The organism is Ketobacter alkanivorans (assembly GCF_002863865.1).
GTDB classification, from domain to species: domain Bacteria; phylum Pseudomonadota; class Gammaproteobacteria; order Pseudomonadales; family Ketobacteraceae; genus Ketobacter; species Ketobacter alkanivorans.
In genome coordinates, this window is the sequence record NZ_CP022684.1 from 1,211,101 (window position 1) to 1,326,443 (window position 115,343).

Annotated in this window: 101 protein-coding genes and 1 tRNA gene (2 of these 102 only partly in view); 40 read left to right on the plus strand and 62 right to left on the minus strand. The window is 52.9% G+C overall.

All coding sequences use genetic code 11. The features are described 5' to 3' along the window. Both Kalk_RS05115 and Kalk_RS05120 read left to right on the plus strand, forming a co-directional pair. On the plus strand, window positions 1–497 hold the end of the coding sequence (locus tag Kalk_RS05115; RefSeq protein WP_101893177.1) for a sensor domain-containing diguanylate cyclase. 1,396 nt of this gene lie to the left of the window's left edge; only the last 497 of its 1,893 coding nucleotides appear in the window; its start codon lies off the left edge, out of view; its stop codon occupies window positions 495–497. Window positions 498–533: 36 nt separating this feature from the next. Then, window positions 534–2,387: a sensor domain-containing diguanylate cyclase gene (locus Kalk_RS05120; RefSeq protein WP_101893178.1), complete on the plus strand. Its 1,854-nt coding sequence runs from the start codon at window positions 534–536 to the stop codon at window positions 2,385–2,387. Between the two features lie 30 nt (window positions 2,388–2,417). On the opposite strand, the gene Kalk_RS05125 is transcribed toward Kalk_RS05120, so the two are convergent. After that, window positions 2,418–3,044 carry a TetR family transcriptional regulator gene (locus tag Kalk_RS05125; protein ID WP_101893179.1) on the minus strand — a complete coding sequence of 209 codons (627 nt, stop codon included), beginning with the start codon at window positions 3,042–3,044 and terminating at the stop codon, window positions 2,418–2,420. 269 nt (window positions 3,045–3,313) lie between these two features. On the opposite strand from Kalk_RS05125, the gene Kalk_RS05130 reads away from it, so the two are divergent. The 6 genes from Kalk_RS05130 to Kalk_RS05155 all read left to right on the plus strand — a co-directional run bounded on the left by Kalk_RS05130 (window position 3,314) and on the right by Kalk_RS05155 (window position 10,126). After that, window positions 3,314–4,441: a flavin reductase family protein gene (locus tag Kalk_RS05130; protein ID WP_101893180.1), complete on the plus strand. Its 1,128-nt coding sequence runs from the start codon at window positions 3,314–3,316 to the stop codon at window positions 4,439–4,441. 18 nt (window positions 4,442–4,459) lie between these two features. After that, the gene (locus Kalk_RS05135; protein ID WP_101893181.1) at window positions 4,460–5,596 is read left to right on the plus strand and encodes a fatty acid desaturase family protein; all 1,137 of its coding nucleotides are present in this window, start codon (window positions 4,460–4,462) and stop codon (window positions 5,594–5,596) included. Window positions 5,597–5,666: 70 nt separating this feature from the next. Continuing rightward, window positions 5,667–5,984 carry a hypothetical protein gene (locus Kalk_RS05140; protein WP_101893182.1) on the plus strand — a complete coding sequence of 106 codons (318 nt, stop codon included), beginning with the start codon at window positions 5,667–5,669 and terminating at the stop codon, window positions 5,982–5,984. 210 nt (window positions 5,985–6,194) lie between these two features. After that, window positions 6,195–6,707 (plus strand): porin family protein, encoded by a 513-nt coding sequence (locus Kalk_RS05145; RefSeq protein ID WP_101893183.1) that lies wholly within the window; start codon window positions 6,195–6,197, stop codon window positions 6,705–6,707. Window positions 6,708–6,863: 156 nt separating this feature from the next. After that, window positions 6,864–8,300 carry a magnesium transporter gene (mgtE, locus tag Kalk_RS05150; protein ID WP_101893184.1) on the plus strand — a complete coding sequence of 479 codons (1,437 nt, stop codon included), beginning with the start codon at window positions 6,864–6,866 and terminating at the stop codon, window positions 8,298–8,300. A 53-nt stretch (window positions 8,301–8,353) separates the two neighbouring features. Next, entirely contained in the window at window positions 8,354–10,126 is a 1,773-nt protein-coding gene (locus tag Kalk_RS05155) for a hypothetical protein (RefSeq protein ID WP_101893185.1), read from the plus strand. Between the two features lie 25 nt (window positions 10,127–10,151). On the opposite strand, the gene Kalk_RS05160 is transcribed toward Kalk_RS05155, so the two are convergent. Continuing rightward, the gene (locus tag Kalk_RS05160; RefSeq protein WP_101893186.1) at window positions 10,152–11,909 is read right to left on the minus strand and encodes an acyl-CoA dehydrogenase C-terminal domain-containing protein; all 1,758 of its coding nucleotides are present in this window, start codon (window positions 11,907–11,909) and stop codon (window positions 10,152–10,154) included. A gap of 196 nt (window positions 11,910–12,105) precedes the next feature. Here Kalk_RS05160 and Kalk_RS05165 point away from each other — a divergent pair, with 196 nt between their 5' ends. Then, entirely contained in the window at window positions 12,106–13,536 is a 1,431-nt protein-coding gene (locus Kalk_RS05165) for a helix-turn-helix domain-containing protein (protein ID WP_101893187.1), read from the plus strand. Between the two features lie 6 nt (window positions 13,537–13,542). Here Kalk_RS05165 and Kalk_RS05170 read toward each other — a convergent pair whose 3' ends face one another. Beyond that, entirely contained in the window at window positions 13,543–15,327 is a 1,785-nt protein-coding gene (locus Kalk_RS05170) for a response regulator (protein ID WP_158643317.1), read from the minus strand. 212 nt (window positions 15,328–15,539) lie between these two features. Here Kalk_RS05170 and Kalk_RS05175 point away from each other — a divergent pair, with 212 nt between their 5' ends. After that, on the plus strand, window positions 15,540–16,778 hold the full coding sequence (locus Kalk_RS05175) for a hypothetical protein (RefSeq protein ID WP_101893189.1): 1,239 nt from the start codon (window positions 15,540–15,542) through the stop codon (window positions 16,776–16,778). Further along, complete coding sequence (locus Kalk_RS05180; RefSeq protein WP_101893190.1) at window positions 16,779–17,222, plus strand: type 2 periplasmic-binding domain-containing protein; 444 nt, start codon at window positions 16,779–16,781, stop codon at window positions 17,220–17,222. It begins immediately after the preceding gene. A 78-nt stretch (window positions 17,223–17,300) separates the two neighbouring features. Here the strand turns inward: Kalk_RS05180 and rplS are convergent, their stop codons facing one another. From rplS to ffh, 5 genes are all read right to left on the minus strand, one after another. Continuing rightward, window positions 17,301–17,657: a 50S ribosomal protein L19 gene (gene rplS, locus Kalk_RS05185; protein ID WP_101893191.1), complete on the minus strand. Its 357-nt coding sequence runs from the start codon at window positions 17,655–17,657 to the stop codon at window positions 17,301–17,303. 82 nt (window positions 17,658–17,739) lie between these two features. Then, on the minus strand, window positions 17,740–18,495 hold the full coding sequence (trmD, locus tag Kalk_RS05190) for a tRNA (guanosine(37)-N1)-methyltransferase TrmD (protein ID WP_101893192.1): 756 nt from the start codon (window positions 18,493–18,495) through the stop codon (window positions 17,740–17,742). Between the two features lie 30 nt (window positions 18,496–18,525). Beyond that, window positions 18,526–19,047 (minus strand): ribosome maturation factor RimM, encoded by a 522-nt coding sequence (gene rimM / locus Kalk_RS05195; RefSeq protein ID WP_101893193.1) that lies wholly within the window; start codon window positions 19,045–19,047, stop codon window positions 18,526–18,528. A 12-nt stretch (window positions 19,048–19,059) separates the two neighbouring features. Next, entirely contained in the window at window positions 19,060–19,317 is a 258-nt protein-coding gene (rpsP, locus tag Kalk_RS05200) for a 30S ribosomal protein S16 (RefSeq protein WP_101893194.1), read from the minus strand. Between the two features lie 226 nt (window positions 19,318–19,543). Further along, window positions 19,544–20,935 carry a signal recognition particle protein gene (gene ffh / locus Kalk_RS05205; RefSeq protein ID WP_101893195.1) on the minus strand — a complete coding sequence of 464 codons (1,392 nt, stop codon included), beginning with the start codon at window positions 20,933–20,935 and terminating at the stop codon, window positions 19,544–19,546. A gap of 130 nt (window positions 20,936–21,065) precedes the next feature. Between ffh and Kalk_RS05210 the strand changes: the two genes are divergently transcribed. Both Kalk_RS05210 and Kalk_RS05215 read left to right on the plus strand, forming a co-directional pair. Next, window positions 21,066–21,866: a cytochrome C assembly family protein gene (locus tag Kalk_RS05210; protein ID WP_101893196.1), complete on the plus strand. Its 801-nt coding sequence runs from the start codon at window positions 21,066–21,068 to the stop codon at window positions 21,864–21,866. A 15-nt stretch (window positions 21,867–21,881) separates the two neighbouring features. Further along, window positions 21,882–23,171: an HlyC/CorC family transporter gene (locus tag Kalk_RS05215; protein WP_101893197.1), complete on the plus strand. Its 1,290-nt coding sequence runs from the start codon at window positions 21,882–21,884 to the stop codon at window positions 23,169–23,171. Here the strand turns inward: Kalk_RS05215 and Kalk_RS05220 are convergent. The 7 genes from Kalk_RS05220 to Kalk_RS05250 form a co-directional block, all read right to left on the minus strand. Continuing rightward, window positions 23,152–24,012 carry an FHA domain-containing protein gene (locus tag Kalk_RS05220; protein ID WP_101893198.1) on the minus strand — a complete coding sequence of 287 codons (861 nt, stop codon included), beginning with the start codon at window positions 24,010–24,012 and terminating at the stop codon, window positions 23,152–23,154. The genes Kalk_RS05215 and Kalk_RS05220 overlap by 20 nt on opposite strands. Window positions 24,013–24,124: 112 nt before the next feature. After that, a complete protein-coding gene (gene rssA / locus Kalk_RS05225) occupies window positions 24,125–25,099 on the minus strand; it encodes a patatin-like phospholipase RssA (protein WP_101893199.1) in 975 nt (324 codons plus the stop codon). Beyond that, window positions 25,096–26,145: an MBL fold metallo-hydrolase gene (locus Kalk_RS05230; protein ID WP_101893200.1), complete on the minus strand. Its 1,050-nt coding sequence runs from the start codon at window positions 26,143–26,145 to the stop codon at window positions 25,096–25,098. The genes rssA and Kalk_RS05230 overlap by 4 nt, the downstream gene beginning before the upstream one ends. A 12-nt stretch (window positions 26,146–26,157) precedes the next feature. Beyond that, a complete protein-coding gene (purT, locus tag Kalk_RS05235; protein ID WP_101893201.1) occupies window positions 26,158–27,348 on the minus strand; it encodes a formate-dependent phosphoribosylglycinamide formyltransferase in 1,191 nt (396 codons plus the stop codon). Window positions 27,349–27,380: 32 nt separating this feature from the next. Further along, complete coding sequence (locus Kalk_RS05240; RefSeq protein WP_101893202.1) at window positions 27,381–27,578, minus strand: DUF1289 domain-containing protein; 198 nt, start codon at window positions 27,576–27,578, stop codon at window positions 27,381–27,383. Beyond that, entirely contained in the window at window positions 27,562–28,095 is a 534-nt protein-coding gene (locus tag Kalk_RS05245) for a gamma carbonic anhydrase family protein (protein ID WP_101893203.1), read from the minus strand. The genes Kalk_RS05240 and Kalk_RS05245 overlap by 17 nt, the downstream gene beginning before the upstream one ends. Then, the gene (locus Kalk_RS05250) at window positions 28,092–28,745 is read right to left on the minus strand and encodes a CoA pyrophosphatase (protein ID WP_101893204.1); all 654 of its coding nucleotides are present in this window, start codon (window positions 28,743–28,745) and stop codon (window positions 28,092–28,094) included. Before Kalk_RS05250 ends, Kalk_RS05245 begins: the two co-directional genes overlap by 4 nt. 472 nt (window positions 28,746–29,217) lie before the next feature. Between Kalk_RS05250 and Kalk_RS05255 the strand changes: the two genes are divergently transcribed. The 3 genes from Kalk_RS05255 to Kalk_RS05265 all read left to right on the plus strand — a co-directional run bounded on the left by Kalk_RS05255 (window position 29,218) and on the right by Kalk_RS05265 (window position 32,691). Further along, a complete protein-coding gene (locus Kalk_RS05255; protein ID WP_101893205.1) occupies window positions 29,218–29,562 on the plus strand; it encodes a DUF3135 domain-containing protein in 345 nt (114 codons plus the stop codon). A 65-nt stretch (window positions 29,563–29,627) separates the two neighbouring features. Continuing rightward, window positions 29,628–30,173: an NUDIX hydrolase gene (locus Kalk_RS05260; protein WP_101893206.1), complete on the plus strand. Its 546-nt coding sequence runs from the start codon at window positions 29,628–29,630 to the stop codon at window positions 30,171–30,173. Window positions 30,174–30,267: 94 nt separating this feature from the next. Next, on the plus strand, window positions 30,268–32,691 hold the full coding sequence (locus Kalk_RS05265; protein ID WP_101893207.1) for a hybrid sensor histidine kinase/response regulator: 2,424 nt from the start codon (window positions 30,268–30,270) through the stop codon (window positions 32,689–32,691). A gap of 7 nt (window positions 32,692–32,698) precedes the next feature. On the opposite strand, the gene Kalk_RS05270 is transcribed toward Kalk_RS05265, so the two are convergent. The 4 genes from Kalk_RS05270 to Kalk_RS05285 form a co-directional block, all read right to left on the minus strand. Further along, the gene (locus Kalk_RS05270) at window positions 32,699–33,010 is read right to left on the minus strand and encodes a Nif3-like dinuclear metal center hexameric protein (RefSeq protein WP_101893208.1); all 312 of its coding nucleotides are present in this window, start codon (window positions 33,008–33,010) and stop codon (window positions 32,699–32,701) included. Then, entirely contained in the window at window positions 33,010–33,387 is a 378-nt protein-coding gene (locus Kalk_RS05275; RefSeq protein WP_101893209.1) for a type II secretion system protein GspG, read from the minus strand. The genes Kalk_RS05270 and Kalk_RS05275 overlap by 1 nt, the downstream gene beginning before the upstream one ends. Before the next feature lie 51 nt (window positions 33,388–33,438). Then, window positions 33,439–37,320, minus strand: a complete 3,882-nt coding sequence (gene purL, locus Kalk_RS05280; protein WP_101893210.1) for a phosphoribosylformylglycinamidine synthase — start codon at window positions 37,318–37,320, stop codon at window positions 33,439–33,441. Between the two features lie 127 nt (window positions 37,321–37,447). Continuing rightward, complete coding sequence (locus Kalk_RS05285) at window positions 37,448–38,590, minus strand: methyl-accepting chemotaxis protein (protein WP_101893211.1); 1,143 nt, start codon at window positions 38,588–38,590, stop codon at window positions 37,448–37,450. Between the two features lie 354 nt (window positions 38,591–38,944). Between Kalk_RS05285 and mltF the strand changes: the two genes are divergently transcribed. After that, window positions 38,945–40,375, plus strand: a complete 1,431-nt coding sequence (mltF, locus tag Kalk_RS05290; protein WP_101893212.1) for a membrane-bound lytic murein transglycosylase MltF — start codon at window positions 38,945–38,947, stop codon at window positions 40,373–40,375. A gap of 18 nt (window positions 40,376–40,393) precedes the next feature. Here mltF and Kalk_RS05295 read toward each other — a convergent pair whose 3' ends face one another. The 8 genes from Kalk_RS05295 to guaB all read right to left on the minus strand — a co-directional run bounded on the left by Kalk_RS05295 (window position 40,394) and on the right by guaB (window position 49,664). Continuing rightward, on the minus strand, window positions 40,394–42,133 hold the full coding sequence (locus Kalk_RS05295) for a SulP family inorganic anion transporter (RefSeq protein WP_101893213.1): 1,740 nt from the start codon (window positions 42,131–42,133) through the stop codon (window positions 40,394–40,396). Window positions 42,134–42,148: 15 nt separating this feature from the next. After that, window positions 42,149–42,733, minus strand: coding sequence for a lipid-binding SYLF domain-containing protein (locus Kalk_RS05300; RefSeq protein ID WP_101893214.1), 585 nt, complete (start codon window positions 42,731–42,733; stop codon window positions 42,149–42,151). Between the two features lie 38 nt (window positions 42,734–42,771). Continuing rightward, the gene (gene tadA / locus Kalk_RS05305; protein ID WP_199768014.1) at window positions 42,772–43,275 is read right to left on the minus strand and encodes a tRNA adenosine(34) deaminase TadA; all 504 of its coding nucleotides are present in this window, start codon (window positions 43,273–43,275) and stop codon (window positions 42,772–42,774) included. Window positions 43,276–43,398: 123 nt separating this feature from the next. Then, window positions 43,399–44,001, minus strand: coding sequence for a DUF488 domain-containing protein (locus tag Kalk_RS05310; RefSeq protein WP_101893215.1), 603 nt, complete (start codon window positions 43,999–44,001; stop codon window positions 43,399–43,401). 215 nt (window positions 44,002–44,216) lie between these two features. Then, window positions 44,217–45,629: a cardiolipin synthase gene (gene cls, locus Kalk_RS05315; RefSeq protein WP_199768015.1), complete on the minus strand. Its 1,413-nt coding sequence runs from the start codon at window positions 45,627–45,629 to the stop codon at window positions 44,217–44,219. A gap of 78 nt (window positions 45,630–45,707) precedes the next feature. Continuing rightward, window positions 45,708–46,145, minus strand: a complete 438-nt coding sequence (locus Kalk_RS05320; RefSeq protein WP_101893217.1) for a potassium channel family protein — start codon at window positions 46,143–46,145, stop codon at window positions 45,708–45,710. Window positions 46,146–46,527: 382 nt separating this feature from the next. Continuing rightward, the gene (gene guaA / locus Kalk_RS05325) at window positions 46,528–48,093 is read right to left on the minus strand and encodes a glutamine-hydrolyzing GMP synthase (RefSeq protein ID WP_101893218.1); all 1,566 of its coding nucleotides are present in this window, start codon (window positions 48,091–48,093) and stop codon (window positions 46,528–46,530) included. A 104-nt stretch (window positions 48,094–48,197) separates the two neighbouring features. Next, on the minus strand, window positions 48,198–49,664 hold the full coding sequence (gene guaB, locus Kalk_RS05330) for an IMP dehydrogenase (protein WP_101893219.1): 1,467 nt from the start codon (window positions 49,662–49,664) through the stop codon (window positions 48,198–48,200). Window positions 49,665–50,010: 346 nt separating this feature from the next. On the opposite strand from guaB, the gene Kalk_RS05335 reads away from it, so the two are divergent. After that, window positions 50,011–50,847, plus strand: coding sequence for an acetoacetate decarboxylase family protein (locus Kalk_RS05335; protein WP_101893220.1), 837 nt, complete (start codon window positions 50,011–50,013; stop codon window positions 50,845–50,847). Here Kalk_RS05335 and Kalk_RS05340 read toward each other — a convergent pair. After that, a complete protein-coding gene (locus Kalk_RS05340) occupies window positions 50,844–52,610 on the minus strand; it encodes a GspE/PulE family protein (RefSeq protein WP_158643319.1) in 1,767 nt (588 codons plus the stop codon). The genes Kalk_RS05335 and Kalk_RS05340 overlap by 4 nt on opposite strands. 186 nt (window positions 52,611–52,796) lie before the next feature. Here Kalk_RS05340 and Kalk_RS05345 point away from each other — a divergent pair, with 186 nt between their 5' ends. Continuing rightward, window positions 52,797–53,615 carry an acetoacetate decarboxylase family protein gene (locus Kalk_RS05345; protein ID WP_101893222.1) on the plus strand — a complete coding sequence of 273 codons (819 nt, stop codon included), beginning with the start codon at window positions 52,797–52,799 and terminating at the stop codon, window positions 53,613–53,615. Here the strand turns inward: Kalk_RS05345 and Kalk_RS05350 are convergent. The 3 genes from Kalk_RS05350 to Kalk_RS05360 all read right to left on the minus strand — a co-directional run bounded on the left by Kalk_RS05350 (window position 53,612) and on the right by Kalk_RS05360 (window position 57,975). Continuing rightward, on the minus strand, window positions 53,612–55,819 hold the full coding sequence (locus Kalk_RS05350; protein ID WP_101893223.1) for an AsmA family protein: 2,208 nt from the start codon (window positions 55,817–55,819) through the stop codon (window positions 53,612–53,614). The two genes, Kalk_RS05345 and Kalk_RS05350, sit on opposite strands and share 4 nt — an antisense overlap. Before the next feature lie 88 nt (window positions 55,820–55,907). After that, window positions 55,908–56,957, minus strand: coding sequence for a hypothetical protein (locus Kalk_RS05355; protein WP_101893224.1), 1,050 nt, complete (start codon window positions 56,955–56,957; stop codon window positions 55,908–55,910). A 106-nt stretch (window positions 56,958–57,063) separates the two neighbouring features. Next, complete coding sequence (locus tag Kalk_RS05360; RefSeq protein ID WP_101893225.1) at window positions 57,064–57,975, minus strand: LysR family transcriptional regulator; 912 nt, start codon at window positions 57,973–57,975, stop codon at window positions 57,064–57,066. Between the two features lie 89 nt (window positions 57,976–58,064). Here Kalk_RS05360 and Kalk_RS05365 point away from each other — a divergent pair, with 89 nt between their 5' ends. The 5 genes from Kalk_RS05365 to Kalk_RS05385 are packed head-to-tail and all read left to right on the plus strand — an operon-like array spanning window position 58,065 to window position 62,708. Beyond that, complete coding sequence (locus tag Kalk_RS05365) at window positions 58,065–59,279, plus strand: acyl-CoA dehydrogenase family protein (protein ID WP_101893226.1); 1,215 nt, start codon at window positions 58,065–58,067, stop codon at window positions 59,277–59,279. A gap of 8 nt (window positions 59,280–59,287) precedes the next feature. Next, entirely contained in the window at window positions 59,288–60,109 is an 822-nt protein-coding gene (locus tag Kalk_RS05370; RefSeq protein ID WP_101893227.1) for an SDR family oxidoreductase, read from the plus strand. A 32-nt stretch (window positions 60,110–60,141) separates the two neighbouring features. After that, entirely contained in the window at window positions 60,142–61,215 is a 1,074-nt protein-coding gene (locus tag Kalk_RS05375) for a phosphotransferase family protein (RefSeq protein WP_101893228.1), read from the plus strand. Beyond that, entirely contained in the window at window positions 61,215–61,907 is a 693-nt protein-coding gene (locus tag Kalk_RS05380) for a histidine phosphatase family protein (protein WP_101893229.1), read from the plus strand. The genes Kalk_RS05375 and Kalk_RS05380 overlap by 1 nt, the downstream gene beginning before the upstream one ends. 30 nt (window positions 61,908–61,937) lie before the next feature. Continuing rightward, window positions 61,938–62,708: an SDR family oxidoreductase gene (locus tag Kalk_RS05385; protein WP_233716820.1), complete on the plus strand. Its 771-nt coding sequence runs from the start codon at window positions 61,938–61,940 to the stop codon at window positions 62,706–62,708. A gap of 449 nt (window positions 62,709–63,157) precedes the next feature. Here Kalk_RS05385 and Kalk_RS05390 read toward each other — a convergent pair whose 3' ends face one another. From Kalk_RS05390 to Kalk_RS05400, 3 genes are all read right to left on the minus strand, one after another. After that, window positions 63,158–64,507: an alpha/beta hydrolase gene (locus tag Kalk_RS05390; protein ID WP_101893230.1), complete on the minus strand. Its 1,350-nt coding sequence runs from the start codon at window positions 64,505–64,507 to the stop codon at window positions 63,158–63,160. A 175-nt stretch (window positions 64,508–64,682) separates the two neighbouring features. Continuing rightward, window positions 64,683–66,029, minus strand: a complete 1,347-nt coding sequence (locus tag Kalk_RS05395) for an alpha/beta hydrolase (protein ID WP_101893231.1) — start codon at window positions 66,027–66,029, stop codon at window positions 64,683–64,685. Window positions 66,030–66,285: 256 nt separating this feature from the next. Then, window positions 66,286–67,632, minus strand: coding sequence for an alpha/beta hydrolase (locus Kalk_RS05400; RefSeq protein WP_101893232.1), 1,347 nt, complete (start codon window positions 67,630–67,632; stop codon window positions 66,286–66,288). 315 nt (window positions 67,633–67,947) lie between these two features. Between Kalk_RS05400 and xseA the strand changes: the two genes are divergently transcribed. The 4 genes from xseA (at window position 67,948) to Kalk_RS05420 (ending at window position 73,621) form a co-directional block, all read left to right on the plus strand. Beyond that, the gene (xseA, locus tag Kalk_RS05405; RefSeq protein WP_101896222.1) at window positions 67,948–69,318 is read left to right on the plus strand and encodes an exodeoxyribonuclease VII large subunit; all 1,371 of its coding nucleotides are present in this window, start codon (window positions 67,948–67,950) and stop codon (window positions 69,316–69,318) included. 53 nt (window positions 69,319–69,371) lie between these two features. After that, on the plus strand, window positions 69,372–70,334 hold the full coding sequence (locus Kalk_RS05410) for a LysR substrate-binding domain-containing protein (protein WP_101893233.1): 963 nt from the start codon (window positions 69,372–69,374) through the stop codon (window positions 70,332–70,334). Between the two features lie 62 nt (window positions 70,335–70,396). Then, complete coding sequence (locus Kalk_RS05415) at window positions 70,397–72,757, plus strand: efflux RND transporter permease subunit (RefSeq protein ID WP_101893234.1); 2,361 nt, start codon at window positions 70,397–70,399, stop codon at window positions 72,755–72,757. Window positions 72,758–72,817: 60 nt separating this feature from the next. Further along, complete coding sequence (locus Kalk_RS05420; RefSeq protein WP_158643320.1) at window positions 72,818–73,621, plus strand: DUF2914 domain-containing protein; 804 nt, start codon at window positions 72,818–72,820, stop codon at window positions 73,619–73,621. Window positions 73,622–73,635: 14 nt separating this feature from the next. On the opposite strand, the gene Kalk_RS05425 is transcribed toward Kalk_RS05420, so the two are convergent. The 14 genes from Kalk_RS05425 to trmJ all read right to left on the minus strand — a co-directional run bounded on the left by Kalk_RS05425 (window position 73,636) and on the right by trmJ (window position 87,262). Beyond that, a complete protein-coding gene (locus Kalk_RS05425) occupies window positions 73,636–74,334 on the minus strand; it encodes a class II aldolase/adducin family protein (RefSeq protein ID WP_101893236.1) in 699 nt (232 codons plus the stop codon). 56 nt (window positions 74,335–74,390) lie between these two features. Next, entirely contained in the window at window positions 74,391–75,812 is a 1,422-nt protein-coding gene (gene der / locus Kalk_RS05430; RefSeq protein ID WP_101893237.1) for a ribosome biogenesis GTPase Der, read from the minus strand. After that, window positions 75,809–77,011 (minus strand): outer membrane protein assembly factor BamB, encoded by a 1,203-nt coding sequence (gene bamB, locus Kalk_RS05435; protein WP_101893238.1) that lies wholly within the window; start codon window positions 77,009–77,011, stop codon window positions 75,809–75,811. The genes der and bamB overlap by 4 nt, the downstream gene beginning before the upstream one ends. After that, a complete protein-coding gene (locus Kalk_RS05440) occupies window positions 77,011–77,697 on the minus strand; it encodes a YfgM family protein (RefSeq protein ID WP_101893239.1) in 687 nt (228 codons plus the stop codon). The genes bamB and Kalk_RS05440 overlap by 1 nt, the downstream gene beginning before the upstream one ends. A 4-nt stretch (window positions 77,698–77,701) precedes the next feature. After that, window positions 77,702–78,979: a histidine--tRNA ligase gene (gene hisS, locus Kalk_RS05445; protein WP_101893240.1), complete on the minus strand. Its 1,278-nt coding sequence runs from the start codon at window positions 78,977–78,979 to the stop codon at window positions 77,702–77,704. Between the two features lie 63 nt (window positions 78,980–79,042). Continuing rightward, window positions 79,043–80,167: a flavodoxin-dependent (E)-4-hydroxy-3-methylbut-2-enyl-diphosphate synthase gene (ispG, locus tag Kalk_RS05450; protein ID WP_101893241.1), complete on the minus strand. Its 1,125-nt coding sequence runs from the start codon at window positions 80,165–80,167 to the stop codon at window positions 79,043–79,045. A gap of 82 nt (window positions 80,168–80,249) precedes the next feature. Beyond that, entirely contained in the window at window positions 80,250–81,227 is a 978-nt protein-coding gene (locus Kalk_RS05455) for a RodZ domain-containing protein (RefSeq protein WP_101893242.1), read from the minus strand. 3 nt (window positions 81,228–81,230) lie between these two features. Continuing rightward, entirely contained in the window at window positions 81,231–81,998 is a 768-nt protein-coding gene (gene pilW / locus Kalk_RS05460) for a type IV pilus biogenesis/stability protein PilW (RefSeq protein ID WP_158643321.1), read from the minus strand. A gap of 43 nt (window positions 81,999–82,041) precedes the next feature. After that, entirely contained in the window at window positions 82,042–83,217 is a 1,176-nt protein-coding gene (gene rlmN, locus Kalk_RS05465; RefSeq protein WP_101893244.1) for a 23S rRNA (adenine(2503)-C(2))-methyltransferase RlmN, read from the minus strand. Between the two features lie 105 nt (window positions 83,218–83,322). After that, entirely contained in the window at window positions 83,323–83,754 is a 432-nt protein-coding gene (gene ndk / locus Kalk_RS05470) for a nucleoside-diphosphate kinase (protein WP_101893245.1), read from the minus strand. A 115-nt stretch (window positions 83,755–83,869) separates the two neighbouring features. Continuing rightward, window positions 83,870–85,015, minus strand: a complete 1,146-nt coding sequence (locus Kalk_RS05475; RefSeq protein ID WP_101893246.1) for an IscS subfamily cysteine desulfurase — start codon at window positions 85,013–85,015, stop codon at window positions 83,870–83,872. Between the two features lie 92 nt (window positions 85,016–85,107). Continuing rightward, window positions 85,108–85,605 (minus strand): Fe-S cluster assembly transcriptional regulator IscR, encoded by a 498-nt coding sequence (gene iscR / locus Kalk_RS05480; RefSeq protein WP_101893247.1) that lies wholly within the window; start codon window positions 85,603–85,605, stop codon window positions 85,108–85,110. A gap of 78 nt (window positions 85,606–85,683) precedes the next feature. Further along, window positions 85,684–86,478 carry a serine O-acetyltransferase gene (cysE, locus tag Kalk_RS05485; protein WP_101893248.1) on the minus strand — a complete coding sequence of 265 codons (795 nt, stop codon included), beginning with the start codon at window positions 86,476–86,478 and terminating at the stop codon, window positions 85,684–85,686. A gap of 10 nt (window positions 86,479–86,488) precedes the next feature. Continuing rightward, the gene (trmJ, locus tag Kalk_RS05490; RefSeq protein WP_101893249.1) at window positions 86,489–87,262 is read right to left on the minus strand and encodes a tRNA (cytosine(32)/uridine(32)-2'-O)-methyltransferase TrmJ; all 774 of its coding nucleotides are present in this window, start codon (window positions 87,260–87,262) and stop codon (window positions 86,489–86,491) included. Window positions 87,263–87,427: 165 nt separating this feature from the next. Between trmJ and Kalk_RS05495 the strand changes: the two genes are divergently transcribed. After that, window positions 87,428–88,225, plus strand: coding sequence for an inositol monophosphatase family protein (locus Kalk_RS05495; protein ID WP_101893250.1), 798 nt, complete (start codon window positions 87,428–87,430; stop codon window positions 88,223–88,225). Window positions 88,226–88,289: 64 nt separating this feature from the next. Further along, entirely contained in the window at window positions 88,290–88,445 is a 156-nt protein-coding gene (locus tag Kalk_RS21165; protein ID WP_158643322.1) for a hypothetical protein, read from the plus strand. 74 nt (window positions 88,446–88,519) lie between these two features. Here the strand turns inward: Kalk_RS21165 and secF are convergent, their stop codons facing one another. The 5 genes from secF to queA all read right to left on the minus strand — a co-directional run bounded on the left by secF (window position 88,520) and on the right by queA (window position 93,895). Then, a complete protein-coding gene (gene secF / locus Kalk_RS05500) occupies window positions 88,520–89,437 on the minus strand; it encodes a protein translocase subunit SecF (protein WP_101893251.1) in 918 nt (305 codons plus the stop codon). Between the two features lie 9 nt (window positions 89,438–89,446). Continuing rightward, window positions 89,447–91,312: a protein translocase subunit SecD gene (gene secD / locus Kalk_RS05505; RefSeq protein ID WP_101893252.1), complete on the minus strand. Its 1,866-nt coding sequence runs from the start codon at window positions 91,310–91,312 to the stop codon at window positions 89,447–89,449. Window positions 91,313–91,384: 72 nt separating this feature from the next. Beyond that, window positions 91,385–91,720, minus strand: coding sequence for a preprotein translocase subunit YajC (gene yajC, locus Kalk_RS05510; RefSeq protein ID WP_101893253.1), 336 nt, complete (start codon window positions 91,718–91,720; stop codon window positions 91,385–91,387). Between the two features lie 21 nt (window positions 91,721–91,741). Then, window positions 91,742–92,863: a tRNA guanosine(34) transglycosylase Tgt gene (gene tgt / locus Kalk_RS05515; protein WP_101893254.1), complete on the minus strand. Its 1,122-nt coding sequence runs from the start codon at window positions 92,861–92,863 to the stop codon at window positions 91,742–91,744. Between the two features lie 12 nt (window positions 92,864–92,875). Continuing rightward, a complete protein-coding gene (gene queA / locus Kalk_RS05520) occupies window positions 92,876–93,895 on the minus strand; it encodes a tRNA preQ1(34) S-adenosylmethionine ribosyltransferase-isomerase QueA (RefSeq protein ID WP_101893255.1) in 1,020 nt (339 codons plus the stop codon). 126 nt (window positions 93,896–94,021) lie between these two features. Here queA and Kalk_RS05525 point away from each other — a divergent pair. Next, window positions 94,022–94,108: transfer RNA gene (locus tag Kalk_RS05525), tRNA-Leu, on the plus strand. A 14-nt stretch (window positions 94,109–94,122) separates the two neighbouring features. Next, window positions 94,123–94,614, plus strand: coding sequence for an RDD family protein (locus Kalk_RS05530; RefSeq protein ID WP_101893256.1), 492 nt, complete (start codon window positions 94,123–94,125; stop codon window positions 94,612–94,614). Window positions 94,615–94,637: 23 nt separating this feature from the next. Here the strand turns inward: Kalk_RS05530 and lptG are convergent, their stop codons facing one another. After that, window positions 94,638–95,699, minus strand: a complete 1,062-nt coding sequence (gene lptG / locus Kalk_RS05535; RefSeq protein WP_101893257.1) for an LPS export ABC transporter permease LptG — start codon at window positions 95,697–95,699, stop codon at window positions 94,638–94,640. Further along, the gene (gene lptF / locus Kalk_RS05540) at window positions 95,696–96,820 is read right to left on the minus strand and encodes an LPS export ABC transporter permease LptF (protein WP_101893258.1); all 1,125 of its coding nucleotides are present in this window, start codon (window positions 96,818–96,820) and stop codon (window positions 95,696–95,698) included. The genes lptG and lptF overlap by 4 nt, the downstream gene beginning before the upstream one ends. A gap of 106 nt (window positions 96,821–96,926) precedes the next feature. Between lptF and Kalk_RS05545 the strand changes: the two genes are divergently transcribed. From Kalk_RS05545 to Kalk_RS05570, 6 genes are all read left to right on the plus strand, one after another. Next, window positions 96,927–98,420, plus strand: a complete 1,494-nt coding sequence (locus Kalk_RS05545; RefSeq protein WP_101893259.1) for a leucyl aminopeptidase — start codon at window positions 96,927–96,929, stop codon at window positions 98,418–98,420. Beyond that, window positions 98,417–98,833, plus strand: coding sequence for a DNA polymerase III subunit chi (locus Kalk_RS05550; protein WP_101893260.1), 417 nt, complete (start codon window positions 98,417–98,419; stop codon window positions 98,831–98,833). Before Kalk_RS05545 ends, Kalk_RS05550 begins: the two co-directional genes overlap by 4 nt. 16 nt (window positions 98,834–98,849) lie before the next feature. Next, window positions 98,850–99,677, plus strand: coding sequence for a hypothetical protein (locus Kalk_RS05555; RefSeq protein ID WP_101893261.1), 828 nt, complete (start codon window positions 98,850–98,852; stop codon window positions 99,675–99,677). Window positions 99,678–99,894: 217 nt separating this feature from the next. After that, a complete protein-coding gene (locus Kalk_RS05560) occupies window positions 99,895–102,747 on the plus strand; it encodes a valine--tRNA ligase (RefSeq protein WP_101896223.1) in 2,853 nt (950 codons plus the stop codon). Between the two features lie 17 nt (window positions 102,748–102,764). Further along, a complete protein-coding gene (gene rrtA, locus Kalk_RS05565; RefSeq protein WP_101893262.1) occupies window positions 102,765–103,415 on the plus strand; it encodes a rhombosortase in 651 nt (216 codons plus the stop codon). Then, complete coding sequence (locus Kalk_RS05570) at window positions 103,393–104,307, plus strand: DUF1853 family protein (protein ID WP_101893263.1); 915 nt, start codon at window positions 103,393–103,395, stop codon at window positions 104,305–104,307. Before rrtA ends, Kalk_RS05570 begins: the two co-directional genes overlap by 23 nt. A gap of 1 nt (window position 104,308) precedes the next feature. Here the strand turns inward: Kalk_RS05570 and Kalk_RS05575 are convergent, their stop codons facing one another. After that, complete coding sequence (locus Kalk_RS05575; RefSeq protein ID WP_101893264.1) at window positions 104,309–106,198, minus strand: sensor domain-containing diguanylate cyclase; 1,890 nt, start codon at window positions 106,196–106,198, stop codon at window positions 104,309–104,311. Window positions 106,199–106,337: 139 nt separating this feature from the next. Between Kalk_RS05575 and Kalk_RS05580 the strand changes: the two genes are divergently transcribed. Beyond that, window positions 106,338–106,553, plus strand: a complete 216-nt coding sequence (locus Kalk_RS05580) for a DUF1653 domain-containing protein (RefSeq protein WP_101893265.1) — start codon at window positions 106,338–106,340, stop codon at window positions 106,551–106,553. 20 nt (window positions 106,554–106,573) lie between these two features. Here Kalk_RS05580 and Kalk_RS05585 read toward each other — a convergent pair whose 3' ends face one another. Then, a complete protein-coding gene (locus Kalk_RS05585) occupies window positions 106,574–107,743 on the minus strand; it encodes a response regulator (protein ID WP_101893266.1) in 1,170 nt (389 codons plus the stop codon). Between the two features lie 126 nt (window positions 107,744–107,869). Beyond that, window positions 107,870–108,586 (minus strand): TetR/AcrR family transcriptional regulator, encoded by a 717-nt coding sequence (locus tag Kalk_RS05590; RefSeq protein ID WP_101893267.1) that lies wholly within the window; start codon window positions 108,584–108,586, stop codon window positions 107,870–107,872. Window positions 108,587–108,827: 241 nt separating this feature from the next. Between Kalk_RS05590 and Kalk_RS05595 the strand changes: the two genes are divergently transcribed. Then, complete coding sequence (locus Kalk_RS05595) at window positions 108,828–110,552, plus strand: hypothetical protein (protein WP_158643323.1); 1,725 nt, start codon at window positions 108,828–108,830, stop codon at window positions 110,550–110,552. Between the two features lie 76 nt (window positions 110,553–110,628). On the opposite strand, the gene Kalk_RS05600 is transcribed toward Kalk_RS05595, so the two are convergent. The 4 genes from Kalk_RS05600 to Kalk_RS05615 all read right to left on the minus strand — a co-directional run. After that, window positions 110,629–112,749, minus strand: a complete 2,121-nt coding sequence (locus Kalk_RS05600) for a TonB-dependent receptor plug domain-containing protein (RefSeq protein WP_101893269.1) — start codon at window positions 112,747–112,749, stop codon at window positions 110,629–110,631. Between the two features lie 262 nt (window positions 112,750–113,011). Next, window positions 113,012–113,770 carry a glucose 1-dehydrogenase gene (locus Kalk_RS05605; protein ID WP_101893270.1) on the minus strand — a complete coding sequence of 253 codons (759 nt, stop codon included), beginning with the start codon at window positions 113,768–113,770 and terminating at the stop codon, window positions 113,012–113,014. Window positions 113,771–113,815: 45 nt separating this feature from the next. Beyond that, window positions 113,816–114,607 (minus strand): citrate/2-methylcitrate synthase, encoded by a 792-nt coding sequence (locus Kalk_RS05610; RefSeq protein ID WP_101893271.1) that lies wholly within the window; start codon window positions 114,605–114,607, stop codon window positions 113,816–113,818. Beyond that, a protein-coding gene (locus Kalk_RS05615; RefSeq protein ID WP_101893272.1) for a citrate synthase family protein crosses the window boundary here: on the minus strand, window positions 114,604–115,343 show its 3' portion. The gene runs 91 nt beyond the window's last position; the window shows 740 of its 831 coding nt (coding positions 92–831); its start codon lies off the right edge, out of view; the stop codon is at window positions 114,604–114,606. The genes Kalk_RS05610 and Kalk_RS05615 overlap by 4 nt, the downstream gene beginning before the upstream one ends.

Sequence of the window (115,343 nt, forward strand, 5' to 3'; positions counted from 1 at the left end):
ATGAAGAGCTAATACGGTGCAGCCGCTACCGCAATCCGCTCTCGATCATCCTGCTAGACGTGGATCACTTCAAACAATTCAATGACAACTATGGCCATTTAGTGGGCGACGACTGCCTCAAATCAGTGGGCAGTACGCTCAAGGAAAGCATCCGTAACGGCGTTGACTGCGCCACCCGCTACGGCGGCGAAGAGTTCTGCATCATGCTGCCTGAAACCGACGTCAAAGGAGCGCTGGAAGTAGCCGAGCGCATACGAACAAACATCGAGAATATGGCATTCCTGGTAAAAGGTGAAACCGTACCGGTGACCGTGAGCCTGGGTATTTCAGCATTACTGCCCAACGAGCAACTCAAAATGGATAAACTCGTCAAACGGGCCGACGAGGCGCTGTACGCCGCTAAAGCAGCTGGCCGTAACCGCACCATGATCGCCAGGGCCAATCAATCAGGCTCAGATCCATTAAACACAGTCGTGCAGCACAAAAAGTTGAACTAGACTGACAGTAACCCACAGACATTGAACTAAAAATTGATGAGAATACTGCTTCTTTTACTGGCGTTCAGCTGCTCCGCTCTGCAGGCGGGGCAACTGGAACTGAGCGCAGAGAACCACAGCCAATTACTGGCCGAGTACATCTATTTTCTGGAAGACCCTGAAGCAGGCCTTCACATTCATGATATAGAAAGCTTGCCGGACTCCGCGTGGCAGCACAACAGCGCCCAAGCCTTCAATCACGGCTACAACAGCTCTACCTGGTGGCTTAAGTTAGTCATCCACAATCAAGAAAAAGCCCCATTAAAACGATTGCTGGAAATCAGCTACCCGGTGCTGGATTATATTTCTGCTTATATCTACACCGACAAAGGGGTTCAGGAGCTGCATCTGGGGGATAAACTGCCTTTCAGCGAGCGCCCCATCGATCACCGTAATTTTGTCATCCCACTGGAGTGGCAGGCAAACGAAACCCTTACGGTCTACCTGTCAGTGAAAAGCTCAAGCTCAATCCAGGTACCCCTTACCCTGTGGCAGGAACAAAGCTTCTTTAACTTTGACCGCACCCAAACCCTGATGCACGGTATCTATTACGGCATCATGTTTGTGATGGTGATGTACAACCTGTTTGTGTATCTGGCGGTGGGCGAGCGCAACTACCTTTACTACGTGTTGTTCGTCTGTTGCATGCCACTGTTCCTGGCCAGCCTGAGCGGGTTTGCCTTCCAATATCTGTGGCCCGAATTCACGCAATGGAATGATCAGGCCATACTGGTGACGCTTTCTGCCTCGATTATCTTCGGCTCACTGTTTACTCACCACTTCCTGAACGCCTCGGAATTACGCAACTTTAATCGTTTTGCTGCCTACATGCTGGCATGCGGTGCCACCCTCATCATCATCCTGGCCTTTACACTGCCGTACAACATCGTCATACGAATATTGATTCCATTTGCCGCCGTCACCTGCTGCTGGGGCTTCTCCTTGGGTATGTACCGGTGGTTTAGCGGCGGCCTTTCCGCCAAGTATTACACCATCGCCTGGAGCTCCCTGCTTTCCGGCGGGGTCATCCTGGCGTTAAGCAAATACGACATGCTGCCCAAGAATCTGTTTACCGATTATGCAACTCAAATCGGCTCAGCACTGGAAGTGACGCTACTCTCTTTTGCCCTGGCAGAGCGCATCAACCAGGAACGAAAGATGCGCTACGAAGCCCAACAGGATGCCCTGCTTACCGAGCGGGAGCTGCGTCAAGCTCGTGAGCAAGCTCTGGAAATCCAAAAGCAGGCCACCGAGTCGCTGGAGCTACGGGTTCAGGAGCGCACCCGCGAGCTGGAAAGCCTGAACCACAAGCTGGAAGAATTAAGCGACACCGATCAACTGACCGGCCTCAAAAACCGTCGCTATCTGGATCGGGTACTGGAGGAAGAATTTGCACGGGGGGCTCGCTATGGCCACTGTTTGGGCATCTTATTGCTGGATATCGACCACTTTAAACAATTCAACGATACCTACGGACACCTGATCGGCGACGACTGTTTAAAAGAAGTTGCCGCCTCCATCCGCCTCGGGCTGCGCTGGCCAAGCGATCGCCCTACCCGCTACGGCGGCGAGGAGTTCTGTGTGTTATTGCCTGAAACCGGTGTTGAAGGCGCGCTGCGAGTGGCAGAGCGGATTCGCGAAAACGTGGAGAATATGGAGTTTTTGGTGAAGGGGGCACGGATACCGGTAACCGTCAGCATCGGGGTGGCCGCCATGGTGCCCAAGGTCGATGAGAAGTATGCGGATATGGTGTCCAAAGCAGATGAGGCTCTCTATTCATCCAAAGATAATGGCCGCAACCGAGTCACCCTGTATTGCGACCAAGCCGATGCTGAGCCACATCAAAGCTAGCACTTCGTAAAGTTAACGCAGCATTTGCGCTTAAGGTTTCGTTGTTTTCCAGCTTGATGCGCCCACATACACCAACTGCAACTGCCGGGTCAGCCTGGCCTCAAAATCCGCCTTGGCCTGAGAGCTCACATCGGCCAGATCCAATAGCTGAATCGTCGCAAACGCCACCACGGAAATCGTAAGATCCGCCAGGTTATCCATCATGGCGGGATCAAGATGGGGCAACAGATTAAAACGCTGCAAATCCGCCACCAGCTCCTTGGCAAAATATTGCAACTCACTGCGAACCGCCTGCCGAACCAGCGGCGTGCCGCCCGTCATGGATTGACACATGAACAGAAAGAACACTCGCTGAGACACAACATATTGGCAATACTGCTTTACTGAGTCATGAATAATGTGAGTGGGGTTTATGCGGTTTTGGCGTACCTCACGCATCAATTGACGCAGCACCAAACTCAGCTCGTCCACCAGGTTCAACGCCAAATCATCCAGATCCTTGAAGTGCCGGTAAAACGCCGTAGGCACCACGCCAGCGCGCTTGGCAACCTCACGAATACTCAAACTGGAGAAATGCTGCCCCTCTTCCACCCACTGCAATGCAGCATTCATAAGAGACTGACGAGTTAGTAATTTCCGTTCCTGACGGTTATTCATTCTTTTGAACTCAACTTGAATCAGTGTGCAATTGTACGCCGACTCTGGTCAAAATTTCCATAAGACTGAGTGAAACAGTATGACATTATGCTGCCACGGCATCACAAAAAACCCATTTCGGTTAACAACTGCACACCAATACATTTTTCATAACTAATTGTTATATATGTAATTTATTTGTAATACAAAAAATAATACTCACCATACGTTGACACCTGTTCCAACATTCGTGCACACTTGTACACACAACGAAAGCGGGAGATACAGCTATGCACTCACAAACCCCATCACTTCTACAGCGGGCACAGACCTGGATCAACAGCAGCCTGTTCAACACGAACCGGGCCGGGGAGTATTTTGAGTACCTGCTTGAAGGCGTAGATCCCATGTGGTCTGCCCTGGAGTGCAAAGCCAGAATCATGGAAGTGCGGGATGAAACGGCTGACACCAAAACCTGGGTGCTGCAACCGGTCAAGAACTGGGGAGGCTTCGTCGCAGGCCAACACATTCACATCACCTTGAGCGTGAATGGCGTACAGAGCACCCGGACTTTCACCATCTCATCCTCCCCCTATCAGTGGCAACAAAACGGCACCATTACCATCACCGTTAAAAGAGTGCCCAACGGCAGAGTGACAGGCTGGATGCATGACACCCTCAAAACCGGAGCCGTGGTAACCATAAGCCAGGCCCAGGGTGAGTTTGTGCTGGATAAGGATGTCGATGCCCCCGTTGGCTATATCGCTGCAGGCTCCGGCATCACCCCCATCATGTCCCAGTTACGCTGGATGAGTGCCAACAACATGCCGGTACCAGCCAATCTGCTGTATTTTGCCAACACCCAAAAAGATTTTATCTTCGGATCGGAAATCAAGGCACTGGCGCAAGCGGCGCGCCGCTTCACTGGCAACCTGATTGCCAGCTACGATGACAGCGACAGCAAACACAAGCTGCCCCAGTCCCCCATTTGCGCCGAACACATTCAAGCGCTGCTGGAGAGCAAGCCAGAGCAGATCTATCTGTGCGGGCCACACCCATTCCGCGAAATCGCCAAGCAGTTACTGGCCGAAGCCGGTTATAACCTAAAGCAGGTGCGAGAAGAAGCATTCGGGCTGCCCCCTATTAAAGTTGAGGCAGGCGCGCCGGTTAAAGTGAGCTTTGCTGCCAGCGCCGTGGAAACCACCACCGACCAGCCTGGCACATTACTGGACATGGCAGAAGGCGCAGGCCTGACACCCACTGCAGGTTGCCGTATGGGCATCTGCCACACCTGTAAGTGCAAAAAAACATCAGGCCAGGTTCGTAACGTCATTACCGGCGAGCTATCCAGCACAGAAGCCGAAGACATTCGCATTTGCGTATCCACCCCAGTCAGCAACGTCGAAATCGATATTTAAGGACGAGGAGTTCACAACATGACTACCGCTACCCAACCCAATGTAGAACAGTTAACCGAAGAAAAAGTGCAATTCGGTGGGCTGGACGGTCGACGTCGCCTCACCAAGGAGCAGTATGAAGGGCTGCAGCAGGAATTCGACGCGCTGCGTGACGAAATTCGTGCAGACCTGGGTCAAGCCGATGTGGATTACATGAAAAACATCATCCGCATCCAGCGCTACCTGGAAGTTGCCGGCCGCACACTGATTCATTTCAGCTTCACACCCGTACCGTTCATGCTCGGCGTGGCTGCATTGTCTGTATCCAAAATCATGGACAACATGGAAATTGGTCATAACGTTATGCACGGTCAGTTCGACTGGGCCAACGACCCCAAAATGCACTCCAAGAATTTTGAGTGGGATACCGCCTGTGATGCCGGATCCTGGAAGCGCACCCACAACTTCGAACATCACACCTTCACCAACATCATCGGTAAGGATCGTGATTACGGCTATGCCGTTCTGAGATTGTCGGATGAAACACCTTGGACCCCCATGCGCAGCTTCCAAACTGTCTACTTTGCTCTGCTGAGCATCTTCTTCCAGTGGGGTGTAGCATTGCACGAGCTGGAAAGTGAGCGCCTGCGCGATGGCACGTTCGACCTGGACGAGAAAAAGCCTTACTTGAAAGGCCTGTTCCGCAAAGGCGCGAAACAAGTGTTCAAGGATTATATCTTCTTCCCCGCTCTGGCTGGCCCATTCTTCTGGAAAGTCATGCTGGGTAACGCCATGGCCAACCTGGGTCGTAACCTGTGGGCATCGGCCATTATCTTCTGCGGACACTTTACCGAACAGGCCCAGGCGTTCACCGAAGAAGAATGCGAAAATGAAACCAAGGGTGAGTGGTACTATCGTCAGCTGCTGGGTTCCAGCAACCTGTCCGGCAGCAAGTTGCTGCACGTAATGAGTGGCCATCTGAGTTATCAGATCGAACACCATCTGTTCCCAGACATCCCAGCCAATCGCTACGAGGAAATGGGCCCCAAAGTAGAAGAAATCTGTGCCAAATACGGCTTGCCATACAACACTGGGCCCTTCTGGCACCAGTACGGCACCGTGTTGAAACGGGTTTGGAAGTATTCTTTCCCTACCGGTGGCCAGGAACGTAGCTAGGGCACAACTTCCGGTTGCTCCTCATTAGTGGTATAGATGAGGAACAACCGGAGCAAAAAGGACCACGACAATGGGCTTACTCAATAAAGCAGAACTGCTGAAAGACATGATCCAAACCGCCATCGACAATGGCGCGAGAACCGTCGAAGACGTGCATAAGTCGGTTGCCGACATGCCCTTCGAAGCCCTGGAAAAGTCGGGCCTGCTGGATGAAGACCGGCAGAAGCTGCGCGACAAGAACCAACAGACCATCGGCATGGTTTACGACAAAATTCGTGATATAAACCAGAAAATCGGCGAGCTGGCCTCAGATATGTTCGAAACACTGGAGGATAGCCAGCATATATCCAACGTCATGGACAGCAACGACAAAAAGCCGCAGCCCTGACCCTTTCCTAATCCTCGTTAATGCCGTGCCAAGTCTCCTACTACACTTGGTGCGGCTTTTTTCTTTGGTTTTTGGCCACATAGCTTCTATTATGGCTTTGCCCTATTGCAATAAGTCATCTATATTGCCCCTAACGCGTGTTGGAATCCGTGCGCCGCATAACAACAAAACGCGCAAAAACAGAACAACAAGGGAAACGAGGAATCTCTAATGAATAAAATGCTCATAGCTGCTGCAACCGCCACTGGCCTATTGTGTGCGTCTCAATCTGCGTTGGCAGAAGGCGACACCTACATTGGTGCCCAATACACTATGTTCACGGTTAGCACTTCTGGTGCAGATGACTTGGAGCCTGATGGTATGGCTCTGGTTCTGGGCGGAAAGCTAAGCGATAACTTTATGATCGAAGGCCGCTTTGGTCGCAGCTTAAGCGATGACAACATCCCCGGCGTTGCCCTGAAAGTCGATGAACAGATCGGTTTTTATGTAAAAGGCGGCATGGAATTCGCGGATATGGTGTTCCCTTACGTTGCCCTTGGCTACACCAAAGTAGACTTTGAAACTCGCGGAGCCATTGATCAAACCGAATCCGACCTCTCCTACGGTGTCGGCGCTGATCTTCATTTCGGCAACTTGCAAGTGGGCATCGAATGGATGATGCTGCAAGACAAGACCGACTATGAACTGGAAGGCCTAAGCCTGACCGGCGCCTGGCGCTTCTAAGCAGCCACCAGCATCCGCTTGAAAGGGTCGCATCACGCGGCCCTTTTTCGTTATCGACGACATGGCTTAATGATTCAGCTTGGCAATTCTCTGTTGTCACACAATCTATGCATAATAGAGCTACCCTGGTGCTGACAGGTACTGATCCTATCCAACATGAGCGAATTTGAAACCCGCCCCAAAAAGCTGGCCCAGCGCCTGGCGCCGGTACTGGCACAACTGCAACGTCAGGCCGTGGTGGAAACCGTCACCCACCGCCAACAGCAGAAGCGTGCAGATGTCATCGAAAACCTGGTACAGCGACAGCAAAGCGCGGCTCTCAGCCGTGAACTGAAGAAGCTCAATAACGCCGACATCGCCCACCTCCTAAACATGCTGCCCGCAGACAAACGGCGAACCGTATGGCAACAACTTGACAACCACAACGCCGGGGATGTTCTGGTTGAGCTGAACGACACTATTGCCGAAGACCTGATCGAGATCACCGAGCCAGCTCGCCTGGGCATCATCCTTGGTACTCTGGACATCGACGAGCTCACCGAAATTGCCGACCTGCTCCCTGCGCCCCTCCTCAATCAAGCTGTCTCCTCCCTGGAGGCCAACGAGCGTAACTGGGTGGAACGCACCCTGTCCTACCCGCAAGGCACGGTAGGCGACAATATGAGCAAGGACAGCCTGACCTTGAACGAACGCCACACCATCAACCAGGCCATCGAACTGGTACGCTCCACACCGGAGCTGCCACCGCAAACCGACAAACTATTTGTGCTTGGCAAACACCGGCAACTGGTGGGCGTAGTGCCGCTTATCGATTTGATCCGCCATCCCGGTGAAACACTGATTGAAGACTGCATGGACAAAGATGTAGTCACCTTCGCCCCCCATGACGATGCCGAAGACGCGGGACAGGCATTCGAGCGTTACGACCTGATCTCCGCCCCGGTGGTGGACGAGCGCCATCGATTGGTGGGCCGCTTAACGGTTGAGTCCATCATGGATTACCTGCGTGAGGTTGCCGAAAATCAGGCATTGGCCAAAGAGGGCCTGAGGGCTGGCACCGACCTGTTCGGCCCCATCCTTGAGGGTGCCCGTGAACGCTGGCCCTGGCTTATGATCAACCTGTGCACTGCATTTATTGCCAGCCGCTTTATCAGCATTTTCGAGGACACCATTCAACAACTGGTGGCACTGGCCGCCCTCATGCCCATCGTCGCCAGTGTCGGCGGCAATACCGGCAACCAGACTGCAGCTCTCGTGATTCGTGGTTTGGCCATGGAGCAGATCCAGCGCGGCAATCTTTCTTATATCTATCGAAAGGAATTAATCATCAGCCTGCTCAATGGCGTGATCTGGGGGGCACTACTGGGCCTGTTCGCCTGGATGCTCTACAGCAACCTGCTGCTGGGGGCGGTCATGATGGCGGCGGTAACCCTTAACTTGTTGCTAGCTGCGCTCATCGGAATCACCGTTCCATTCCTACTGGATCGGCTCAATAAAGATCCAGCCATGGGCTCCTCCGTGGTACTGACCTTCGCCACCGACAGCATGGGATTTTTCCTCTTCCTCGGGCTCGCCACCCTCATTCTGGTCTAGTCTTCTAATATAACGCCCCGAGCAATAACTAAGTACATTTGGTAGAAAGCAGTATGACGAAAGGCAACATACTCCCTGTAGTGCTGGGACTGGCCAGCTTGTGCCTCGGCACCCCCCTGATGGCAAACACGTTTGATGATGCCGTCAATCTATACCTGAAAGGCTTTGATCACTGCACCGCAGCAAAAGATGCTCTTACCAGCGGAAACCTGCGCAGCGCCAGCGTGGCCCTGAAGAAATACGAAACATTGAAAGCTCAGGCTGTGGGCATTAACAACACGATTCTGTCCTCCAGTAAGCGCGGCATGGACAGCAACCTGAAATACTGTGAGCGGGTGGCTACCGACATCGAGATCGAGGTGGGCACCCCCATTCTGGATCGCGCAATAGAAGCGTGCGACAAGGCTGCTGCCAACCTTAAGGCCAACAACCCCGATCAGGCCAAGCTGGATTATGATCAGTTCATTGCCCTGAAAACTGAAGCCCTCAGCACCGCCCCCCGTCTGAATGAGCTATTCAGTGCCCGCAGCCAAATCAACCGCTGTGAGCGACTACAGAAGAAAATCACCAATTTCAGCCAAAAGCAGGAAGCACTTTCCTTGGCAATTGAAACGGTCGTTGAAGAAAGTGAGGCCTACAGCAGCCTGTGTGACTCGGCTCTTAAAAATCTGAGCGGCGCTCCACTGGACAATAAAGCACTGCAGCAAGCACGATCGGCGCAGGCCAGTGCCCGCAGCCGTCATCAAGCGGTTATGACCGAGACCGTCGCGCTGGCTGAACTGGAAAAAACGCCAGCCAGCCCGGAAAAGATCAGCGTGGATAAGCATCTGGCATCGGGCGACCGTTGCATGGACTCCCTCAACAGCAGCATTACCGCAAAGGCATCTGAACTGAAACTAGCGCAACAAGAGTTGAGCGAGTACGCCAGCGCCTTGAACAAAGCCAAAGGCCAATGCCAGAACGTACAGAAAAGCGCCATCAGCAGCGCTACCAGGCAGACTTACGATGCCGCCAAATCCCAATACGAGTCGGCCATCAAAACCCGCAATGATGTGAACGCAGCTCTGTCGAAAAATGCCTATTACAACAACTCAGACTGGGGCAGTGTAAACAATATCGAAAAAACCATAAGCGCCCTGAATGCCTGCCTGGACAAATCCAGAATCCACCTGGGCGCATTATTCAGCGCAGTGCCCGCGTCGGCCCCAGCGGTTGCCAGCGTGGCGCAAAAGATAGAATCCGGCGCACTTACCGCCGGGGTGCCTGCTCAAAAAATTTCGGGCAGCATCAACATGCTTAACACTGCACCGGAATACGCCATTGTATACATGGAAGACGGCACCAAACCGGCGGACAACCAAGAGATCACCATTTACACCACAGGCTTTGACAAACAGATTTATTTTGTTGGCAGTGGCGACACCTTCCGCTTCAAAAGCAAAGACTTCACAACACACCGCATTACTGCCAGCAATGAAAGCCTGAACTTTTCATCCAGCCTGACTCAGATTCGCTCTCGCCAAAGCCGGGAAGCTAAGGTGACCTGGCCTGCCAATTCTTTGGTGGAGATACGCAGTGACCGTGGCGCAATCACCCCCGCCCACATCGCCAACGTCACCTCCAGCAACTACCAGGTCATTATGTTCGATTTTGGCGCTAACACCGTGTCATTTGAATTGGATAACCCCAATGAAGCCGCCACAGGATATCTACTGCTGCCGGACTTCGATCCGCTGGTAATCAACATCAACCAGGGAGAAATAAAAAGCCTGGCCATCACCCACAACAAAGAGCCCCTTGGCAGCGTGTTGCTGAAGGGGCTGTAGTGAAGGGGCTGAAGCGGAAGCGCGGTTAGAACTCGGCTTCAGACAACGACATCATCGCCCCGGAGCCACTTTCCACAGCGGCAATCAAGCTGTCGATACGAGGCAGGATACGGCTGAAGTAGTAACGACCGGTTTTCTGTTTGGTGCTACTGTCGTCTGCAGACACCATCATTTTCAGCCACATATAACCGTACGAAACATAACCCACCACATGTAGATAATCACAGGCAGCCGCTCCCAGCTCCAGAGGTGACTCATCGGCGCTGCGCAGAACCGTTTCCGTCAACGTCTGCAACTGCAGCGAGCGGGCACGCAGGTCATCAGCCAGCTCCCGCAACGACGCCTCCTGCACAGTGGTGGCAAACTCGCGAATCTCATCCAGATAGGCTTCCATCCATTCGCCGTTATTGGCAAACACTTTGCGCTGCAGCAAGTCCATCGCCTGAATACCATTGGTGCCCTCATAGATCTGAGCAATACGCACATCACGCACCAACTGCTCCTGTCCCCATTCGCGAATGTAACCATGGCCACCAAACACCTGCTGCCCCAGCACCGTACAATCCAGGCCCATATCGGTAAAAAACGCTTTGGCCACCGGCGTCAGCAACGCCACCTTCGCATCTGCCCTGGCCTGCTCTTCGGCGCTGGCCCCATACTTGGCTTGATCCAGATGCAACCCCAGATACACGGCAAAAGCCCGGCCCGCCTCATTCAAGGCCTTCATATTCAATAACATGCGGCGCACATCTGGATGCACGATGATGGGATCAGCGGCTTTCGCCTTGTCGGCCCCCTGCACATCCCTACCCTGCAAACGCTCCCGAGCATACTGCACCGCATTCTGATATGAAGCATCGCCACATCCCAGCCCTTGAATACCGATAGACAAGCGCTCGCAATTCATCATGGTGAACATGCACTGCAGGCCACGATTCAGCTCCCCTACCAGATAGCCTTCGGCTGAATCAAAGTTGATCACGCAGGTGGCAGAGCCTTTAATGCCCATCTTGTGTTCAACCGACCCGCAAGAAACCCCGTTTTCACCCGCCACGGAGCCATCCGCCACCACCCGGTATTTAGGCACCAAAAACAGCGAGATGCCGCGAGAGCCAGACGGTGCATCCGGCAGTTTGGCCAACACCAGATGGATAATGTTATCCGTCAGATCGTGATCGCCGCCGGTAATGAAAATTTTGGTTCCACTGATCCGAAAGCTGCCGCCTTCAGCAGGCACCGCCTTGCTGCGAATCAACCCAAGGTCGCTGCCCGCATGAGGCTCCGTCAAACACATGGTGCCGCTCCAATCCCCTGCATACATCTTGGGCAGAAAGCGCTGCTTTAACTCGCTGGAGCCGTGGGCATCCAAAGCCAAACAGGCACCTGCAGACAGCGCTGGATACAAATTGAACGCACTATTGGCGGCGTACATCATCTCATCCACCAGCACCGCAAGGGATTTCGGCATGCCCAGGCCGCCGTAATTCGGATTACCGGTAAGCGCCGACAAGCCTGCCTCACAGAACGCCTTATAAGCCTCTTTAAAGCCTGTTGGGGCACGCACCACCCCGTTATCCCAGCTCACCCCCTCCTCGTCCCCTGAACGGTTCAGTGGCGCGATGGAGCTGGCCGCCAACTTGCCTGCTTCTGCCAACATGGCCCGACCGGTGTCTTCATCCAGCACCTCAGCCAACGATGGCCACTCCTGCCAGCGACGATGGGCAGCAAACACGTCAAACAACAGGAACTCCATATCTTGCAGCGGGGCTTGATAACTGGCCATGCATCACCTCTTCACAGACTATTTTTGTAAATCTTGCTAACCTCAACTGGTGTGAATTATTGGAATCAGAGCGCCAAAAGGCAAAGAATAAGGGGCTTCAAAGTGCCTACATGCAAATCTCTTTGCAAACCACCGCTGTTTTTTGCGAATATTGCAAATTTGCAAGCCACACAAAAACACCACAAAAGGTCAACCTATGAGCCAGCGCAAACGTAAACTCTTCCTCGGCAGCAAGGTGCGACGCCTGCGCGAGCAGCACCACCTCAGCCAAGCAGAACTGGCCAATCGTCTGGGCTTATCCCCCAGCTACCTCAATCAGATTGAAAATGATCAGCGCCCGCTCACCGTCCAGGTGTTACTGAAGATGGGCAGCGTATTCGATATTGATCTGACGGACTTCTCCGAAGAAGAAGACGACCGCCTGGTAGCTGAAATCAAAGACTGCCTGGAAGACCCGCTGTTTGAAAACGAGAAAGTGCTGCTGCCAGAGCTGAAGGAAATAGTGACCCGATCCCCGGCCTTTGCCCGCCATTTTCTCAGCCTTTACCAGTCCTACCATCAAACCAAACAGAACTATGTAGGGCTGGCAGAAGACGTAACCGGCGACGAAGCCGTGCGCTCTATCGAGGGGCCGCAATTCCCCTACGAGGAAACCCGCGATTTTTTCTATTACCAAAACAACTACTTCGACAGCCTGGATCGGGCTGCGGAGGAACTCTTTCAACAGGAAGGTATGACGCTGGGGGGCGGCGAAGGTCAGTTCATCGACTACCTGCAGCGCAAACACGGCATTAACGTCATCGTGGATGCCGACAGTGAACGCTTGCGCCAATTTGATACCCGCAGCCGCAAACTAATATTGTCGAAGCTGTTGTCACTGCGTCAGCGGGTCTTTCATCTGGCCCATCAAATCTGTTTGCTGGAGCAGGCATCCCGACTGGACGAGATCATTGCAAAAGCGCGCTTCACCAACCCGGAATCCGACGCAGTCTGCAGAGTTGGACTGGCTAACTATTACGCCGGGGCTCTGCTTATGCCCTACGAGACCTTCCTGCACAAAGCACAACAAGAACGTTACGACATAGAACGCCTGCAAATCCTGTTTAACGTCAGTTTCGAGCAAATCTGCCATCGACTCAGCACACTGCAACGGCCCACCTCCAAAGGCATTCCGTTCTACTTTCTGCGGGTAGACGCAGCCGGCAACATCTCCAAGCGACAAAGCGCCAGCAGCTTCCATTTCGCCCGCGTCGGTGGGGCCTGCCCCCTGTGGAACGTACACGAAGCCTTTGCCCAGCCGGGCAAGATTTTGCGCCAGGTGGCTCAGATGCCTGATGGCAAAACCTATTTCTGCATCGCACGTACCGTAAGCAGAACCGAAGGAGGCTTTTTGATGCCGCAAAAGAATTTTGCGGTGGGCTTGGGCTGCGAAATCGCTCATGCATCCCAATTGATCTACGCAGCGGGTATCGATTTGAACGACAAGGAAGCGGCTGTGCCCATCGGGGTGAGCTGTCGGGTATGTGAGCGCACCAACTGCTCACAGCGAGCATTTCCCCCGATAGGAAAGCGCATCCACATCAATGAAAACGAACGGGAATTCCTGCCCTATCGATTTGAATCATGAAACCCATCAGGCCGCGCGCGATATAAACGCTTTGAGCTCATGTTCAATATCGTCCAGTGCCACAGGCTTTTTCAAATAACCGTTCATGCCGGACTGCAGGCACATCCTGCGATCTGCCTCCATGGCATTGGCCGTCACCGCAATGATCGGTAGATTGCAAACGGGCTCCGCCATTTCACGCATTTTACGGGTTGCCTCAAAGCCGTCCATGATCGGCATCTGACAGTCCATAAACACCAGATCCACAGGCCGGTTTTTCACCAACTCCAGCGCCTCCTGACCGTTATTAGCCGTCACCACGTCGCAACCCAGCCGCTTCAGATACCCTTTAATCACCAACTGATTCACCGGGTTATCTTCCACCACCAGCACCAGCGGCACAGCAGGAGCCGGTGTTACCTGTTTAACCTCATCCGGCATCTGTCCGCCGGTCTCCGCCACAGCCTCGCGCAGCGGGAAGCAAAACTCCACCGACAATCCACCTTTAGCCCTGTTCTCAACGTATATCGATCCCCCTAAAAGCTTCGCGATGGCCTGACAAATGGCGAGCCCGATGCCCATCCCCTGAAACTGGCGACGAAACGATCCATCCAGCTGCTGAAATGGCTTAAACAACTCTTTGATCAGATAAGGAGGGATACCCGGCCCTGAATCCTGAACCAGCACACTCACCTTATCCAGCCCTGAAGCTTTGGCAGGCACACGATGTACCAACAATTCGATCGTACCGGAGGGAGAAAACTTGATGGCGTTACCCAACAAATGGCGAATCACATGAAATACTTTCTGGGCATCGCTGAGCAGGATACTGTCCACAACCGAATCCAGCTGACACTCCATCTGCAAACCTTTTGCTTCCACTTCCGACGCACAATTTGCAAGCAGGCGCTCCAGCCCTGGCCGCATCTGCATTGGCGCCAGCACCACCTCCTCCCGACCCGATACAATTTCACTTAGTTCCAATAGATCATCGATGGACAGCATCATGGCATCCGCCGAACGTGCCGCTGCCTCCACCCATACCGCCTGATCCGGCCCCAAATCCACCTTGGACAGCAAATTCAACGAACCGATGATGCCGTTCATGGGCGTGCGCATCTCATGACTGATGGTGGCCAGAAACTGATCCTTCAGACGGTTAGTGCGATTGATAGCAAGCAACACTCGCACCGAAATAACCCAGGCCAACACCAATAACGCCACAATCACGATGCCCCCCAGAATTGCGCCAAACCGATTCGCATCCTTTACCGCCAAATCAGTTTGCTTCAACAGCGCCGTAAAACTGGCCTGTCGCTCGCTCAACGTGGTATTCAACACCCCCATCAACCCATCATAGATCTGATGGGAGCGATCAATACGCAGCTGGTAGCTCTGCAATTGATTCGGGTTTGCGATCAGCTCCGCCGCCAGCTGGCTCGAAATATCATAATAATTACGAAACACGCCACGCACATTGGTGGCAAACAGTTTCATTTGTGGATCCAGACTGGTGAGTTCCACCAAACGGTGCTCGATATTAAGGGAGATCTCTTCAGAATCTTCCAGCAGAAAGACATCCTCCAGCGCCACCGCGGACGTCAGGTTCTCACGAACGATCTGCAGATCTCGCTTCAGCCCCCTGATTTGCTCAATAATGGGATACTGATGGTTCAACAACTCATCCAGGCGACTCTCGTTTTGCCTGGCCATGAACACGTTGGCCAGCAAATAGCAGAAAAACCCCAGCCCACCAATCACGGCGATGGAAAGGATATGCAGCCGTATTCTGGAATTTTGATTAAATTTCACTGCACGCACCGGCACGCTTGGGCAAATGTCCACTCATCCATTCATTCTAGCAGCCCAACTGCCTTTATCCTCCTCCGATCACCCGCAGCGCCCACAACAGATGCCAGGGCAGGAATAGAACAAAAACCACTATGGAAATAACAGTTTGGCTGCAAGCAGCTCAAGATTGGCTACTCTTAAAGTACACACATGGCCCTGCAATAGGAACGCCCGTGCGAACACTGTTAGCCATTACCCTGATCGCCTTTTCAACTACTTGTTATTCCGAAGAAAACTGGGACTTCTCAGGATTTGGAACCTTGGGCGTAGGCAAACTCAACCGCAGCGACTTCGCGATGGGTGAAGCCGACTCAAGCTGGGATTTCGACAACGACACCCGTATCGGCATTCAGCTGCAGGGCAATTTGGCTGAGCGGCTATCCTTCACCACCCAGATATCCTCATCGGGCCTCGCCCTGGGCGACGACGAATCATACGACCCTCAGCTACAGTGGCTGTTTCTAACCTATCAGGCCAGCCCCGACCTGCAACTGAGGCTAGGCCGCATGCGCTCCTCCCATTACATCTACTCGGGTACCCGTGATGTGGGTTACTCCTATCCCTGGGCCCGCCCTCCCATCGATGTCTACGCATACCTGCTGCAACCCCTCAGCAACATCGACGGAGCCGACCTACTCTACACACTGGATATGCCCAACGACCTGGAGCTGGACATCCAGGTTTTCGCGGGACAGGTTGACGGCACTGTGCGGGATGTTTACGTAGACGCCAGCCCCACCTATGGCACCAGCCTCACCCTGCGCTCACTGGACTGGCTGATACGCTACAGCTTCCACATCGAGCACACCGACATCTCCTCCGATGCGTTTCAGCCTGTGATTGATACCTACGAATCCCTGGGGGAAAGCCTGGATCCCATCTTCTCCGAGATCGGGGCATCGCTCTACGCCGATGGCACAAACTACCAATATCACGCCATTGGTGGGCAATGGGAACACAACAGGTGGGGGGTGATCGCGGAGAAATACTGGATTCGCGCTCCAGAGGAAGGCTTTTCTAATGACTCCGACGGCTGGTACTTATCTGTGCTTTACCACCTGGAGCAACTCACCCCCTATATCGTAGTCAGCGCCTACGACAACACCCTCAACAAAGAGACTTTGCCGCTGATCGACGAAGCCCTGGCCAACTATCCGGCGCCCCCTTATCCAGCCGACATCGGCCTGCTGCTGTCTGGCACCAAAGAGGTGATTCAGAGCTTCAAGGCACAACAGCGCAGCTACACGGTCGGCATGCGTTACGACTTTATGCCCAATTGGTGCCTGAAGGGAGAAGTGCAATACTTTAACTTCCTCGCCAACTCCACCGGCCAGGGCTACCCACTGAATGACAGCGCCGAACGGCCCGAAAACGCCACCCTATACACAATCGTACTGGATGTGGTGTTTTAAATGACAAAGAGCACGCTGATCATCCTCAAACTAACCCTCGCCGCCCTGCTATTGGCAGGCACCAGCGGAGTTCGAGCGGACATCTTCGTCATCACCAATGCCGACAACCCTGTTGCCCAGCTAAGCCTGAAAGAAGTCCGCAAAGTATTCCTCGGGCGTCTGCACCTCTATCCAGGAACCGAACACGAACCCCTCGCCATCGACCTGCCACAAACCAGCCATGCGTACCGCCACTTTTACGAAAAAACCGTTGGCATATCCCTGCCCAAATTGAAACGCTATCGAGCGTATTACCTGTTCAGCGGTAAGGGCAAGATACCCTCCGAAGCCCCTAACAGCGACGCTGTAGTTGACGCAGTAAAACGCAGCACCTACGCCATTGGCTATGTAGAAACCTCAGCGGAAAACCTGCAAGGCATCAAAATCCTGTACCGCGAGGAATAAAACAGAGGGCATAAAAAAAGCGCCCCGAAAGGCGCTTTCTTAACTATCTGCAAAATAACGCTATCTGCAGAAGCTCGCTTAGTTGAGCTTCTCACGGATACGGGCAGACTTACCAGTACGCTCACGCAGGAAGTACAGCTTGGCGCGACGAACCGCACCGCGGCGCTTAACAGCGATGCTGTCAACCAGCGGGCTGTGAGTCTGGAAAGTACGCTCAACGCCCACACCGTTGGAGATTTTACGTACGGTGAACGCGGAGTTCAGTCCACGGTTACGCTTACCAATCACCACGCCTTCGAATGCCTGCAGACGAGTACGCTCACCTTCCGTTACCTTCACGCTGACAACAACAGTGTCGCCCACGCTGAACTTGGGAAGATCCTGCTTCAACTGCTCGTTTTCAATAGCTTGAATGATTAAATTTTTACCGCTCATGAGAGTTTCCTCAATGTTGGCGTCAGAGGTAGTTCCCACTATTAGGTTAAGGGCGCTACATTCACGTCGTTAATAAAACCGTTCAGGACAAGCCTTGCTCATCCAAGTATTCATTCAGCAGTGCGCGCTCTTCTTTACTGAGCTGCCTGCCATTTATAAGGTCAGGGCGACGCTGCCAGGTTCGGCCCAGGGATTGCTTTAATCGCCAGCGCCTGATCTCACCGTGGTGACCGCTCATCAGCACCTTGGGCACCGGTCGATCATCGTATATTTCCGGGCGGGTATAGTGAGGGCAATCCAACAACCCTTGAAAGAAAGAGTCCTCCGCTGCAGAATCCTTATGACCCAGCACCCCCGGCAACAACCTTACCGTGGCGTCGATCATCGACATCACCGGCAGCTCGCCACCGCTTAACACGTAATCGCCGATGGACCATTCTTCATCCACCGCCATGTCGATCACACGCTCATCAACACCCTCGTAACGGCCACACAAAAATACCATGCCCTGCCGCTCGCTGAACCCCTTGGCGGCCTGTTGATCAAACGGCCTGCCCTGAGGTGATACATACACTACTTTCGGATCAGACACCGCTGCCGACTCAAGCCTGGCCTTGGCGCTGGCAATGGCGGCCAGTAAAGGCTCCACCAACATCAGCATACCGGGGCCGCCACCATAAGGGCGATCATCCACGGTTCGGTGCACATCCTGGGTAAAATCCCTGGGGTTAGTGTAGCCCAGCTCAATCAACCCGTTTTTTACAGCTCTGCCGGTCACACCGTAGTCTGTAATGGCGCTGAACATCTCAGGGAACAGGGTGACAATTTCAAATTTCATGCCCTCTCCCTCACACGCCCACATATCGCGCTAGAAATCTTTATCCCAGTCCACCGTCATAGTGCCGGACTGCAGATCAACCGCCCGAACCACATCATCCCAAACATAGGGAATCAGGCGCTCCTGCCGGTCGATGCTGTCGGCATTGCCTTTCACCGCAATGACATCGTTGGAACCGGTCTCGAACAGGTGACTGATCTTACCGAGACAGTCACCCTCGAGGGTTTTAACCGTTAATCCTTCCAGCTCAGACCAGTAATAGTCGTTTTGCTGGAGCGCTGGCAGCTGCTCACGCTTGATTGCTAATTCACACCCAGTGAAAGCCGGGATCTGCTCGCGGTTATCACAACCTTCGACCTTGATCACCAGCCCCTTTCCATGCCGCTGAACACGTTCAACGCTTATGGGCTGCCAGCTCCCCCCCCGATTGATCCAGAGAGGGCTGTATTCTGCAATATTTTCCATCGGCTGGGTGTGGGAATAGAGTTTCATCCAGCCCTTGATGCCATAGGCCCCAAGAAGCTTCCCAACAACCACCCAGTCTGCCGACATAACAGAGACTGCTTAAGCTGCAGCTGCTGCTTTTTTGGCATCTTTCAGCAAAGTGGCTACGCGATCAGAAGTCTGAGCGCCCAGACCAACCCAATGCTCGATGCGGGCCAGATCCAAACGTACACGCTCTTCCTGGCCACGGGCCAGCGGGTTGAAGAAACCAACGCGCTCGATGTAACGACCGTCACGGGCATTACGGCTATCGGTTACAACCAGGTGATAGAAAGGACGTTTTTTGGAGCCGCCACGGGTCATTCGAATGGTTACCATGTAATCTTTTCCTTCTTACAATCAATCTGTTCAGCGATTAACAACGTAAAAGCGGGCTGCTGAAACCGCCACTGGCGCTCAGTAACCCACTGAATTCTTTTGTGTTTTCGAGCTCTGCTTAGCTAAATAGGCAGGCTCTCGCCCCTGTCACTGCTGGAAATTGAGGGTGTGCAGGACAAGTGAGGCGCAGGATTTTAAGGGAATTTGCCCCGAAAAGAAAGCCTAATTACATCTTGAAGGGAGGCATGCCGCCGCCAGGGAAGCCACCGCCGCCCATCATGCCTTTCATACCCCGCATCATATTCTTCATGCCACCCTTGCCGGACAGCTTTTTCATCATCTTCTGCATCTGTTTGTGCTGTTTTAACACACGGTTAATATCCGGGATCTGGGTGCCCGAGCCAGCCGCAATGCGTTTCTTGCGGGAGCCATTGATTACATCAGGGAAACGCCGCTCATGGGCTGTCATGGAATAAATAATGGCTTCCATTTTGGTCAGCTCTTTATCCGCCACACCGCCCTGCTGGGCCATCTGGGCCATACCGCCCATACCAGGCAACTTATCCAGCATGCCTGCCATGCCGCCCAGTTTCTTCATTTGCTGGAACTGTTCCAGCAGGTCTTCCAGGTCGAAGCCCTTGCCTTTCTTCAGCTTCTTGGCCAGTTTGTCGGCCTTGTCTTTGTCCAGCTTGCGCTCAGCTTCTTCCACCAGGCTGAGCACATCACCCATACCCAGAATACGGGAGGCGATACGATCAGGATAGAAAGGTTCCAGGGCATCGGTTTTCTCACCCATACCGATAAACTTGATGGGCTTGCCCGTGATATGACGTACTGAGAGGGCTGCACCCCCGCGGGCGTCACCGTCAGCCTTGGTGAGCACCACCCCGGTAAGCGGCAGTGCATCATTGAACGCCTTGGCGGTATTGGCGGCATCCTGACCGGTCATGGCATCCACCACAAACAGGGTTTCCACCGGTTTGATGGCAGCGTGCAGGGCCTTGATCTCGTTCATCATCTCTTCATCGATGGCGAGACGACCGGCGGTATCGATGATCACCACATCGGCGTGCAATTTACGGGCTTCGGCGATAGCACGGTTGGCAATGTCAACGGGGTTTTCTTCTGTGCTGGACGACACAAATAGTGCGCCGACATCGCCAGCCAGGGTTTCCAACTGCTTGATCGCTGCCGGACGGTAGATATCAGCACTGGTGACCAGTACTTTTTTCTTTTCCCGCTCTTTCAAATATTTGGCAAGCTTGCCCACCGTGGTGGTTTTACCTGCACCCTGCAGACCCGCCATCAGCACCACAGCCGGTGGCTGCACGTTCAATTTCAGGGCGTCGTTAGCGTCACCCATCATGTGAACCAGCTCCTGATTCACTATTTTGATGAAGACCTGGCCTGGGCTGAGGCTTTTCATCACCTCCTGCCCTACTGCACGTTCTTTAACCTTATCTATGAAATCTTTCACCACTGGCAAGGCAACATCTGCCTCCAGCAAGGCCATTCTGACTTCCCGCAGGGTCTCTTTTATATTGTCCTCGGTGAGACGAGCCTTGCCTGTCACATTGCGCAGGCTGGTACTGAGTCGTTCGGTCAGGTTATCAAACATAGTTGTGTCTTCATCATCAGCAATAACTTGGAACCCGCAAGTATAACGCAGCCAGTTTCATTATTGACAGCCTTGTGCGAAACTTAGCGCTTAAACGAAACGGGTTAAGGAGCAATACCCCGCCGTGACTATGGCGATCGCTGCAGGCATTCTGGCCTGCGTCTGCTACGGCATTTCCACCGTACTGATCATAAGAAGTCTGAAAACCGATGTACCGGTGGATCGCCGTGCTTTGCTGGGCTGTGCGAGTATCGGTTTGGGTTTGCACGGCTATTTTCTGTCTGAGGCACTGTTTCAGGAGCACGGTGTACAGCTGGGCGTGACCACAATGGCCTCATTGTTTGCGCTGGTGCTCGCTGGCACTGGCACCTTGATGGCCGGTTTTCGCCGTATCGAATCTCTGCTTGCCCCGGCTTATCCCGCGGCAATCATCGGCATGCTGGTGGCGCTGCTCTTTAATGACGAAATGATTCCCAACCCACATTTGAGTAAAGGCGTTATCGCTCACATCCTGTTGTCCATCTCATCTTACTGCGTACTGGCTCTGGCATTGTCTCAGGCCATTCTGCTGTGGATTCAAAACTATCAGTTGAAGCATCGCCATCTCCACGATGTGCTGAATTTACTGCCGCCACTGCAAACCATGGAAAGTACGCTGTTCGATCTGATTTCTATCGGCATGGTATTACTGACCCTTGCCATTGGCACCGGCTTTATCTTTGTGGATGATTTCTTTGCCCAGCATTTGCTGCACAAAACGGTATTTGCTCTCGGCGCATGGACGGTGCTGTGGCTGCTGTTGTTCGGTCGCAACTTGTGGGGCTGGCGCGGCATGGTTGCAGTCAAATGGACCCTGACTGGATTCGTTTTACTCACCTTGGGCTATTTTGGCTCAAAAGTCATGCTTGAAGTCATTCTCAACCGTGTGTAGCAGGCGACCTAACTCTTGAACGACATATCCATTTCTATCCTGTTCAGTATTCTCGGCATTTTGATCCTGATGTCTGCGTTCTTTTCCAGCTCAGAAACCGGGATGATGTCTCTCAACCGCTATCGACTGCGCCATCTGGTCAAGAACAAGGATCGGGCCGCCATTCGGGTGGAAAACCTGCTGAGCCGCCCTGATCGACTTATCGGCGTGATCCTGATCGGCAACAACTTTGTGAACATTCTGGCGTCCTCTATTGCCACCATCATTGCTATTCGCCTGTGGGGTGATAGCGGTATCGCCATTGCCACCGGCGTGCTGACCCTGGTGATTCTGGTGTTTGCCGAAGTAACCCCGAAAACTCTGGCGGCGCTGAAGCCTGAAGCCATCGCCTTCCCGTCCAGCCTGATTCTGCGCCCCCTGCTGGTAACGCTGTATCCTTTTGTATGGCTGGTAAACGCCATCAGCAACGGCCTGTTGCGCATGGTAGGCGTGAACGCCGATGAGATCGGCAGTGATCATTTGAGTCGGGAGGAGCTGCGCACCTTGGTGAATGAGTCCGGTGCCATTCTACCCACCCGGCATCGGGGTATGTTGCTAAGCATTCTGGATCTGGAAGAAGTCACGGTGGACGACATCATGATCCCCAAGCATGAGGTCATCGGAATCGACCTGGATGAGGACACCGATGACATTATCAAGGCGCTCCAGTCCACCCAGCATACCCGCCTACCGGTCTTTAAAGCGGACCTGAACTCGCCTGTTGGAGTATTGCATCTGCGTAAAATCAGCCGCCTGCTGATGGATGATGACCTGAACAAAGCTAAAATCATGCAGCAGGCCGTCGAGCCCTATTTTGTTCCAGAGGGCACGCCTCTGCACATGCAATTAGTGAATTTTCAAAAAGTGAAACGCCGCATGGGCTTTGTGGTGGATGAGTACGGCGATGTGCAGGGCATTGTCACCCTGGAAGACATTCTGGAAGAAATAGTGGGCGAATTTACCACCGATTATGCGGCCAGCAGCCAAGACATCCACCCCCAGGAAGACGGCTCATTTATCATTGATGGTATGGCTACCATTCGAGACATCAACAAGGCTTTGAAGTGGCATTTGCCCACGAAAGGCCCCAAGACCTTGAACGGCCTTATTACTGACCATTTGCAAACCATTCCAGAGCACAACCTGTGCTTTAAAATTGGCAACTATCGCTTTGAGACCATACAGATCAAGGACAACCTGGTTAAGACTGCACGGGTAGTCAGCGTCAAGCCGAGCAAAAAGAAAACTATTTCTGCAGCATCATAAAGGCTGCACCAGCCACTACGGCAATCAACACAACCAACGCGCCAATGATTATCGGTGCCTTACTTTTAGCTTGGGGCGCCGATACGCTGGCCTCTGCCGCTGGGCTGGCTTTGGGTATGGGTCTTACGGTCGGCTTCGGCGCCTGAGGCGCTCGGGGAATAGGAGCCGCCCGGAATACGGTGGCCTCGTCATCGTCATCCTCATCGTCCTGCGCTACTGCCGCCCCAACCGGCCCGGCCACCAGAAAGGTCAGATGGTCGAAACTGATTTTATCGCCGGGCTTCAGCACCTGCTCACCCACCTTCTGGCCGTTAACGCAGGTTCCGTTGGAAGACTGCAAGTCAACAATGCGCAGCACACCGCCTTTTAAATTGATCTCGGCATGACGCCGCGACATATGGGCGTCACTGATCGCAATATCACAGCTGCTGGAGCGACCGAATACCATTGAGCCATGAATCATGATGCTCTTGCCCTTGAGCGGGCCCGAAAGCGCCATAATGCTCCAATCGCTGCGTACAGAGGGCGCCACGGACTTGGGCTTCTCTGCCACCGCTTTAGGCTCAACGATCAGCAGCTCTACATTGGCCAACTTGATGACATCCCCTGATCTCAGCTGGAAATGTTTACCCACCTTGGTGCCATTAACGAAGGTGCCTTTGAAGCTGCCCAAGTCAGATAGATATAGAGCATCACCATCCTTGCGGATCTCGGCGTGGTGGGGCTCGATGCCGTCTTCTTTAATGACGATAAGGTTTTTCGGATCAGAGCCCAGTGTGGTGATTGATTCGACCAACCAAACGGCCGGCAGTCGCTGATCCTTGAATTGCAGCTTGAGCATGATTCGAAAAGCTCCCCCAAAAACGGGCCTGACAAATTAACGTGTAAATCCCTGATTAATAACAACAGTATAGATGGACTGACTGGATTGCAAAGGATGAAAGTCGGGCCTGCTACTCATTTGGCACCTGAACCTCATCCCCTAACAGGTTTTGCAGCTGCTGTTCGGCCAAACGCACTGTTTTAACCCCCTCTGCGATGGCTTCCTCGGCCCGGTAAAACTCCATCAAGCCGATCTGTGCCAGTCGCGGCGTAATCACCAGATCCGCCGGATCACCCGCCATTCGGCTACGGGTTATACGATCCTGCATGATGTTAAGGGACGTGGCAACCACGTCCATCATGCCTGGGGAGATCTCTGACTCTCCAGACTCACGATTGCTGTTGTCACCAAAAAGCTGAGACACCTTTTTGAAAAAATCCGATTCCGCTTTGCGTATCTCCTGTTGATCTTCGCTGGCGGGGGCCGACTCGTGTGCCTGCTCGACAAACTCATCGCTCAAACGGCGGGAATTGCGCAAATGTTTACCGACAATTTCGCTGTTGAGGTTCACAGCAATCACCAGATCCGCACCCATGGCACGACACAATGATACCGGCACCGGGTTAACCAACCCACCATCCACCAGGTAGCGGCCATTCTTGGCCCGGTACGGCGTAAACAAGCCCGGCAGTGAAATGGAAGATCGCACGGCCTCCGCCAAACGACCATGCTGCAGCCAGATCTCTCGACCGGACTCCAGATCCGTGGCCACAGCCCCGAAAGATTTGCCAAGCTGCTCAAAGGTGAGTTCGGGCATGTGTTGCTCAAAAAACTGGAAGACCTTACGCCCCTCGATGAGACCACCACTGAATTTAACATCCAGCAGGCTCACCACATCACGCCAACCGAGGCTGACCACCCAACTTTCAAGCTCCTCTAACTTGTCAGCGGCGTAACAGGCTCCAACCAATGCCCCGATGCTGGTGCCTGCCACGACATGGGGTTCGATGCCCATGGCCATCAGTTGCTTAAGCACGCCAATGTGTGACCAACCGCGAGCCGATCCACTGCCCAGCGCGACACCAATTTTTAATGGGCTGTTCATGGTGATTCCTTAAGACGTAAATGAGCGCCACGCCCAGGCAGATAAACCGGCACATCAGCAGGCAGCGCGCTGTTCAGTTTGTCGGCAAGAGCAGCAAGTTTCAGGCCCGGAGCAGGCAATGTTTCGCTCTGGGTGTACTCATCCCAAAACCGATCCCAGTGCAGGATCATGACATGCTTTGGTTGCAGGGCTTCCAGTACACCCAACGGAAAATTCTGTAAGCGCCCATGGTTGGCTATACCCAACAGCGCCAAGTCCACCGCCTTGCCATCCTGCAGCAGCCACGCAGGCGGCACACCATGCGGCGCTTCGGCAGCAGAACTCTGATAAAACACACGGAAGATCGGCGTGTCATCCTCCATAAAATCAATGACGAAGCTCAGAGCCTGACCGGACTGCCAATCCAGAACCGTTTGCGGCACCTGCGCAAGCGGTTGTGTGATCTGATCACTGTTAAACACTTTCCCCATCAAGTGAGGGGCATGCCCTGAAAAAACAGGCAACAACCGTAACTGCTGATTCAAATAGACCCATTGCCCGGACTGCTCACGGCCATCGTCGGGCTGACCTGCGGCCATCTCGTTCAGCGCGATCAGGCGTTGAGGCGCAATCTGTGAAAACAGCGAATTGCGCAGGGTGTTGCTGCCATAAACACCTACATGAGGGGGGGCTTTGCTGGCTATGTAAGGAACATCCATGGCGTGATCATGATGGACATGGGCCACCAGAATCCCCTGTAACTGCTCGAGTGGGGGCAGATAGCGATCAATAATATCTTCACGCACCTGCAGCGGCCGCAGCAACACCCAATCCGAAATCGGCGGGTTGGAGAAGAAAGGGTCACCGAGAATGGCATTGTCTGCGCTGCGCAGGTACACGCCTCCGGTGCCAAGAAAGACAACATCCAGCTCATCGGAGGCAGGCGATGTAGACGGAAAATCGGTTGCAGACAGTTCTGTAATGCGATGCGGCAGCGGCTCCATACCACACCCCGACAAGATCACTGCAAGCAGCAACCCTGTCAGTAGATACCGCATCAAGCCCATGCCAATTTCATCCTAAAAACTTACATCGACTTTAGCAGCCACCGCACAAGCTTTGTCCACTGCGGTGTTAACATCCTCTGCCAACGCCAGTGCCACACCAAGGCGGCGGCTGCCATTGATTTCGGGTTTACCAAATAAACGCAGTTGCGTGTCCGGCTCCCGCAGGGCCTCTGTCAGATTGCCATAACGCATAGTGGTGGATGCACCTTTCACCAGGATCACCGCCGATGCAGCAGGGCCAAACTGGCGAATAACGGGAATCGGCAAACCAAGAATAGCGCGGGCATGCAAGGCAAATTCAGACAAATCCTGAGAGATCATGGTGACCATACCAGTATCGTGGGGGCGCGGCGACACCTCGCTGAAGATTACCTCGTCACCTTTTATAAACAGCTCCACACCGAACAGACCACGCCCGCCCAGGGCTTCTGTGATAGCCACTCCGACTTGCTGGGCTTTCTGTAATGCCTGCTCGCTCATCGGCTGAGGCTGCCAGGATTCGCGATAATCACCTTCCTCCTGACGATGGCCGATGGGCGCGCAGAAAGTGGTTCCGCCTTCATGACGTACCGTAAGCAAGGTGATCTCAAAATCGAAATCAACAAACCCTTCGACAATAACCTTGCCTGCACCGGCACGGCCGCCTGCTTGCGCATAATCCCAGGCTTGCTCGATATCGGCCGCCGATTTAAGGGTGCTTTGACCTTTACCGGAAGAGCTCATAATAGGCTTCACCACACAAGGCAAACCGATAGCGTCTATGGCCTCGAGATACTGTTCTTTGGAGGCGGCAAAACGATAAGGCGATGTCTTCAGACCCAGCTCTTCCGCAGCCAAACGGCGAATACCTTCCCGATTCATGGTAAGACTGGCGGCACGGGCCGTAGGCACCACGGTAAACCCTTCCTGTTCCAGCTCCAGTAACGTATCGGTGGCAATGGCCTCGATTTCAGGCACGATGAAATGGGGCTGCTCCTGCTCGATCACAGCGCGCAATGCGGCTCCGTCCAGCATGGAAATCACGTGGCTGCGATGGGCTACCTGCATGGCCGGGGCATTGGCATAGCGATCGACCGCGATGACCTCACAGCCCAGACGCTGCAGTTCAATCACCACCTCCTTGCCCAATTCACCACATCCGCACATCAATACACGAGTGGCGCTACTGGAAAGGGGGGTGCCTAGGGTGGTGCTGGTTGTCATATTCAATCCCTATTTCAGATCTTCAGAACGGGTCAATTGCTGTTGCGCAGACGCTCTTCAACGTTTTTAAGAATGTCGCGCTTGCCGTCGTTGTCTACGTAACCCCATTGCGTGATCTCCTGCCCGGAACGCAGGCAACCGATACATACGTCATCTTCATCCAACGCGCAGACACCGACACAAGGGGAAAGTACTATTTCGGGTTTCGCGTTACTACTGGAATCGCTCATCTACCTGAAAGTCTCGCTGATATCGTTTGAAGTTTTCCACATAGTGCAAAGCACTCATTTTGATGATCATCTGGTGTTTTTCCGTAAGCTCTTTCACCACTTTACCGGGAGAGCCCAACACCATACTGTTATCGGGAATCACTTTACCTTCCGGGATCAGCGCGTTCGCTCCAATAATGCAGTTTTTTCCGATCTTGGCATTATTCAGCACCACCGCATTGATACCGATCAGGCTGTTATCCCCGATCTCACACCCATGCAGCATCACCTTGTGGCCCACCGTTACATACTTGCCGATATTCATTGGCACGCCTGCGTCGGTATGCAGCACCGAACCATCCTGAATGTTGGTGCCCTCGCCGATGGTGATAGGATCGTTGTCGCCCCGCACCACACAGTTAAACCAGATGCTGGCATCGTTTTCCAGAATCACCGAACCAATAACGGTGGCGTTGTGGGCTACAAAATAGTCCGTGCCACGAATCTCAACCTGCTTCTCACCCAGTCGATAAATCATGCTTTCCCCTTGTTGTGTTCATGTTCACCACGGTTAGCCCTGGCTGTGCCACTCTCAGGCAACGGCCGCGGCATCACTAACTCAAAGCCCGTGTCAAAGATCCGGTTAAAACAGTCCGTGATGAAATAGGCCGTTAACCCCCAGATCACATAACCTTCATAGTGATAACAGGGGATGCGGTAACGCACGCCCTTATATTCTTTTTCGGTAAAGTCAGGTGGCGGTGTATCCAGAAAATAGCGCAGCGGTACCCGGAAAATACTGTCGATCTCGTCCTCACTGGCCACCAGCTCCAATTGGTGGGGAATGATACCGATTACCGGCAAAACTTTCAGTCCCATTTTGGATACAGAAACCGGCATGGCGCCGATCATTTCAACCTGATCAGGTGGCAGCAGAATTTCCTCATGGCTTTCCCGCAATGCCGTCTGGAAGATACTGGTGTCCTCAGGATCGCGCTTGCCACCAGGGAACGCCACCTCGCCGGCATGGCTGGAAAGATGATCGGCTCGGCGCGTCAACACCACTTCGGGCTCGTGGCTGTGGTCGGTTATTGCAATCAACACCGCCGCCTCAGCGGCGTCCAATACCGCCGCACCGGGATGGTGTTGGGGTGCATTACTTCGAATCTGGTCCAGCCAGTCCGCCATAGATCCTCCAAAAACACTAATCACCTTCTAGTCCGAATCGGAACACTAGAAAGCGCAGATGACTGAAATTTATAACGATGATCAACAACATGCCTTCTTATATGGAAGGATTCAAGGCTAAATTCCACCCTCTTATAACGAATAATTCTATGTAACAACAAAATCACAACGCTCTGAAACAAAGCGTATAGGGGCAGCATTAACTGTCTGATTTTTCAGCCTTAGTCGTCAAGGTTATAAGTAGAACAATGTTAATAACAGGGGATTGGGCAGAGTTCGAGCAAAACGTCAAGGCTATACAAGCGGGCCGGTAAGAGTAGTATAGGATTCAAGGAATGCAAGTTTTTATAACTTAATTAGTTATTGGCTCGTTCCTGATAACTCGTAATTTCACAAAGATTCGTATTTTCACATTGGGGGCAGGAAGCCAAGACACCCAGGCGTGATTGGCTAGCTGAAAGAGGTATTACCCATGAGCTACGATTTACCGGAGTTCGACAAGCTTAGGGAAATGGCGCAGCGGGATCCAGAGCAACTGGAAAGACTGCGCATTCAACTGTGTGACCAACTGATTCAGGAAGCACCGGAACAGTATCGACGCAAATTGCGCGGCCTGCAGTTCCGTGTGGATATGGAGCGACGCCGGGCAAAAAGCCCAATGGCCGCCTGTATCGCAATCTCCGGGATGATGCACGATTCATTTGATCGCTTGCGCCAAGCCCTGAACGATGCCACTGGCAACGCCTCCGCGGATTACATCAATACGCCATCGAGAGAAGTTGAAGCAGGCAAGGTTGTTCCGTTCCGCCGCGCTTGAGCCATTGGGATTCTTAAGGCATTCGCTATATACTGGCCCCGTGTTCAACGGCGGCCAGTGTAACAATGAAGTTTTGCAGCGAGTGCGGATCCCAGGTTTCAGTAAAAATCCCCGAAGGTGACAACCGGGAACGCCACGTTTGCACCGACTGCGGCGTTATCCACTATATCAACCCCCGCATCATCGCCGGCACCCTGCCTGTTTATGAAGGCAAAGTACTGCTCTGCCGCCGCGCCATCGAGCCACGCAAAGGTTATTGGACGCTTCCCGCCGGGTTTATGGAAAATGGTGAGACCACCGCCCAAGCCGCTGCCCGTGAAACCATTGAGGAGGCAGAGGCCGAGGTGGATTTGCATGGGCTCTATACCGTGTTCAATCTGCCCCATATCAGCCAGGTATACATGTTCTTCAGAGGCGAGGTGATTGAAGGCAAATATGGCGTTGGGGTAGAAAGCCTTGAAACCCAACTCTTTGAAGAACAAGACATTCCTTGGAATGAGCTGGCTTTTCCCACTATATACCGCACCCTGAAGCTGTATTTCGAAGATCGCAAAACCGAGCAATACCCGGTGCGCATTGAAGATTTGCAACCACCCTATCGCAAGCACTGACATCACATTCTGACGTTAAATCCAGCAATATACAGGCAGCGCTGGTAGCCACTGCTACACTCAATTAAGTAGCTTTAGCACCTATGCGGGGTCGATGTTGTTTTCTCGTAATGTTCTGAAATTCCTTCAATTAGTGTTTGCAGTTGCGCTGTACGGTGCCACCGCCTGCTATGCAGACAGCCAGGATATAAACACGATTAGTGAAGATGGTGCAGCTAACCATTTTTTCTCCCATCTGGAGGACGCCGCCTCTGACCTGACGATCGACTCCATGCTGGAGAACACGTATCAGGATCTGTTTACCCCAGGTGTTGAAGGGGTGCTGAATAAAGGTTACTCCAGCTCCTCTTTCTGGCTTCACGGTCGCTTCCATTTACAGGCGGATGCGGCCCCCACGCGACGATTTTTCTCCATTGAGTATTCGCTACTGGATGAAGTGGAACTCTACGTTGCGCACAACAGCGAACTGATACAGCAATGGCAGACCGGTGATGCCCGCCCTTTCGCCAGCCGCCCGATTGATAGCAGCTGGTTTCTATTCCCGGTGGATTTTAAGCCCGGCGAGACACTGGATATCTACGTGCGGGTCAAAAGTACCAGCTCCCTGCGTATGCCCATTTCCATTTGGGAGCCCTCTACCTTCTACGATATGCAACGTCCGAAATTACTGACCGATGGCGTCTACTTCGGCATTTTGTTCCTGATGTTCGTTTACAACCTGTGCCTGCTGGCTACCGTCAGAGACGTATCCTACTTCTACTACATCACTTACATTCTTTCGCTGGGCACATTCCAGCTCTGCATGACCGGTTATGGCTTCGAATACATCTGGCCTCAGCAACCGCAAATCAACGAGTTTATGTTACCGTTTTCTGTCTGTGCGGTTGGCCTGTTTATCCTCGCCTTCGGGCAGCGGGTGATGGATCTGCGCAACAACTCCCAGCTGATGTACTACCTGTTCAATCTATTGGTGGTGCTGGAAGCGGCGGCAGCACTGGTGAGCCTGGTGCTGCCTTATGAGCTGGTGATCAGAACAGTGATCGGTTTTGCCCTGGTGGTCTCCAGCATTATGCTGATTGGCTCTATTCAGGAAAGCCTGAAAGGCAACCCTACGGCAAAGCTATTTCTACTGGCCTACTTTACCCTGATGCTGGGTGCGGTAGCGCTCGCCTCAGCCTCGATGGGCTGGCTGCCGGCCAACTTCTTCACCATGAACTCCCTGATGATCGGCTCAGCAGTTGAAATTGTCGTGCTCTCTTTTGCCCTGGCGGAGCGCCTGCATCAAATCAACAAAGAGAAAGCCCGAATGGAGCGGGAATCCAAGCAGAATCTGAAGGAGATGAACGATCGCTTACTGCAGGCCAATCAACTCAAGGATGAATTTCTTGCCACCATCAGCCACGAGCTGCGTACCCCCATGAACGGAGTACTGGGTTGCCTGCAACATCTACAGCATATTGATGGAGATCAAAAGCAAAACCCCTATTTGAATTTTGCCGACCACTCCGCCCGCCAGATGATGATGATGGTGGACAGCCTGCTCGCCTACACCGAACTCCAATCCGGAAAGCTAAGCATTCAGAGTGAGCCGTTAAAAATCCACGAACTGATTGAGCGATCACAATCGCTGTTTACCGATAATTGTGCCAAACGAGGCATTCAACTCAACGTGACCATCAGCGAGAACACGCCATTGATTCTGTTCGGTGATCCACTGCGCCTAAGCCAGATCATTAACAATCTGCTGGATAACGCTGTGAAGTTCACTCACGAAGGTCACATCGATGTCTGCGTTGAAAGCCGTACCATCCAGCCAGAAAGTCGGCTGATGCAATTGGAGATCCGTGTTGCAGATACTGGCGCAGGTATCGCCCCTGAAAATCACGATGCTATTTTCGAGACGTTCAGAAACAACAAGCCATCGGCCAAGCGCAGTTATGGGGGATTGGGAATCGGCCTTACCGTTGTAAAATCACTGCTGGATAAAATGGGAGGAAGCATCAGTTTTACCTCTCAAGCAAACGTTGGCACCACCTTCACGGTTTCGATACCGTGCCACTATCAAACCAATACAATCAATGGCCAGAATGAAGATCACAGCAGGCAGATTCATCACGTTAATTCAGCACTCACTGTACTGGTGGTAGAGGATAACCCAGTCAATCAACTGGTGATCAAAGGCTTACTGAACAAACACGGCTACGAAATATTCAGTGCCAATAACGGTGAGGAAGCGTTGGAGCGCCTGGAGAAGCATGCCGTGGACATTGTGCTGATGGACTGTCAGATGCCCATCATGGACGGATTTGAAGCCACCAAGAAAATACGCAACCTGAACAAACAGTATTCAAACTTACCGATTATCGCGGTAACCGCCAACGCCATGTCAGAAGACAGGCACCTGTGTCTGCAGGCGGGAATGAACGATTATTTATGCAAACCCATCGATGCGCAGATTCTGAATAGAAAAATCGTTTACTGGAGCAACCGCAAGCCCACCAGCCTGGCTATCGGCTAACCTGGGCCTAGATCGCTTCGAGCCTGATGACATCGTAGGCGGGCTCTTCATAGGGGTGGGCGTGTTTCAGAGCATCAACCGCCGCCGCAATGAGATGGTCCTCGCACACCAATTCAACCCGATACTCTGACACCGACTCCACTTCACCAGCTTGACCAATGTAAGGATTGGCCCCGGCCAGGGGTCGAAACTGCCCCTGCCCCAAAGTTTCCCAGCAGCATTGATCGTAATCGCCTATTTTGCCCGCGCCCACAGCGAACAGTGCTTGTTTCACCGCGGACTTATGGGCTTCTGGCACGAAGAACACCAGCTTATACATCAGCCTGCTTGCCCAGCCTCCGCCGCTGGCTCCTGCATAATATCGGCGGCGTAACCCTCACCGCCTTCTTTGCCATCAGAGCCAAGCGATTTAAAGTGACAGGCCTTACCCGCCTGATACATGACGAAGTCATTGCCCCAAGGGTCCTTCGAGAAGTCCACGTCGCTGTTTTCATTACCAACAAACAGCTTCGCCAGATCGTTGGGCGATTCAGGGCAGGCTTTATGCTCAATATAGAAAAACTCGGACGCTTTGTTGAGCTTGTGCACATGATCCTTGGCAAGCTCTGCACGTCTGACATCATCATTACTGCATGCACCAACCGACAGCGCTGCAACTAATAAAATGCTGGAAGCCTCAACCATTTTGATTTTCATACACTCACTCTCTTTACATTATTTTTTGGTATCAGCACCGGGCTTGGGCGTTCATCCCAACCACTTTCTGCCGTTACGGAATAATCGCAGCCAAACACCGTCTTCGCCCCATCCTTTTGGATACCAGGAGTTCTGTACCGTGCGATAAACCCGCTCAGGGTGCGGCATCATGATGGTGATGCGACCGTCGGAGTTGGTGAGGCCTGCAATACCCTGTGGCGAGCCATTAGGATTGGCTGGGTAGGTTTCTGTGACCTGACCCCAGTTGTCGACATATTGCAGTGCGATGCCTCCGGCCTGGCGGGCCTGATCAATCTGATCCGGCGCTTTGAATTCGGCACGACCTTCACCATGGGCGACGGCGATGGGCAACTGAGAACCTTCCATGCCCTGCAACAGAACCGAATTGGATTTCGGTATCTCCACCATGCTCACCCGAGCCTCAAACCGCTCCGATTGGTTACGCACAAAGTGGGGCCAATATTCAGCGCCCGGAATCAACTCATGAAGATTACTCATCATCTGACAGCCGTTACACACCCCCAGAGCAAAAGCATCGTCACGCTGAAAGAATGCCTGGAACTGATCGCGAGCCTGTCGGTTAAACAAAATAGACTTGGCCCAACCCTCGCCGGCACCCAATACGTCACCGTATGAGAAACCGCCGCAGGCTACCAAACCGTGAAAACCGTTCAAAGTCACATCGCCGGCAAGAATATCGCTCATATGCACATCGATCGGGTTAAAGCCCGCCTTGTGGAACGCACCTGCCATTTCAATATGACCGTTTACACCCTGCTCCCGCAGCACCATTACCCTCGGACGTGCTCCGCTATTGATCATGGGTGCAGCAATATTCTCCTGGGGATCAAAGCTCAGCTTCGGCGAAAAACCAGGATCATCTGCACGGGCGATCTGATCGTATTCCTGCTGCGCACACTCACTGTTATCCCGCAGGGTTTGAATACGGAAACTGGTTTCTGCCCAGGCCTGCTCCAGAGCAATTCGAGACTCTTCCAGCACAGGTTGGCCGTTATGCATAATCGTAACGTTGGCACCGGCAACGGGCGCACCCAGATCAACCAGCGTCAAGCCTTGCTGTCGACAGTGGGTTGCGATGGCAGAGGCATCGGCGGAGCGCACTTGCACAACAGCCCCCAGCTCTTCATTAAACAAGGCTGGTATCACTTCACCCAACTCAGTGATGTCAGCGGTCAAACCACTGTGCCCGGCAAACGCCATCTCACACAACGTGGCCAGCAAACCACCGTCTGAACGATCGTGATACGCGAGCAACTTGTCGTCCTGCAGCAGGGATTGCATTAAGTCAAAGAACGACTTCAACTGCTCGGCGTTGTCTAGGTCGGCACACTCATCGCCCAGCTGGTTGTACACCTGCGCCAACGCACTGGCACCCAAGCGATTTTTTCCGTTACCCAGATCAATCAGCAATAAGCGGCTATCCGCCTCTGGCTGCAGTTGAGGCGTTACCGTTTTGCGAACATCCAATACAGGAGAGAACGCCGAGATGATCAGAGACAGCGGTGCGGTCACACTCTTCTGTTCACTTTCATCCTGCCATACCGTACGCATGGACATGGAATCTTTGCCTACAGGAATGGTGATGCCCAACGCCGGACACAGCTCCATACCCACTGTTTTTACGGTTTCGAACAGTGCCTGATCCTCACCGGGATAACCGGCGGCACACATCCAGTTGGCGGAAAGGCGCACATCAGACAGCTTATCAATGCGGGCACACGCGATATTGGTGATAGCCTCACCAATGGCCATACGACCTGACGCCGGGGCATTGATCAAGGCGGCCGGGGTACGCTCACCCATTGACATGGCCTCACCTCGATAGGTGTCCAGTGTCGCGGTGGTAACTGCCAGATCGGCTACGGGCACCTGCCACGGGCCCACAAACTGATCCCGTGTCACCAGGCCGGTTACGGTGCGATCACCGATGGTGATGAGGAACTTTTTACTGGCCACAGCGGGTAAGCGCAACACGCGGTAAGCGGCATCTTTTACATCCACACCCGTCAGATCCAACTTGGGCAACGCCACCGACTGCTGGTTGTATTCACGCAGCATTTTGGGGGGCTTGCCGAACAACACCGGCATGGGCAGATCCACAGGATCATTATTGAAATGTTGATCATGAACCGCCAGGTGCATGGCTTCTGTGGCTTCGCCAATCACAGCATAGGGGCACCGTTCACGCTTACAGATGGCGTCGAACACCGATAGGTTTTCCGGCGCCACCGCCATGACATAACGCTCTTGGGATTCATTACACCAGATGGCCAGGGGCGACATGCTGGGTTCGTCGTTGGGTACGGCGCGCAAGTCGAACTTACCACCACGGCCACCATCCTTCACCAACTCGGGCATGGCATTACTCAAACCACCGGCACCAACGTCGTGAATAAAGCTGATGGGGTTGGCCTCGCCTCGCTGCCAGCATTGGTCAATGACCTCCTGGCAACGGCGCTCAATTTCGGGGTTGTCCCGCTGTACCGAGGCAAAATCCAAATCCTCGGCGCTGGCGCCTGTGGCCATGGAGGAAGCCGCACCGCCGCCCAAGCCGATCAACATGGCCGGGCCGCCTAATACGATCAGTTTGGCGCCAACCGGAATGCCGCCTTTCTCGACATGCTCGGCTTTGATATTACCCAGCCCACCGGCGATCATTATAGGCTTGTGATAACCACGAACTTCCTGGCCATTGAGCGTTGTAACCTGATCTTCGTAGGTACGGAAATATCCGTTGATATTTGGGCGCCCAAACTCATTGTTAAAACCGGCTCCCCCTAAAGGGCCCTCAATCATGATATCCAGCGCCGATACGATACGATCGGGTTTGCCGTAGTTACCCTCCCAGGGCTGTTTGAAGCCTGGGATATTCAGGTTGGATACCGTAAAACCAGTGAGGCCGGCCTTTGGTCGCGAACCACGCCCTGTTGCCCCTTCATCGCGGATTTCACCCCCAGCACCGGTGGCCGCACCAGGGAACGGCGCAATGGCGGTCGGGTGATTGTGTGTTTCCACCTTCATCAGGATATGGACCCACTCCTGATGGAATTCGTACTCCTTGCTGACAGGATCAGGGTAAAAGCGCCCTGCCTCACAACCCTCAATCACCGATGCGTTGTCGGCGTATGCTGAAAGCACGCCCTCGCCACCGACCTGATAGGTGTTTTTGATCATCTTGAACAGGGAGTGGGGCTGAGGCTCACCATCTACAGTCCAATCAGCATTGAATATCTTGTGTCGGCAGTGTTCAGAGTTTGCCTGAGCAAACATCATCAACTCAACATCAGTCGGGTTGCGCTGCAGCTCTTTAAAGCTCTCCACTAAGTAATCGATCTCGTCTTCCGCCAGGGCCAAACCCAGATCAGAGTTGGCTCTCGCCAGTGCATCTCGCCCCCCTTCCAGAATATCAACCTGCGTGAGGGGAGCAGGTTCATCGTGACGGAACAGCGCCTCGGCCTCCGCCAGATCCAGCATCACCGCCTCCACCATGCGATCGTGCAACAGCGCCGCCGCCCGCAGTATCTGTTGCGCACTCAACGCACTGTCAGCCGTCAGATAATAGGCCACCCCACGTTCAAGCCGCAGCACCTTGCTCAAACTACAGTTGTGGGCAATGTCGGTGGCCTTGGACGACCAGGGGGAAATAGTGCCAGGGCGCGGCACCACCAGAATCAGCGTGCCGCCGGGTTCTTCGGCAGCTTGACTGGGGCCATACTGCAGAATCGTCTCCAACACCCGGCTTTCATCCTCTGAAAGCACTTCGGACAACTCGGCAAAATGCATAAACTCAGCATATAGCCCTTTTATTTCAGATACTTGGGCCTGAAGTTCGGCTAGCAGTTTGTCACGACGGAATGAGGATAAAGCGGGGGCACCACGAAGCTGTAACATCTGGGTCTCGGCTGGCTAAAGGAGTGAAAAAGGAAAGCGGGGATTATAAAGGAACTGAGGGGGGGGAGAAAGGAGCAATGGCGACTGCCACTGCTCCTTTACGATTAGCACGCAATAACGTGAAGGCCTAGCTTACGTAACGGTTGACGATATTTTCCAGCTCGTGAGCGGTACTTTCAATTTCCTGCTTCAAACGACCCAGCTGCTTGCCCTGATTGTCGTTTCTGGAGGCGGAATCGCCCATGCCACGCAGGGTGCGGTTGATGGCATCCGCTGCCGCCGTTTGCTGTTCAACTGCAGCGGCGATCTGTTCATTCATGGAACTGATTGACCCTATGGCACCGGTAATAGCTTGCAAGGATTCACCCGCTTTTTGGGCTTGCTCCACACTCAACTCGGCCTGTCTACGGCCCTCGGCCATCACCCCCACTGCATTCTTGGAACCATCCTGCAGACGGGCAATCATGTCGTTAATTTCCTGGGTTGCTTCCTGTGTGCGCTGGGCCAGGGTACGTACTTCGTCCGCCACTACCGCAAAGCCTCGGCCCTGCTCTCCGGCCCTTGCTGCCTCGATTGCAGCGTTCAACGCCAGCAGGTTGGTTTGATCGGCGATACCACGAATGACTTCCAGAATCGCACCGATGGACTCGGTATCCGCCTCCAGTTTCTGGATGGCAGTGGCCGCCCGCTCTACCTCATCCGCCAGAGAATGAATCGAGCCGGTGACGCTATTCACCACGTTCTGGCCACTATCGGCCTCTCTGCTGGCATCCCGCGCCGCCTGAGCAGCCGTGGTCGCATTCTGGGAGGCATCATGTACTGCCGCGCTCATAGACGATATGGCATCGAGCACTTCCTGTATTTCTCTATCAAAGCTGGAGTTTCCGCCTGACGACAACTTGTTAAGCTCTCGGCTCATGACCTTGATACGATCAAGGTTGCCGGAAACCCGCTCAAATACTTCCTGAAAGTGGCCCATCAAACCGTTGATCGAATCCATCACCGGGCTCGGTGATTCGCTTTGCAGGCGATCATCCAGGCGCTTATTACCATCAATAACACCCTGCATAAAGCCGATCAGCTGCTCATCGCCAGAGTTGCCTCCTCGGCTCATCGCAGCGGCTATACCTGCCGCAACCAGGGCCACTATCACCCCGCCACCGACTGCAGACATCATGCCTTCAGATCCGGACACAGCCCAAGCCAGATAACCCACCTGCAAAACCCCGAACACACCCAGAGCACCCATCAATCGCACATTGGCTACCATCGCTTTGCCGCCTCTCGCCGCTTTAAAAAGTCACTTCAATAAAGCGTAGGCAAGTTTGGGGGATGCTGCAAAAAAAGCAGAGTGCTAAATACATCACATTTAAATTCACTATTTGTATATAAAAGCGCCTTTTTATGCGATCTGTTACACATTGAAATCGACTTTAACGCGGGATAACGATATAATTCGTTCACTTTTTATACAAATTTTGACTGTTAAACGCACACCATTGCAGCAAGCACCTCAGTCTAAACAAGGCATGTTTTGATGAGGTTTGACTCATATTTAGGATAATTCGGCACAAGGATTACAGGCACTTACCGCCTGAACAGGGATTCCGCAAAGAACTGAACTATGGCTACAATTACATGGCTGATAAGAACAATCATGGGCGCAGCGCTGGCAGCAGGGTTCCTGCTGGTACCTGCCTGCCAGCCCGCACTACCCCTGCTGGAACGGGTTCAGCAAGAGGGGGAGTTGATTGTGGCCACCCAGGAAGGCCCTACCACTTATTATCGTGAGCTGGATCGGGAAACCGGCTTCGAGTTCGAATTGGCGCAAGCGTACGCCAACTATCTCGGGGTTAAGCTCAAAGTTCGCACCTACAGTGATCTGGGGGAACTGCTGGGCGCTGTACGCCGAGGCGAAGTACACATGGCAGCAGCAGGCCTCACCGTTACCCAGCGCCGCAGCCGTGAGTTCCGTTTTTCATCCCCTTATCAGCAAATCACCCAGCAGCTGATTTACCACTCAGATCACAGCCGCCCGGCCTCCGTTGACGAGCTGATCGGTAAAAAACTGGTGGTGATCGCCAGCAGCAGCCACTCCGAAAACCTGGCTCAACTACAGCAATCGCACCCCGAACTAACCTGGGAAGAAAAATCCAACAGCTCAGCGCTGGCCCTTCTCAACATGGTGAACGATGGCCAGGCAGACTATGTGGTGCTTGATTCCAACGTATTCAACACCTACCGTTCCGTGTTCCCTGAGCTTAGAAACGCATTTGAACTCAAAAACCCGGAGCCGTTGGCCTGGGCTTTCTCCGGCAGCACCGATGGCTCGCTGTTCACCTCTGCGGAGATGTTTTTCAATCAGGTTAACGAAAGCGGCGCGCTGGAAGAATTGCGCATCCGTTTCTTTGGCCACCGACAATTCGACTATGTCGGTGCTCGCACGTTTCTGTCTCACCTGGATTCACGCCTGGTGCGTTATGAAGACACATTCAAAAACGTTGCCAAAGAGCTGAATATGGACTGGCGACTGCTGGCGGCCATTGGCTATCAGGAATCCCTTTGGAATCCAAACGCCATCTCCCCGACCGGGGTGCGCGGCCTGATGATGCTGACACGTCGCACCGCCAAAGAGATGGGCGTTCAGAATCGTCGTGATGCAGAGCAAAGCATTATTGGGGGCGCGCACTATTTTAAAAAGCTGTACAACCGTTTGCCCATCGACATTGATGAACCCAACCGCACCTGGTTTGCGCTGGCGGCCTACAATGTGGGTTATGGCCACCTGATGGATGCGCGTCGCCTGGCCAAGCTCGACGGACAGGATCCTAACAACTGGTTTGATGTACGTGAAAAGCTGCCGCTGTTGTTACGACGTGAACACTACTCCAAGACACGCCACGGTTACGCCCGCTCAGGGGCGCAATCGGTTCTCTACGTGCGCAATATCCGCCGCTACTATGATTCACTGGTTTGGGCCACAGAGCGCGACTACCACCGTTACACCCCAACGCCCCAAAGTGTTGTAGCCATGCGCATGGCGCTGGTGCACTAACGGCTATTCTGCCGCCAACTATTCGGCAGCCAGTGTCCGGCGTGCCAATTCAGGGTCAATGCTCGCCACTGCATCAAACTGCGTCAGGTGAACCTTGCCGGTAAGCTCATCCAGAAAGGTCGAGCGCTTTAACTGATCCATGATCGGCCCTTTCACCTCAGAAAGGTGAAGGGTGATCCCACCATCCCGCAACCGATGATTGATTTCACGCAAACTTTCCAGAGCCGTCGCATCGACGGTATTCACCGCCGGACATTCTAAAATAACGTGTTTAACCGCTGGGTTAGCGGCAACCGCATTATTGATCGTATCCTCAAGGAAGCGAGCGTTGGGAAAATAGAAACTGGCATCCACTCGCAGCGACACAATATCAGGCGATGTTACCACCTGATGACGCTCCACATTGCGAAAGTGCATGGTGCCGGGGATCTGCCCAACCACTGCCACATGCGGCTTGGAGGTTTTATAGAGATGCAAAAAAATGGAAACACCCACACCCACCAGCAAGCCTACCTCAACCCCCTGAATCAACGTCATGACTATGGTCGACGCCATGGCGGCACCATCCGCTTTGGAGTAATGCCAAACCTGTTTGAACGTCGCCAAATCAACCAGCGACACAACAGCAACAATAATAATGGCCGCCAACGTTGCCTTGGGTAAAAAGAATAACAGAGGCGTGAGAAGCAATGCAGCCAGCGCAATACCCAGCGCCGTGAATGCACCGGCGGCTGGGGTCTCTGCTCCGGCCTCAAAATTCACCACAGAGCGGGACAGGCCTCCGGTGACCGGGAAACCACCGGACAGACCAGCACCGATATTGGCAGCGCCCAACGCAATCAGCTCCTGATCGGGATCGATCCTCTGACGCTTCTTAGCCGCAAGAGTTAACGCCACCGAAACCGACTCGACGTAACCCACAACCGCAATCAGCAATGCTGGCACCAGCAGCGCAGCCCATAAATCAGCATCAAATCCGGGTATGCTCAACCTGGGCAGGCCATCAGGCACCACACCAACAATACTGACCCCATAATCCGCCAGCCCAAAATGCCAGGTCACTAAAGTCGTGATGGCAATGGTCAGTACTGGCCCGACTTTCGCGGCCAGATCTGCAGATCGCAGGCTGAGGCCCAGCCAACACAGCAAGGGCTTAAGCCCCTTGCGTGACCAAAACAGAAAGGCGAGTGAAACCATGCCCATCACAGCAGTATATAAATTGGCGTTGGTCAGATTTGGCAACATGGAATGCACGATACCCACAAAACTTTCACCGTGAGCCTTTATGCCTAAGATAGGTGCCAATTGCCCGGTGGCAATCTGTATACCCGATGCTGTAATAAACCCGGAGATCACCGGATGGCTTAAAAAGTTCGCCAAAAAACCCAAACGCAGAAACCCCATCAACAACAGCATCAGACCAGAGATAACAGCCAATGCAATGGCTGCGGTCAGATACTCAGGGGTTCCCGGTGTGGCAACATTTGCCACCGCCACTGCGGTCATCAGGCTGACAACGGCAACCGGCCCAACCGCCAGCGCCCGCGACGTTCCAAAAATGGCGTAGAGTATCAATGGTGCCATGGAGGCGTACAAACCCACCTGCATCGGCAACCCTGCTAGCAGAGCGTACGCTAACGACTGGGGAATCAGCATGACCGTCACAATGCAGGCAACCATCACATCGTTTGCCAGCGTCTTACGTGAATAGTCAGCGCCCCAGATCAGAATGGGAAAGTATTTTTGTAAGCTCTTCATGATAAAACCGAGCTTTTAGTCATCCTTAAGCTTAATGGGTGCTACGCGAATAATAGCGGCCGTTGCAGTGGCCGACACCCCGGCATCGGTGATGAAGTGAAGGGTATAGCCTTTTTCATCCGCCATATCCCCGGTGCCCGATCCGCCTGCAGCACCGGCGTCCCCCATCTTGGCTGCAGCTTCGGCACCCACCTGGGCTTCCCATTCTCCATCGATGAAATCCTTGAACTTGGCCTCATCCTGAAAAATCATTACCGGCCGTACACTTCTTGCACCCCAACCTCCACCAATATCGAAGCGCACCATTCTTAGATAGGTTTTTTCTCCGGTTTTACGGTTGATACCAACGCCATAGCCACTGCCCGCACCAACAACGGGAACCTTGGTGATCTTGTTACTTGCGATCACATAACCTACTGAATTTTCGACCTGTTCTTTGGTGGCAGGCTCCTGCTTGTATAGGTCTGCCAGGGTACGTTTAACCAGCGCCTCCATCGTTTCGGCCTGTTCTGCTCCGGTGTCGCCGGGAATACTGGCGCAGCCGGATAAAATGACGCTCATAAATAGCAGACTGCAAACGGTGAATACTGATGATCTCATGGGAAACTCCATTTATGTGAAATATACGCGACTTGATGTTAAATCTTACTTTTGTGCTGACGCTTCAGCTGCCTACGCTGCTCGAAAAAACCACTCATCAACTGGCTGCACTCCTCTGCCAAACAACCACCTTGGTATTGCACGGAGTAATTAACAAAAGGCTGATCAAAAAAGCGTTGGGCACTGACCAGCGCACCGGCCTTGGGCTCTGTTGCCCCGAACACCACCCGATCTACCCGGGCGTGCAGAATGGCACCGGCACACATGGTACAGGGCTCAACGGTAACATAAAGTGTGGAACCGGGAATGCGGTAGTTGCGCTCATTGGCACAGGCCTGACGCAGGGCAACGATTTCTGCGTGGGAGGTAGGATCACAGGCAGCGATGGGGTGGTTGTAGCCTTCCCCCAACACCTGATCATCCCGTACGATCACAGCACCTACGGGAACCTCATGTTCCGAGGCGGCTTGACGAGCCAATTCCAACGCATACTGCATCCAATGAATATCACGCCGGTGAAATTCCACCGTATCCCCCCCCATGCAAGCCCCTCATGAACCGTTACTGATCTATCTCACCAGTATAACGGATCGAGTGCTCACGGTGATAGAACGCCCATTTACAGGGCTTTCCACTCGATGACAGTGGCTTTAGCCCCGCTGGCTTTAAGGTCTGCGGTACGCTTTCTGCTTAGATTGCGCCCGGCACCCCAGTTCGGCCTGCTGTTCCGGGGTGGCAAACAAATCCCCTGCCAAGCCATGCACGTCGGCCATGCGCTGTTCCATCTGCGGCTGCCATTCCAGCTCGCCATCATGAGTAATGTGTGCCACATCCAAACCCAAGCGGCGCTTTAAATCAAAGCCGACCAACAAACTGCGATGACAATCCGCCGGATCTTTCTCTGCGCACATCAATGCGATGCACAGGCCTTTCTCTATACCATGCAGCAGGCGCTCAACACCTTGCTGATACAGCGAGGATTCGGCCAAGCGATCGAACTGAACCTGACCACTGGCATCGTAATGCTGATCCTCTTTAGAGCGAGGGCCCAGCTCTTGGCCGAGGTATACGTAATGAATACCATGCTGTTTGAGCGTGCTGGCCAAGGCATCTTGATGGTAATCGTGAAACGCTTTGCTGAACGGCACAGAGCGCACATCGGCCACCGCATTGATACCGTACTTCTCGAGCTGAGCGAGAAAGGTATCAATGGGTTTGGTGGCATAGCCGATGCTGTAGAGAGTATGTCCGGTTGTGGCCTGTCTCATTCCCACTCGATTGTAAACGGGCCACTTTTACATATTAATATCAATAGCTTAATTATGGAGATCAGTGGTAGTACCATGGAAAATCCCTGGAAATCTGAAGTTGCAGTATGCTGTATTCCGCAATTGACTTGCGTTTAAGGCTGTAAGGTTTCTTTGTAAAAATAAGAGGGGGGCAGAGTTCTGCCCTCACTTTTGTAAATAGCTTTTCTTGTTTTTTAGAGCACCGGTGCGGCTAGCCGGGAAAGCTTAACTCCGACCCACCACCAGAGTGGTCGGTCTTTGAGTCGTTCGGGATCTATTATCTCGGCATGCGCAAAATCTGCCTCGAACATCGCTTCCATTTCTTGAGCGAATTCCCGATCGACGATCACCGAGGTCACCTCAAAATTCAGGCGGAAGGATCTATTATCAAAATTAGGCGTGCCGACGGTCGACAGCTCATCATCGACGAGGAGCACCTTCTCATGAAGAAAGCCCGGCTTGTATTCATAGAACTTGATGCCGAGGCCACGCAATTGCTCAATGTAATGAAATGCCGCCAGGTAAACCGGCAGGCTGTCCGGCTTGCCCGTGGTGATGATACGAACATCCACCCCGCGCAGGGCTGCCAGCTGCAGCGCCTTCATTACGGCCGGGTCGGGAACAAAGTACGGTGCGGACAACCAGATGCGCTTTTTTGCAGTATTTAGCGCGGTCACGAAAAATAGCGACGCGGTTTCAAAATCATCGGCGGGCCCGAACGGAAAAATCAGCGCTTTCCTGTCATGCCCTTCAACTACTTCAGGTGACCAGTTTACCTCAGGGAACTGGCGGGTAGCCCAGTACCAATCGCCCAGAGTGATCATTTGCAACTGCAGAACCACAGGTCCCTCGAGCCTTACATGGGTATCACGCCAGGGGGTGAAGTCGGGATCAAGGCCCAGGTATTCGTCGCCAACATTGTGCCCTCCTACCCATCCCACTTTTCCATCAACGACAACCATCTTGCGGTGGTTGCGAAAGTTAAGCTGAAAACGGTTATGCGCTCCCTGCGTGGGTTTGAAGGAGCTGGTTTCAATACCTGCAGCACGAAGCTCCTCGGTATACTTCGCCGGTAGTCCACTACTGCCAACCTCATCATACAGGACATAAACACGTACGCCTGCCTGTGCGCGCTCGATCAGAGCGTCCTTTACTCGCCGCCCAAGGCCGTCATCATGGAACATGTAGAACTGGAATAGAATATATTGTTCAGCCTTGGCGACACCAGCGAGAATGCTGTCGAAGGTCGCATCACCGTTGATCAGCAGATCGACACGGTTACCCCGCGTTAGTTGCATACCAGAGAGTCGCGTCATAGCGGCATGCCAGGACGGCCCTTCGCCCGGAGGGATTTCCCATGGATCCAGTTCAGACTGTATATCAGCCAATAGACGCTCGAACTCGTCACGTCGGCTTTCGAAAGCATCTGACATGCCTTCGAATTTGCTTCGCCCGAGCACGAGATAGGCAGGTACCGCCACGAATGGAAAGGATACCAGGGAAACCGACCAGGCGACGGCACCCTGTGCGGTACGTACTTTCATGGCGGCTTCAACGGCGAACACGATGCCGGAAATATAGAAGGCGGCTACGATCGCGGCAATCATTCTCTTTCTCCTCGGGGTCATCGTCTGGAGTTCTTTATTATTGCATATGCAAAATCGTACGCTGACTGCTTACTTGCACTATTCTTTTGATTCGTCGCCATGCGAAGACTCTGTATGATCAACTGATTGTTCAATGATCCCGGCAAGCTTTTTCTTCACCTCTTTTTTACGTTGCTTTCTATCTTTCGACGCTTTCTTGTCAGCCATAATGACTGATACAATTTTTGTTATCACTGCCGCGAAGATACCCACACTCAGCAAGGTATAGATAATGGTAAACCCCTTGGAGAGATCGGTGGTAGGAGTGATATCACCATACCCAACAGTAGACATTGTCATTACGCAAAAGTAAAGCGAATCGAGAACGCCCCACCCTTCGACATGCCAGTAGAAATACGTTCCACCTCCGAGCAATGTCAGCAGGATAAACATCAGAATGCGAAATTCTTCATCAGATCTCACACCATGCAAGATCGCACGCATCAGTTTGTAGAGATTAAAGAAGAAAGTCGTCATGGGTTCTTCCTTCGATGACAATCGATAAATGATTACCTGTTATCACCTGGCTGCTGGTTACGACGCCTGTGCATTAACTGATAGCAATAAAAGGTGCCGGATGGATTAAACTATTTTTAACAACGCGAAATGGTTAATTAACAATCCCTCCGACACCTTCAACACTAATTACATGTGCTGCAATCGATAACAGGTCACTGCATGTCCGGTCCAGCTTATGTCCTCTTACCAGTCACATCTGAAAAGCAATGGAGCAATTGCATGAGCATTATACCTCACTGGTGGAACATGCAGCGCTCCCCCCAATGCCGCCGATTACCTCGATGACGCCCGTCGCAATTAAGTATGCAGCCAGGAACAGCGTAAGGGTGGCCAGTGCCGGTCATTCCCACTCAATGGTAGCGGGCGGTTTAGAGGAGATGTCATAGGTCACCCGTGAAATTCCGGGGATTTCCTGAATGATGCGTGCGGATACTTTTTCCAGCAGCTCATACGGGAGGTGGGCCCAACGAGCTGTCATAAAATCGATGGTTTCCACGGCACGGATGGCCACCACGTATTCATAGCGGCGGCCATCGCCGGTTACACCGACGGATTTTACTGGCAGAAACACGGCAAAAGCCTGGCTCACTTTGTGGTACCAGTCAGCCTTGTGCAGTTCTTCGATGAAGATGTGGTCGGCTTCCCGCAGGATGTCGGCGTATTCTTTTTTCACTTCACCCAGGATGCGCACCCCCAGGCCGGGGCCTGGGAAGGGGTGGCGGTAGACCATGTCATAAGGCAGGCCTAACTCCAGGCCGATCTTGCGCACTTCATCTTTAAACAGCTCCCGCAGAGGCTCTACCAATTGCATCTTCATGTGCTCTGGCAAACCACCCACATTATGGTGGGACTTGATTACGTGCGCTTTGCCGGTCTTGGAACCGGCAGATTCAATCACATCCGGATAGATGGTGCCTTGGGCCAGCCATTTGATCTCGTTAAGTTTGCTGCTTTCTGCATCGAACACGTCAATGAACGCGTTACCGATGATTTTGCGCTTCTCTTCGGGATCGCTTTTACCTGCCAGTTTGCCCAAGAACAGATCCTCGGCATCCACGCGGATCACGCGAATCCCCATATGCTTGGCAAACATTTCCATAACCTGATCACCCTCTTTCAGGCGCAACAGACCGTTGTCTACAAATACGCAGGTGAGCTTGTCGCCGATGGCTTTGTGCAGTAAAGCTGCCACCACCGAGGAATCCACTCCGCCGGACAGCCCCAGCAGTATTTCATCGTCGCCAACCTGATCACGCACTCGGGCAATCATATCGTCAATGATGTTACCGGGGGTCCACAGGGCATCGCAGCCGCAGATTTCGCGCACAAAGCGCTTCAGAATTTCACCACCCTGTTTGGTGTGGGTCACTTCCGGGTGGAATTGCACGCCATACAGGCCTTGTTTTTCGTTGGCCATGGCCGCAATGGGGGCGCTTGCGGTTTCGGCAATACAGGTAAAACCGGGCGGCAACTCGACGACTTTGTCGCCATGGCTCATCCACACATCCAGTTTTTTGTCGCCAGCGTGATCATCCAGCCCTTCCAGCAGTTTGTTGGAGCCTTTAATGTGGACTTCGGCATAGCCAAACTCACGATGATCGGAGCTGGCCACTTTGCCGCCGAATTGGGCCGCCATGGTTTGCATGCCGTAGCAGATACCCAGCACCGGCACCCCTAAGTCGAAAACTTCCTGAGCCGCTCTTGGCGTGTTTTCGCCGACTACCGATTCAGGGCCACCCGACAGGATCACACCCTGGGGTGCAAAACGTTTGATTTCTGCCGGGTCAGCATCGCATGCCCACAACTCGCAGTAGACACCGATCTCACGAACACGGCGGGCGATCAACTGGGTGTATTGAGAACCAAAATCCAGGATGAGTATGCGCTGGGCATGAATGTCGGTCATGTGCTTGGGATTCCGTTGTATGGCTGTTTAAAACTGAAAGGCCAGCCGCCCGTTGGCGGGTTCGGCTGGCCCTGCTTGTAGTCTGATACCTGCTACCTACCCGATCACGAGCGGTAGTTGGGTGCCTCTTTGGTAATGGTTACATCGTGCACATGGCTTTCTTTCATGCCTGCGCCGGTAACGCGTACAAAAGTGGGTTTGGTGCGCATCTCTTCGATGGTAGCGCAGCCGGTGTAGCCCATGCTGGCTCGAACACCACCCACCAATTGCAGCACGATCGCTGAAATGGGGCCTTTGTAAGGCACACGGCCTTCAATGCCTTCGGGCACCAGTTTTTCTACACCTTGAGAGGCATCCTGGAAATAACGATCGCTGGAGCCCTGGTTCTGGGCCATCGCCCCCAGGGAGCCCATGCCACGATACGCTTTGTAGTAGCGGCCTTGATACAGCTCTACCTCACCGGGTGCTTCCTCTGTTCCTGCCAGCAAACCACCTACCATGATAGCGTGGGCACCGGCGGCGATGGCCTTGGCTATATCGCCAGAGAAACGCACGCCACCATCGGCAATCACGGGCACTTCACGGCCTTTAAGGGCTTCGACCACGTTGGCGACGGCTGAAATCTGCGGTACACCGATTCCGGCAACAATGCGGGTGGTACAAATGGAACCTGGGCCGATACCGACTTTAACGCCATGGGCGCCTGCATCAGCAAGGGCCAGAGCGGCTTCCGCCGTGGCGATGTTACCGCCAATAACCTGCACGCCAGGATAGTTTTCCACCACCCAACGCACCCGATCAATCACGCCCTTGGAGTGACCGTGGGCTGTGTCCACCACCAGCACATCCACACCGGCCTCAACCAGGGCATGCACGCGTTCCTCTGTGCCTTCACCGGTACCGACGGCAGCACCGACTCGCAGGCGGCCTTGATCGTCTTTACAGGAATACGGGTAGGCTTCTGCTTTGAGGATGTCGGTATTGGTGACCATACCCTTGAGGCGGAATTCGTCATCCACCAGCAGGATCTTTTCGATACGGTACTTGTGCAGCAGGCCTTTGATGTCTTTGGTGCTGGTGCCCTCTTTCGCGGTAACCAGCTTTTCTTTAGGGGTCATGATGGCCGACACCGGCTGATCGAAACGGTCTTCAAAACGAAGATCACGGCTGGTTACGATGCCAACCAGCTGTTCGCCTTGCACCACTGGCACACCGGATATTTTATTAATCTGAGTAATTTCAATCAGTTTGCCAACGGTGGTGTCCGGCGAGACGGTAATGGGATCGCGCACTACGCCGCTTTCGTATTTCTTCACCACCCGTACCTGGCGAGCCTGTTCCTCGGCAGTCATGTTCTTGTGCAGAATACCGATGCCGCCTTCCTGAGCCATGCTGATGGCTAAACGGGATTCCGTGACGGTATCCATCGCCGCAGAAACCAGGGGTATATTCAAACAGATATCCCGAGTGAGACGGGTCTTCAGCTGCACATCCCTGGGCAGGATTTCGGAATAGCCGGGCAGAAGGAGTACATCATCAAATGTGAGCGCTTCCTGAGCAATACGTAGCATGCAGTGTCAGCCTTGTTGCAGGGGGAGAAATTAAACGCGCAATTATAGCAAAGCTGCATGGCTGTTGAAATACAGGAAATGTCTGCAACTTGGCGATTGATGAGAAATCCGCGCGACACACGAGCGCGGCGGTGGCCGGCTCCCTGCGTCGGGTTAGTGCTGAATTGGGGTTTGGCAGGCTGTAATTAACGGCCATCTGTGCCGAATTGGTAACAATTTGGCACAATATGACTCCAACTTGACCCCTGCAGCCTCTTATAGGATGCCCATTGATACGTATAATCGGGGGGCGCATTAATACAGTGATAAGCACAGCGTGGCAGATCTCAAAAAACCAAGGACGCCTATGCAGATTGATCCATTCTTTCAGGTACCACAGCACCCGATTCAGACCTCGATGGGCACTGTGAACCTGCCAGTTCTGTTTAAAGAAGGAGACTATTGCATTGCTTTGTTCACCGCACCACGCAAGCGGGTGGAAGCATTGCTTGAAGGCACCAGCTTTGCCCCGGCCATGACCCTAGGCCCTTTTGCTACCGTAGGCCTGGTTATGGCCAAACATTCCATATGCAGCGAGAAGCCTTATAGTGTCGCGAGCTTTGCGATTCCGGTTTCCCGCCTGCAGGGGTTTCAGCCAGTATCCCCCTGGCGCGAGCTGTTCTTTCGCCCGGACCAGCGCCACATGGGCTTTTATATGCTCAATAGTCAGGTGAACAATTTGCGCATGAGTGTGGCGGGCGCAGAGGTCTGGGGGCACCCCAAATGCACCTCGAACATTGAGCTTAACCTGGATAAAAGCCGTATGGATTGCCGGGTGGATTGCATGACCAAGGGCACTCACCTGATGCGTTTTTCCGGTAAAGGATTTCGCTTCTGGAGCATTCCTGCCATGGGCTTCAATTTGTTTTCCATCCGTGGCAATCAGGTGATTCGAGCAATACTGGAGGTTCGCAGCAGCTTCACCGTACACCTGCCCATCGGCTTCAAGCTGACCTTGGGGGATCAGGATCATCCGGTTATCAACCCCCTGCGAGAGCTGGGGCTGAATGGAAGGCGGCCTTTAGTGGTACTGAGCAGTAATCGCTTTCAGGGCCGTTTACACGAGGGTGTGGTAATAGAGGATCTGTCCAGCGACAACACTCTGCCACCCGCCCAGATAATGAGCTCCACCTTGCGCGTTTAGAGCCGCACCCGATACACCTCGGATAAGGGAATTTTACGGCTGCGGGCAACTTTCAGGGCGCTTTGGGTCAGCGGGGTCATACCATCCCGTACTGCTTGCTCTGCAATGGCGTCTGCCGATACCTGCTGCGACAGTAAACCCCTCAGCAGGGGCGTCATAACCAGCAGCTCGTAGACCGCCATGCGACCGCTTACGCCGGTGTTATGACACAGATCGCAGCCTCGCCCTTTATAGAATACTTCGTCTTCCGCCACCCCCAGCAGTTTGCGCACAGAGGGGTCGATGGCCTCCTCTGCCAGGCAGTGCACACAATTACAGCGCACCAGACGCTGGGCCAACACCCCGATGAGGGAGCTGTTGACCAAATAAGGTTCCACACCGATTTCGGTCAGGCGGGTTACCGTGGTGGCGGCATCATTGGTGTGCAGTGTGCTCAGCACCAGATGGCCTGTAAGGGCGCTTTCCACCGCCATCTTGGCGGTTTCCTCGTCACGGATCTCGCCCACCATAATCACATCCGGATCGTGGCGCAGAATATGTCGCAACGCTCGGGCGAAACTGTAACCGGTGTCGTGATTCACCTGTATCTGGGAAATGCCGTCTACATGATATTCCACCGGGTCTTCTACCGTGATGACGTTGACGTTGGTAGAGCGGATATGATCCAGGGCGGTATACAGGGTGGTGGACTTTCCGGAACCGGTGGGGCCGGTGACGAGGAAGATGCCATTGTTGCGGGTCAGCAGATGCCGTAACTCTTCCGCATCGCGACCATCAAAACCGAGCCCCTCAAGGCTCTTCAGGGCAAACTGCGTGTCCAGCAGACGGATCACAACGCTCTCGCCGTGAATCATGGGAATAATAGACAGCCGCAGATCCACGGTTTTGTCCAGATAATGAATTCTGGAGCGGCCATCCTGAGGCAGGCGATGTTCCGAGATGTCCATATTACCGACGATTTTGATGCGGCTTACCACCGCTGGCAGCAGCTTCTTGTTGAAAGAGCGAATATGCTGCATCACACCATCCACTCGAAAATAAAGCTCCACCACGCTCTCCCGCGGGCGAATGTGGATGTCCGAGGCACGACGCGCCATGGCATCGGAAATGACACTTTGCACCAACTGCACCACCGGACGCTCAGTGCCAAGCACTTCCTCGCTGTCGGCATCCAGGTGGAAGGGCTCATCGGAGGAGAATACCGCCAGATCATCCAGAGCGGACTGCATTTCCTGACCGCCATAATAGGAGCTGATGGCGTAGGCAATATCCTCCGAGGAGGCAATACAGAACTCCAGCACTTTACCGGTAATAAAGCGCAGCATGTTAATCAGCTCAGTGTCTGAAGGGTCGGTGACCGCCACCAATAAACGATCACTGTCCAGCAACACCGGCATCACCATGTGTTTACGGGCAAAGTGGCCCGGCACCACCGCCACGGCCTTGGGATCAACATCAAACTGACGCAGATTGACATAGGGAACCCCAAAGCGTTCGCACAACCCTCGCAACACGGCATCCCGGTTCAACACGCCCTGATCCACCAGAATTTCACCCAGCCGCTTGTGGCTGACGCTTTGCTCCCGCAGAGCACGGGTCAGCTGATCGGCGCTCAGCAACCCCAGCTCCTGCAGGATCTCACCCAGGGGGCGAGAGGTGAACTTGTAGAAGGATTGCTGGTGTTTGCGCAACTCTTCGGAATTGGATATGGGGTCGGAACAGCGACACTGGGGGCCGTGCTCCTTCTTTAGTGTTGCCATCATCGGGGTACTCTGCATTTCTAAAGACGGGGCCATTACAATAAGTATGGTTTAGATCCACAGAAAAACGAGGCTGGCTGCCACCCGCACTTGACCTGGGACAACCCCCCTCCCCATGAAGGGTTGTTAATGCGGGCCGCAAAGAGATAATGGCGGCCAATTCGGACAAATCCTACAATATATTGCCAGATGACTATGATAAGCCCGGCGTCAAAAATCCAAATCGACCCGTTTTTCCAGGTGCCGAGCTATGTCAAAGCAACGCGGTCGGGCAAGGTTCAACTGCCTGTACTGTATAAGGATTCCTCCTGTCTGCACGTTATTCTGAAGGTCAAAACCAGTCTGACCAAAAGTCTGTTAGTGGACTCCGGGCTGACACCGGCGCTCAAGATGGGCCAGCACACCCTGCTATCCCTAAGCGCTTTCGAGCACAGGCACAGCACCCTGGGAACCTATAGTGCGGTGCACCTAACCCTCCCATCCCTACGCAAAACCGGGTTTTATCGGCGCTCCGGCTGGCGCGAGCTGATTGCAAAAGGCGAGCAGCGTCATATGGCGTTTCTACTGCTGCAATCGGTAAACAACACCGCAGCGATAAATAACGCAGGCAAGGAGATTTGGGGGTTTCCCAAGCAGATGGCCAATATCGATATTGTATCCAACAGGCAGGTTATTGGTTTTGAAGTGAGGGATTCCGACAACCGCAAAACCATGCTGAGCTTCGGAGGCATGCCAAAAAAGATCATGCCCTTCCCCGCTTTTGATCTAACCCTGTATAGTCAGAACGAGCACGGGCTGCATAGAACCGTGATTAATGCGCGGGGGAAATACAACTTCCACCTGCCGTTGGGGTTTCGCATAGAGCTGGGGGATTCCGATTCCCCCTTGACCCGTACCCTGCGCCAACTGCAGATTGAGGATGCCCGCATCCTCAGTGTTCTCAACACACACAAATACCAAGCCCGCATGAACGAAGGTGTCCTGGTGGAATGCCTCGATGATCTTTAATTTTTGTTCAGCAATTTATCCAGTTTCTTCTGCAGCTTGCGTTTGACGCGATCCTCTTCCTCTTTGGCCTTTTCCTTTAACTCCAGCTCGAGCTGCTCTTGATCCTGGGCATCGAGGCCAACCTTATCGCCAATTTCTGCCGCGCTTTTATCCTTCAGTGCGTTAGAAGCAGCACCCCGCAGAATCGCCCCCATTTTCTTGGTGTCTGGGCGACACCAGTCTGCTGGAGATCCACTGAGCGCACCGGCGCAATGTACCGGCCAGCGGGTGCCTTTGAGGTATTTGTTGCGTTCAAGGGCCGATAGCACCACCCCGAAATCATAGTCGAACCCCTGATTCACCAGATCGACCTTACCGCTGGCATCAATGCCGCTCTCGCCGGTAAAGAATTCAAAGCGGGGCATGATCAAGTGGCCGTTTTCCAGCTTCGCGTTCGCCAACAGCTTGCTGATATCCGTATCCTTGCGCAGCTCTCTGGGCAAGTACTTTTGATATTGCGGCACCACCGATTCGAAGTTCCCTAGTTGCTCATGCAGGGCATCCACCACAATGCTGTTAAGGTTTACACCGTGCAGCACACCTTCATTAAGCTGAAGATTCATCTGGCCCAGCGCACTTTGCAGCAACCCATCCACGCTGTTACCGGTGGCTGTGGAGTTGACATCAAAAGAGGCTTTGCCCGACAGGAGGGCATCCTGCATAAAACGGGAGGACACACTGGTGAGTTCGACATCCTGCACTTTGAGAGAGGTGACCAGTTTGGGCAGATCGGTTTTGGCGTCAATAGTAACCTTGCCGTCCAACCGCCCCGCCAGCAACTGTGCCTGAATGGTGGATACGTCCACCACCCCGCGCTTGGCGCGGATGCGCAGCTCTATATCCCTGATCTCCTCTTGTTGTACGATCACACTGGTGGCGCGCAACCGTCCGCCTAAATCGAGGCTGCGCAACAGATCCAGCGGCAGCAGCTGCTCTGGCTCCTGGTTGGTTTGGGTTGTTGATGTGGGCTGCGCTTGCTGTGGCTCTGTGGCGGGAGGCAGGTAGTCATCCAGAATGATGCGATCCAGTAACACATCAAACTCCAACGCCTGGCTGGCGAAATCCGTTACCGCCAAAGAACCGGTTAAGGTACTTTGATCCAGTTTCAGCACCAAATCAGACACCGCAAGATGCTGTGCATTGCCATTGAACGACAGCGCCACTGACGCCTGTTTAAGCGCGGACTTGCTACTGGTTTCGGGTAACTGCACGGCAAACTGTTGCAACAGCTGAGGCAACTGCAAAGGTTGGGATTTGAGGGTACCACGGAAAGCAGGTGCGGTTGAAAGCGCCGCAGCAGAAACCTCGCCCGACAGCACACTATCGGCTAGTTGCACACGAGTCAGGTTAATGAGCGCCACATCCTTCGCCATATCCAGCTCAATAGCGGAATCCATCACAACCGCCAGCGGTGCATCCAGCAAGCCTTCAATATCCGCCTGTAACTGAAACGGCGAGATCCGATAAACCTGCTTTTGCAGATCCGGCAACAACTGGGTATCCAATACCAACTGTATCCTGGGCCCATCCACCTGCATCAGGCTGCCCTTCAACCGCACCACAATGGGCTCCGCCAGCTGCACGTTTTCCAGCTCCAGGCGATCAATAACCACCCCGATATCCGTACCACTGACAGCATCACGATAACGCAGGTTGGAATCCACTATACGAATCAGCGGAATGGAAAGCTCCGGCATGCTGCCGGCGGAGGATGATTCAGGCTTGGATTCAGATTGAGGATCGGACGAGGCAGGCGTCGTGCTGGTTTCAGAAGTCGTCGGTAACTGCCAGTTGGGGTGCCCCTGCTCATTCACCAGTAATTGCGCGTCCAGCCCCTCCAGCAGAAGCTGCTGCACCTTGAGCTGACGAGAAAACAACGGCATCAGCTCCACGCCTACCGCCAATTTACGCAGATTCAGAAAAGCGGATTGATCCGGCGCGGCAACCACAGACACCGCTTCGGACTGAAAGCCCAGTACCGGATAGAAGCTCCAGCTCAGCTCCCCATCAAGGGAAAGCTGATAACCGCTGGCATCTTCCACCAAGGCGCTGATCTGTGCTTTGAAATCGTTGGGATCGATAAAAAAGCGCAATACCACCACAGCAACCAGCAGTATTAATACCAACACTGCCAGCAGCAACCCAATCCACTTCAGCACACGCATTTGGGGTTTCCTTTAAAAAGAACGACCCCAATACACTATGCAAAGCGAGGCAATCACGCAAAAGATTTTGTGCAATTAACCGGTGGAATCAGTGCACCAGTACAGAAACCGGGACATCAACCCGATTGCCATCACGGGTGATTTGCACCACAGCGCCATGAATACCTGCAGGCAACTCAGCTCCGGTAAACGACACCCGCCAGCTGCCGGTGCCGTCAAACTCAAGATCCAGCCAACCGGTTTGCGCTGTACCATAGGCCACAACCATGGTCGGTGCGGTATCCGTTACGGCATTGCCATCCACCAATACTTGCTTAGGTGCCTGGGCCAAGCCATCGCCCTGATCAAACTCGAAAACCACCGGTGTTTGGATGCCCTCCACACGGTCTAGCGTAATGCGCGTTTCACCGAACTGACGGGCTACAATACCCAGGCCGGGGGAAAACCACATAGTGGTAGAGATCACAGGGAAGCGCTGCACCACCACAATCCCTTCCAGCAGCACGACATAATCAATATCCAGCGCTATCTCGACAGCGGGCACCATGCCCAGCTGCCCGGCATTGACCATGGACTTGGCAATCACTCGGGACTCCCAGTCATAGTCCACGGGTAGCGCTTCTCCAGTACTTAATTCTATTAGATCGGCTTTGGAAGCCGGGAACGTGTTTTGACCCGCATCGGTGGCATGATTGTAGAGACGCCTCAAAGTATGGAACTCGACTCGAGCTTCATAATCGGCGACTGAAGGTATAGAGATAGGAAAAACGAAACCGCCGTAACGAATTTCATCATCTGTTAGCTGAAAGTACTCTTCACTGGGCATGCTGGTGGACGTGTGCGTCATGGCAACCATACTGCGCGCGCGAATCGTGCGCCCGGTCTCGAACGTCACCTGATCACCATTGCTGTAATGCCAAATCACCCCCTCGGCGACAGGGAAGTACAGATTGCCGTCCAGCAGCACCGTAACAGGATCAACCGGATCAACTGGATCAACCGGGGTACCCGTATCGTCAGGTGTGTCCGTGCCACTGTCAGCGTTTCGTTCAACCGAAGAGGAGTTCGTGCCACCACCGCTACATGCGATCACCCCCATGATCAGCGGCAGCAACAAAAAGGCCTTCAAGTGATTCATTATGCATCCCTTTTATTCGTTATTTTTTGCGCATCCTGCCATAGCTTGACGGCGGATTCATTGGGAATTTTGTATCACTGGACAGACGGACACCTTTATAAAACCATTAAGAGCTGGCTCGAGCATGAAGCTTCATCACCTGTTGCCGCAGCCATAGATTGGCGGGGTCCTCCTGTACCGAAACATGCCAATACATATAACTGGCCACGGGCCGTAATTCGACCGGAATCGGCCATATTTTGAGATCATGATAATGCTGATTGCGAATGGCGTAGTTCTCCGGCACGGTGAGCAGCATTTCGGAATGAGCCACCGTACTGAGCGCCACAAAATAATTCTGACAACGCATGCCGATATTGCGGTGATACCCCAACCGCCCCAGCTCAAAATCCTCCACCACCGGGCCGCTGCGCCGGGAAGACACCACAATATGCCGCAGCTGCAGATACTTCTCCAGATCCAGCCCACCCTCTAAAAGTGGGTGCCGTTGGCGGGACACCACCACAAAATCGTCCTCCAGCAGCACCTCGTGCCGGATACTGGCTCCCACCGGCAGCAGCACATCAAACGCCAAATCCAGCCGCCCCGCAGCCAGCTCCGCCTCCATATCCCTGCGCGGAATTCGCACACTGGTGAACTGCATCAACGGCGCCTGAACCACCAACTCCGCCACCAGCTCAGGCAACAACACCGATTCCACCACGCCCCGCATCCCCAGCACCAACTGCTTGCTGTTGGTGGCTGGATCAAATGCCTGGGGGGTGGCCAGGGTAGTCTGCAAATGGCTCAGCGCCTCCCGCACCGGCTGGATGATAGAACGCACCAGCGGCGTGGGCACCATACGATTTCCTGCCCGCACAAATAGTTGATCGCCGTATACCTCCCGCAATCGGGCCAGCGCATGGCTTACCGCAGGCTGAGTCAGGCTGAGTTTGGTCGCCGCTCGGGTAATGGACTCCTCCCGATAGATCGCATCCAACACCACATACAGATTCAGATCCACCTTACCTATATGCACAGAATTAATACCTTTCCATTATTACTATTCATTGGCCTTATTATGCCTACTTCTCTACTCTATGGGCAAATCACAAAAAGGAGTCCGCCATGGATTTTTCCCATTCCCCAAAAGCGCAGGAAATGATTGCCCGAGTAAAAGCTTTTATGGATGAGCACATCATCCCCAACGAGCTGAAATACATGGAGCAGGTAGACGAGCACAATGGCGACTGGACCAAATGGCAGGTTCCCGCCCTGATGGAAGAGTGGAAAGAGCGTGCCAAGGCGGAAGGCCTGTGGAACCTGTTTCTGCCGGATGAGCACTACGGCGCAGGCCTCACCAACAGCGAATACGCCCCGCTGGCAGAGATCATGGGCTATTGCCCCTTTGCTTCGGAGGCCTTTAACTGCAGCGCACCGGACACCGGCAACATGGAGGTGCTGTTTAAGTACGGCTCCGAACAACAGAAAAAGCAATGGCTGGAACCTCTGCTGGAAGGCACCATCCGCTCGGTATTTTTTATGACTGAGCCGGGCGTGGCCTCCTCCGACGCCACCAATATGGAAGCCACCTGTGTGGTGGAAGGCGACGAAGTCGTCATCAATGGCCGCAAATGGTGGAGTTCCGGCGTAGGCCACCCTGACTGCAAAGTGGGCATCTTCATGGGTGTCACCGACCCGGAAGCCCCTCGCCATAGCCAGCACTCCATGGTACTGGTGCCACTGGACACCCCCGGAGTGAAAATCGAGCGCATGCTACCGGTGTTCAACCGTTACGACGCACCAGAAGGTCATGGCGAAGTATCCTTCACCAACGTGCGCGTCCCCATCGAAAACATCATCGCGGGCCCCGGTCGTGGCTTCGAAATCGCGCAAGGTCGCTTAGGGCCAGGCCGCATCCACCACTGCATGCGTCTTATTGGCGCTTCCGAACGGGGCCTCAAGCATTTGATCGAACGCTCCCTGGAACGGACTGCTTTCCACAAGCCACTGGCCAAATTGGGTGGGAATGGCGACATCATCGCCAATTCACGAGTGGAAATCGACATGGCACGGCTGTTAACTCTCAAAGCCGCCTACCTGATGGACACCGTTGGCGTGTTCGGCGCGATGACCGAAATCTCCGCCATTAAGGTGGTAGCACCAAATGTTGCAACAAAAGTGATCGATGCGGCCATTCAAATCCATGGTGGAGGTGGTGTATCTAATGACTTCCCATTGGCACTGTTATACGGCTATGCCCGGGTACTGCGCTTGGCAGACGGCCCAGATGAAGTTCATCGTGGCCTGATTGCCCGTATCGAACTGAACAAATACAAGTGAGGAACGACATGAACAGTGCAGTAAAAGTGGTCGCCATTACCGGTGGAGCAAGTGGTCTGGGCAAAGCCATGGCCCTGCGTTATGCAACAGCAGGCTGGCGGGTTGCCATTGCCGACATCAATGATGAGCGCGGCGCGGAAACCCTCAAAGAACTGCAAGCCCTCACCGGTGATGCGTTCTATCAGAAGGTGGATGTACGGGATGCCGCCGCCATTGAAGCCTGGCGCGATGCTATTATCGAGCGCTGGGGGCAAGTGGATGCGGTCATCAACAACGCCGGTATCGCTTCCCATGGCGGCATTGCCGAAAGCTCACTGGAAGACTGGGACTTCGCCATCGACATCAATTTGATGGGGGTGGTACGGGGTTGCAAACTGTTCAGCCAAGTGATGAAGCAGCAAGGTTTTGGTCATATCGTCAATATCGCCTCCATGGCCGGGCTGATTCACTCTCCTGAAATGAACAGCTACAACGCCACCAAGGCTGCGGTTGTGGCACTGTCAGAGACCATGCTGTTCGAGCTGGCACCTTTTGGCATCGGCATTACCGTGGTGTGCCCCGGCTTCTTCCAAACCAACCTGGCAGAATCCACTCGCTCACCGGATAACCACGCCCAGGCCCATGTGAGTAAGATGCTGGCTACATCGGACATCACCGCCGACGATATCGCAGATCAGGTTTTCGCAGCTGTGGCAAACAAACAGTTTATGCTGTTACCCCACAAATCCTATCGCAACACCTGGTACTGGAAGCGGTTTATGCCAACACTGTATAACAATAAAATGGGGCAATACGGCGCCAAGCTAGCAGCCATGCGCCAACGATCATAAACGCAATCATAAGAATTTGATGGAGTGACTACATGAGTGAAGTGTTAGACCAAGCCGGGAAAGTCCGGGAAGGGGAAGAACTGGATCCGAAAATCATCACCGATTACGTGAAGTCGGTAGTACCGGACGTACAAGGCGATGCCGTGATCAAACAGTTCCCCGGCGGGGCCTCCAACCTCACCTATTCAGTAAAATTCGAAAACAAAGATTACATTCTGCGCCGCCCGCCTTTTGGCACCAAAGCCAAATCAGCCCACGACATGGGGCGCGAATTCAAGGTGATGAGCAAACTGAAACCGGTTTACGCCTACGTGCCGGACATGATTTCGTTTTGCGAAGAACAAGGCAGCCCACTGGACTGTGAGTTCTATATCATGGATCGTCTCGTCGGCATCATTCCCCGCGCCGACATGCCCAAGGGTGTCGAACTGACTCCCGAGCAAGCCCGCAAACTCAGCGAAAACTTCGTGGATCGTTTTGTAGAACTGCACGGCGTCGATTATGAAGCTGCCGGTTTACAGGATCTGGGTAAAGGCGATGGCTACGTGGTACGCCAGATCGAAGGTTGGTCAAAACGCTTCCTGGCCGCTAAAACCGACGATGTACCCGATTTCGAAAAGATCATGGCGTGGCTGCACAGCAACATCAAAGATCAGATCAAGGTCTGCGTCATCCATAACGATTACCGAATGGACAACGTGGTACTGAGCCCTACCGATCCTACTGAAGTGATCGGAGTTCTGGATTGGGAAATGGCTACTCTGGGCGATCCGTTGATGGATCTGGGCAATTCACTGGCCTATTGGGTAGAAGCCAATGATCCACCGGCCCACCAGATGATGCGCCGTCAACCCACGCATCTGCCTGGCATGATGACCCGCGACGAAGTGGTCGCCCATTACTGCGCCAAAACCGGTTTGCGCGCCGAGGATTTCCTGTTCTATCGGGTTTATGGTGTATTCCGCCTGGCGGTTATTCTGCAGCAAATCTACTATCGCTTTTATCACGGTCAAACCAAGGATCAGCGCTTCAGTGCCTTTGGCATGATGGTGAAACTGTTGGAAGAACAGTGTAACGAACTGCTGCAAGAAGCTGGCGAGTTTTAATGGCTGCGATTTACTTTATCCGCCACGGGCAAGCGTCGTTTAACAGCGACAATTATGACAAGCTCAGCCCCACTGGCATCAAGCAAGCACACGCATTGGGCACCGCGCTGAAACAGCGCGGCGTTCAGTTCGATGCCGTCTACGCGGGTTCCATGGTGCGCCATGCAGAAACCGCAGAAGGCTGCCTGACCGCCATGGGATGTGACTTAGATCCCGTGATTATTGATGGTTTCAACGAATACGATCACGAAGAGGTTCTGTTCAAACACCGGCCCGAGTTCAGCAATAAACTCAATTTGGCAGAATACCTCGCCCAACACCCCAATCCGCACAAAGCGTTTCAGGCAGAATTTGAACTGGCCCTGCATCGCTGGCGTGGTGGTGATTACGATCATGAATACGATGAAACCTGGCAACATTTCAATCAACGCTGCGTTAACGCGTTAAATCAGGTGAGAAACAACCGCAACGCAAAGTCGATTGCGGTATTTTCCTCCGGCGGCCCCATTTCCGTCGTCACCGGACACTGCCTGGATTTAAACGATGCCCACATTGCAGAACTCAGCTGGTCAATCATGAACTGCTCTATCACCAGCCTGCTGTACAATAAAGACAAAATAACACTGCGTTACTTTAATGATTTTTCCCACTTCGAGTACGGTGAAGATAAATCATTACTTACCTATCGCTAATAAAAAAATGATCCCAAAGAGGCCCAATCCATGGACATGAAAAAACCTTTTGATTTGAGCGGCCGCGTTGCCCTGGTCACCGGCGCATCCCGAGGCATTGGCGAGAGCATCGCCAAGTTGCTGGCAGGGAATGGTGCTCATGTCATCATCTCCAGCCGCAAAATTGATGACTGCCAACGTGTCGCTGATGAAATCAAAGCCGATGGCGGCAGCGCAGAAGCCTATGCCTGCCACATTGGCGACATGGAACAGATCGCGGGGATCTTTAATCACATCCGTGAAAGCCACGGCAAACTGAACATTCTGGTGAACAACGCTGCGGCTAACCCATACTTTGGCCATGTATTGGATACCGATCTGGGTGCCTATCAAAAAACCGTTGATGTGAACATCCGCGGCTACTTCTTTATGTCGGTGGAAGGCGGCAAACTGATGCGCGACAACGGCGGTGGCTCCATCATTAACGTGGCCTCAGTGAACGGCATCATCCCGGGCCCCATGCAGGGTATCTATTCCATCACCAAAGCAGCGGTCATCTCCATGACCAAAACCTTCGCCAGAGAATGTGCCGGTGCTGGAATCCGAGTTAACGCCTTACTGCCCGGTGCTACCGATACTAAATTCGCGCAAGCCCTGGTGAAAAACGATGCAATTTTGAACCAACTGTTGCCCCATGTACCGCTCAATCGAGTGGCCCAGCCAGACGAAATGGCGAGTGCGGTTTTATATCTGGCTTCGGATGCCTCCAGCTACACCACCGGTACCAGTCTGGCGGTGGATGGTGGATATTTAATAGGCTAAACCGATTCGAAATATAGAACCTCTCTGCTTAAAACGAGAGGTTCTATCAACCCCCACCCCTGACGCTTTTATACTCTTCTTATATCTTTTCCGTCTGCTAAAACGTCCGTTATTTGCTTTGGCTATAACAAAAGATTCTGTTACAAAGCGCCGCATTGACGCTACCGCTGGATAGTCGCACCATGGGTCAGGTCAGCACGCAACATTGCGCGACTGATCTGTTTTCATACGCAAGATAAGAACAGGAGACAAGATCATGAAAGTGACGTTCAATAAGGATGTACTGTTCAGCCTTACCAGCAAAGAAGAAGAAAAAATGCTGGAAGCCCTACACGAATATCTCGATTACATGTTTTTCGCTAACTAGTTTCTCGTAAACGAGCAAGGCGAACCGAATTTGTAAAAAGGCTTCCTTAGGGAAGCCTTTTTTTGCAGCCGACTTTAACCAATCAGAGCGCGTCCAGCCAATCAGCAATAGCTGGGTAGGATACGGTCGGTGCCTGGTTGCCGTTCACTACGTCGATATGACCACTGTTGGGAATTTCGATCCATTCATCCTGGGGATGATGTGTTTTTCCCTCAAATAAAATGCCAACCATGGTGTCGGTATCCACCAGCCCCGATGCATCGGAAAACACGGAATAAGCCGGTGCGGTCATGCGCGACATATGATCTTGGTAGTAATAGTACCCATCATCCGTTCTGCGATCTGGTGGGTTGATCAAATCCTGGTTTTCCTCTCCATTGCGCCAATGCTCGCGAAACTCGCCATTGATCGCCCAGTCGGAATATTGCGCCGTCACCCCCATATAAAAACTGGAAAACACCATACGGGCATGAAAGTCTTCTACATAGCCATTCATGTTGGCGGTGCGCCAAAAGTCCAGCCCGCCAAACACATTAGCCCATTGCGGCAAGTAACTGGGGAACGCGTCAGCCAACCCGGTAACCAGCTTAAAGGTAAGATCGATACCGCCAGACACGATCACCGGCGGCAACAACGACAGCACCCAGGGTAACACCGAGTCCAGGTCTACCAATACCGGCTGCACCAGCGCCTGAAAAAAGGCTCGGCTATCCAGTAACCAACTGTACGGATAATAGGGTATGCCTGCAGGATCCAAGGCAAGATAGCCCGCCACATTGGCATTACGTTCTGCAGCCAGCTCAGGGCTGGACGTCACATGGGGTAAATAGTCGCCTGCGGCCACCACGGCTGCATCCATGGTGATACCCTGCAGGTAAAGATAGCCACACAGACCCCCGGTGGAGTGCCCACCGATTACCGGCTTCTTGCCAGTCACGCTGCGAACCTTATCCACCGCTGCAGGAAAGTCCAAAGCACACCACACGTCCAGGTTGCTATTGCCATGGCCGTGCTCACTATCGAAATCCCCACGCCCTACGCCACGGTAATTAGGCATCCAGACATCATAACCACGCAGATACAGGTAGTGCGCCAAGCTGAAAAACTTCAGATTATCATCTTGAATAACTGGATCTTGTTTGGCCCATTCCGGCGCATCCTGCGGCAGCTTATAGTGATAGCTGTTAAGCCACGGGGGAGAATAAACATCGAACTGATTGTTGTTGAGGGTAATACCAGGGAACAACACCACCGGCGTGCCATCACTGAATTCATAGCCTGATGTGGGCCGATAGCGACGCATTTTAATATCAATGCCATCGGCAGTATTAGCCACGTAAAGGCCAATCTCTCTATTATCTGCACCGCAACCAGACAGCGCCACAACAAGGCACAGCAGCCAGCCTATCCCTATCGTTGGAAACCTACCCATATCCCTTCCCCGTTATTATTTATGTGCGCACACAAACCGAAAGGCCACTGATAGAGCCTTCAAATGTGCTGCTACATTAATCGCTGGGCAAGAGTCTGGGCAATACAGGAGAGCGCTGTGGCATAGACCATTAACCAAAATGGCCTGTCCACATCGGTGAACAGGCCATTTCGACCTAGAGGCTATCCATCCAATCAGCTATGGCCGGAAACGAGATGGTGGGAGCACTGTTTCCGTTTACAATATCCACATGGCCTGAGTTGGGCACTTCGATCCATGCGTCTTTGCTGTTATAGGTTTTTCCGTTGTAGATGGTATCCACCATGGTAGCGGTATCCACCAAGCCTGAGTGAGATGAGAACACCGAAAAAGCCGGTACCGTCATCCGCGACATATAGTCGTTGAAGTAATAGTAACCATCACCGGGTGTGCGGCCAGGGGGCACCACTCGATTGGCATTCTCCTGTCCATTTTGCCAGTGTTCTCTGAATTCGCCGTTGATGCCCCAGTCAGCATATTGGGCAATGCCGCCAAGATAGAAACTCGATAGCGCAATTCGGGCAACGAAATCCTCAGCATATGGATCCATGTTCTCAACGCTCCAGAAATCCAGAGCACCGAACAAATCAGCCCAATGAGGCAGATAGCTGGGGAACGCATCCGCCAAGTTGCCGATAATCGTAAACACCAGGTTAACTGCCCCGGAGGTGATGGCCGGTGGCACCAACGACAACACCCACGGCATGATGGCATCAAGGTCAATCAGAACTTCCAGGGCAAGGATATCGAATATCAAGGCGTTATCGATCAGCCACTCATAGGCCAGAATCGGCGAACCTGCAGGATCAACCCCCACAAAACCAGACACATTGGCATTACGCTGGGCCGCCAGTGCCGCACTGGAGGTCACATGGGGCAGGTATTCTCCGGCTTTCACGACATTGGCATCCATGGTGATGCCTTGAAGGTAAAGGTAGGCGCACAAACCGCCAGTGGAGTGGCCGCCAATCACCGGTTTCTTGCCAGTTACCGCACGCACTTTGTCTACCGCCGCGGGGAAATCCAAAGCACACCAAACATCAAGGTCGGTGTTGCCATGACCGTCTTCACTGGCGTAGTCATCACGGCCCACACCTCGATAGTTCATCATCCATACGTCATAGCCGCGCAGATACAGATAGTGGGCCATGCTGAAGTATTTCAGGTTGTCATCACGGATAGTGGGATCGTTACGAGCCCAGGCAGGCGCATTCGATGGCAGCTCATAGTGATAGCTGTTCAACCAGGGCGGTGAATACGTATCCCATTGGTTGTTGTTCATGGTGATGCCGTTGGCCAGCAGTATCGGCATTCCGGAGCGATAGCTATGCCGGGGAGTAGGACGATAGCGTTTCATCCCGATCTTCACACCATCAGCCGTGGTGGCGTTATAGAGCCCTTCGACACCAGCGCCGCCGCACCCTGTAATCAGAAAAACAAAGCACACCAGCATGGCTGTGCCCGATATTTTTATTATCTTCATTGGTTGCCCTACCCTGAACGGTTGTTTTTGTTGTTATGGACTACAAAATCATACTAGCAAGGCGCTTCAGATGGGTTTTGTTCAATCAGGCCAGAGGGCAGGAAAAATTGTATCTATTGGTAAAGTTTTTGTTTATGCATCAATAAGGGGCGCATAACAAAAAGCTCCCCCTCGTAACTAAAAAAGGCCCCCCTAATAAGGGAGGCCTTCGTTGTCTCATCCCATTGCAGGATGATTTTTTATACTTACAGATTGCTTACAGGGTATCTAACCAGTTAGCGATTGCAGGGAAGGAAATGGTAGGAGCGCCATTACCGTTCACTACGTCAACGTGACCGGAATTAGGTACTTCGATCCACGCATCTTTGCTGTTGTAGGTTTTGCCGTTGTAGATAGTGTCAACCATGGTCGCAGTGTCAACCAGGCCAGAGCTGGCAGAGAACACAGAGAACGCAGGTACAGTCATACGTGACATATAGTCATTGAAGTAGTAGTAGCCATCGCCAGGAGTACGGGCAGGTGGTACAACCAGGTTGCGGTTTTCCTGGCCATTCTGCCAATGCTCACGGAATTCACCGTTGATACCCCAATCAGCGTACTGAGCGATACCACCCAGATAGAAGCTGGAGAACGCGATACGGCCAGTGAAGTCTTCTACATATGGATCCATGTTCTCAACACTCCAGAAATCCAGAGCACCGAACAGGTCAGCCCAGTGAGGCAAGTAGCTGGGGAACGCATCCGCCAGGTTGCCGATGGTTACGAATACCAGATCAATTGCACCGGACGTAATGGCAGGTGGGAACAAAGACATAACCCAAGGCATTACCGCATCCAGATCAATCTGCACTTCCAAAGCCAGAATATCGAAGATCAGAGCGTTATCAATCAACCACTCATAAGCCAGGATAGGTGAGCCAGCAGGGTCAACACCCATGAAACCGGACACGTTGGCGTTACGCTGAGCAGCCAGTGCAGCACTGGACGTTACGTGAGGCAGATATTCACCAGCTCTCACAACGTTGGCATCCATGGTGATACCCTGGAGGTACAGGTAAGCACACAGACCACCGGTTGAGTGACCACCGATAACCGGCTTCTTGCCAGTCACGGAACGCACTTTGTCTACCGCAGCAGGGAAATCCAGGGCACACCACACGTCAAGGTCAGTGTTACCGTGGCCATTTTCACTGGCGTAATCATCACGGCCTACGCCACGATAGTTCATCATCCATACGTCATAGCCACGCAGATACAGATAGTGCGCCATGCTGAAGTATTTCAGGTTGTCATTACGGATGGTGGGATCGTTACGAGCCCAGGCAGGCGCGTCCGAAGGCAGCTCATAGTGGTAGCTGTTGAGCCAAGATGGAGAATAAACATCCCATTGGTTGTTGTTCAGAGTGATACCGTTAGCCAACAGGATTGGCATACCGGAACGATAGCTGTGATTAGGAGTCGGACGATAGCGCTTCATCCCAATTTTCACGCCATCGGCAGTCGTTGCATTATAAAGGCCTTCGACACCATTGCCGCCACAACCGGTTAATACGATTGCGACACACATCAACAGAGCACTGCCTAGTGGTCTTATCAGTTTCATAGATTACCCTACCCTAGATTCTTCTGTATTTAATATTGTTGTTATCCGCTTAGTTGTTTTCTGATCATTAATACATGATGTGCAGGATTAGAAAACTACTAAACCATGCTAACAAAGTTCAATTCGAGGCATTTGTATCCGTGGGACAGATAGGGCCAAGAGGTGTCCATTTCCAGCCAAAATTTACACAAAATAGCGTTTTTTATGTTAATGCTTGTAACCCGTAACTATTTACTCTGTAACAGGTTTTGCTCTGATCTTGCTATTAAATCAAGTGATCTAGCCCGAAATGACGTAATTGAGTATGATGCGGCCATGACTGCATACGATTCCGAAATTCAAACCCCCCAAGCTCAGCAGCGCCACGTATTTTCGGTGTCGGAGCTGAACAACAGCGCCAAGACCCTGCTGGAGAGTCAGTTTCCTGCCATTTGGCTGGAAGGCGAGATATCCAACCTGGCCCAACCCCGTTCCGGCCATATTTATCTGACCCTGAAAGATGACCAGGCCCAGCTGCGAGCGGCCATGTTTCGCGGTAACAACATCCGCCTCAAGTTTCGCCCCAAAGATGGCATGCAGGTTCTGGTAAGAGGCAGGCTGAGCCTGTTCGCCCCCCGTGGTGATTACCAGCTGATCATCGACCAGATGGAAGAGGCCGGGCTGGGGGCTCTGCAACGAGCCTTTGAACAACTGAAGACAAAGCTGGCCGAAGAGGGTCTGTTCGACGAGTCTCGCAAGCAACCGGTTCCCAGCCGCCCTGGCCGCATTGGGGTCGTCACCTCCTCCTCAGGGGCCGCCATTCACGATATTTTGTCTGTTTTGCAGCGCCGGTTTCCACTGACTGAAGTGGTGCTTTATCCCACCCTGGTGCAGGGTGAAGAAGCCGCTGCCAACATTTGTGCCGCCATCGCCAGCGCCAATCGACGCCAGGAATGCGATGTGTTGATCGTAGGCAGGGGTGGCGGATCACTCGAAGATTTATGGTGTTTCAACGATGAACGGGTGGCCCGCGCCATTGCAGGCAGCGCATTACCGGTGGTGTCGGCCGTGGGCCATGAGATCGACTTCACCATTGCCGATTTTGTGGCAGACGCCCGTGCGCCAACGCCTTCGGCTGCTGCAGAAATGCTAAGCGGCAGCGCCCAAGAACTGTTGGAGAGCATCCGCAGCTACGAAGACTGGCTCACCACCTACATAGGCCGCAGCCTACAGGAGCGACAACAACAACTGGACTGGCTCAAACGCCAACTCAAGCACCCCGGCAAGCGCCTGGAAGAACATGCCCAACGCCTGGATGAGCTGGAACTGCGCCTGCGCCAGTCCATCAAGCGTAAGTTGCAGTTGCAGCACAGCGAACTCGGCACCGCCCAGGCCCGCCTGCTGAGCCGCACCCCCAGCCACCGCATCAGCGCGGGGCAAAAAGATCTCGCCAACCTGGGCTCGCGCCTGCAACGCAGCTTTGCCCACAGCATGGAGGCCAACAAGCGGGATCTGCGCAACCTGGCACTGCGGCTCAATACGATCAGCCCCTTGGCCACCCTCAGCCGTGGTTACTCTATAACCAAGTCTGAGCAAGGCGACATCCTGCGCTCGGCCAGCCAAGTGCAACCTGGGGATTCCATTCGAACCCAGCTGCACCAAGGCACACTGATTTGCTCTGTGAATAAAGTAGAGCCCCCTGCCTAAGGCAACAAACTGCTACAATCAGATGATTCACATTCATCCGAGAACAGCATCCCATGGCATACAAGGGCCCCTCTCTACAGGCACTGCGGGTATTTCAGGTGGCAGCACGCCACCTCAGTTTTAAGCTGGCCGCGTCCGAGTTGAATGTCACTCCGTCTGCCGTGAGCCATCAAATCAAAGCCCTTGAAGAGCAACTGCAGTTCAATTTGTTCAGACGCCTGAATCGAGCCCTCAGCCTTACCCCGGCGGGGCTGGAATTGCTGGATGCCGTGGATCAGCATCTGTCCCAACTGGAGCGGGCCACCAACGACGTAATCCGCCGCCACGGCGCACCCTCCATCCGCGCCCATATCCTGCCCTTTATGGCCACAGAAATCGTGATCCCCAAGCTGTATCACTTCCAACAGGCCCACCCCGAGGTGGAGCTGCGCATTGAAACCAGTTACAGCGCCAGTGAACAGTTCACCCTATCCGGCTGCGATATAGGGGTACGTTTTGGTGACGGCAACTGGCCCGGACTGATCGCAGAGAAACTGATGGAAATCAGGGTAACCCCCGTGTGCTCACCGGAATTCCAACGCCAGCACCAACTGCAGACCCTGGCGGATATCAGGGGTAAAACCCTGATCAACCTGCCGATGGAGCCGGATCCTTGGCAACGGCTGGCTGAAGAAGTAGGCATGGCGCCCCTCCCCCCCCACCCAGAGCTGACCCTGGATAATTACCTCAGTAACCTTACCGCTGCGGAGCAAAACCTGGGTTTGGCCCTGGGGCTGCTACCCATGGCCTTTCCGTGGCTGCAGAAAAACCGCCTGATCGCACCTTTTGACATACACTTTCAGATAGACCAGTCGTACTGGGTGGTATACCGGCCGCAGGATGCGGATCGGCCGGAAATTCAGATATTTAAGCACTGGTTGCTCGGGTTGTTCGAGCAGCTGCAACGACAATCAGATGAGTTTTATTCATTTGAAGCACAAAAGGTTTCGTTTGTGAGCCAGCCACATTCTGGCTAGCCTGATAACCTGTGACACTAAACCGTGCACGCTCATAAATTATAAAAAGGCGTTCAACCATCATGCTGCAGGACCGTCTCAATCACTACTTTGTGCATCACCCCATGCTGATTATCCTGGCTTGCCTGGGTATAGTGATCGCCTTGGGGGCGGGGCTGCCACCCCAGGTCACCACCGATTTCGAAGAGTTCTTCCCTGATAGTGACGACAACCTGGTGGCCTACCACGACCTGCAAACCACCTACACCAATGTAGACAACGTATTCTTTGCCATCGCCCCCAAGAGCGGCATCGTGTTCAGCCAGGACACCCTGACGATTATCGCGGAGATGACTGAACAGGCCTGGCAGCTGCCCTACTCCCAACGGGTCGACTCCATTACCAACTTCCAACACACCATCGCCGAAGATGATGATCTGCTGGTGGACGATCTGATTCCCGATCCGGCCAACGCCTCCGCTGCCGAGTTGGCGGACGCCAAAGCCATCGCACTGGCAGAGCCCCAACTGGTGAATCGCCTGCTGTCGCCCACGGCCCATGTGGCGGGCATTAACGTCATTGCCAACTTTCATCAGGCGGAGGACAAAAGCACAGCCATTCCTCAGGTAGTACAGTCTGCCCGAGAGTTCATGGCTGACTTTCAAGCGAAATACCCACAGGTGGACATCTACCTGGTGGGCAAAGCCATGAACAACAACGCCTTCAAAGAAGCCACTCTATACGACATGAAAACCCTGGTGCCGATCGCCTTCCTGTTTGCGATGGCCTGCATTCTGGTGTTTATGTTTGTTGCCAGTGGCAGCATTATTACCAGTTTAATGGGCACCCTCACCACCCTCGCTGTGATCATCACATCCGTCGTCGCCGCCATGGGTGCCATGTCCTGGCTGGGTATCCACATATCCCCACCGGTGGCTAATGCCCCCACCATGATCCTGACCCTGGCCATCGCCGACAGCATGCACCTGCTGGCTACCTACTTCCAGAACATGCAAAAAGGCATGCAAAAGCAGCAGGCGATGGAGCAAAGCTTAAGCCTCAATTATCAGCCGGTGATGCTTACCAGCCTCACCACGGTGATTGGCTTTCTGTCGTTGAATTTCAGTGAGTCGCCCCCCTTCCGCGATCTTGGAAATGTGGTGGCCATTGGTGTATTTGCCGCCTGGTTGTTCTCCATCGCACTATTGCCCGCCATGGTGATGCTGCTGCCTTTCAACATCAAGGCCAGCAAAGTCAAACAAGGCCAGAGCAGCGACCGCCTTGCCAACTTCGTAATCAAGCGCCGGGTTCCCGTGTTTATTGTCTCCAGCATACTGATTGTTGTGAGCACCTCTTTCCTGTTTGACAATCGCCTCAATGATGTATGGGCAGAATATTTTGATGAACGCACCCAGGTACGCATTCATTCTGATTTTGTGCGAGAGAACCTCACCACAAACAACACTATTTCGTTCTCCCTCAGGTCGGGCGAAGAAGGCGGCATCAGTGATCCTGAGTTTTTAAAACTGGCGGAAGGGTTCGCGCGCTGGTTGGAATCCCAGAGGGAAGTAATCCACGTGGCCACCTATACCGACATTATGAAACGGCTCAATAAAACCATGCACGGAGATGATCCTGCTTGGTACAAACTGCCCGACAACCGCGAGCTGGCCGCACAATACTTACTGCTGTATGAGTTTTCACTGCCCTTTGGACTCGACACAAACAACCTGTTGGATACTGCAAAGTCATCGACTCGCATAACAGCCATCGTAGGTGATTCTTCTACCGACAATATTCTCGGCCTGCAGCGACGGTCTCAGGAGTGGTTGAAACAAAATGCGCCGTCGACCATGTTCCACCCCGGCACCAGCTCCGACATCATGTTTGCCCACATGGGGTACAGTAACATCCGCAGCATGCTGGAAGGCTCGGCACTGGCGCTGCTGATCATATCCCTGATCCTCGGTTTTGCCCTGCGCTCAGTAAAGTTCGGGCTGATCAGCCTGATTCCAAATCTGATTCCGGCTGCTGTAGGCTTTGGAGTGTGGGGGCTGTTGGTAGGGCAAATCGGGCTTGGCCTCTCTGCCGTTGCCGGTATGACCCTGGGCATCGTAGTGGATTACACCGTGCACTTCCTCAGCAAATATCTGCGCGCCATGCGAGAGCAGAATTTGAGCGAACCGGATGCGATCCGCTATGCCTTCCGCACCGTCGGGACCGCCCTGTTCGTCACCACTCTGATACTGACTGCCAACTTCGGCGTACTGGCACTGTCGGATTTTCGTCTCAGTGCAGACATGGGGCTGCTGACAGCAGGCACCATCATCGTGGCGTTGCTGGTGGACTTTTTCTTCCTGCCACCATTGCTGATGTTTGTTTCACGCAAACCCCGGCAAGCCGTATCGGCACAGCACCAAAAAGCGCCCCTCGAATCATTGTGATACGCCTTCATAGTGGCTATGCTCTGTGCCCTGAACACTTGGTACAGAGCAGCCACCGTCATGACCGAAAAAAACACCCCCGAATTTAATCATTACCAACATAATGCGCCCGAATACACCGAAGAAGTGTTATGGCACCGCGTGTATGCCGTGGCGGCCACCGTATTGTTGGTGGTGGCATTGAGCGGCTGGGGTTTATACAACCTGTTCAAAAGTGACGAGCCCGGCAACGCACCGTTCAAAGTGGAAGCGCTAGCCCCAAGTGCCGCGATTCCAACGGCAGAAGATCCGGCCCAGACAACCACGTTCGCGACCGAGCCTGCGGCGGCGGCAAATGCAGTAGCAGATACAGAGGAAGCGGCACCTGAAGAGGCCGTAGCAATCACAAGCGAAGCGGTAACGGTTGAGCCCGCAGAAGTCACGCCCGAAGCAGCCGACAACCGCACCGAATCGGATACCATGGCAGTAATCGATCACACCCCCAGCGCTGCCGACGACAGCTATCAGGTTAAGGTTACTATCCTGAATACAGACATCACCCACGCGGCCCTCACCGATCGAATAAAAGAGCTGGAGCCCGCTCGGGAGATAAACTCCACCACCGCTTTGGATGACGGGTTTTTGAAACTGTATTTTTACACCGACTTATCCGGGCGAGCAGGCGATACTCTGACCTACAGCTGGTATCGCGATGAAAAGCGAGTCGCTCGTGTACGCATACCAGTGGGCAGCGACCGCTGGCGCAGCCATGCCAGCAAAAATATCAGTGCCAAAATGCGCGGGAGCTGGAAAGTAGTGGTCACAGATCGCAAAGGCGAAACCCTGGCCACCTCAGAGTTCTATTTGAAAGCAAACGCGTCCTGATCCAGAACGCCCCATCAGTGTTGGGTGAAATAATGCTCGTCCAACCTGTGAGCATCCAGAACCAACTGCAGTAAGCGCGACCCGGCGGCATTAACGTCTTCCGCATAAACGATGATGCCATCTTCGTGCCCCTGCATGGCAATCACTCCTTCCTCCTCTGGCGAGGCCTGCACCAAGTCCACCACGGCCATAGCCATTTCTGGCGTGCCATAGGGCACCCGAGCAGGCGTCACGGCCATATCAAGAGCCTCTGCGCGCTGCCACAGTAACGGCGAATGCACGTGCATCACGCACTGTATGGATTCACTGGCATCGTAGAGCGCTGCATGGGTAAGGGCTTCCGAGGAAGGCTTAAGCGGGCCGCGAGCGCGAATAGAGTTGCACTGAACATCGGCGCTTTCCACCAACACATAGTGTTCGCGACACAGCAAAGGCAAATGGCCGGTTTGAGTTCCAGAAATGACGAAGCCCAGGCTTGCTCCACGATGACTGACATTACCGTAGCCAAGGCCACCGTAGCGATCAGGATCCTGACCAATAAGACCAAGGCGGAATAAATAGCTGCGCCAACGGTTCAGCTCAGATAGCTCCGGGCAATCGATATGATGATCGCGATTAAATTCCAGATGATATTGAATCACGCCTTCCTGAAGCGCTGCTGGCACTTCAGGTATGAGGGCGGTCTTGGTATCGGTGTGAGGTTTTTGTCCCATGCCAGCGCTCCGCAAATGCTCGTCTGACGGCCCAAGCCATTGACCTTTCTCCGACCTTAGCGCTTTTTCTTTTTCTTCTCTAGCTTTTTGTGGTGCGACACCATGCGCTTTTTCTTATGAATCTGTCGTGGCGTCAAGGTGTTACGACGCCCAGCGAACGGATTTTCACCAGTTTTGAATTCTATGCGAATCGGGGTTCCTTCGATGGCCATAATGCGCCGGAAGGTGTTCTCCAGATAACGCTTATAGGATTTAGGAACATTGTCGGTCTGGTTTCCGTGAATAACCACCAGGGGCGGGTTGCTGCCACCCATGTGAGCGTAGCGCAACTTGATCCGACGACCATTCACCATAGGTGGCTGATGATCGGATATGGCATCTTCCAGAATCTTGGTGAGGAACGGCGTAGTCAGCTTTTTAAAGGCGCTTTCGTAGGCCTTTTGGATAGACTTGTACAGCTCGCCCACTCCAGTGCCATGCTTAGCCGAAATAAAGTGAATTTTGGCGAAGTCCACAAACACCAATCGACGCTCAAGCTCACTTTTTATACGATCTTTGGCCTCAGCCTCCATGCCATCCCACTTGTTGATGGCAATCACCAGGGAACGGCCCGTTTCCAAAACAAAGCCCAACAGATGTAGATCCTGATCCACGATGTTTTCGCGGGCATCCAGCACCATCACCACAACATTGGCGTCTTCCACTGCCTGCAGGGTTTTGATGACGGAGAATTTTTCTACGGTTTCATTAACCTTGCCGCGCTTGCGCACGCCAGCGGTATCAATGATGGTATAGCGCTGTCCATGACGCTCAAAGGGGATATACACGCTGTCGCGGGTGGTACCGGGCATATCAAATACAATGACACGCTCTTCCCCCAACATACGATTTACCAAGGTGGACTTACCCACGTTGGGGCGGCCCACGATGGCCATTTTAATGCCCCGCTCCGCCTCGGCCTCTGGATCCAGCTCTTCCTCCACAGGATCTGGCAGCTCTTCAAATACATGATCTATAAGCTGGCCAACACCACGCCCATGGGCGGCAGCAATGGCCAAAGGATCGCCCAGGCCCAAGCTGAAGAAATCGGCGACCACCACATCCTGATTCAAGCCATCGATCTTGTTTACCACCAGCATCACGGGCTTTTGCCGTGCGCGCAGAATCTGCGCCAACGTTTCATCCGCCGGGGTAACGCCAGCCTGAGCATCCACCATGAACAGCACGATATGGGCTTCTTCCACGGCCTGCATGGATTGATCACGCATGTAGGTATCAATACCCTGCTCGTCACCGGAGATACCACCGGTATCGATGACGATGAATTCACGCTCGCCAACCCTGGCATCACCGTACTGACGGTCACGGGTAAGCCCCGGCATGTCCGCTACGATGGCATCCCGGCTACGGGTAAGTCGATTGAACAGGGTGGATTTGCCCACATTGGGCCGCCCCACTAGCGCGATTACTGGCTTCATTTTTCCTCGATTGCTTTATAGGCGGCAAGCTCGCCACTGTTGCCCTGTACGTAGACGGTGTCATCAAACACTACCGGTTCTACGCGCAGGCCATCCGCCGCATCGGTAACACGACGTAAGGATTGTGCTTTATAATTGGCATGTGAATACCGCTTCACACCCACCTTGGCCCGTGCCAAGAAGCTGCCATCCTGATAGGAAAGCCAGTACAGAAAGCCTTCATAGTCACCCACCAATACATAGCGATCGTAGGCAGTGGGAGCACTCAGGCCGCGCCCCTTGAGTTGTTCTTGCTGCCAGACATCGGTGCCGGATATAGAATCTTTGGCGTACAAAACGCTGTCTTCATCCACGACATACAGCTGGGATAAAAACTCAGACACACCGGCGTAAGACGACATGGGTTTGGTCCACAGTACCCGGCCCGAGGGAACGTCGATGGCGGCCAAGCCACCCTGGAAGGTAACGGCATAGGCCACCTGACTGGACACCCAAAAGCGTCCATCAAGGTCATTCAGCCGCTCTAACTCTGAGCGCCCCTTGGATTCACCAATCAAGCGCTCCCAGGCAACAAAACCACTTTCTGTGTCCAAGGCCACCAGTTTGCCATTGGCAAAACCGGCCAATGTCGCCCGCCCCATAACCACAGGGCTGCTTTCACCCCGCAGGGTCAGAATAGGAATACTGGTATCAAACAGCCAAACCGTGCTGCCGTCGTTACGATCCAGACCATGCAAGCGACCATCGATGGTTTGCACCACCACCCGATTGCTGCCAAACGCAGGTACGGACAGGATCTGACCGCTGAGTGCTTTCTCCCACAGTACGCTGCCGTCATCCTCATTCAGGATAAGAACCTCACCATTGGCGGTGCCCACCGCAACCATACCGTAGGCAGCACCTACGCCTCCGGTAATATTGCGGTCAATATCGACGCTCCACTCACGCTTGCCCGTGAGCCGGTCAATCTTGAACACTTGACCTTCGGCCGATGCAGCGAAGACCCAACGCTCCGTCACCGCAGGCTTCAGAGACAGATAGGCCTCATCCACGCCCTCGCCAATGCGGGCGGTCCAGAGCTTTTTAACCGTGATCTGTGCTTTGAACTGCGGCAGTGGCGAAGGTGGAACCAGGTTCTCATCATCGCTGCAGGCCAGCAGAAACAGGGGCAGCAGTAGTGCCAGAAACCAATTGCGCATCAGTTTCCCGCCACCAGCAGGTTATCGTACTTAAATTTCAGGATCGGACGGCTCTGCCCTTCGTTACGATCGGCGCTCAGGTTCATGGCTTTCTTGTAGGCATCGCGCGCCTTGTCCTGATCGCCCATGGCCACGTAGATATCACCGCGGACTTCTTCATAAGCATCCGCTTGGGCACCTGGCTGAACCGAATCAAGCGCTTTCAAGGCTTCGTCGTATTTTTCCATGGACGCCAATACCCGTGCCAGACGCAGGTTGGCAATCAGGCGGGTCGGCTCACTGGCGGTGTTTGCCATAGCCCATTGCAATTGGCTGGCAGCTGCTTCGTTGTTGCCCGCCAACATGGCTTCTTTGCCCAGCATCATGGCACCAAACACGGCGTACTCGCTGCCCACGTAATCGGTTTTCAGTTGCTCTCCCAGGTGGGAAAGCGTGGCAACCTGACCCTGCAGCTCTTCTGCATTGCCGGAAAGACGGTGCTGCTCTGCCAGTTTGGCTGCTTCAACCACTTGACCGTAGAGCACTGCAGCAGCCTCTCGGTTGGTCTGGGTGCTTTGACTCCAGGTCTGCCAACCCAAAACGGCCGCGATCGCCAGTGCAATCCCAATCAACACACTGTTGCCGTTGGTTTTCCACCATTTTTTGATCGCTTCTATTTGTTGTTCTTCGGTAGTGTAAACGTCCACGTTTTTACTCCTGGCTGATCAGGTTTTCTGCAAAAAAGGTTTGAAGTTGATCCTGCGGGATAACCACTTGCTCGCGCTGTTCACGCAAGAACTTGATGGCCACCTGCCGGTTTGTTATTTCGCTTTCCCCCAGTACCAACGCAAAGCGGGCACCAGAATCATCGGCTTTCTTGATTTGCTTTTTGAACTTGCCGCCGCCGCAGTGGCATTGGACTCTCAAATCGGGTAATTGGTTTCGTACTTTTTCTGCCAGCAGCAAGCCCTGTATGGGATCCTCTGACATAAGGTATACATCCGGCGTATTGTTGATGTGCTGCACCACGCCAGTGGCTTCCAACAACAAGACCAGACGCTCGATCCCCATGGCAAACCCAACCGCCGGGGTAGGCTTACCGCCCAGTTGCTGCACCAAACCATCATATCGACCACCGGCACAGACTGTGCCTTGGGCACCCAGTGCAGTGGTCACCCATTCGAACACGGTTTTGCAGTAATAGTCGAGGCCACGCACCAGGTTCGGGTTGATCTGGTAGGGCACACCGGCGGCATCCAGCGCTGTTTTTAGCTGTTCGAAGTGCTCGCGGGACTCGTCATCCAGATAGTCATGCAGGCTGGGTGCATGTTTCAGCACTGCCTGTGTGCCTTCATCTTTACTGTCCAACACCCGCAGAGGATTGCTGTCCATTCGGCGCTTGCTGTCTTCATCCAGTTCATCAAAGTGATCGTTGAGAAAGGCTACCAGAGCATCACGGAACTGGGCGCGGGCCTCGTTGGAACCCAAACTGTTCAGTTGCAGCGATACCTGATCGGCAATGCCGAGTGCTTTCCACAAACGCGCAGTCATAATGATCAGTTCAGCGTCAATATCAGGGCCGTTCATGCCGAAGGTTTCTACCCCGATCTGGTGAAACTGGCGATAACGACCTTTCTGGGGCTTTTCGTAACGGAACATGGGCCCCATGTACCACAGACGCTGCACCTGGTTATACAGCAGGCCGTTTTCTTCTCCTGCTCGCACACAACCGGCAGTTCCCTCCGGGCGCAGAGTGAGACTTTCATCGTTGCGATCCAGAAACGTGTACATTTCCTTCTCAACGATGTCGGTCACTTCGCCGATGGAGCGTTTGAACAGATCCGTGTACTCAACGATGGGCATACGGATTTCGCCATAGCTGTACTGGTTCAACAGCGCTCGTACGGTGCTCTCGAGGTACTGCCACACAGCAGAATCCTGCGGCAGTATGTCGTTCATGCCGCGGATGGCTTTGATTCGCTTACTCAATTCTGGTGTTCCTAACTCTATTCGCTGACGGAGATGGGTAAAAGCGGCCGATTATAAGCCAGATCAAGCTCCGAGTGTTATTTTTGCCGGTCCATCTTCGGAATTCGCGTCGGCTTCCGCCGCTTTGGTGCGGATTACTCTCTCCAGCTCGTCAATCAGATCGGCATTATCCACTTTGTGGCTGGGCTTGCCTTCACGAAAGATCAGGTTGTTGGGGCTACCACCGGTGAGACCAATGTGGGCCTCTTTGGCCTCACCCGGGCCATTGACGACACACCCAATGATGGCCACGTCCAGCGGGGTCTTGATGTCTTCGAGGCGGGATTCCAGCGCATTAACCGTACTGATGACATCAAAGTTTTGTCGCGAGCAGCTGGGGCAGGCGATAAAGTTGATCCCTTTCGTGCGCAAACCAAGGCTTTTCAGGATATCGAAACCCACCTTGACCTCTTCCACCGGATCCGCCGCCAGCGAGATCCGCAGGGTGTCGCCGATACCTTCCATCAGCAATGCCCCCAAAGCGATGGCGGATTTTACCGTACCTGAACGCAATCCTCCGGCTTCGGTCACGCCCAGATGCAGGGGGTTGTCGATCTGGGCGGCGATCAGCCGATACGCCGCCACCGTCATGAACACATTGGACGCCTTCAGGCTCAACTTGAAGTTCTGAAAATCAAGCTTGTCCAGTATGTCTACATGGCGCATAGCCGATTCCATAAGGGCCTCGGGTGTAGGCTCGCCGTATTTTTTCTGCAGGTCTTTTTCCAGAGAGCCGGCGTTCACACCGATACGGATAGGGATGTTCTTGTCACGAGCACAATCCACCACAGCCCGTACGCGATCTTCTCGACCGATGTTGCCTGGATTGATGCGCAGGCAATCGACGCCTTGCTCGGCAACCGCCAGGGCGATTTTGTAATCAAAGTGGATGTCCGCCACCAGCGGCACCGAAACCTGTTTTTTGATTTCACCGAAGGCAACGGCTGCATCCATGGTGGGAACGGAGATGCGCACAATGTCCACACCGGCCTCTTCCAGGCGCTGAATCTGACCAACTGTGGCGGCTACATCGGTGGTCTCAGTATTGGTCATACTTTGCACGCTGACTGGCGCGCCACCACCCACAGGGACATTGCCAACCATAATTTGGCGAGACTGACGACGTTTTATAGGTGATTCAAAGTGCATTACCGGACTCCTACCCTGTTTTGATCAGGGCGGTATGTTACGAGTTATTGAGGTGTATTGCTACGAGTACAAGGGCAGGCCGCTATTCGCCGAGCCGCACCCTAACCACATTATGAGAAGGAACATGGAAGGACACCGGCTGCCCATTGTAGCTCAAGGATACGACGTTACCGTTACCGAATTTTGCTTCAAACGGCGGCACCCCTTCCAGATGCTGAGTCTCGCCATGACGCTTGAGATTGGAGTATATCAGGTCACCACGCCCATCCCTTACCTCCACCCAGCAGTCTCCGGTAAAGGTCATGTCAAGCACGCCGGTGGCAAACTGGGTTTCCTCCATGGCCACCACAGGGGTCGCCGCCACGGGCTCTTCCACAGCCACAGGCTCCTCAGTGGCAGCAACAGGCATTACTGACACAGGCGCGACTTCAACCGGTTCAGGCTCAGGCTCATTGATTGATGCAGACACTGCGCTCGAGGCATCAGCGGATTCCGGCTCAGGCTCCGGCTCCTGGCTGTCTTCAGCCTGGGTCAGCAGCTCTGCGTCGGCTATAGATTCTCCGGTAATGGTTTCGCTGGGCACGGCTGCCACTGGCTCTGACACCTGCGCATCCACAACAGAGTCGTCGCCACTGGGCCAAAACACCGTAACCACCAGCAGAATCAGCACTACCCCAACACCAACCAGCAACGGAGCACCCAATCGAGAGCCTGAACGCTGCGCCTGAACCGGTTCCGGGGATTTCAGGTTGCCACCACCAGTAATGGCCTCGTAGGAGCGCACCAGCTCTTCTCCAGGCACCCCCACCAGGCGGGCATAACTGCGAATATAGCCTTTGACAAAGGTAGCGTTGGGCAACACACGATAATCGTCTGCCTCCAGCGCTTTTACCACGCCGGGTGAAAGGTGTAACGAATCCGCAACCTGACTCACGTCCAGCTTGGCCGCCTCTCTACCTTTCTGCAGACGCGCCCCCGGAGAAGTCGCCGCCAACCCCTCAACCCCGGACTCATGAGCCGGTGTAGCGTTTGCTGCAGGTTTTCCGGGAAGCGCGGTCATATCTTACAGTGAAGCCTTAAATGCTTTGTATTCATCCGATCCTGGGAACAGGTTTTTTAAGGCTAGTTCATAACTTGCCAACTTGTCTTTATCACCCAGGATGCGCTGTAAACGGATACCCAACCACAGCTGCTTGGGGCTGGGCTGGGCTATCGATTCGTATTTCTTGAGATAGCGGGCTGCCAGTAGATTGTTGCCGTCATCCAGGGAAATTGATGCCATTTCCAACAAAGAAACCGGCAAGTTCGGATTCATTTGCAGAGCCCGATTGAAGGCAGTAATGGCTGACTCCTTATCATTCTTCTTCAAATAACAGATACCCAGATTCTCGAACGCAGTGTAGCGCCGCGGGTACTGATAATCCTTCACCACCTTTTCCAAGTGGGTGATAGCTGCATCATAGCGACCTTTCCCATACAAATAGGCCGCATAATTGTTGTGCGCCTGAGAAAAGCCCGGATCTTTAGAAAGCGCTTTCTCAAAATGTTTCTCTGCCTGAGAGTCCTCCCCTTCCATCTGATAGAAAAGCGCGAGCGCGTTGTTCACCGATGGATCATTTGGCGCAATATCGTATGCTCTGTGCAGCGTGCGATTGGCATTATCCATCTGCCGACTCTGCAAATAGCGAGTGCCTGCCTCAACATAAATACGCACCGCCTTGGCGGGATCACGGTTCTGGGCGAGCGGGTCATTGGTTTCAGTGACGCATCCGATAAGCCCCTGACTCAGCAGCAGCCCCAGCAACAATGCCTTGAATGTCGTTCTGTCCAATTGCCTCAATCTCCTCAGTAATGAAATAACGCAGACACCCGCCTCAGGAACGCCCTGAAGGGTGCACCTGCTGTACCGGAATTTTATTGCCTTTTGCCGCGACCTTAGCCTGCCATTGGGCCGAGCGTCGAGTTCGATCCTGAACTTTGCCCACTAACTGACCACAGGCAGCGTCAATGTCATCCCCACGGGTGGTACGAATGGTGGTGACAAACCCTGCCTTCATCAAACGATCCTGAAATGCTTTGATCCGCAGGCCATTGGGGCGCTTGTACCCCGAATTGGGGAAAGGGTTAAACGGAATCAGATTGATCTTGGAAGGCACGTCCTGCAGCAGCTCAACTAATTGTTCAGCATGCTCGAATTTATCATTCACACCATCGATCAAAACATACTCCATGGTTACCCGTCGCGAGTCTGGGAACTTGTCCACATATTGGCGGCAAGCCTTCATCAATTCCGATAAAGGGTACTTTTTATTAACAGGAACAAGCACATCCCGCAACTCATCATTGGGAGCATGAAGCGACACTGCCAGCGCTACATCAATACGCTCATACAGCTCATACATCTTCGGCACCACACCGGAGGTGCTCAATGTCAGCCTCTTCTTGGCTACGCCGTAACCCAGATCGTCCTTCATCAACTCCATCGCGTCGATGACGTTATCAAAATTCAACAGGGGCTCGCCCATGCCCATCATTACAATATTAGTGATATTGCGCAAACCGCGATTTTCAGGAGCACCAAATGAGCGTTGGGCTATCCACACCTGACCGATGATCTCGGCCACACTCAGGTCCCGCTGGAAACCTTGTTTGCCGGTTGAGCAGAAACTGCAATCCAGAGCGCAACCCACCTGGGAGGACACACACAACGTGCCACGATTGCCATCCGGGATGAACACTGTTTCAACTTTATTGCCTTGATCCAGTTCCACCACCCACTTGCGGGTGCCATCTTTGGAAAAGTGCTCCAGATCCACTTTCGGGCCGCGGATCTCGGCGACCTCATGCAGCTTGGTACGCAGGGCCTTACCCAAATTGGTCATGGCCTCGAAATCATCCACCCCAAAGAAGTGAATCCACTTCATAATCTGGTGGGCACGAAAACGCTTTTCGCCGATGGATTCAAAGAAATCCTCCATCTGCGGGCGCGTCATTCCCAATAAATTGACTTTATTCGTGCTGCTTTCGTTCGGATCAGAACCTGGGTTCATTTTGACACCTGTGTGGCCCAATATTTGGACCCTGTAGATACGACAAATGGAGCCATTCGACTCCATTTGTCACTAAGCGTAGCGTAAATTGCTGTTTTTACGCAATTAACGAGTGCGTGGGCACAGCTCGCTTTCAGCGAAAAAGTAAGCGATTTCACGGGCAGCAGAGGTTTCTGAATCAGAGCCGTGCACTGCATTCTCGTCGATAGTTTGAGCGAAATCAGCGCGAATAGTTCCTGCAGCAGCTTCTTTAGGGTTGGTGGCACCCATCAGTTCACGATTCAAGGCAACAGCATTCTCGCCTTCCAGAACCTGAACCACTACCGGGCCAGAGGTCATGAAAGATACCAGATCCTTGAAGAAAGGACGCTCGCTGTGCTCGGCATAAAAACCACCGGCAGTCTTCTCAGATAAGTGAACCATTTTGGAAGCCACAACTTTCAGACCGGCTTTTTCGAAGCGGGTCAGGATTTCACCCACTACATTTTTGGCAACTGCGTCAGGCTTGATGATTGAAAAAGTGCGTTGTACCGCCATGGTTCTCTCCAAAATATTTAAAAATCAATGGGTTATAAAAACTGGCCAATCTCCGCCACAGGCGGGGAAGGTGGAAAGCGGCGATTATACTCAGGTTTTACAACAATGAATACAATCAGCCTCGCAGACGGGTCACCGTCTCGGTAACCCGCTCGATGGCAAACTCAATATCATCTTCGCGGGTAAAACGGCCCAAGGAGAAACGCACCGAGGACAACGCCAACTGATCACGTAAGCCCAAGCTCTTCACCACATAGGAAGGTGCGACGGTGGCCGAGTTACAGGCACTGCCAGAAGACACCGCCAGATCGTTCAGCGCCATCATCAGGGATTCTCCGTCCACTGCATCAAACGCAATATTGAGAATGCCCGCTACCCGTTGCTGAGCGCAGCCATTCATATAGACCCCATCCAGAGCAGAGATTCCATGCCACAACCGCTGACGCATAGCACTCAAGCGTTCGGACTCCGCCACCATCAATTCGGCCGCCAGGCGAAACGCCTCCCCCATCCCCACGATCTGATGGGTGGCCAAAGTGCCGGAACGCATTCCGCGCTCATGACCGCCACCGTGAATTTGGGCCGCCACTTTGACCTGCGGATTACGCCTCACAAAGAGCGCCCCCATGCCTTTAGGGCCGTACACTTTATGGGATGACAGCGACATCAGATCAACCGGGGAATCAGACAGATTGATAGGCAGCTTGCCAGCACTTTGCGCTGCGTCCACATGAAACAACACACCACGATCACGGGTAATGCGGGCAATGGCATCAATATCGGTCACCGTACCCAGCTCATTATTCACCTGCATCAGTGACACCAGCACCGTACTATCTTGTATCGCATCCGCCACTTGCTCGGGGTGAATCAGCCCCCGATCATCAGGCTGTAAATACGTCACCCGATAGCCTTTACCCTCTAGATAGGCACAGGTATCCAACACCGCCTTATGCTCAATAACTGAGGTGATAATGTGATCGCCACGATCGGCATTGGCCGCCATCACACCTTTGATGGCAAGGTTGTCGGACTCAGTGGCGCCAGAAGTCCAGACGATCTCGCGAGACTCTGCACCGATTAACTCAGCCACCTGGCGCCGGGCCGCCTCGACCGCTTCTTCTGCCTGCCAACCGTAAATATGGGAGCGCGATGCCGGGTTGGCAAACACACCATCCAGCGTCAAATGACGGGCCATAATCTCCGCTACAGCGGGATCAACAGGGGTTGAGGCGGCATAATCGAGGTAAACGGGGCGCATTTCAGGCTCGAGAAGTAAAGAAACGGTGCGCAATTATAAGGCAGGCTGGGGGGCTCGGGCAAAACCGTTTACAGCGGCCTGCCCGACAGGAATCAGTTGATTTCGCTCATGGGCACACGATCCAGATCGCTACCCTTACTGTTACGCTCGCTTTGGTATTTGTCCTGACGATCCGCCACTCGACGCACTTCCTGGCGATCCACCAGGTTTTGCAGGCTGATTCCAGAAAGAAAATCATGCAGCTGATGACTCAGATCCTGCCAAAGATCATGGGTCAGGCACGTTTCGCCATCCTGACAGTCTCCATGCCCATTGCAGCGAGTAACATCGACCTTTTCATCAACAGCATCAATGATTTGCGCAACATAAAGCTCTTCACCCGGACGACTGAGGCGATAGCCTCCACCCGGACCACGCACACTGGAGACCAAGTCATTTTTACGCAACTTAGCGAACAACTGCTCCAGATAGGAGATGGAAATACCCTGGCGCTCAGATATATCCGCCAAGCTGACCGGGCCGGTTTTAGCGTGTAGGGCAAGGTCAAGCATGGCCGTCACCGCATAGCGACCTTTGGTAGTCAGTTTCATAAATCCGGGCCTCCGAAAGCACAACATGGGCACACAACAAACGCCCAACACAACCCCATTGTGCTATTTCCTACTAATTCAGTCAACTTTTGTCGCGGCAGCGGAATCCTTTGTCACTGATTCATTTTCGAACAGCTCATCGTGGATTTCCGGCAGAGATTTTCCGCAATCCGAGCCCATGGCTTCCAGCACTTTACTCATGGCCTTTACCTTCTCATCCACCGCATGCATATGATCCAGCATGTTGGCGATAGAATGGGCAATGGGGTCTGGCATATCCGGGGTCATACCGTAGGCATCGAAGCCCATTTTACTGGCCATGGCCTGGCGTTGCCGCTCTTTGAGGCAGTCCCCATCGCCATCCTTGCAGATAATACGCCCCGGAATACCCACCACGGTGGCTTCTGCCGGAACATCTTTATTCACCACGGCGTTGGAACCAACCCGTGCATTTTCACCCACGGTGATCGGCCCCAGCACCTTTGCACCGGCACCTACCACCACACCATTGGCCAGCGTGGGGTGACGCTTGCCTTTATTCCAGGTGGTGCCGCCCAGGGTAACACCGTGATACAGGGTTACATCGTCCCCCACCTCGGCGGTTTCGCCAATCACCACCCCCATGCCGTGATCAATGAAGAAACGACGACCAATGGTAGCGCCGGGATGAATTTCGATGCCGGTAAACCACCGCGAAAAGCTGGAAATACAACGCGCCAGCAGCTTGAACCCCATTTTCCATAACTTGTGGGCCAAACGATGCATCAACACTGCATGCAGGCCCGGGTAATTCAGCAGCACCTCCAGACTGTTGCGCGCCGCCGGATCACGGTGAAAAACGGATTGTATATCTTCGCGAATACCTTCGAACATGGGGCTTCCTTCATTCTCCCTTGAGGCGCTTTTGCACAGTGGATAGCACTCCACGCATCAGGTTCATTTCTAATCGATCCATACGCGTACGCATGAACAGACGACGGGCTCGAGTCATAAGCTGTTTGGGGTTATTGGGGTCGAAAAAGCCGATATCAAGCAGTGTTTCCTCAAAATGCTTCATAAAGCGCTCCATATCCTCTGCCGACACCAGCGGCTCATCCCAATCGGTTATCTCCAACGGCATAACCGGCTTTGCCGCGGGTGCCCCGCCGGTTTCTGCCTGTTGCTGAGCCAGCACTGCCATACGCATCTCATAACAGATCACCTGCACAGCAGCAGCCACATTCAACACTCCGTAAGATTCGTTACCCGGAATGCAAATGTGGTAGTGACAGCGTCGCAGCTCTTCATTAGTAAGACCAGCGTCTTCTCTGCCAAAAACAATGGCAATACTCGCACCTTCTGGCTCATTAAGGACAAACTGAGTGGCTTCCCGTGGCGTCATCAGGGGCCACGGTATGGTACGCATGCGGGCGCTGGCACCAAACACCATCTGACAATCCGCCAAAGCCTCATCCAGCGTAGGCACCACTCTGGCCTGGTACAGCACATCTGCTGCCCCGGCGGCTCGAGCCGTAGCCTTGGCAGTCGGGAACTCTTTAGGTTCCACCAGCACCAGATCGCTTATTCCCATGGTTTTCATGGCCCGCGCTGCAGCCCCAATATTGCCCGAGTCGCTGGTATTGACCATAACGATGCGGATTCGGTTAAGTAATTCCATAAGGTTTTCGCTAATCTTTGTTGAGTGTATGAAAAAGGGCACCGATGTTATCAGATTTTACTCAAGGTCGCGGATGCTTTCTGCTATCATTCGCGCCACAGAATTCTGTGCGCTCTTTAAACCCAACGTCTTTATACACCCTTAGCTTTAAAAGGTAGCTGACACATGCATCCGATGCTGAATACCGCCCTTGGCGTGGCCCGCACCACCGCAGAAATGATCTACAAAGCCTACGAGCAAGTAGAGTCCATCGAGGTGGAAGCAAAAGGCACCAACGATTTCGTCACCAAGGTGGATCGTGCCTCCGAAGAACGCATTATTGAAGGTCTGCGCAAGCGCTACCCCCAACACTGCTATCTGGGTGAAGAGAACGGCCTGATAGAAGGCACGGACAAAGACTATGTTTGGGTTATCGACCCCCTGGATGGCACCACCAACTTCATCCACGGCATTCCTCACTTTGCTATTTCAATTGCCCTGAAAGTACGCGGCCAACTGGAAGTCGCCGTGGTCATCAACCCGGTAACCAAAGATGAATTCACTGCCGCAAAAGGCCGTGGTGCCCACATGAATGGCCGCCGCATCCGGGTCAGCAAGCGCACCAAACTAGAAGGTTCACTATTGGCCACAGGCTTCCCCTTCCGCCCCAACCAAGCCAAAATCCTTAACAATTACATGGCTATGCTGCAGGACTTCACCCAATCCACCGCCGGCATTCGCCGCGCTGGCGCTGCCTCACTGGATCTAGCCTATGTTGCTGCCGGTCGCTACGACGGTTTCTGGGAATTCGGCCTGTCCGAGTGGGATATGGCAGCAGGCGCGCTGCTGATAACCGAGGCAGGCGGGCTAATCGGCGACCTAAACGGGGGCATGAATCATCTGAAAACCGGGGATGTGGTATGCGCGCCGCCTAAGTTGTTTAAGGCAATGTTGCAGACAATTCATCCACATATGCCGAAGTAGCAAATTTTCGCTATACTGAAGTCAACGCGGCTGCGTTTGGCCGTCCACTACGAGGGATTTCAGTATGAATTGGCAAGAAATCAAAACGTCGCTGACGGCCTTCTTTCAGTCTTTCGCGATGCCCTTTTTGCAGCAGAATGAGCCGGAGCTAAAACCGATCCCCATACAAGTGAGATCAGAGCAGATGGATCCACGCAGAGTGGAACAGCGCCGTTACTGATTTTTGCACTGTCTCTTCAGCAACAAAAAAGCCAGCATATGCTGGCTTTTTTGTTGCTTCAAATTAAACACGGATTAGGGCGTATCATCCAGCACCGTATCGTGATCCAGAAAGTCTTCGCGATTAATGTCCTGCACTAACAATAAATTGCTGGCCACATAGATTGATGAATAGGTACCGACAAAAATACCTACGATCAAAGCAACAGAGAACGCAAAAATCATCTCACCACCAAGCAATGCCAACGCCGCCAACACCAATAGGGTTGTAAACGATGTCATCAAGGTTCGACTCAAGGTCTGATTCAATGAATTATTGATAATCCCTTCCGGGGTTTCACCGCGATCCTTGCGAAAGTTTTCCCGCACGCGGTCAAACACAACGATCGTATCATTGAGCGAGTAACCAATCACCGCAAGGATCGCGGCTAACGCGGTCAGATCAAAGGTTAAGCGAGTCACCGAAAAGAACCCCATAGTGATAATCACATCGTGGAACAATGCAACCACCGCCCCCACCGCAAACTTGAAGCGGAAACGCAGCGTCACGTATATCAGCATCAAGCCCAAAGCGATAATAAGTGCGATCCCGCTTTTGTCCCGCAACTCTTCGCCCACTTGCGGGCCAACGAATTCCACTCGCTTCAACTTCACATCACTGGCGTGCGCTTTCAGCAACTCCAAGACGTTGGTTCCCACTTTATCCTTGTCTTCGCCATCTACCGGGGGCACTCGTACCAGCACTTCCTCAGGGCGACCAAAGTGTTGAACACTGGCATCAGAGTAAGCGCTGTTACGAAGCACTTCACGAATCGGTTCCAGTTGCGCAGCAGAATCATATTCCACTTCGATCTGTGTACCGCCGGTAAAATCCAAGCCCAGCTCCAGGAAGTTGACGCTAATGGAAACCAAAGAACCAATCACCAGAAGAATCGACATGGCACCCAGCAACTTGCGGGCACCCATAAAATTAAAGTTAGTTATTTTGCTCATGTCGGTCTCCTATATGCTCAACTTCTTCAACGCACGCCCACCGTAAATAAGATTCACGATAGCCCGCGTGCCAACAATGGCTGTGAACATGGAAGTGAGAATACCGATCGACAGCGTAACGGCAAAACCTTTCACCGGACCGGAACCAAACGCGAACAGCACCAGCCCAACCAGTAAGGTCGTGATGTTGGCATCCAGTATTGTCAAGAAGGCGCGATCGTAGCCTGCATTGATGGCGGCGTGCGGTGTTACCCCATTGGCCATCTCCTCACGAATTCGCGCAAATATAAGCACGTTGGCATCCACCGCCATACCCACCGTTAATACGATACCCGCCATACCGGGCAGCGACAGCGTTGCCCCAGGAATAATGGACATAAAGGCCACCAACAGCAGCAGGTTCAAAATCAACGCCACATTGGCGATAATACCGAACACCTTGTAATAGCCAATCATAAACAGCAGCACCAGGGCAAAACCAGCCACCAGCGAAGTCAGGCCCGCTTCTATATTCTGCTGACCCAAGCTGGGGCCAACCGTGCGTTCCTCCACAAAATACATGGGCGCGGCCAATGCACCAGCGCGCAACAACAGCGCCAGCTCTTTGGCTTCTGCGGGGCTATCCAGGCCGGTTATACGGAAACTGTTACCCAGTGAACTTTGGATGGTGGCCACGTTGATGACCTCACGAGTTTCTTTAGTGAAGACTTTCTCGACCTCTTTGCCATCCTCAATAATGACTCGCTTTTCAGGCTCCAGCTCAATGAACACTACCGCCATGGAATCCTTGATGTGCTTACTGGTGGTGCGCATCATGCGTTTACCACCCACACCATCGAGATCGATATTCACCTGCGCACGACCGTTTTCATCAAACCCGGTTCTGGCGTTAATCACACGCTCACCGGTTACGATCACATCCTTTTTCAGCAGCACTTGTCGGCCGGTGTCTCGCATGCTCAAAAACTCGGAGCCGGAGGGGGCACGGCGGGTAGACATTGGATCGTTTTCCCAATCCACCATGCGGAATTCCAGGTTGGCGGCCTTACCTATGATCTTTTTGGCACCCGCAGTATCCTGAATACCGGGCAACTGGATCACAATGCGATCAGCGCCCTGACGCTGCACCACCGGCTCCGCTACGCCCAGTTCGTTAACCCGGTTACGCAGGCTGGTAAGGTTTTGACTGATGGCATAATCCTTGATGTCTTTCATCGCCTGCTCAGACAGGGTTAACATCAAGGTGGTTTGATTATCTGCCGCATCTTCCTGCACCAGAAAATCTTTGAATTCTTTACGCAGAATACTACGGGCGCTTTCTACTTGCTCCTCTTTGGAGAAGGTCAGACGAATCTGGTTGCCTTCCAAAGAAGCCTGCTTGAAGCGCACTTTCTCTTCCCGCATGCGGTCGCGAATGCTGTTGTAGTTATTCTTAACCCGATTTTCGGTCGCTTTGGCCATATCCACTTCCATAAGGAAATGCACACCACCACGCAGATCAAGGCCTAGTTTGATTGGTGCCGCACCTAATGAAGCCAGCCACTCCGGTGTGTTGGGGGCCAGGTTCATAGCCACGACGTAGTCGCCCGCTACTGCATCCTGCACGACATCTTTAGCATTGATCTGATCATCAACGTTATCAAAGCGAATCAGGGCCGAGCCAGGTACAAGCTCGGATCGTTTAATGCTGATACCGGCTTTTTCCAGAGATTGAATGGCCCGATCCAGCACGTCCTGCTCGGTTTCTGCTCCGGCTTTTTTGGCCGTAATTTGCAGAGCCGGGTCATCGGGATATAGATTTGGCAGCGCGTAAATAACTCCGAACAGTGCTACAACCAGCACTAACAGATACTTCCACAGCGGGTACTTATTCATGGGGAAACCCTATTGTTTTTCTTGGTCGGTCCTGACGCGCCATCGTCCCTGACAGCGCTCACGATAGTCTAATCAGATGCTTTTCAGGGTGCCTTTTGGCAAGGTGGCAGTGATCGCCGCTTTCTGGAAGGAGATTTCGGTGTTGTTGGCCACTTCCACCACAACGTATTCCTCAGTTACCTTCACAACTTTCCCCATCATGCCACCAGAGACAACAACCTCATCCCCTTTGGCCAGGCCTTCCATCAGTGCCTTATGCTCTTTGTTGCGCTTGGACTGAGGGCGGATGATCATGAAATAGAAGATCGCGACCATGAAGATCATCATGCCCCAGAACGTCAAGGGATTGCCCTGTTGAGCGGCGGCGGCACCGGGTTCGGCCATTGCTTCAGCGATAAAGAAACTCATATTTACCTCAAGTTGATGACATTAATTGGATTCCAGCGGCGGAGCTGTTTCGCCCCGCTGCTCGTAGAACTCAGTTACAAAGCGCTCAAATGTACCCGTTTCAATGGCGCTGCGCAAACCAAGCATGAGCCGTTGGTAATAACGCAGATTATGAATGGTATTGAGCTGTGAGCTGAGTATTTCCTTGCACCGGTCCAGATGGTGCAAGTAAGCGCGACTGAAGTTCTGACAGGTGTAACAGTCACAGCCTTCCTCAAGTGGCCCGGTATCGGTCTTGTGGGCCGAATTGCGGATTTTGATGACACCCTTGGCGGTGAATAAATGACCATTGCGGGCGTTGCGAGTGGGCATTACGCAATCGAACATGTCCACACCCCGGCGCACCGCTTCCACGATATCCTCCGGCTTGCCCACCCCCATCAGGTACCTTGGACGATCGTTAGGCATATGAGGGCGCAGATAGTTCAACACGTTCAGCATTTCTTCTTTGGGCTCCCCAACGGACAAACCGCCGATGGCGTAACCATCAAAGCCGATTTCAGCCAGCCCGCTGAGTGACTCAAGACGCAGATGTTCATACATGCCGCCTTGCACAATGCCGAAAAGTGCAGAGGGATTGCCTTCGTGGGCGGCCTTGCTGCGTTTTGCCCAGCGCAGGGACAGCTCCATCGAGTCCCGAGCCTGCTGCTCGGTGGCGGGATACGGCGTACATTCGTCAAAAATCATGACAATGTCGGAGCCAAGATCTCTCTGCACCTGCATGGAGATTTCGGGTGTCAGGAAGACCGGGCTGCCGTCTACGGGGGATTGAAACTTGACGCCTTCTTCGGAGATCTTGCGCATTTTACCCAGGGAAAATACTTGAAATCCGCCAGAATCCGTCAAGATGGGCCCCTGCCACTGCATAAAGTCGTGCAAATCACCATGCTGTTTGATGATCTCAGTGCCCGGACGCAACATCAGGTGAAAGGTGTTGCCTAAGATGATGTGGGCACCGATGGCTTCGATATCCCGCGGCAACATGGCTTTTACGGAGCCGTAGGTACCTACCGGCATAAAGGCCGGGGTTTCCACTACGCCTCGATCAAATATCAACCTGCCACGGCGGGCACCTGCGTCGGTGCCAGTCAGTTCGAATTTCATTTAATGTCCCCGTTACAGTATCAGCATGGCGTCGCCATAACTGAAGAAGCGGTATTCCTGTTCCACCGCATGTTGGTAAGCACTTAGCACCGGCTCCCGCCCAGCCAGGGCGCTCACCAGCATGATTAGGGTGGATTCCGGCAGATGGAAGTTGGTCACCAGACCATCAATTACATTAAAGGTGTAGCCTGGATAGATAAATATGTCGGTTTCACCCGTGAAAGGTGCAATTTGGCCGGTTTCGCGAGCGGCGGTTTCCAGGCAACGTACCGAAGTGGTTCCTACGGCGATGACCCGCCCGCCCTCTGCTTTGGTCTGACGTACCTTAGCAACGGTATCGGCATCCACCTGTAGCCACTCAGAATGCATATTATGGTCACGGATGTCATCGGCTCGCACCGGTTGAAAGGTGCCTGCGCCCACATGCAGAGTCACGAAGGTCGTTGCCACCCCCTGACGCTTCAGCGTTTCCAGTAAGGCCTCATCAAAGTGCAAGCCTGCTGTGGGGGCCGCGACCGCGCCGGGGTTACTGGCGTACACGGTCTGGTAACGCTCCTGATCAAGGGATTCGTCAGCCCTGTCGATATAAGGGGGCAGCGGCATGTGGCCAACCTTCTGCAACCAATCCAGAAGCTCACCCTGCTGGGAGCGCAGCTGGAACAGGTCACCCTGACGCCCCTCCATCAACAGGCTGCCAGCCCCTTCTACCAATATTCGGCTACCGGGTTTGGGGGATTTACTGGCCCGCACATGTGCCAGGCAGCTGTCTGGCCCGGTGATCCGCTCCACCAGTACCTCCACTCTGCCACCGGTTTCCTTTTGTCCAAATACCCGCGCAGGAATCACCCGTGTATTGTTAAACACCAACAGATCCCCCGGCTTGAGCCAGCTCACCAAGTCGGTAAAACGCCGATCTTGCAACGTTCCTGCCTGTCGATCCATGCACAGCAAACGACTGCCGCTGCGCTGGGGCATGGGATAGCGGGCGATCAACCTCTCGGGGAGTTCGTAATGGAAATCAGTGCGTTTCATGGATACCAGGGTTACCGATGCGGCAAAAGGGCGGCGATTATAGCGTTTTATGCGTTTCTCTTAAATGGCTTGTTGACGCACAGAATTCCATTGTTATAATCCCCGCTCTCCAATACGAGACACCGTGCCTGGGTGGCGGAACTGGTAGACGCGCCGGATTCAAAATCCGGTTCTGGAAACAGAGTGAGAGTTCGATTCTCTCCCTAGGCACCATCTTAAAGATTCTCATGACCGACTCTTCCAAAACTTTTTCCTACGTAGATTACCCTTCAGCTGGATTGCTGCGACGTTTTGCGTCCATGGTATATGACGCCCTGATCGTGTTTGCGTTGTGGTTCCTGATCGCCCTTGTGTTTTTGGGTATCACCGGCGCGGAACACAGCAGCAAAGATCTACAGCGGACTCTGTTTCCGCTGCTGCTGACTGGCACCTTTTTGTTCTACTACTGGTTTTGGTCACACGGCGGGCAAACCCTGGGCATGCGCGCCTGGCGCCTGCAGGTAGTGGATGGCAACCTGGATGGCAGGCCCGTGAATTTAGCTCAGAGCCTGAGCCGGTTTCTAATGGCGATTCTATCGTTGGGTTGCTTTGGTTTGGGTTACTTCTGGCTGCTGATCAGCTCCAGTGGCGACACCTGGCACGATAGCTTATCCAATACACGCACCCTGGTGCTGCCCAAAGAAATCAATAAAAAAGTCGTGCCCGCCAAACGACACTGATCTGAACCATCAAATCCGAACCATCAAACCCGTTTCAGCAAATACACTCCCAGCAGGAAGCTCGCCACCAATGGCACAGCAGCGGCCAGGAACGGTGTGAGGTTGAAGATAATGGTGATGTGACCCAGCAACTGTTGAGCATAGTGGAACAACAACCCTACAATCACCCCCGCCATGATTCGCTGCCCCATAGTGACTGAACGCAACGGCCCAAACACAAAAGAAATAGCAATAAACACCATTACCAAGGTGGTGAATGGCTGCAGTATCTTCTTCCAAAACGAGAAGAAATAGGAAGAGCTCTCCAGCTCCTGAGAATCCAGATAGCTTGCGTATTGATACAGGCCGGTAATGGAGAGATAGTCAGGCTTCAATACCACCACCGACATAACTTGCGGCGTAATCGTGGTGTCCTCCCAGCGCATGGTTTGAAAATGCTCCGACTCGGTAGACTGATCGCTGATGCGGGTTTGACGCACCTTTTCCAGCACCCAGTGATCCCCCTGATAAATGGCCCGCTCTGAAAAGTCAGAACGTATCAGCACGTTGTCATCATCAAACAGAAAACGGGAAATCCCAAACATAACACCATTGGGTTGTACCACCTGGATATGGGTATACTGACCACCCTCCCGATACCAATATCCATCTCGCGATCCGATGCTTTCACCCAGATACAGGTTTCTGGCTTTTTCGGACTGAGCGAACTGCTCTGTCTGCGGCACGATAAACTGCCCCAGAATCATGCCCACCAACACCAGCCAGATGATCGGTCGAGTGGCGGCAAACACGATCCGCGCAATGGAAACCCCGGCAGCCCGAATAACCGTAAGCTCACTGGTATTGGCCAGTGTTCCCAGACCAATCAGACTGCCAATCAACGTGCCCACCGGCATAAATTCGTAAACCCGGCGAGGCAGCGTCAACAAGATATACATAAACGCTTCGAATGCCTGATAGTTTGATTTCAAATCATCCAGTTCGGCCAAAAATGCAAATGAAGCATCCAGACCAATCAACAGAAAAGACACCATCAGCACCGAAATTAAAACGGTTCGCCCAACGTACTGATCCAGCAACCTCATTGTGGTGTCACCATCATTCGATCCATTTTTCGCTTGGAGCGCGCCAATTGCAGTGTGGGCCAATAATTGAGAACAAAGCCCAGCGCCAGAAAGATTCCATGCACCCAGAAAATACCGACCTGTTCGGGAATGCGGCCTTTCACAACCGCGCCCTTCACCGCCATCATCAGGGAGAGGTAAGCCAAGTACAGCAAGATCGCAGGTAACATCTTCAGATAACGGCCCTGACGGGGGTTTACTTTGGCCAGCGGCACACTCATAAACACCACAACCAGCACCATGACCATGAGCGAAAATCGCCACTGCAATTCCACCCTCGCCTCAAGACTGCCGGCCTCCAGCAACTGAGCGGTAGTTTGATCTTCAATATCCGTGGAATCCGCTGAGATCAGTTTCTTTTCAAGTTTGACGGTATATTCACCGTAACTGGAGCGGCCATACTCAGTATTACCGGGATCGACCTCAAAGCGCTCACCGTCAGACATGACCAAATAGCGATTACCGCTGCGATCGATCCGATAGCGAGCCTCTGCGGCTCGCAGCAACACCACCTTGTCGTATTCTTCCACGCGATTTTCACGATCGTAATTAACAATAAACAGGTTACGCATCACCCCGGCATTGGAATCAATGTCCTCTACGTAGGTGACTGTGCTGCCGTCGGCAGTGGCGTGAAAACGACGCGGACTCAACACCTCCATGCCGGAGCGACGCTCTTGCTCCAACACCAGCTCATTGGCTTTTTGCGCACCCCAGGGTGCCAAATAGAAACTGAAAAAACCGATCGTGATCGACATGCAGACAGCCGGAATCATGGACAACGCCACCAGCCGCTTCTGACTGAAGCCACAAGCCTGCAGCACCACCATTTCGTTTTCCAGATACATGCGGCCATAGGAAAGCAAAATCCCAAGAAACAGCCCCAAAGGCAAAATCAGTTCCAGAAAATCAGGCAGACGATAGGCCATGATCAGAAACACAGCAGAGCCTTCGAGCTTACCGACGGCCGCCTGAGACAAATATTTCAGGAAACGGCTGGAAACCAGAATAAAGGTCAGCACCGAGCTCACCGCGAGGGTGGCCCAAAACAACTGGCGCGACAAATAACGATAAATAATCATGGAAAAGGCAGCGCATTCTCTGGAAAATAAGCACAATATTAGTTAAAGGTGATCTGGAACTCGGTCATTATCCAATAAACGCTTTCTTTTGTCTTGCGGGGTTTGCATGGACTTTAAAATCAAAAAAGCCACACCAGAGAAAACCAAAACCGATGCGCTGATACTGCCAGTGTTCGAAGGCAACGTATTGGGCAGCTGCGCGGATACGCTCAGTGAGGCAACCCGCGCGCACCTGCAGGACATGCTCGCGCACGGCGATATCAAGGGTAAAGCGGGCGACACCCTGATTCTGAACACGGTAACGGATACAACAGCCAAACGCATCGTGCTGATGGGGCTGGGCAAGGCCAATGAGCAAACCGAAGCCAGTTTACGCAAGGCATTGACGGCTGCAGCCAACGCGGTCAAAGGCACTGCTGCCAAAGATGCTGCTCTGGCCATGGATGATATTCAAGTTAAAGATCGCGACACCGAGTGGGCGGCCCGTCAAGTAGTCGAACAGTTTGAAAGCGCCATCTACACCTTCAACACCTTCAAAAGCAAAGCCAATCACAAACAGATCAGCCTGAAAAAACTCACTCTGCTGAGCAACGCTGACACCAAAGGTGCCGAACAAGGTGCCAAAATCGGCAAAGCCATTGCCAATGGCATGGGATACACACGGGATCTGGGTAATACACCTCCCAACGTATGCAACCCAACCTATCTGGCCCATGAAGCTAAAAAGCTGGCCAAAGAATGCAAAGCCTTGAGCACCACCGTGCTTGAGGAGAAAGACATGAAAGCCCTGGGCATGGGTGCATTATTGTCAGTCGGTAACGGCAGCGACACCCCGTCCAAGCTTATTGTTATGGAATACAAAGGCGGCCCCAAAGATCAGAAGCCCCATGTGCTGGTGGGTAAAGGCATTACCTTCGATACCGGCGGCATATCCCTGAAACCGGCGCCGGACATGGACGCCATGAAGTGGGACATGTGCGGTGCAGCCTCGGTATTCGGCACCATGCGCGCTATCATCGATATGGAATTGCCCATGAACGTGGTGGGCGTGGTGGCTGCCGCTGAGAACATGCCCAGCGGCAAGGCAACTCGCCCCGGCGACATCGTCACCACTATGTCCGGGCAAACCGTGGAGATTCTCAACACCGACGCAGAAGGTCGCCTAGTGCTCTGTGATGCCCTCACCTATGTAGAACGCTTCAAGCCTGCTTCGGTGGTGGATATCGCCACCCTGACCGGAGCCGTTATTGTGGCCCTGGGGCCCTTCGCATCGGGCATGATGAGTAATAACGAAGCAGTAGTGGAAGACCTCCAGGCCGCCGCCGACTACACCCAGGACAAGATCTGGCGTCTGCCGCTATGGGACGAATATCAGGCACTGCTGGACAGCCCCTTTGCCGACATGGGCAATATCGGCAACGCTGGCCCCAAGGCAGGCTCCATCACCGCCGCCTGTTTCTTATCCAGATTCACCAAGGCCTATCCCTGGGCTCACTTGGATGTCGCTGGCAGCGCCTTCAACGGCGGAGCCAATAAAGGTGCCACGGGCCGCCCGGTTCCACTGTTGACCGAGTACCTATTGCGCCAAGGCAAAGCATGACCCGGGTAGATTTTTACATTCTGCCAGAAGACAACACCATCTCGCCGTTGCTTTATACGGCGAGACTGGTGGAAAAGGCGTTTCGCCGTGGCCATGAAATCTATGTCCATACAGGCAGTGAAGATCAGACCCAGCAGCTCAGTGACTCCCTGTGGCAGCGGCCAGAATCCATTTTGGCCCACAGCACAGGCAACCTGGACGCCCAGCAGACAATTCATGTCTCCCACCACGGGGAGCCCGGGCAGCATGGGGACGTCATGATCAACCTCGCCGGCGTCATTCCACCTTTCTTTTCCCGTTTTGAACGCGTTGCCGAGATCGTACCGGGAAAACCCGAATCCCGTTCACAAAGTCGAGACAATTTCAGATATTACAAAGAAAGAGGCTATGCTTTAAAGACGCATAATATTTAGCTAATGGTAGTGTGATATGAGCCAGGGCGATCAAAATTCTCTTATAAACCAAGAAGATAAAGAAAAAATGCTGGACGATCTGGAATCCTTGAGCAGGATGCTGGATGACGAACAGGAAGACGAAGAAAACAGCCGTATCGTTCCGGAGGACATCCCGGTGCTGAAAAGCTTTGTGGACGACGTGCCCGTGCTGAATGAAACGCTGGATGAGGACGATGTGGATTACTCGCCTGATGAGCCAGCCGAACCGCCCACACTTCAGTCTACCGACTCTCTGGATCTCAACGCCGCTAATTTCCGCGCGACGCCGGTTAGCCGCCCCGTGTCTGCCGGTGCCAGTGGCCTGGATATGAGTTTTCTCGACAAAGATCCGCTGGATATCAGCGACCGGGTGCGAAACTACCGCAAACCCAATGCATCCAGTGCCACCCAACCTGCGGTGACAGAGCCAACCGCCAATGCTCAAGCCGTCAGCACGCCGTCGCAGAAAGCCGAGGACGTTACTCGCCCCCTGAACCGGTTTCAACCTTCTACCAGCTCGGAAAACCCGTTCTTGCCTCGATCGACTTTAGACAAGATTCGTGAAAACCACGCGTGGGAGCAGAACCGCAACGACGATAACGATGCCTCCGCCCAGTTACGCAAGCTACTGCAGGACAACCCCCTCAACAAAGTCACCTTTGATCCCAACTCAAAAGAGGTGCAGGCGCTACGCCAAAAGGCCAGCCAACTGGTAAATGACGTGATTCGGGCCAACATGCCCCGCCTGGAAGCCGAGCTGCGCATGAAGCTGGAGCAAGAGGTGGATAGAATGTTCAAAGAGATCAAGAAAAATCCCCGTTAGATCGGTATACTTGTCGACCCACCAGGTTTGGCACCCTGCAGCCGGTCGGCAAGACAACTTTCGACTCAAGAATCGCCGTGAACCCATCCCTGGGGGCTCGACAGCAGCATCCATGCTGCTGACGTTCTTGAGTCGAAAGTTGCCTTACCTCCCTTAGTTCAGTACCAAACCCGGTTCCTTATTCGATCGCAGTTTTAAGAAAGAGACACCGGTGACCATGGAAAAAACCTTCAACCCAAGCGACATTGAAACCCGCTGGTATCAAACCTGGGAAGAAAAAGGCTACTTTAAGCCTTCCGGCCAGGGGGATGCTTACACCATCATGATCCCTCCCCCCAACGTCACCGGCAGCCTGCACATGGGCCACGGCTTTAACAATGCCGTCATGGACTGCCTGATCCGCTATCGCCGCATGCAGGGCCGCAACACCCTGTGGCAGCCGGGCACCGACCACGCCGGTATCGCCACCCAAATGGTGGTAGAACGTCAATTAGCCGCGCAAGGCATCACCCGTCATGACTTGGGCCGCGAAGATTTCCTCAAAAAAGTCTGGGAGTGGAAAGAAGAATCCGGCGGCACCATCACCCGCCAGATCCGTCGACTGGGCTCGTCAGTAGACTGGAGCCGTGAGCGTTTCACCATGGACGACGGTCTCTCCAATGCTGTGAAAGAAGTCTTCGTACGCCTGCACGAAGAAGGCCTGATTTATCGCGGCAAGCGCCTGGTGAACTGGGATCCGAAACTGCACACCGCCATTTCCGATCTGGAAGTGGAAAACGTCGACCAGAAAGGCAGTATGTGGCATTTCCGCTACCCACTGGCCAATGGTGCCACCACCGCCGATGGCAAAGATTACATCATCGTCGCCACCACCCGCCCGGAAACCATGCTGGGCGATACCGCCGTGGCCGTGAACCCGAAAGACGAGCGCTACCAGGCCCTGATCGGCAAAACCCTGATCCTGCCCCTGGTGAACCGCGAAATTCCCATCATCGCTGATGATTATGTGGATATGGAATTCGGCACCGGCTGTGTGAAGATCACCCCGGCCCACGATTTTAACGACTATGAAGTAGGCAAGCGCCACAACCTGCCCCTGGTGAACGTGCTCACCATTGACGCCGCCATTCGCGATCAAGCCGAAGCCTTCAACTTCGACGGCACCGTCAACATGGAAGTCAGCACCGACATCCCCGACGTGTACCGAGGTGACGACCGCTTCGTGGCACGCAAGAAAGTAGTAGACGACCTGGATCAGCTGGGCCTGTTGGAAAAAATCGATGATCACGCCTTAAAGGTACCCAAAGGCGACCGCTCCGGCGTAGTGGTGGAACCCTTCCTCACGGATCAATGGTACGTGCGCGTTGCGCCGCTGGCGGACCCGGCCATCAAAGCCGTGGAAAACGGCGACATCCAATTCGTGCCCAAGCAATACGAAAACATGTACTTCGCCTGGATGCGCGACATTCAGGACTGGTGCATCTCCCGTCAATTGTGGTGGGGCCACCGCATTCCCGCCTGGTACGACAACGAAGGCAACGTCTTCGTCGGCCGTAATGAAGCGGAAGTGCGCGCCAAGCACAACCTGGCGGACGACATCGCCCTGCATCAGGATGAAGACGTGCTGGACACCTGGTTCAGCTCCGCTCTGTGGACCTTCTCCACTCTGGGCTGGCCCAACGACGAAGCCACCCTGAAAACCTTCCACTCCACCGATGTACTGGTCACCGGTTTCGACATCATCTTCTTCTGGGTAGCGCGCATGATCATGATGACCATGCACTTCGTCAAGAATGAAGACGGCACACCTCAAGTACCGTTTACAACTGTGTATGTGCACGGTTTGGTGCGGGACAGTGAAGGCCAGAAGATGTCCAAGTCCAAAGGCAACGTACTGGATCCACTGGACATCATCGACGGCATCGACCTGGAAACCCTGGTGGGCAAACGCACCACCGGCCTGATGAACCCCAAGGACGCATCGAAGATAGAAAAGCGCACCCGCAAGGAATTTGCCGACGGCATCGCCTCCTACGGCACCGATTCCATGCGCTTCACCTTCCTGTCCCTGGCCTCCACCGGCCGCGACATCAAATTCGACATCAACCGTCTGGAAGGCTACCGCAATTTCTGCAATAAACTGTGGAACGCCAGCCGCTACGTGATGATGAACACCGAAGATCAGGACTGCGGCATCGGTGGCGGCGAAGTGGAACTGAGTCTGGCGGATCGCTGGATCATTTCCCAGCTGCAGAAAACAGAACAGCAGGTCAGCAAAGCACTGGACGAATTCCGCTTCGACCATGCCTCGCAGGCACTCTACGAATTCATCTGGAACGAATACTGCGACTGGTATCTGGAACTGTCCAAACCGGTATTGAACGGTGACAGCAGCAGTGACGCCGCCAAGCGTGGCACCCGCCGCACCTTGTTGCGGGTACTCGAAGCCATCCTGCGCATGGCGCATCCCTTTATGCCCTACATCACCGAAGAGATCTGGCAACAGATCGGCCCCATGGCCGGTGCCGAAGGGGACACCATTATGCTGCAGCCCTATCCGGCAGCCGAAGCTGACAAGATCGATGCCCAGGCGGATACCGACATCGAGTGGCTGAAAGGCGTCATCGTCGCTATTCGTAATGTCCGTGGTGAAATGAACATTTCCCCCGCCAAGCAATTGCCGGTGCTGTTGCAAAAAGGCAACGCCGAAGATGAACGCCGCTACAAAGCCTACACTGGCTTCCTGAAATCCTTGGCCAAGCTGGAAAGCCTCACTTGGCTGCCCCCGCAAGACGAAGCGCCCATGTCCGCCATTCAGCTGGTGGGCGACATGCAGGTACTGGTGCCCATGGCAGGCTTGATCGATAAAGATGCCGAAATTACCCGACTGCAGAAAGAAATCGACAAGCGCGATCAGGAGATCAAGCGAGTAGAAGGCAAGCTGAGCAATCCCAAATTTGTGGATCGCGCCCCTGCCGACGTGGTGGAAAAGGAAAAACAAAAGATCGCCGAACATCAGGCTGCACTCAATGAGCTGCAAACCCAGATGGACAAGATCAAGGCGCTATAACACAGGTGAACAACTGAATGACCGACATCAACCACGCCCAGGAAATCGCCGCCCGCAAAAACTTTGACGAGTTTTTTCGCCAGTGGTGGTTTTCTGTGGTGGTGATGATCGTAATCTGCCTCACCACCCTGCTACCGGATCACATCATTCACAGTCTGGCCTTGGTGCACGATCACATCAGCAATGGCGAGCTCTGGCGCATTGTCACCAGTCAGTTCGTGCACCTTGGGTTTAACCACACCGTGCTCAACCTGGTCGGCTATCTGATCGTCTCTGCCAGCTTCCGGGAAGACGTGCCCCCGAAAGAGGAAATGTTCGCCTTATTGGCCAGCGTTTTGGGTGTGGGCATTGGCATTTATCTGTTCAACCCGGAAATCAGCTGGTACGTAGGATTATCCGGAGCCATATACGGCATCCTCACCCACTACCTGATCATTGGCTGGCGTCGCAGCGCCATCCTGTCCGCGTTCTTTGGCGTATTTCTCCTGGGTAAGTTTTACTACGAACAATTCGTGGCAGGGCCTGATACCGTTACCGCCGGCATCATCGGCGGTGCCGTGGCCATCGACAGCCACCTGTACGGTGCACTAACTGGTTTGGTCACCGGCACGCTTTCATTAATGTGGTTTCACAAAGAAAAGAATAATGGAACTGCAGGCAACGCTTAAGCAATTTCACACAGCCGACGTACAAGATCTGGCCTGGGCTTTACTGAGCCCAAGCCTGATGAAAACCACCGACCACTCACAGCATTGCTCTGAGGCATTTTATCAGCAGGCATTTAACGACATCCTGCCGCACCTCATCCAGCTGGATCAGCACCCCAAACCCTTACAGGATCACCTGGAACGCACCACCAGCCATCGCCTCGGCCCCCATTTCGAGCGATTGTGGCTATATTGGCTGCGGCACAATTCGCGCTATGAATGCCTGGCCCACAACGTGCAAATTCAGGAGGAAGGCAAAACCCTGGGCGAGTTCGATATGATCGTGCAAGATAAAAACAGCGGTGAAATTGAACACTGGGAGCTGGCGATTAAATTCTATTTGGGAATACCGCCCCTCAACAACGAAACCCATTGGCTTGGTCCCCACCAAAAGGATCGGTTGGATCTTAAGTTTCATCATCTAGTCGAAAAGCAACTAAAATTGTCAACGCTTGCACTGGCCAGAAAATACTGTGAGCAACAAGGTTGGAAAATTACGCGCTCCAGACTGATCAGCAAAGGCCGCCTGTTTTATCCCCTTAATGCAGAGCGAACCCACCCTGGCAACATTGAAAAACACCACCTCATCGGACACTGGATGACTGAATCAGACTTCCGGCTTCACTTTGCCAGAGCACAACAGGCGAAATTTCACTGGCTCGACAAAGATGAATGGATGGTGCTGCGAAACCGACCGGCAACATCTTTTACCCACATCGACGAACGCCTGCAAAAACAACGTTACCCCCACCCGGTACAGCTGTTGGTAACCGACTGGCACGAACAACCTATACGACTCTTTATTGTTCCGGAAAACTGGCTGGATCGGGCAATGGCAATCCTCGCGCAATAACTCAGCTGCTCATCGCTGCAAACTTAACACGGTTGCCACCATCATTTTTGGCAACATAGACTGCACTCTCAGCCGACATCAAAAGCTCTCTGTATTGATCGGGCCGGAAAGGCATCACAGCAGACACACCAACACTGACAGAAGCATCAACTTTAGCCACACCGAAATCAAAGGGTTGCGCTGCAACAGCCGCCACAATCTTATCCGCTATGTACTGCGCCCCTTTTTCATCCGTACCGGGTAAGATCACACCAAATACTTTATCACCGTAGCGAGTAATGCAGTCAGCAGGTCTGGAAATCAACCGTTCAAGGATTGAAGCCACATTCTTGAGGCACTCATCGGATGCAACCGCACCATAATCAGCCAGAATGTCACGATAACAATCGAGTTCAACCACAATCAGCGACAACACCTCCCCCTCCCGATAAGAACGATCCCACTCTTTACTGAGATTAACCAGAAAGCTGTTTTCATTTCCCACCCCAGTCACCGAGTCAACCTGATTAAGTTGCTCCAAACGGCGGTTCATCTGAGACAATTCGGACAATGCCTTATGCAGGTCACGAGTACGCTCCCTAACATTACGCTCAAGCTGTTCCGAATTCATTTTCTCCAGCTCCAATGCGTGCTCCTTGGCTAACAACGCTGTACGCTCCATCTCCCGTGCATGAAATTCCAATTCCTGACGCTTCAGGCGTTCAATCTTGATCCGTCCAGCCAATGCGAAAGCCAGCAATCCCAGCTCAATCACAGTGCCGACCTCAGCCCCGTGCTCGGTCACCATATTACGAGGAATCCAACCCAATTTATTCAATGCCAAGAGCAAAGCCCCCACCAAAAAGGCGAACCATGCAATAGAAAAGAAGCGGGCATCACTGCGACCTTTCATCCAGGTTAACCAACCGCCCAACACAGCAAGCACTGTTGCGGGGATAACCAACATCACTCCGAAGCGAATTGTCCAGAACTCATCCATAAAGGGAACCGAACAAAGCGTCAACAATGAAAGCGCTGTCAACAAGCTGTAGCTCTTGAATATCCACTGCATGTTCTTGCGCATTTCGAGAAAACTATTAACAAACAAAAAACTGGATATCAGACAGGCATGAAGCAATACACCGGTCGCCTTGTTCTGCCACCAGACCTCCTTAGGCCACAAAAACTGGTAGGCAAACCCCTGCTCCACGAACTGAAACAGGCCTATGCAGAAGGTGAATAACACATAAAATAGATAGGTGTTTTCCCTGGTTGATATATAAAGAAACAGGTTGTAAAACCCCATCACCATTACAAAGCCGAAAAACAGGCCATGGGACAGCACCGAAACCACCTCATACTCAAGCAACGCCTTCGCATTCATTATTTTCGCAGGCATCTGCATGGCGTAGGGGCCCTGCATTTTTACATAAATTATCTGGTTATCGCCGGTTTCAATTCTAAAAGGAACTATAAAATTGCGATGCAAAACCGGTCGGGCAGAAAACTCGAATCGCTCGCCCAACTGAAAGATTTCAGTTACCTCACCGCCTGCGACAAAAAATATATCCAAATCACGGATCAGCGGATAATCAATAACCAAATTCCACATTGTCTCTGTGGCACCATTGGTTAACGGCATTCGAAACCAAACCGGCTCCATCCGATAACCCAGATTGGGCACCTCCGCCGTCGAATCAGCCCAACTTACGGACTCGCTCTTCAGCAACGAATAAATAGAATGCATTCCATTCTGATCTATCCACCACTGCATGTGCTCCCCCGCAACAACCACGGGCTTATCATCGCGCAGCTGCAACTCACCCTCGCCCCCCCAAGACAGGCCAGACCATACCAACAGAAAACAGGCTAACAAAAGTTTGATGCGCACCAAAAGCAACAGTCCCCACATTGCTATCTTGATTAAAACCCGCTTAATACTATCAAGAATCGTTAAAACAAAGAAAACCCGATCTAAGTTATACAGTAATATTCTTGCCAGCGGCAGCCATTCGTGATTCCATCAACACCTCACTCTCAACCAAGGCTTCATCGTGATAAAAAACGGACGTTACAGGCACTACAAAGGCAATGACTACGAAGTGATTGGCGTGGCAAGGCACAGTGAAACCGAAGAAGCCATGGTTGTGTACCGTACACTTTATGGGGATTACGATCTTTGGGTGCGCCCCCTCTCGATGTTTACGGAAACCATAGAATGGGGTGGCGAGTCATTACCCCGCTTTCAGTTCGTCGGCCCAGTGTAGCCCTGACAAACTGCAGGCAATCAAAGCTTGTTCAATACAGATTTCATATCCTCAACAGAAGCCTGCTTATCCGAATTAAGTGTCCCATTCAGGTATTCGATTAATTTGCGGAAACTTTCATCAATCTTTATACCTTCGTTAAACAACTCGCTGATATTGGTGACGCCCGCCTGCATAATATTGGAAAACGTCTGTTCCTGATCCTCCGTTAAATCCAGGAACATAATCGACTCATCTACCCGCATAGCCATGTCTTCCACCAAATCAGCACAACGACGCATAATCTCCTGATAGCGAAGATCCACCTTTGCCATTACCTGCTGAGTTTTAGTCGCCATGCCCCGCATTACATCGCGTTCCATCTCCAACATGCGGCCGCTATCAATAGATTTAACCCTGGCATCGGTACCTTGCAGCAATGCAAACACGTTATCTTTAACCGTGCCAAAACGCTTCTCGTCTTCAGGCATGTTTTTAACCAGCAACGACACCTGTCCGTAGTTCATTACACAACGATTACCAAAGTCTACATAGCGCCCACGATCTTTCAATTCCCACAGTAGGCGACTCTCCAAGTCCTTGGCCAGCCCATTCTCTTCACTGTTTTTTTGCTCAAACGCACTTCTTAACTGCAGACTACAGCTCAGTTGATAATGAGACAGCGTACGAAACAACAACATGGCCAGCTCATCAAGGTTGTTGCATTCATGGCAATGCACCAGAAACTGGATGTTAACGCCAAGATCGCTGGTATCAGACATGGCACTGAAGGCCATTTCATTGGCTTGTTTTAGGCGGCTTTTCAGCTGGCGGTTAGCGATAGTGTGAAATACTGCTTTATTCAGGCGCGCAAGCAGATCCCCTATGGGCATACCGTCGTCCACGATATCGTCTGCACCTGCATCAAAAAACGACATCGCATCCAACGGCCTAACGGCCGAGCTATAAATAATAATGGGGACATCTTCGAAACTATCGTGCTGCTTAAGGCGCTTGCACACCTCTGCACTGCCATTGTCCGGTGATTCGACCATATCCACGATCAAGAGCACCATCTCTCCATCCTCGCAAAACAACGTATCGGGGGAGGAACCAACCACTACCCTGAAATTCTGGCCCAACAGCTCCGCCAGCGGGCTGTTACCGGTTGCACTGAAAATTGACGCGACTTTGAGATTACTCTGCGACACTGCGGCCTCCTGCCTGGAATTCAACGTATAAACACGGTACTTGCCATGAGATGCCTGATCGGAAAAGTATCAGGCACCCACTTTCGAGTTTAGTCCGAAATCACAGGTGTCGCAGAATTTTTGGGGTTATTCCTTGAGCGGCATCTTGGGCAATGAATCCAATTGTTCGGCGTCAGAAGCAGCCACCCGGGCGCTAATGGCGCGCATCACTGCCTTGTATTGCGCAACTTCAGCCTGATCACAGGGCAGATTGGATAACAAGTTCATGGAGGCACTCTCCATCATCCAAATCAACGAGTAATAGACCTTAGGGTCCAGATGAACCCCTTCTATCTCGTAATACTTGTCATCAAACAGCTCAACAATGTGTGCCAACAGCGTCTCACGATGGGATGCCAGCGGAGACCCCACACGGCGAGCCTCTTCCGTCATCATCCGCACCAACGGCCCAAGATGCGTATGGTAATCAAAATAAACCTCAACGCACTCGACAATGAACTCACTCATTGACTTGGCATCTTTGCGTACGGCCTTGAATCGTACAACCAGCAATTCAGCAGCAACCTGATAGATGCTCTCAAGAACATCTACCTTATTTTTGAAGTACTTATAAAACGTCCGACGAGAAATGTTCGCCGCATCCAATAAGTCCTGAACCGTAGTGTCTTCTATTCCCTTGCTGGTAAACACGCCGATCGAATTAAACAGAACATCCGCTTTTGCGCCTTGACCAGGAACCGGGAAATTAAACTGCTCCTTGGCCTGCCCAAGCTCTCTCTGTGTTGCTTTCAGAAGAACATCCACCAGTGATAAATCTTCTGACTGCTGTACCTGTTGTTCCATTGCTAAACTTCCCCCAACTACTACTTAACGAAACGGGTTTTGCTAACCATTTTAGGCTGAATTTTAAGCCATTGATAGAGCGATCATAATACTCTTATAAACACAAAAAATACACTTTGTATATACAGGCAGGAAAGGCGCCCTAAAAAAATGAAATCACATATCCCTATTTTTAAGATCCATTTGGTTGAGCTCAGGCATCATCCCCAATAAACTCAACTCACGTTTAAAAACAACAATTATGAGCAGTATACCAATGCCGCAGCACTACACTGGTCGCCGCAACCTTATCCTACTCAGTGCCTTCATTCTGTGTCTGCCAGCGTTGGCAGCAGGCCTGATGGGCGACGATTACATGCACTATGCTTTGCTCACGGCAGATCTTCCCATCGCAAAGCCCAATGATCTGTCACTTTTTGGTTTATTTTCGTTCATTAACGGTGATCCTGAGCGAAATCGTCTGTTAATGGACTACAGCCTGATCCCCTGGTGGACGTATGCAGAGCTCAAATACGCCTTCTGGAGACCCTTAAGCGAAATATTTCACTGGGTTGATCACCAGCTGTGGCCAGAGCAACCCTGGCTTATGCATCTGCACAATATTGCTTGGTACATGATCGCGCTTTGTCTGGTGGCCAGGCTTTACAAGCAATATTTGCCCACAGCAGGAACAGCTCTGCTGGCGTTATTCCTATATGGACTGGACAGCACCCACGGCTTCACCATCAGCTGGATATCCAACCGCAACGCTTTACTGGCACTGACGTTTGGCTTGCTGACATTTTTGCTGTACACGCGCTGGCGAGAGGAAGGGGGAATCGGCAGTCTGATGCTATCGCTGCTTACCCTGCTACTGGGACTGCTTTCTGCGGAGCTGGGAATCTCCGTATTTGGCTATATCGGAGCCTATGCCCTGTTCATGGATAAGCGAGGCCCTGTAAAAGGAGTGCTGGCAACCCTCCCCTATTTCGCGGTCATCGTCGGATGGTGGGCGATTTACAAATACGCGGGCTTTGGTGCCGCCCATGCTGATGCCTACTATGTCGATCCCGCCTCCCAGCCGCTTTCCTTTTTAATGAAAGCAGCTGAACGCCTCCCGGTGTTATTAGCAAGTCAATGGGGCATCGTCCCAGCAGACCTCTACACGCTAAGCGGTGCGAGCAACTATACGTACGTGGCAATTTGTGCGGTTATGTTGATACTTTCCCTGATCCCCGTGCTAATGGTGCAGATCAAGAACCGCGCCACCTTGTTCTGGCTGTTCGGCATGCTGTTTTCAATATTGCCTGCTCTGGCGGCATCCCCCTATGATCGACTGTTATTGTTTCCCGGCATAGGTGCATCAGCACTGCTGGCAAACTTCCTCATTCAGATCAAACTCAAACGATATACACCGTCATCCTCAATATTGAAGACGTACACCACGCTGATTTTTTTCGTGATGGTGTTTATCCACCTGATCATGGCACCGATTTTACTTCCGGTGATGGCGTACAGCACCAAATTCATGTCAGATCAGGTATCCACCACACCATCCTATTTCCAGAACATAGAAAATATTGAACATAAAAAACTCGTGCTTTTCTCACCGCCCCTGGCGTCATCACTCGCCATCGCGGCATTGCGATATCACAGACAGGATCCCATTCCGGCGCGAATTTGGACCATCACCACCCTAGATGATGGGCTGCAATATCATGCATCAGGCAACAGACTTCTGGTATCCCGCGAGGCAGGCTTTATCGACGGCCCTATCGAAGAATCTGTACGTAACATGGAGAAATATCCGTTTCAGGAAAACGATGAGGTGATACTTTCCGGGCTCCGTATTGGCATACACCAATTAAACGAGAGCGGTAAGCCAAGCCAGCTGTCCCTCACCTTTGATCAGCCAGTTAACAGCAGCGAATATGTGTTCTTGAAATGGGACGCGAACAGCAACCAATATACCCAACTGGACTTTTAGCACATCAGAACCAGGGGAAAAGGGGGATCTGCGGCCCCGCCGAGGGAGGCCGCAGATAATCAGAACGATTTAAGGGCTAGAGCTTGTAACTAACTGAAACATTACCGCTTCTTCCTGGAGCAGGATAATCTCCGGGAACACTATCAGCGCTTGGCGTTCTCCAATCAGAATCGAACAGGTTTCTGACACTAACAGCAACCTCCAGCCCTTCCACCAGCCCCATCCTACGGGCAGTTATATTCCATACCGATTCACTACCGATAGGATCTCGCACATCGCCTGGGGGCCGCTCTATCGTACCTAACCAGTGCCCTTCAATGTTCACATTCCATTCGGCGCTACTGGCCCAATTCAAACTGACATAAGCCTGGCGTTCAGGTGCATTGCCAACATCTTCATTCGTCGCCAGATCTTCCGATTTCTGATACGAATAGTTACCCACCAGAGTCAAATCCGTCGTCAATTTACTCTCAAACTCAAATTCCAAACCTTTGCCTTTTCTTTCACCTATATTGGTAAACTGTTGACCCGTCAAAAGAATCAGATCCTCAATTCGATAGTGAAAAAAGTTCAGACTATAGTGACCTCCACCGTCAAATGAACGATGAAACGCCAATTCATACGTATCGATCACCTCCGGCTCCAAATTGGTATCACCCAGAGCAACCGGGTTTGCGGCGGCATAGAGCTCAGACATAGACGGTGCTCTATAGGCGCGGCCATACATAAGCCGGGTTGTCCAATCATCACTGGTTAACCAAACCAGGGCCAGTCGCGGATTAGTTGTGTCGCCAAAATCGGAATACCTGTCATACCGAGCGCCAGCCACCAATTGCAAGTCTCTGGCGATCTGCCACTCATCCTGAACTGAAACAAAATAGGAATCACGTTGTTTTTCAGGCAACCAAACCTCATCGGTATCACTTACATCGACGATTCCAGCCGGTTTAGGCGAGTTATCGGTGTTGAAATTCTTGGTTTCCGAGGTCTCATACACATCCCCCCACGTAACCCCCAACGCTACCCGTACCCGGTGCTCATCCCAACCGGTATAAACTGCGTATTGCGTAAGCCTGGCCTGAATCTCTTTATATCCAGGGTTGCCGATAAAACCATCAGGGAACTCATAAAAAGTGGGAAAACACGTTAACGTAATGGTGCAAACATCAGGCACTTTAGCACCTTCGGGAAACACCTTCGTATCTCCAACCGCAGCCTGTTCATCATAAAGAAGGCTAAATTCAGAAATCAGATTCAAGTCCTGATCCCAAATATCCTGAGTGTAAGACACATCAAAATTGGCGCTCTCTGTGGAGTAGAAAGACTCAGGAGATAATGCATTAGCCACACCGACGCCAAGCCCCATGTCATCAACATTCTGATATCCCGCTCTGATTCGCCATTCATTACGACTAACATCGACGTTAAGATCCAAGCTCTTGTAGCCGGTGTTCATATGACCCGGTGCTCTGGAGGCCGGGTCATAGTTAGGATCCGGGTCAAATGTCTGTGCCAGTCCATCAAACAACGTTTGTGTATCTGAATCTATACTGGCTTTGTGGCCATCAGTAGTACCCATGTGCGCATTGAAAAACACCTCCCACTCCGAGACCTGGCCACCATATTGAACCCACGCTTCCTGAGAGTTAAAGCTGCCCGCGCGCATGCCAACCTGGGTACCTTCAACCTCCAGGCTCGTTTTCGTTATGATGTTGATAACACCAGCAAACGCATCGGCACCATACAAGGCAGAACCCGGACCACGAATGACTTCGATACGATCAATGGCTTCAATCGGTACGCCTTTCCAACCATTACCACGGTTACCAAACGGTAATACTTTATGAGGAATACCATTGACCATTAGCAAAGCCTGAGGGTTCAAGTTTCCGTAAATTCCCCGGAATATATACATGGGAGAATAAGCTTGATCCGAACGGCTTACATATAAGCCAGGCACCGTCATCAATGCGTCATCGATACTCTGGGCCCCCATATTGACAAGATCGCTGGACGTGATGACAGTTGTAATTGCAGCTGCACGATTCAACGGTGTAGGACTGCCCGTTGCCAAATTAGTAACTTCGATATTACCCAGCTCCTCTAAAGACAAGTCCCAGAGATTATGAGCCGCCATCAGTGGGCTGGAAATGAAACCAGGAATCGAAACCAGTATAAAAACCTTGAGCCGGCCCATGCCACGCACCTATTGTCATTGTTTTGTTTAAAAAATGAGCGCAGCATTACTCTCAAAACTCCCCTTTAACGCAGCACAACCCCTCACGCTGTCATTAAAGCGGCTCCCGCAAGCCCAAAAAGCACTGAGACACCCTAGCACTCAATTAAATCATTGAATCTAGGGCACTTATATCAATTTAGCAGGGACCTAGAGTATTGTAAAAAAAATGCCCGGATAAAGTAAAAACTTCATCTGGGCATCATCAATCAAACTAAACGGCCTATTGGGTGCAATAACCACCATCCAGTACCATATTCTGTGAAGTAAACCAGCTTGCCTCCTCCGAACACATCCATTTAACAGCGTTCGCCACGTCCAAAGTAGACCCAAGGCGCCCCAGCGGGTGCTGCCCAACGATAGAATCCCGAAGCACCTGATTCTCCAATACAGGCGCATTCCCTTCTGTCGGCACCCAAGCAGGACTAATACAATTAACCCTGATGCCCCTTGGCGCAAACTCTAAAGCCGTTGCTTTGCTTAAACCTACAACAGCATGCTTACTTGCCACATAAGCAGGAACCCCCATGGATGTTCCCAAAACACTCCAAACAGACGCCATATTAACGATCGAGCCTCCACCACGCTTGAGCATCTCCGGGATCTGATATTTCATACACAGCCAAGTCCCTCTAATATTAAGATCGAATACCCGATCAAACTCCTCTTCAGATAAATCCACTGTATTAGAAATCGGTTCAGCGGTGCCTGCATTATTAAAGGCAAAATCTAATTGGCCGAAGCTGCTTATAGTTTCATCGACCATACACCTAACATCGGAGGCCTTAGAAACATCCGCATGAATAAATATGGATTCCCCCCCCATGCTGTTAATAAAATTAACCGTTTCCATTCCTTCGGGTTCTCTACGAGCCACTACCACAACCCGTGCACCATCCTTGGCAAATTCTATTGCTGCCGCACGCCCAATTCCTGAGCTGGCACCAGTAACAATCACTACTTTGCCGTCAAACTTTCGCATTGAAAACCACACCACACTTTGACTGAAATTACTAATCGAATATCATCACCAGCGACGATACTCATGTCCTCTATAGTTCAGATTCTCACAACGCATCGCAAAAAAACTACCTTCCGGTCGAGCCCTTGCATCCTGATAACAGGGCGCTATACCTGTAATGAAAACCACTGTAAGGAACTGCTGATATTCCTCAGTAGACATTCCCATATCAGCGATAATAGCGGTGTTAAGCGCAGCAATATTAATTGAAAGATTCCGCTCGCGTTTCAGACACTCATAAACCCTAAACGCCAATTGAAAATATCGCCCCTTTTCAAGTCCCAGCTCTTCTATCAGCTTCAAAGTGTGTGGAATCCGCTCATCTACACGGGCCAACGGTCGACCATAGCCAGCAACAATCCTACGTTCCGATAGCTCTTGCAGAATAAAGTCTTCGATAGAGATGCCCGCATCTTCCGCACTTGCCGCCCTGTGAAAAAAATCCAGAATCTTTCTCTCGGGTCTACGACCGTAAATTTTGGCTTCGGATACTGCAAGTCCAGCTAACAATGAAAGTGACGCCGTTGAACGCGCACTGCCACCCAGTGCAGCAACTTGATTTGGCCAAATGCCCGGATCTGGATAACTACTGGCAACCCACATAAAATTTAAGAAACGCAACTGGCTTTCAGTAAACTGACGCCCGGTGATTGCATATAGAAACACATCCATCCACTGTCGATCGCCCAGCTCGTGATGTAAATCCTTACCTCGCATTACGACACGTTCAGACAAAAATGCTTTGCCAATGTGTGTCTCCAGCGAACTTTCCAGTCTGTTTAGATCTTCAATGCTCATAAGTTGTACCTACTTACATCAGGCATCGGGGATGGGCCAGGGTCATCAGTCAGATGAATAGCGGCACCATAGGCGGGAAATCTTTTCCAACCGAGTTTTTCCTGCTCTAACGCATGCACCGCTGCGCCAGGCAGACGCAACATCAAAAACATCATGGTAGCCTGCCCCCCTGAAAGCCCGAGGTCAGCAAACGCTGCTGCAGCAACGGCGGACATCGCTAATGGCAGGCCGGTAGACTCTTCAAGCGATGCCCGCTGCAAAGCAAGCCACCGCAAATGTTCACCAGAAGAAACGTCAGCCAATATTTCAAGAACCTGTTTAACTGGTGTAGCACAGGAAACACCATGGGGATCAAATCCGGGCGGATGCTCAATTGGGTTCCACACATCTTCATGCAAATCCCGATTAGGATTTTTCAGATATTCACACCAGGCAACTACATCTCGCCCCAACCGCTGCCAGGCCTCAACCAACAGATAAACCTCGTGAGATCCACCGTACTGGCCTGCCCCTACTGCTAGTGCGGCAATCAATGATCCAGCATCGACCGTGCCAGCCACACCGCCATTCATTGCAGCCCTGACACTGGCCTCTCGTGGGCCTGGATTGGCCAAGGCAATCGCCAGCTTCTCCAATAGACTTGCATCCTGCGTGCTTGGCTTGTCGCCTTTAAACAGGAGCAACATATATTCCGCCCAACTTGCATGACGGATAATGTCGCCATACACATCATATC

Coding starts and splice junctions, on each gene's coding strand:
- Kalk_RS05120 (WP_101893178.1), top strand. CDS start 534: ATGAGAATACTGCTTCTTTTACTGGCGTTCAGCTGCTCCGCTCTGCAG.
- Kalk_RS05125 (WP_101893179.1), bottom strand. CDS start 3,044: ATGAATAACCGTCAGGAACGGAAATTACTAACTCGTCAGTCTCTTATG.
- Kalk_RS05130 (WP_101893180.1), top strand. CDS start 3,314: ATGCACTCACAAACCCCATCACTTCTACAGCGGGCACAGACCTGGATC.
- Kalk_RS05135 (WP_101893181.1), top strand. CDS start 4,460: ATGACTACCGCTACCCAACCCAATGTAGAACAGTTAACCGAAGAAAAA.
- Kalk_RS05140 (WP_101893182.1), top strand. CDS start 5,667: ATGGGCTTACTCAATAAAGCAGAACTGCTGAAAGACATGATCCAAACC.
- Kalk_RS05145 (WP_101893183.1), top strand. CDS start 6,195: ATGAATAAAATGCTCATAGCTGCTGCAACCGCCACTGGCCTATTGTGT.
- mgtE (WP_101893184.1), top strand. CDS start 6,864: ATGAGCGAATTTGAAACCCGCCCCAAAAAGCTGGCCCAGCGCCTGGCG.
- Kalk_RS05155 (WP_101893185.1), top strand. CDS start 8,354: ATGACGAAAGGCAACATACTCCCTGTAGTGCTGGGACTGGCCAGCTTG.
- Kalk_RS05160 (WP_101893186.1), bottom strand. CDS start 11,909: ATGGCCAGTTATCAAGCCCCGCTGCAAGATATGGAGTTCCTGTTGTTT.
- Kalk_RS05165 (WP_101893187.1), top strand. CDS start 12,106: ATGAGCCAGCGCAAACGTAAACTCTTCCTCGGCAGCAAGGTGCGACGC.
- Kalk_RS05180 (WP_101893190.1), top strand. CDS start 16,779: ATGACAAAGAGCACGCTGATCATCCTCAAACTAACCCTCGCCGCCCTG.
- rplS (WP_101893191.1), bottom strand. CDS start 17,657: ATGAGCGGTAAAAATTTAATCATTCAAGCTATTGAAAACGAGCAGTTG.
- trmD (WP_101893192.1), bottom strand. CDS start 18,495: ATGAAATTTGAAATTGTCACCCTGTTCCCTGAGATGTTCAGCGCCATT.
- rimM (WP_101893193.1), bottom strand. CDS start 19,047: ATGTCGGCAGACTGGGTGGTTGTTGGGAAGCTTCTTGGGGCCTATGGC.
- rpsP (WP_101893194.1), bottom strand. CDS start 19,317: ATGGTAACCATTCGAATGACCCGTGGCGGCTCCAAAAAACGTCCTTTC.
- ffh (WP_101893195.1), bottom strand. CDS start 20,935: ATGTTTGATAACCTGACCGAACGACTCAGTACCAGCCTGCGCAATGTG.
- Kalk_RS05210 (WP_101893196.1), top strand. CDS start 21,066: ATGGCGATCGCTGCAGGCATTCTGGCCTGCGTCTGCTACGGCATTTCC.
- Kalk_RS05220 (WP_101893198.1), bottom strand. CDS start 24,012: ATGCTCAAGCTGCAATTCAAGGATCAGCGACTGCCGGCCGTTTGGTTG.
- rssA (WP_101893199.1), bottom strand. CDS start 25,099: ATGAACAGCCCATTAAAAATTGGTGTCGCGCTGGGCAGTGGATCGGCT.
- Kalk_RS05230 (WP_101893200.1), bottom strand. CDS start 26,145: ATGGGCTTGATGCGGTATCTACTGACAGGGTTGCTGCTTGCAGTGATC.
- purT (WP_101893201.1), bottom strand. CDS start 27,348: ATGACAACCAGCACCACCCTAGGCACCCCCCTTTCCAGTAGCGCCACT.
- Kalk_RS05240 (WP_101893202.1), bottom strand. CDS start 27,578: ATGAGCGATTCCAGTAGTAACGCGAAACCCGAAATAGTACTTTCCCCT.
- Kalk_RS05245 (WP_101893203.1), bottom strand. CDS start 28,095: ATGATTTATCGACTGGGTGAGAAGCAGGTTGAGATTCGTGGCACGGAC.
- Kalk_RS05250 (WP_101893204.1), bottom strand. CDS start 28,745: ATGGCGGACTGGCTGGACCAGATTCGAAGTAATGCACCCCAACACCAT.
- Kalk_RS05255 (WP_101893205.1), top strand. CDS start 29,218: ATGAGCTACGATTTACCGGAGTTCGACAAGCTTAGGGAAATGGCGCAG.
- Kalk_RS05260 (WP_101893206.1), top strand. CDS start 29,628: ATGAAGTTTTGCAGCGAGTGCGGATCCCAGGTTTCAGTAAAAATCCCC.
- Kalk_RS05265 (WP_101893207.1), top strand. CDS start 30,268: ATGTTGTTTTCTCGTAATGTTCTGAAATTCCTTCAATTAGTGTTTGCA.
- Kalk_RS05270 (WP_101893208.1), bottom strand. CDS start 33,010: ATGTATAAGCTGGTGTTCTTCGTGCCAGAAGCCCATAAGTCCGCGGTG.
- Kalk_RS05275 (WP_101893209.1), bottom strand. CDS start 33,387: ATGAAAATCAAAATGGTTGAGGCTTCCAGCATTTTATTAGTTGCAGCG.
- purL (WP_101893210.1), bottom strand. CDS start 37,320: ATGTTACAGCTTCGTGGTGCCCCCGCTTTATCCTCATTCCGTCGTGAC.
- Kalk_RS05285 (WP_101893211.1), bottom strand. CDS start 38,590: ATGGTAGCCAATGTGCGATTGATGGGTGCTCTGGGTGTGTTCGGGGTT.
- mltF (WP_101893212.1), top strand. CDS start 38,945: ATGGCTACAATTACATGGCTGATAAGAACAATCATGGGCGCAGCGCTG.
- Kalk_RS05295 (WP_101893213.1), bottom strand. CDS start 42,133: ATGAAGAGCTTACAAAAATACTTTCCCATTCTGATCTGGGGCGCTGAC.
- Kalk_RS05300 (WP_101893214.1), bottom strand. CDS start 42,733: ATGAGATCATCAGTATTCACCGTTTGCAGTCTGCTATTTATGAGCGTC.
- tadA (WP_199768014.1), bottom strand. CDS start 43,275: ATGGGGGGGGATACGGTGGAATTTCACCGGCGTGATATTCATTGGATG.
- Kalk_RS05310 (WP_101893215.1), bottom strand. CDS start 44,001: ATGAGACAGGCCACAACCGGACATACTCTCTACAGCATCGGCTATGCC.
- cls (WP_199768015.1), bottom strand. CDS start 45,629: ATGATTGCCGCGATCGTAGCCGCCTTCTATATTTCCGGCATCGTGTTC.
- Kalk_RS05320 (WP_101893217.1), bottom strand. CDS start 46,145: ATGACGACTTTCTTCTTTAATCTCTACAAACTGATGCGTGCGATCTTG.
- guaA (WP_101893218.1), bottom strand. CDS start 48,093: ATGACCGACATTCATGCCCAGCGCATACTCATCCTGGATTTTGGTTCT.
- guaB (WP_101893219.1), bottom strand. CDS start 49,664: ATGCTACGTATTGCTCAGGAAGCGCTCACATTTGATGATGTACTCCTT.
- Kalk_RS05335 (WP_101893220.1), top strand. CDS start 50,011: ATGCAGATTGATCCATTCTTTCAGGTACCACAGCACCCGATTCAGACC.
- Kalk_RS05340 (WP_158643319.1), bottom strand. CDS start 52,610: ATGATGGCAACACTAAAGAAGGAGCACGGCCCCCAGTGTCGCTGTTCC.
- Kalk_RS05345 (WP_101893222.1), top strand. CDS start 52,797: ATGACTATGATAAGCCCGGCGTCAAAAATCCAAATCGACCCGTTTTTC.
- Kalk_RS05350 (WP_101893223.1), bottom strand. CDS start 55,819: ATGCGTGTGCTGAAGTGGATTGGGTTGCTGCTGGCAGTGTTGGTATTA.
- Kalk_RS05355 (WP_101893224.1), bottom strand. CDS start 56,957: ATGAATCACTTGAAGGCCTTTTTGTTGCTGCCGCTGATCATGGGGGTG.
- Kalk_RS05365 (WP_101893226.1), top strand. CDS start 58,065: ATGGATTTTTCCCATTCCCCAAAAGCGCAGGAAATGATTGCCCGAGTA.
- Kalk_RS05370 (WP_101893227.1), top strand. CDS start 59,288: ATGAACAGTGCAGTAAAAGTGGTCGCCATTACCGGTGGAGCAAGTGGT.
- Kalk_RS05375 (WP_101893228.1), top strand. CDS start 60,142: ATGAGTGAAGTGTTAGACCAAGCCGGGAAAGTCCGGGAAGGGGAAGAA.
- Kalk_RS05380 (WP_101893229.1), top strand. CDS start 61,215: ATGGCTGCGATTTACTTTATCCGCCACGGGCAAGCGTCGTTTAACAGC.
- Kalk_RS05385 (WP_233716820.1), top strand. CDS start 61,938: ATGGACATGAAAAAACCTTTTGATTTGAGCGGCCGCGTTGCCCTGGTC.
- Kalk_RS05390 (WP_101893230.1), bottom strand. CDS start 64,507: ATGGGTAGGTTTCCAACGATAGGGATAGGCTGGCTGCTGTGCCTTGTT.
- Kalk_RS05395 (WP_101893231.1), bottom strand. CDS start 66,029: ATGAAGATAATAAAAATATCGGGCACAGCCATGCTGGTGTGCTTTGTT.
- Kalk_RS05400 (WP_101893232.1), bottom strand. CDS start 67,632: ATGAAACTGATAAGACCACTAGGCAGTGCTCTGTTGATGTGTGTCGCA.
- xseA (WP_101896222.1), top strand. CDS start 67,948: ATGACTGCATACGATTCCGAAATTCAAACCCCCCAAGCTCAGCAGCGC.
- Kalk_RS05410 (WP_101893233.1), top strand. CDS start 69,372: ATGGCATACAAGGGCCCCTCTCTACAGGCACTGCGGGTATTTCAGGTG.
- Kalk_RS05415 (WP_101893234.1), top strand. CDS start 70,397: ATGCTGCAGGACCGTCTCAATCACTACTTTGTGCATCACCCCATGCTG.
- Kalk_RS05420 (WP_158643320.1), top strand. CDS start 72,818: ATGACCGAAAAAAACACCCCCGAATTTAATCATTACCAACATAATGCG.
- Kalk_RS05425 (WP_101893236.1), bottom strand. CDS start 74,334: ATGGGACAAAAACCTCACACCGATACCAAGACCGCCCTCATACCTGAA.
- der (WP_101893237.1), bottom strand. CDS start 75,812: ATGAAGCCAGTAATCGCGCTAGTGGGGCGGCCCAATGTGGGCAAATCC.
- bamB (WP_101893238.1), bottom strand. CDS start 77,011: ATGCGCAATTGGTTTCTGGCACTACTGCTGCCCCTGTTTCTGCTGGCC.
- ispG (WP_101893241.1), bottom strand. CDS start 80,167: ATGCACTTTGAATCACCTATAAAACGTCGTCAGTCTCGCCAAATTATG.
- Kalk_RS05455 (WP_101893242.1), bottom strand. CDS start 81,227: ATGACCGCGCTTCCCGGAAAACCTGCAGCAAACGCTACACCGGCTCAT.
- rlmN (WP_101893244.1), bottom strand. CDS start 83,217: ATGAACCCAGGTTCTGATCCGAACGAAAGCAGCACGAATAAAGTCAAT.
- ndk (WP_101893245.1), bottom strand. CDS start 83,754: ATGGCGGTACAACGCACTTTTTCAATCATCAAGCCTGACGCAGTTGCC.
- Kalk_RS05475 (WP_101893246.1), bottom strand. CDS start 85,015: ATGCGCCCCGTTTACCTCGATTATGCCGCCTCAACCCCTGTTGATCCC.
- iscR (WP_101893247.1), bottom strand. CDS start 85,605: ATGAAACTGACTACCAAAGGTCGCTATGCGGTGACGGCCATGCTTGAC.
- cysE (WP_101893248.1), bottom strand. CDS start 86,478: ATGTTCGAAGGTATTCGCGAAGATATACAATCCGTTTTTCACCGTGAT.
- trmJ (WP_101893249.1), bottom strand. CDS start 87,262: ATGGAATTACTTAACCGAATCCGCATCGTTATGGTCAATACCAGCGAC.
- Kalk_RS05495 (WP_101893250.1), top strand. CDS start 87,428: ATGCATCCGATGCTGAATACCGCCCTTGGCGTGGCCCGCACCACCGCA.
- Kalk_RS21165 (WP_158643322.1), top strand. CDS start 88,290: ATGAATTGGCAAGAAATCAAAACGTCGCTGACGGCCTTCTTTCAGTCT.
- secF (WP_101893251.1), bottom strand. CDS start 89,437: ATGAGCAAAATAACTAACTTTAATTTTATGGGTGCCCGCAAGTTGCTG.
- secD (WP_101893252.1), bottom strand. CDS start 91,312: ATGAATAAGTACCCGCTGTGGAAGTATCTGTTAGTGCTGGTTGTAGCA.
- yajC (WP_101893253.1), bottom strand. CDS start 91,720: ATGAGTTTCTTTATCGCTGAAGCAATGGCCGAACCCGGTGCCGCCGCC.
- tgt (WP_101893254.1), bottom strand. CDS start 92,863: ATGAAATTCGAACTGACTGGCACCGACGCAGGTGCCCGCCGTGGCAGG.
- queA (WP_101893255.1), bottom strand. CDS start 93,895: ATGAAACGCACTGATTTCCATTACGAACTCCCCGAGAGGTTGATCGCC.
- Kalk_RS05530 (WP_101893256.1), top strand. CDS start 94,123: ATGACCGACTCTTCCAAAACTTTTTCCTACGTAGATTACCCTTCAGCT.
- lptG (WP_101893257.1), bottom strand. CDS start 95,699: ATGAGGTTGCTGGATCAGTACGTTGGGCGAACCGTTTTAATTTCGGTG.
- lptF (WP_101893258.1), bottom strand. CDS start 96,820: ATGATTATTTATCGTTATTTGTCGCGCCAGTTGTTTTGGGCCACCCTC.
- Kalk_RS05545 (WP_101893259.1), top strand. CDS start 96,927: ATGGACTTTAAAATCAAAAAAGCCACACCAGAGAAAACCAAAACCGAT.
- Kalk_RS05550 (WP_101893260.1), top strand. CDS start 98,417: ATGACCCGGGTAGATTTTTACATTCTGCCAGAAGACAACACCATCTCG.
- Kalk_RS05555 (WP_101893261.1), top strand. CDS start 98,850: ATGAGCCAGGGCGATCAAAATTCTCTTATAAACCAAGAAGATAAAGAA.
- Kalk_RS05560 (WP_101896223.1), top strand. CDS start 99,895: ATGGAAAAAACCTTCAACCCAAGCGACATTGAAACCCGCTGGTATCAA.
- rrtA (WP_101893262.1), top strand. CDS start 102,765: ATGACCGACATCAACCACGCCCAGGAAATCGCCGCCCGCAAAAACTTT.
- Kalk_RS05570 (WP_101893263.1), top strand. CDS start 103,393: ATGGAACTGCAGGCAACGCTTAAGCAATTTCACACAGCCGACGTACAA.
- Kalk_RS05575 (WP_101893264.1), bottom strand. CDS start 106,198: ATGTGGGGACTGTTGCTTTTGGTGCGCATCAAACTTTTGTTAGCCTGT.
- Kalk_RS05590 (WP_101893267.1), bottom strand. CDS start 108,586: ATGGAACAACAGGTACAGCAGTCAGAAGATTTATCACTGGTGGATGTT.
- Kalk_RS05595 (WP_158643323.1), top strand. CDS start 108,828: ATGAGCAGTATACCAATGCCGCAGCACTACACTGGTCGCCGCAACCTT.
- Kalk_RS05600 (WP_101893269.1), bottom strand. CDS start 112,749: ATGGGCCGGCTCAAGGTTTTTATACTGGTTTCGATTCCTGGTTTCATT.
- Kalk_RS05605 (WP_101893270.1), bottom strand. CDS start 113,770: ATGCGAAAGTTTGACGGCAAAGTAGTGATTGTTACTGGTGCCAGCTCA.
- Kalk_RS05610 (WP_101893271.1), bottom strand. CDS start 114,607: ATGAGCATTGAAGATCTAAACAGACTGGAAAGTTCGCTGGAGACACAC.